Source organism: Stenotrophomonas nematodicola (assembly GCF_009467805.1).
GTDB lineage: Bacteria > Pseudomonadota > Gammaproteobacteria > Xanthomonadales > Xanthomonadaceae > Stenotrophomonas > Stenotrophomonas nematodicola.
In genome coordinates this window covers 56,318-169,057 of record NZ_WIAY01000005.1, presented here as the reverse complement: position 1 = coordinate 169,057, position 112,740 = coordinate 56,318, and the positions used below count along the sequence as shown (strand labels likewise).

The 112,740-nt window shown below is 66.8% G+C and carries 100 protein-coding genes, 6 tRNA genes and 3 pseudogenes (1 of these 109 running past the window's edge); 74 read left to right on the top strand and 35 right to left on the bottom strand.

Annotated features, from left to right (window positions below):
• The 5 genes from GDJ08_RS15275 to GDJ08_RS15255 form a co-directional block, all read left to right on the top strand.
• Positions 1 to 1,095, top strand: partial view of a DUF418 domain-containing protein gene (locus GDJ08_RS15275; RefSeq protein ID WP_153165238.1) — the 3' portion only. It extends 165 nt beyond the left edge of the window; 1,095 of the gene's 1,260 nt are visible here — the last part of the coding sequence; its start codon lies beyond the left edge, outside the window; its stop codon occupies positions 1,093 to 1,095.
• Between the two features lie 101 nt (positions 1,096 to 1,196).
• Complete coding sequence (gene gorA, locus GDJ08_RS15270; RefSeq protein WP_136003172.1) at positions 1,197 to 2,552, top strand: glutathione-disulfide reductase; 1,356 nt, start codon at positions 1,197 to 1,199, stop codon at positions 2,550 to 2,552.
• A 96-nt stretch (positions 2,553 to 2,648) separates the two neighbouring features.
• Positions 2,649 to 3,569, top strand: coding sequence for a DMT family transporter (locus GDJ08_RS15265; protein ID WP_026070741.1), 921 nt, complete (start codon positions 2,649 to 2,651; stop codon positions 3,567 to 3,569).
• On the top strand, positions 3,566 to 3,931 hold the full coding sequence (locus GDJ08_RS15260; RefSeq protein WP_229296534.1) for an MGMT family protein: 366 nt from the start codon (positions 3,566 to 3,568) through the stop codon (positions 3,929 to 3,931). The genes GDJ08_RS15265 and GDJ08_RS15260 overlap by 4 nt, the downstream gene beginning before the upstream one ends.
• Positions 3,932 to 4,001: 70 nt before the next feature.
• Positions 4,002 to 4,670, top strand: a complete 669-nt coding sequence (locus GDJ08_RS15255; RefSeq protein WP_017355812.1) for a rhomboid family intramembrane serine protease — start codon at positions 4,002 to 4,004, stop codon at positions 4,668 to 4,670.
• A gap of 228 nt (positions 4,671 to 4,898) precedes the next feature.
• On the opposite strand, the gene GDJ08_RS15250 is transcribed toward GDJ08_RS15255, so the two are convergent.
• Complete coding sequence (locus GDJ08_RS15250; protein ID WP_153165194.1) at positions 4,899 to 6,908, bottom strand: M13 family metallopeptidase; 2,010 nt, start codon at positions 6,906 to 6,908, stop codon at positions 4,899 to 4,901.
• A gap of 145 nt (positions 6,909 to 7,053) precedes the next feature.
• Positions 7,054 to 9,162: a M13 family metallopeptidase gene (locus tag GDJ08_RS15245; protein WP_026070744.1), complete on the bottom strand. Its 2,109-nt coding sequence runs from the start codon at positions 9,160 to 9,162 to the stop codon at positions 7,054 to 7,056.
• Positions 9,163 to 9,387: 225 nt separating this feature from the next.
• Here GDJ08_RS15245 and GDJ08_RS15240 point away from each other — a divergent pair, with 225 nt between their 5' ends.
• The gene (locus GDJ08_RS15240; protein WP_153165236.1) at positions 9,388 to 10,986 is read left to right on the top strand and encodes a phytoene desaturase family protein; all 1,599 of its coding nucleotides are present in this window, start codon (positions 9,388 to 9,390) and stop codon (positions 10,984 to 10,986) included.
• A gap of 63 nt (positions 10,987 to 11,049) precedes the next feature.
• On the opposite strand, the pseudogene GDJ08_RS20470 reads toward GDJ08_RS15240, so the two are convergent.
• The 4 genes and pseudogenes from GDJ08_RS20470 to GDJ08_RS15225 form a co-directional block, all read right to left on the bottom strand.
• Positions 11,050 to 12,819: pseudogene (locus GDJ08_RS20470) on the bottom strand (TonB-dependent receptor domain-containing protein); the annotation flags it as partial.
• A 78-nt stretch (positions 12,820 to 12,897) separates the two neighbouring features.
• Positions 12,898 to 14,121 (bottom strand): annotated as a pseudogene (locus tag GDJ08_RS20465) (TonB-dependent receptor plug domain-containing protein); the annotation flags it as partial.
• 353 nt (positions 14,122 to 14,474) lie between these two features.
• Positions 14,475 to 17,291: a TonB-dependent receptor plug domain-containing protein gene (locus GDJ08_RS15230; RefSeq protein WP_026070475.1), complete on the bottom strand. Its 2,817-nt coding sequence runs from the start codon at positions 17,289 to 17,291 to the stop codon at positions 14,475 to 14,477.
• A gap of 331 nt (positions 17,292 to 17,622) precedes the next feature.
• Entirely contained in the window at positions 17,623 to 20,427 is a 2,805-nt protein-coding gene (locus GDJ08_RS15225) for a TonB-dependent receptor plug domain-containing protein (RefSeq protein WP_017354315.1), read from the bottom strand.
• A gap of 204 nt (positions 20,428 to 20,631) precedes the next feature.
• Between GDJ08_RS15225 and apbC the strand changes: the two genes are divergently transcribed.
• Positions 20,632 to 21,489, top strand: a complete 858-nt coding sequence (apbC, locus tag GDJ08_RS15220) for an iron-sulfur cluster carrier protein ApbC (RefSeq protein WP_017354314.1) — start codon at positions 20,632 to 20,634, stop codon at positions 21,487 to 21,489.
• 69 nt (positions 21,490 to 21,558) lie between these two features.
• Positions 21,559 to 22,131: a dCTP deaminase gene (gene dcd, locus GDJ08_RS15215; protein ID WP_017354313.1), complete on the top strand. Its 573-nt coding sequence runs from the start codon at positions 21,559 to 21,561 to the stop codon at positions 22,129 to 22,131.
• Between the two features lie 80 nt (positions 22,132 to 22,211).
• Here dcd and GDJ08_RS20050 read toward each other — a convergent pair whose 3' ends face one another.
• From GDJ08_RS20050 to GDJ08_RS15205, 3 genes are read right to left on the bottom strand one after another with little or no spacing between them, the layout of a single operon-like run.
• Positions 22,212 to 22,379 carry a LiaI-LiaF-like domain-containing protein gene (locus tag GDJ08_RS20050; RefSeq protein ID WP_017354312.1) on the bottom strand — a complete coding sequence of 56 codons (168 nt, stop codon included), beginning with the start codon at positions 22,377 to 22,379 and terminating at the stop codon, positions 22,212 to 22,214.
• Positions 22,380 to 22,393: 14 nt separating this feature from the next.
• A complete protein-coding gene (locus tag GDJ08_RS15210; RefSeq protein WP_017354311.1) occupies positions 22,394 to 22,816 on the bottom strand; it encodes an HIT domain-containing protein in 423 nt (140 codons plus the stop codon).
• Complete coding sequence (locus GDJ08_RS15205) at positions 22,813 to 23,484, bottom strand: dienelactone hydrolase family protein (protein WP_017354310.1); 672 nt, start codon at positions 23,482 to 23,484, stop codon at positions 22,813 to 22,815. Before GDJ08_RS15205 ends, GDJ08_RS15210 begins: the two co-directional genes overlap by 4 nt.
• Positions 23,485 to 23,672: 188 nt before the next feature.
• Here GDJ08_RS15205 and rimO point away from each other — a divergent pair, with 188 nt between their 5' ends.
• Together rimO and GDJ08_RS15195 are read left to right on the top strand one after the other, a co-directional pair.
• Entirely contained in the window at positions 23,673 to 25,040 is a 1,368-nt protein-coding gene (gene rimO, locus GDJ08_RS15200; protein ID WP_153165193.1) for a 30S ribosomal protein S12 methylthiotransferase RimO, read from the top strand.
• Positions 25,037 to 25,966, top strand: a complete 930-nt coding sequence (locus GDJ08_RS15195; protein WP_153165192.1) for a DUF3025 domain-containing protein — start codon at positions 25,037 to 25,039, stop codon at positions 25,964 to 25,966. The genes rimO and GDJ08_RS15195 overlap by 4 nt, the downstream gene beginning before the upstream one ends.
• Here GDJ08_RS15195 and greB read toward each other — a convergent pair.
• Positions 25,866 to 26,381, bottom strand: a complete 516-nt coding sequence (gene greB / locus GDJ08_RS15190) for a transcription elongation factor GreB (RefSeq protein ID WP_017354307.1) — start codon at positions 26,379 to 26,381, stop codon at positions 25,866 to 25,868. The two genes, GDJ08_RS15195 and greB, sit on opposite strands and share 101 nt — an antisense overlap.
• A gap of 31 nt (positions 26,382 to 26,412) precedes the next feature.
• Positions 26,413 to 27,975 (bottom strand): helicase HerA-like domain-containing protein, encoded by a 1,563-nt coding sequence (locus GDJ08_RS15185; protein ID WP_267873519.1) that lies wholly within the window; start codon positions 27,973 to 27,975, stop codon positions 26,413 to 26,415.
• A 65-nt stretch (positions 27,976 to 28,040) separates the two neighbouring features.
• On the opposite strand from GDJ08_RS15185, the gene GDJ08_RS15180 reads away from it, so the two are divergent.
• A complete protein-coding gene (locus GDJ08_RS15180) occupies positions 28,041 to 29,651 on the top strand; it encodes a transglycosylase SLT domain-containing protein (protein WP_153165191.1) in 1,611 nt (536 codons plus the stop codon).
• 65 nt (positions 29,652 to 29,716) lie between these two features.
• Entirely contained in the window at positions 29,717 to 30,058 is a 342-nt protein-coding gene (locus GDJ08_RS15175) for a ribonuclease E inhibitor RraB (protein WP_017354304.1), read from the top strand.
• A gap of 64 nt (positions 30,059 to 30,122) precedes the next feature.
• On the opposite strand, the gene asd is transcribed toward GDJ08_RS15175, so the two are convergent.
• Together asd and GDJ08_RS15165 are read right to left on the bottom strand one after the other, a co-directional pair.
• The gene (gene asd / locus GDJ08_RS15170; RefSeq protein ID WP_017354303.1) at positions 30,123 to 30,965 is read right to left on the bottom strand and encodes an archaetidylserine decarboxylase; all 843 of its coding nucleotides are present in this window, start codon (positions 30,963 to 30,965) and stop codon (positions 30,123 to 30,125) included.
• Entirely contained in the window at positions 30,962 to 31,612 is a 651-nt protein-coding gene (locus tag GDJ08_RS15165; protein ID WP_153165190.1) for an SCO family protein, read from the bottom strand. Before GDJ08_RS15165 ends, asd begins: the two co-directional genes overlap by 4 nt.
• Positions 31,613 to 31,837: 225 nt before the next feature.
• Between GDJ08_RS15165 and prmB the strand changes: the two genes are divergently transcribed.
• The 8 genes from prmB (at position 31,838) to GDJ08_RS15125 (ending at position 40,078) form a co-directional block, all read left to right on the top strand.
• Positions 31,838 to 32,764, top strand: coding sequence for a 50S ribosomal protein L3 N(5)-glutamine methyltransferase (gene prmB, locus GDJ08_RS15160; RefSeq protein WP_017354301.1), 927 nt, complete (start codon positions 31,838 to 31,840; stop codon positions 32,762 to 32,764).
• The gene (locus GDJ08_RS15155; RefSeq protein ID WP_153165189.1) at positions 32,754 to 33,266 is read left to right on the top strand and encodes a hypothetical protein; all 513 of its coding nucleotides are present in this window, start codon (positions 32,754 to 32,756) and stop codon (positions 33,264 to 33,266) included. The genes prmB and GDJ08_RS15155 overlap by 11 nt, the downstream gene beginning before the upstream one ends.
• On the top strand, positions 33,256 to 34,359 hold the full coding sequence (aroC, locus tag GDJ08_RS15150; protein ID WP_017354299.1) for a chorismate synthase: 1,104 nt from the start codon (positions 33,256 to 33,258) through the stop codon (positions 34,357 to 34,359). The genes GDJ08_RS15155 and aroC overlap by 11 nt, the downstream gene beginning before the upstream one ends.
• Positions 34,352 to 35,407 (top strand): 2-hydroxyacid dehydrogenase, encoded by a 1,056-nt coding sequence (locus tag GDJ08_RS15145; protein WP_153165188.1) that lies wholly within the window; start codon positions 34,352 to 34,354, stop codon positions 35,405 to 35,407. The genes aroC and GDJ08_RS15145 overlap by 8 nt, the downstream gene beginning before the upstream one ends.
• 148 nt (positions 35,408 to 35,555) lie before the next feature.
• The gene (locus GDJ08_RS15140; protein ID WP_017354297.1) at positions 35,556 to 36,581 is read left to right on the top strand and encodes an aspartate-semialdehyde dehydrogenase; all 1,026 of its coding nucleotides are present in this window, start codon (positions 35,556 to 35,558) and stop codon (positions 36,579 to 36,581) included.
• A gap of 88 nt (positions 36,582 to 36,669) precedes the next feature.
• On the top strand, positions 36,670 to 38,571 hold the full coding sequence (locus tag GDJ08_RS15135; protein WP_153165187.1) for a type IV pilus assembly protein FimV: 1,902 nt from the start codon (positions 36,670 to 36,672) through the stop codon (positions 38,569 to 38,571).
• Between the two features lie 80 nt (positions 38,572 to 38,651).
• Positions 38,652 to 39,425, top strand: coding sequence for a tRNA pseudouridine(38-40) synthase TruA (truA, locus tag GDJ08_RS15130; protein WP_017354643.1), 774 nt, complete (start codon positions 38,652 to 38,654; stop codon positions 39,423 to 39,425).
• Positions 39,422 to 40,078, top strand: coding sequence for a phosphoribosylanthranilate isomerase (locus tag GDJ08_RS15125; RefSeq protein ID WP_017354644.1), 657 nt, complete (start codon positions 39,422 to 39,424; stop codon positions 40,076 to 40,078). Before truA ends, GDJ08_RS15125 begins: the two co-directional genes overlap by 4 nt.
• A gap of 52 nt (positions 40,079 to 40,130) precedes the next feature.
• Here the strand turns inward: GDJ08_RS15125 and GDJ08_RS15120 are convergent, their stop codons facing one another.
• Complete coding sequence (locus GDJ08_RS15120; protein WP_153165186.1) at positions 40,131 to 41,018, bottom strand: LysR family transcriptional regulator; 888 nt, start codon at positions 41,016 to 41,018, stop codon at positions 40,131 to 40,133.
• A 95-nt stretch (positions 41,019 to 41,113) separates the two neighbouring features.
• Here GDJ08_RS15120 and trpB point away from each other — a divergent pair, with 95 nt between their 5' ends.
• From trpB to glmM, 5 genes are all read left to right on the top strand, one after another.
• Positions 41,114 to 42,340, top strand: a complete 1,227-nt coding sequence (gene trpB, locus GDJ08_RS15115) for a tryptophan synthase subunit beta (RefSeq protein WP_017354646.1) — start codon at positions 41,114 to 41,116, stop codon at positions 42,338 to 42,340.
• Positions 42,337 to 43,035 (top strand): hypothetical protein, encoded by a 699-nt coding sequence (locus tag GDJ08_RS15110; RefSeq protein WP_153165185.1) that lies wholly within the window; start codon positions 42,337 to 42,339, stop codon positions 43,033 to 43,035. Before trpB ends, GDJ08_RS15110 begins: the two co-directional genes overlap by 4 nt.
• A gap of 1 nt (position 43,036) precedes the next feature.
• The gene (gene trpA, locus GDJ08_RS15105) at positions 43,037 to 43,849 is read left to right on the top strand and encodes a tryptophan synthase subunit alpha (RefSeq protein WP_153165184.1); all 813 of its coding nucleotides are present in this window, start codon (positions 43,037 to 43,039) and stop codon (positions 43,847 to 43,849) included.
• A 152-nt stretch (positions 43,850 to 44,001) separates the two neighbouring features.
• On the top strand, positions 44,002 to 44,886 hold the full coding sequence (gene accD / locus GDJ08_RS15100; protein ID WP_017354649.1) for an acetyl-CoA carboxylase, carboxyltransferase subunit beta: 885 nt from the start codon (positions 44,002 to 44,004) through the stop codon (positions 44,884 to 44,886).
• Positions 44,886 to 46,253, top strand: coding sequence for a phosphoglucosamine mutase (gene glmM, locus GDJ08_RS15095; RefSeq protein ID WP_153165183.1), 1,368 nt, complete (start codon positions 44,886 to 44,888; stop codon positions 46,251 to 46,253). Before accD ends, glmM begins: the two co-directional genes overlap by 1 nt.
• Positions 46,254 to 46,330: 77 nt before the next feature.
• Here the strand turns inward: glmM and GDJ08_RS15090 are convergent, their stop codons facing one another.
• Together GDJ08_RS15090 and GDJ08_RS15085 are read right to left on the bottom strand one after the other, a co-directional pair.
• Positions 46,331 to 47,185 carry a polysaccharide deacetylase family protein gene (locus GDJ08_RS15090; RefSeq protein WP_017354651.1) on the bottom strand — a complete coding sequence of 285 codons (855 nt, stop codon included), beginning with the start codon at positions 47,183 to 47,185 and terminating at the stop codon, positions 46,331 to 46,333.
• The gene (locus GDJ08_RS15085; protein WP_229296533.1) at positions 47,172 to 48,455 is read right to left on the bottom strand and encodes a glycosyltransferase family 4 protein; all 1,284 of its coding nucleotides are present in this window, start codon (positions 48,453 to 48,455) and stop codon (positions 47,172 to 47,174) included. The genes GDJ08_RS15090 and GDJ08_RS15085 overlap by 14 nt, the downstream gene beginning before the upstream one ends.
• A gap of 199 nt (positions 48,456 to 48,654) precedes the next feature.
• On the opposite strand from GDJ08_RS15085, the gene GDJ08_RS15080 reads away from it, so the two are divergent.
• The 27 genes from GDJ08_RS15080 to pnp all read left to right on the top strand — a co-directional run bounded on the left by GDJ08_RS15080 (position 48,655) and on the right by pnp (position 76,684).
• Positions 48,655 to 49,590 carry an isopenicillin N synthase family dioxygenase gene (locus GDJ08_RS15080; protein WP_017354653.1) on the top strand — a complete coding sequence of 312 codons (936 nt, stop codon included), beginning with the start codon at positions 48,655 to 48,657 and terminating at the stop codon, positions 49,588 to 49,590.
• Positions 49,591 to 50,174: 584 nt separating this feature from the next.
• A complete protein-coding gene (tpiA, locus tag GDJ08_RS15075; RefSeq protein ID WP_153165182.1) occupies positions 50,175 to 50,930 on the top strand; it encodes a triose-phosphate isomerase in 756 nt (251 codons plus the stop codon).
• Positions 50,931 to 50,984: 54 nt separating this feature from the next.
• Positions 50,985 to 51,437 (top strand): preprotein translocase subunit SecG, encoded by a 453-nt coding sequence (secG, locus tag GDJ08_RS15070; RefSeq protein WP_153165234.1) that lies wholly within the window; start codon positions 50,985 to 50,987, stop codon positions 51,435 to 51,437.
• Between the two features lie 52 nt (positions 51,438 to 51,489).
• Positions 51,490 to 51,574: transfer RNA gene (locus GDJ08_RS15065), tRNA-Leu, on the top strand.
• A 112-nt stretch (positions 51,575 to 51,686) separates the two neighbouring features.
• Positions 51,687 to 52,043, top strand: coding sequence for an NADH-quinone oxidoreductase subunit A (locus GDJ08_RS15060; RefSeq protein ID WP_026070543.1), 357 nt, complete (start codon positions 51,687 to 51,689; stop codon positions 52,041 to 52,043).
• Complete coding sequence (locus GDJ08_RS15055) at positions 52,034 to 52,588, top strand: NuoB/complex I 20 kDa subunit family protein (protein ID WP_017354657.1); 555 nt, start codon at positions 52,034 to 52,036, stop codon at positions 52,586 to 52,588. The genes GDJ08_RS15060 and GDJ08_RS15055 overlap by 10 nt, the downstream gene beginning before the upstream one ends.
• A 32-nt stretch (positions 52,589 to 52,620) precedes the next feature.
• Positions 52,621 to 53,370 carry an NADH-quinone oxidoreductase subunit C gene (locus GDJ08_RS15050; RefSeq protein WP_017354658.1) on the top strand — a complete coding sequence of 250 codons (750 nt, stop codon included), beginning with the start codon at positions 52,621 to 52,623 and terminating at the stop codon, positions 53,368 to 53,370.
• Positions 53,367 to 54,674, top strand: a complete 1,308-nt coding sequence (locus GDJ08_RS15045; RefSeq protein ID WP_017354659.1) for an NADH-quinone oxidoreductase subunit D — start codon at positions 53,367 to 53,369, stop codon at positions 54,672 to 54,674. The genes GDJ08_RS15050 and GDJ08_RS15045 overlap by 4 nt, the downstream gene beginning before the upstream one ends.
• A gap of 94 nt (positions 54,675 to 54,768) precedes the next feature.
• Positions 54,769 to 55,296 carry an NADH-quinone oxidoreductase subunit NuoE gene (gene nuoE, locus GDJ08_RS15040; RefSeq protein ID WP_017354660.1) on the top strand — a complete coding sequence of 176 codons (528 nt, stop codon included), beginning with the start codon at positions 54,769 to 54,771 and terminating at the stop codon, positions 55,294 to 55,296.
• Positions 55,297 to 55,299: 3 nt separating this feature from the next.
• Positions 55,300 to 56,640 (top strand): NADH-quinone oxidoreductase subunit NuoF, encoded by a 1,341-nt coding sequence (gene nuoF / locus GDJ08_RS15035; RefSeq protein WP_017354661.1) that lies wholly within the window; start codon positions 55,300 to 55,302, stop codon positions 56,638 to 56,640.
• A complete protein-coding gene (nuoG, locus tag GDJ08_RS15030; protein WP_153165181.1) occupies positions 56,637 to 58,871 on the top strand; it encodes an NADH-quinone oxidoreductase subunit NuoG in 2,235 nt (744 codons plus the stop codon). The genes nuoF and nuoG overlap by 4 nt, the downstream gene beginning before the upstream one ends.
• Positions 58,868 to 59,959, top strand: a complete 1,092-nt coding sequence (gene nuoH / locus GDJ08_RS15025; RefSeq protein ID WP_017355929.1) for an NADH-quinone oxidoreductase subunit NuoH — start codon at positions 58,868 to 58,870, stop codon at positions 59,957 to 59,959. The genes nuoG and nuoH overlap by 4 nt, the downstream gene beginning before the upstream one ends.
• A 3-nt stretch (positions 59,960 to 59,962) precedes the next feature.
• Complete coding sequence (gene nuoI / locus GDJ08_RS15020) at positions 59,963 to 60,451, top strand: NADH-quinone oxidoreductase subunit NuoI (RefSeq protein WP_017355930.1); 489 nt, start codon at positions 59,963 to 59,965, stop codon at positions 60,449 to 60,451.
• Between the two features lie 6 nt (positions 60,452 to 60,457).
• The gene (locus GDJ08_RS15015) at positions 60,458 to 61,117 is read left to right on the top strand and encodes an NADH-quinone oxidoreductase subunit J (RefSeq protein WP_017355931.1); all 660 of its coding nucleotides are present in this window, start codon (positions 60,458 to 60,460) and stop codon (positions 61,115 to 61,117) included.
• Entirely contained in the window at positions 61,114 to 61,419 is a 306-nt protein-coding gene (gene nuoK, locus GDJ08_RS15010) for an NADH-quinone oxidoreductase subunit NuoK (protein WP_017355932.1), read from the top strand. Before GDJ08_RS15015 ends, nuoK begins: the two co-directional genes overlap by 4 nt.
• Before the next feature lie 7 nt (positions 61,420 to 61,426).
• Positions 61,427 to 63,628 (top strand): NADH-quinone oxidoreductase subunit L, encoded by a 2,202-nt coding sequence (nuoL, locus tag GDJ08_RS15005; RefSeq protein ID WP_136003218.1) that lies wholly within the window; start codon positions 61,427 to 61,429, stop codon positions 63,626 to 63,628.
• A 23-nt stretch (positions 63,629 to 63,651) separates the two neighbouring features.
• On the top strand, positions 63,652 to 65,160 hold the full coding sequence (locus GDJ08_RS15000) for an NADH-quinone oxidoreductase subunit M (RefSeq protein WP_017355934.1): 1,509 nt from the start codon (positions 63,652 to 63,654) through the stop codon (positions 65,158 to 65,160).
• 36 nt (positions 65,161 to 65,196) lie between these two features.
• Positions 65,197 to 66,657, top strand: coding sequence for an NADH-quinone oxidoreductase subunit NuoN (gene nuoN / locus GDJ08_RS14995; protein ID WP_153165180.1), 1,461 nt, complete (start codon positions 65,197 to 65,199; stop codon positions 66,655 to 66,657).
• A gap of 126 nt (positions 66,658 to 66,783) precedes the next feature.
• Positions 66,784 to 66,860 (top strand) — tRNA-Met (locus GDJ08_RS14990).
• A 148-nt stretch (positions 66,861 to 67,008) separates the two neighbouring features.
• A tRNA-Met gene (locus tag GDJ08_RS14985) sits at positions 67,009 to 67,085 on the top strand.
• 530 nt (positions 67,086 to 67,615) lie between these two features.
• Positions 67,616 to 68,206 (top strand): ribosome maturation factor RimP, encoded by a 591-nt coding sequence (gene rimP, locus GDJ08_RS14980; protein ID WP_136003219.1) that lies wholly within the window; start codon positions 67,616 to 67,618, stop codon positions 68,204 to 68,206.
• 4 nt (positions 68,207 to 68,210) lie between these two features.
• Positions 68,211 to 69,722, top strand: coding sequence for a transcription termination factor NusA (gene nusA / locus GDJ08_RS14975; protein ID WP_017355937.1), 1,512 nt, complete (start codon positions 68,211 to 68,213; stop codon positions 69,720 to 69,722).
• 95 nt (positions 69,723 to 69,817) lie between these two features.
• On the top strand, positions 69,818 to 72,457 hold the full coding sequence (gene infB, locus GDJ08_RS14970; RefSeq protein ID WP_017355938.1) for a translation initiation factor IF-2: 2,640 nt from the start codon (positions 69,818 to 69,820) through the stop codon (positions 72,455 to 72,457).
• 96 nt (positions 72,458 to 72,553) lie between these two features.
• Positions 72,554 to 72,979, top strand: a complete 426-nt coding sequence (rbfA, locus tag GDJ08_RS14965) for a 30S ribosome-binding factor RbfA (RefSeq protein WP_136003220.1) — start codon at positions 72,554 to 72,556, stop codon at positions 72,977 to 72,979.
• Between the two features lie 105 nt (positions 72,980 to 73,084).
• The gene (gene truB, locus GDJ08_RS14960) at positions 73,085 to 73,993 is read left to right on the top strand and encodes a tRNA pseudouridine(55) synthase TruB (protein ID WP_017355940.1); all 909 of its coding nucleotides are present in this window, start codon (positions 73,085 to 73,087) and stop codon (positions 73,991 to 73,993) included.
• A 171-nt stretch (positions 73,994 to 74,164) separates the two neighbouring features.
• A complete protein-coding gene (rpsO, locus tag GDJ08_RS14955; RefSeq protein ID WP_017355941.1) occupies positions 74,165 to 74,425 on the top strand; it encodes a 30S ribosomal protein S15 in 261 nt (86 codons plus the stop codon).
• 150 nt (positions 74,426 to 74,575) lie between these two features.
• Positions 74,576 to 76,684 carry a polyribonucleotide nucleotidyltransferase gene (pnp, locus tag GDJ08_RS14950; protein WP_017355942.1) on the top strand — a complete coding sequence of 703 codons (2,109 nt, stop codon included), beginning with the start codon at positions 74,576 to 74,578 and terminating at the stop codon, positions 76,682 to 76,684.
• A 111-nt stretch (positions 76,685 to 76,795) separates the two neighbouring features.
• Here pnp and GDJ08_RS14945 read toward each other — a convergent pair whose 3' ends face one another.
• The gene (locus GDJ08_RS14945; RefSeq protein WP_153165179.1) at positions 76,796 to 77,815 is read right to left on the bottom strand and encodes a tetratricopeptide repeat protein; all 1,020 of its coding nucleotides are present in this window, start codon (positions 77,813 to 77,815) and stop codon (positions 76,796 to 76,798) included.
• 231 nt (positions 77,816 to 78,046) lie between these two features.
• Here GDJ08_RS14945 and GDJ08_RS14940 point away from each other — a divergent pair, with 231 nt between their 5' ends.
• Positions 78,047 to 79,231 (top strand): glycoside hydrolase family 18 protein, encoded by a 1,185-nt coding sequence (locus GDJ08_RS14940; protein WP_153165178.1) that lies wholly within the window; start codon positions 78,047 to 78,049, stop codon positions 79,229 to 79,231.
• On the opposite strand, the gene GDJ08_RS14935 is transcribed toward GDJ08_RS14940, so the two are convergent.
• The 4 genes from GDJ08_RS14935 to GDJ08_RS14920 form a co-directional block, all read right to left on the bottom strand.
• On the bottom strand, positions 79,219 to 79,602 hold the full coding sequence (locus GDJ08_RS14935) for a VOC family protein (RefSeq protein WP_206147362.1): 384 nt from the start codon (positions 79,600 to 79,602) through the stop codon (positions 79,219 to 79,221). The two genes, GDJ08_RS14940 and GDJ08_RS14935, sit on opposite strands and share 13 nt — an antisense overlap.
• A gap of 76 nt (positions 79,603 to 79,678) precedes the next feature.
• Positions 79,679 to 81,265 (bottom strand): PepSY-associated TM helix domain-containing protein, encoded by a 1,587-nt coding sequence (locus GDJ08_RS14930; protein WP_153165176.1) that lies wholly within the window; start codon positions 81,263 to 81,265, stop codon positions 79,679 to 79,681.
• A gap of 10 nt (positions 81,266 to 81,275) precedes the next feature.
• Entirely contained in the window at positions 81,276 to 81,539 is a 264-nt protein-coding gene (locus tag GDJ08_RS14925) for a hypothetical protein (RefSeq protein ID WP_136003224.1), read from the bottom strand.
• Positions 81,539 to 81,838 carry a hypothetical protein gene (locus GDJ08_RS14920; protein ID WP_136003225.1) on the bottom strand — a complete coding sequence of 100 codons (300 nt, stop codon included), beginning with the start codon at positions 81,836 to 81,838 and terminating at the stop codon, positions 81,539 to 81,541. The genes GDJ08_RS14925 and GDJ08_RS14920 overlap by 1 nt, the downstream gene beginning before the upstream one ends.
• Positions 81,839 to 82,260: 422 nt before the next feature.
• Here GDJ08_RS14920 and thrS point away from each other — a divergent pair, with 422 nt between their 5' ends.
• The 9 genes from thrS (at position 82,261) to GDJ08_RS14875 (ending at position 90,204) form a co-directional block, all read left to right on the top strand.
• Positions 82,261 to 84,165 carry a threonine--tRNA ligase gene (thrS, locus tag GDJ08_RS14915; RefSeq protein WP_017355267.1) on the top strand — a complete coding sequence of 635 codons (1,905 nt, stop codon included), beginning with the start codon at positions 82,261 to 82,263 and terminating at the stop codon, positions 84,163 to 84,165.
• 48 nt (positions 84,166 to 84,213) lie between these two features.
• The gene (infC, locus tag GDJ08_RS14910; RefSeq protein ID WP_026070650.1) at positions 84,214 to 84,753 is read left to right on the top strand and encodes a translation initiation factor IF-3; all 540 of its coding nucleotides are present in this window, start codon (positions 84,214 to 84,216) and stop codon (positions 84,751 to 84,753) included.
• Between the two features lie 423 nt (positions 84,754 to 85,176).
• Complete coding sequence (rpmI, locus tag GDJ08_RS14905) at positions 85,177 to 85,374, top strand: 50S ribosomal protein L35 (RefSeq protein ID WP_017355265.1); 198 nt, start codon at positions 85,177 to 85,179, stop codon at positions 85,372 to 85,374.
• A gap of 10 nt (positions 85,375 to 85,384) precedes the next feature.
• Positions 85,385 to 85,744, top strand: a complete 360-nt coding sequence (gene rplT / locus GDJ08_RS14900) for a 50S ribosomal protein L20 (protein ID WP_017355264.1) — start codon at positions 85,385 to 85,387, stop codon at positions 85,742 to 85,744.
• Between the two features lie 195 nt (positions 85,745 to 85,939).
• Entirely contained in the window at positions 85,940 to 86,935 is a 996-nt protein-coding gene (locus GDJ08_RS14895; protein ID WP_017355263.1) for a phenylalanine--tRNA ligase subunit alpha, read from the top strand.
• An 81-nt stretch (positions 86,936 to 87,016) separates the two neighbouring features.
• A complete protein-coding gene (gene pheT / locus GDJ08_RS14890; RefSeq protein WP_153165175.1) occupies positions 87,017 to 89,398 on the top strand; it encodes a phenylalanine--tRNA ligase subunit beta in 2,382 nt (793 codons plus the stop codon).
• Between the two features lie 25 nt (positions 89,399 to 89,423).
• Positions 89,424 to 89,723: an integration host factor subunit alpha gene (locus tag GDJ08_RS14885; protein WP_005410432.1), complete on the top strand. Its 300-nt coding sequence runs from the start codon at positions 89,424 to 89,426 to the stop codon at positions 89,721 to 89,723.
• Positions 89,704 to 90,060 carry a MerR family transcriptional regulator gene (locus tag GDJ08_RS14880; RefSeq protein WP_017355261.1) on the top strand — a complete coding sequence of 119 codons (357 nt, stop codon included), beginning with the start codon at positions 89,704 to 89,706 and terminating at the stop codon, positions 90,058 to 90,060. Before GDJ08_RS14885 ends, GDJ08_RS14880 begins: the two co-directional genes overlap by 20 nt.
• A 67-nt stretch (positions 90,061 to 90,127) precedes the next feature.
• Positions 90,128 to 90,204 (top strand) — tRNA-Pro (locus tag GDJ08_RS14875).
• Positions 90,205 to 90,277: 73 nt separating this feature from the next.
• Here GDJ08_RS14875 and GDJ08_RS14870 read toward each other — a convergent pair.
• From GDJ08_RS14870 to GDJ08_RS14860, 3 genes are all read right to left on the bottom strand, one after another.
• On the bottom strand, positions 90,278 to 91,051 hold the full coding sequence (locus GDJ08_RS14870) for a transporter (RefSeq protein WP_153165174.1): 774 nt from the start codon (positions 91,049 to 91,051) through the stop codon (positions 90,278 to 90,280).
• A gap of 122 nt (positions 91,052 to 91,173) precedes the next feature.
• Positions 91,174 to 91,596 carry a hypothetical protein gene (locus GDJ08_RS14865; RefSeq protein ID WP_153165173.1) on the bottom strand — a complete coding sequence of 141 codons (423 nt, stop codon included), beginning with the start codon at positions 91,594 to 91,596 and terminating at the stop codon, positions 91,174 to 91,176.
• 115 nt (positions 91,597 to 91,711) lie between these two features.
• The gene (locus GDJ08_RS14860) at positions 91,712 to 92,500 is read right to left on the bottom strand and encodes a MipA/OmpV family protein (RefSeq protein ID WP_229296532.1); all 789 of its coding nucleotides are present in this window, start codon (positions 92,498 to 92,500) and stop codon (positions 91,712 to 91,714) included.
• 112 nt (positions 92,501 to 92,612) lie between these two features.
• Here GDJ08_RS14860 and GDJ08_RS14855 point away from each other — a divergent pair, with 112 nt between their 5' ends.
• The 3 genes from GDJ08_RS14855 (at position 92,613) to GDJ08_RS14845 (ending at position 94,944) form a co-directional block, all read left to right on the top strand.
• Positions 92,613 to 93,287, top strand: a complete 675-nt coding sequence (locus GDJ08_RS14855) for a response regulator transcription factor (RefSeq protein WP_017355257.1) — start codon at positions 92,613 to 92,615, stop codon at positions 93,285 to 93,287.
• The gene (locus GDJ08_RS14850) at positions 93,284 to 94,630 is read left to right on the top strand and encodes a sensor histidine kinase (protein ID WP_153165172.1); all 1,347 of its coding nucleotides are present in this window, start codon (positions 93,284 to 93,286) and stop codon (positions 94,628 to 94,630) included. The genes GDJ08_RS14855 and GDJ08_RS14850 overlap by 4 nt, the downstream gene beginning before the upstream one ends.
• 71 nt (positions 94,631 to 94,701) lie before the next feature.
• Positions 94,702 to 94,944, top strand: a complete 243-nt coding sequence (locus GDJ08_RS14845) for a hypothetical protein (RefSeq protein ID WP_153165171.1) — start codon at positions 94,702 to 94,704, stop codon at positions 94,942 to 94,944.
• Positions 94,945 to 94,962: 18 nt separating this feature from the next.
• On the opposite strand, the gene GDJ08_RS14840 is transcribed toward GDJ08_RS14845, so the two are convergent.
• Positions 94,963 to 95,232, bottom strand: a complete 270-nt coding sequence (locus GDJ08_RS14840) for a peptidase (RefSeq protein WP_165699822.1) — start codon at positions 95,230 to 95,232, stop codon at positions 94,963 to 94,965.
• Between the two features lie 193 nt (positions 95,233 to 95,425).
• On the opposite strand from GDJ08_RS14840, the gene GDJ08_RS14835 reads away from it, so the two are divergent.
• From GDJ08_RS14835 to GDJ08_RS14820, 4 genes are all read left to right on the top strand, one after another.
• A complete protein-coding gene (locus GDJ08_RS14835; RefSeq protein ID WP_153165233.1) occupies positions 95,426 to 96,484 on the top strand; it encodes a linear amide C-N hydrolase in 1,059 nt (352 codons plus the stop codon).
• Positions 96,485 to 96,676: 192 nt separating this feature from the next.
• The gene (locus tag GDJ08_RS14830) at positions 96,677 to 96,880 is read left to right on the top strand and encodes a hypothetical protein (protein WP_017355252.1); all 204 of its coding nucleotides are present in this window, start codon (positions 96,677 to 96,679) and stop codon (positions 96,878 to 96,880) included.
• A 369-nt stretch (positions 96,881 to 97,249) separates the two neighbouring features.
• Positions 97,250 to 97,789 (top strand): DUF3011 domain-containing protein, encoded by a 540-nt coding sequence (locus GDJ08_RS14825; RefSeq protein ID WP_229296531.1) that lies wholly within the window; start codon positions 97,250 to 97,252, stop codon positions 97,787 to 97,789.
• 174 nt (positions 97,790 to 97,963) lie between these two features.
• Entirely contained in the window at positions 97,964 to 98,167 is a 204-nt protein-coding gene (locus GDJ08_RS14820) for a hypothetical protein (protein ID WP_017355250.1), read from the top strand.
• Positions 98,168 to 98,207: 40 nt separating this feature from the next.
• Here GDJ08_RS14820 and dxs read toward each other — a convergent pair whose 3' ends face one another.
• From dxs to GDJ08_RS14795, 5 genes are all read right to left on the bottom strand, one after another.
• Positions 98,208 to 100,118 (bottom strand): 1-deoxy-D-xylulose-5-phosphate synthase, encoded by a 1,911-nt coding sequence (gene dxs, locus GDJ08_RS14815; protein ID WP_153165170.1) that lies wholly within the window; start codon positions 100,116 to 100,118, stop codon positions 98,208 to 98,210.
• 113 nt (positions 100,119 to 100,231) lie between these two features.
• Positions 100,232 to 100,891: an HNH endonuclease gene (locus GDJ08_RS14810; protein ID WP_136003233.1), complete on the bottom strand. Its 660-nt coding sequence runs from the start codon at positions 100,889 to 100,891 to the stop codon at positions 100,232 to 100,234.
• A gap of 104 nt (positions 100,892 to 100,995) precedes the next feature.
• Positions 100,996 to 102,786 (bottom strand): acyl-CoA dehydrogenase C-terminal domain-containing protein, encoded by a 1,791-nt coding sequence (locus GDJ08_RS14805; RefSeq protein ID WP_136003234.1) that lies wholly within the window; start codon positions 102,784 to 102,786, stop codon positions 100,996 to 100,998.
• A gap of 45 nt (positions 102,787 to 102,831) precedes the next feature.
• Positions 102,832 to 103,320, bottom strand: coding sequence for an LEA/WHy family protein (locus GDJ08_RS14800; RefSeq protein ID WP_017355246.1), 489 nt, complete (start codon positions 103,318 to 103,320; stop codon positions 102,832 to 102,834).
• 136 nt (positions 103,321 to 103,456) lie between these two features.
• Positions 103,457 to 103,996 carry a lipocalin family protein gene (locus GDJ08_RS14795; RefSeq protein WP_017355245.1) on the bottom strand — a complete coding sequence of 180 codons (540 nt, stop codon included), beginning with the start codon at positions 103,994 to 103,996 and terminating at the stop codon, positions 103,457 to 103,459.
• 216 nt (positions 103,997 to 104,212) lie between these two features.
• Between GDJ08_RS14795 and GDJ08_RS14790 the strand changes: the two genes are divergently transcribed.
• Entirely contained in the window at positions 104,213 to 104,386 is a 174-nt protein-coding gene (locus GDJ08_RS14790; RefSeq protein WP_017355244.1) for a DUF1328 family protein, read from the top strand.
• A 74-nt stretch (positions 104,387 to 104,460) separates the two neighbouring features.
• Here the strand turns inward: GDJ08_RS14790 and GDJ08_RS14785 are convergent.
• Together GDJ08_RS14785 and GDJ08_RS14780 are read right to left on the bottom strand one after the other, a co-directional pair.
• Positions 104,461 to 104,536: transfer RNA gene (locus tag GDJ08_RS14785), tRNA-Phe, on the bottom strand.
• Positions 104,537 to 104,619: 83 nt separating this feature from the next.
• Positions 104,620 to 105,816 (bottom strand): YbfB/YjiJ family MFS transporter, encoded by a 1,197-nt coding sequence (locus GDJ08_RS14780; protein ID WP_017355243.1) that lies wholly within the window; start codon positions 105,814 to 105,816, stop codon positions 104,620 to 104,622.
• Positions 105,817 to 105,900: 84 nt separating this feature from the next.
• Here GDJ08_RS14780 and GDJ08_RS14775 point away from each other — a divergent pair, with 84 nt between their 5' ends.
• Complete coding sequence (locus tag GDJ08_RS14775) at positions 105,901 to 106,725, top strand: AraC family transcriptional regulator (protein ID WP_229296530.1); 825 nt, start codon at positions 105,901 to 105,903, stop codon at positions 106,723 to 106,725.
• 13 nt (positions 106,726 to 106,738) lie between these two features.
• Here the strand turns inward: GDJ08_RS14775 and GDJ08_RS14770 are convergent, their stop codons facing one another.
• Complete coding sequence (locus tag GDJ08_RS14770; protein ID WP_136003236.1) at positions 106,739 to 107,140, bottom strand: hypothetical protein; 402 nt, start codon at positions 107,138 to 107,140, stop codon at positions 106,739 to 106,741.
• A 228-nt stretch (positions 107,141 to 107,368) separates the two neighbouring features.
• Between GDJ08_RS14770 and GDJ08_RS14765 the strand changes: the two genes are divergently transcribed.
• Complete coding sequence (locus GDJ08_RS14765) at positions 107,369 to 108,175, top strand: hypothetical protein (protein ID WP_153165169.1); 807 nt, start codon at positions 107,369 to 107,371, stop codon at positions 108,173 to 108,175.
• A gap of 121 nt (positions 108,176 to 108,296) precedes the next feature.
• A complete protein-coding gene (locus GDJ08_RS20045; RefSeq protein WP_017355238.1) occupies positions 108,297 to 108,464 on the top strand; it encodes a hypothetical protein in 168 nt (55 codons plus the stop codon).
• 72 nt (positions 108,465 to 108,536) lie between these two features.
• Here GDJ08_RS20045 and GDJ08_RS14760 read toward each other — a convergent pair.
• Positions 108,537 to 108,612 (bottom strand) — tRNA-Ala (locus GDJ08_RS14760).
• A gap of 398 nt (positions 108,613 to 109,010) precedes the next feature.
• Here GDJ08_RS14760 and GDJ08_RS14755 point away from each other — a divergent pair.
• Positions 109,011 to 111,308 (top strand): annotated as a pseudogene (locus GDJ08_RS14755) (TonB-dependent receptor); the annotation flags it as partial.
• 144 nt (positions 111,309 to 111,452) lie between these two features.
• Here GDJ08_RS14755 and GDJ08_RS14750 read toward each other — a convergent pair.
• The gene (locus GDJ08_RS14750) at positions 111,453 to 112,625 is read right to left on the bottom strand and encodes a serine hydrolase domain-containing protein (RefSeq protein ID WP_165699821.1); all 1,173 of its coding nucleotides are present in this window, start codon (positions 112,623 to 112,625) and stop codon (positions 111,453 to 111,455) included.
• Positions 112,626 to 112,740: the final 115 nt, after the last annotated feature.

Genomic DNA, 112,740 nt, shown 5'->3' with positions numbered 1-112,740 from the left:
TTCACCAGCATCGATCCGCACTGGCAGGGTGCCGACTACTGGACCGACGCGGCCATTTACGTGCTCGTCCAGGGCAAATTCTTCACCCTGTTCTCGCTGCTGTTCGGCGCCGGCTTCTCGGTGATGGCGCAGCGTGCGGCGGCCGCCGGCCGCGAATTCACCCCTTTCTACCTGCGTCGCAGCGCCGCGCTGCTGCTGATCGGCCTGTGCCATGCACTGCTGGTGTGGTCCGGCGACATCCTGGTGATGTACGCGTTGATCTCGCTGCCGCTGCTGGCCTGCCGCGAGGCGCCGCGCAGCTGGCTGCCGGTGATGGGTGTGGGCAGCTACCTGCTTGCGGCCGTGCTCTTGCTGCTGATGGGCGCGCTGATGGGCGCATTGGTTGCCAGTGGCGATCCGGGCGGGCAGACGCGCGAAGCGATGCTGCAGGCCCAGCAGACCATCGAACTGCAGCGGCAGGCGTATGGCTACGGCAGTTGGAGCCAGGCCGTCGCGCAGCGTTTCAGCGACCTTGGCGCGATGCTGTCGGGCATCATGATCGTCGGGCCGGAAGTGCTGGGCATGTTCCTGATCGGCAGCTGGTTCGCGCGCAGCGGCGCACTGGCCGAGCCGGCACGTTTCGCCGGCCTGTACGCGGCGCTGCGCTGGGTCGCGCTGCCGGTGGGGCTGGCGCTGATGCTGGTGAGTGCGTACTGGGTGCCGTATCTGGCGCCGGGCACATTCACGCCGGCCAGTGGGGCGGCCTACGCGCTGTCGTCGGTGGCCAGCCTGCTGATGTGCCTGGGCTACCTGGCCTGGGTCGTGCGCGTGCGCGATCGGCTGCACTGGCTGGCGCCGGTGGGGCGGATGGCGCTCACCCACTACATCGGCCAGTCGCTGGTCTGCACGTGGATCTTCTACGGATACGGCCTGGGCCTGTTCGAGCAGGTGCCGCGGCTGTGGCAGGTGCCGTTCGCGCTGGCGTTGTTCGGCGTGCAGGTACTCGTCAGCCATTGGTGGCTGCGGCACTTCCGTTTCGGTCCGCTGGAATGGGTGTGGCGCGCCATGACCTACCTGCAGTGGCCGCCCCTGCGCCGAGGCGACGCGCGCGCGTGAGCCCGGCATCGTCACGCATGGCTCGCGGCCGGGCGTGGCATGCTCGGGGTCCTGCCTGAAGGTGGGCGACCGTCCACCTGCCATCTGTTCGAGTACTGCCAATGACGACGCACTACGACTATGACCTGATCGTGCTGGGGGGCGGCTCCGGTGGCCTGGCGGCGGCCTTCCGCGCCGCGCAGCACGGCCGCCGGGTGGCCATGCTGGAGCCCGGTGAACTCGGCGGCACCTGCGTCAACGTCGGCTGCGTGCCGAAGAAGGCCATGTGGCTGGCGGCCGATCTGGCCGGGCGCATCGGCCTGGCTGCGGCAATGGGCTTTGATGTTCCGCTGCGTCCGGCGCTGGACTGGAAGGAACTGGTGGTGCACCGCCAGGCGTACATCGCCAACATCCATGCCAGTTATCTCAAGCGCCTGGACGAGAACAAGGTGGTCCGCGTGCCGCGCCGCGGCCGTCTGGTCGATGCGCATACCGTGGAATGCAGCGACGGCGTGCGCATCAGTGCCGAGCACATCCTGATCGCCACCGGCGCGCATCCGCAGCGGCCGGATATTCCGGGGGCGGCGCTTGGGCTGGTCTCCGATGATTTCTTCAACCTGTGCAGTGCCCCGGCGCGCGTGGCCATTGTCGGCGGTGGCTACATCGCCGTGGAGCTGGCCGGCCTGCTGCAGGCGCTGGGCAGCCGGGTGACACTGCTGGTGCGTGGCGACCGCCTGCTGGAACGGTTCGACGCGGAGCTGACCGCGCAGCTCGCCGACAACCTGCGCCACCAGGGCGTGCAGCTGCATTTCGGCTATCGCCTGCGCGAGTTGCAGCGCGACGGCGATGCAGTGGTGGCGTTGGGCCATGACGGGCCTGCCGACGGGCAGTTCGACGCGCTGTTCTTCGCCACCGGTCGCCGCGGCAACAGTGCCGACCTCGGGTTGGAAGCGCTGGGCGTGGTGGTGGGCGACAAGGGCGAGGTGGAGGTCGACGCATGGCAGACCACGGCCGTGCCGAGCGTGCACGCGGTGGGCGACATTGCCGGCAAGGTCGGTCTGACCCCGGTGGCCATCGCCGCGGCGCGCACGCTGATGGATCGCCTGTTCGGCGGCCAGCCGCAGGCGAAGATGGACTATGAGAACGTCGCCAGCGTGGTGTTCTCGCACCCCGCGCTCGGCGCGGTGGGGCTGAGTGAGGAAGAGGCCTGCGCGAGGTACGGCGATGTACGCGTGTATCGCAGCAACTTCCGCCCGATGCTGCAGGCACTGGCCGACGGTACCCAGCGCAGCCTGTTCAAGCTGGTCTGCGTGGGCGAGGAGGAGCGTGTGGTGGGCGTGCACCTGCTTGGCGAGGCGGCCGATGAAATCCTGCAGGGCTTCGCGCTGGCGGTGAAGATGGGGGCGACCAAGGCGCAGTTCGATGCCACCGTGGCGATCCATCCGACCTCGGCCGAGGAAGTCGTGCTGATGCGATAACACGGCCATTCCAGCAAGGCCGTCGCGTCGGACGCGTGCGACAATCCCGTCCCGATTCCTCTGTTGCAGCCGCGCGCGCGGCTGCCCGCCGTCCTGATGCCGCCCACCGTGTCGTCGCTTCCCACCTCGTCCAGCCGCATCGCCGCCGGTGGCATCGCGCTGGCCGCGGTCGGTGCGATCGCGGCGTCCGGCAAGGCGGTGATCGTCAAGCTGGCCTACCGGCATGGCGTGGATGCGACCACGCTGCTGGCGCTGCGCATGCTGATGGCCTTTCCGCTGTTCGCCGCGCTCGCGGTATGGTCGGCGCGGCGCGCCACGGCGCTGTCATGGGCGGATCGGGGCAGGGTGGTGTGGCTGGGTTTCACCGGCTACTACCTGTCCAGCCTGCTCGACTTCCAGGGGTTGCAGTACATCAGCGTGACCCTGGAACGGCTGATCCTCTATCTCAATCCGACCCTGGTGCTGCTGATCAGCCTGGTGCTGCTGAAAAAGCGCCCCGGCCGCTGGCAGCTCGCCGCGCTCGTGCTGAGCTATCTCGGCGTGCTGCTGGCGTTTGGCCACGACCTGCAGCTGGAGGGCGGACGCATCGTGCTGGGCAGTGCGCTGGTATTCGCCAGTGCACTCAGCTATGCGTTGTACCTGTTCGGCAGCGGCCAAGTGGTGGCGCGGATCGGTGCGATCCGCCTGACCGCCTATGCCAGCTGCGTCGCATGCGTGCTGTGCGTACTGCACTTCGCGCTGCTGCACCCGCTGGCCGCGCTCGGCCAGGCGCCGGCGCCGGTGTATGGGCTGTCGCTGCTCAATGCGACGGTGTGCACCGTCCTGCCGGTGCTGGCGATCATGCTGGCGGTCAAGCGGATCGGCTCGTCGCTGGCTGCGCAGGTCGGTATGCTCGGGCCGGTATCCACCATCGTGATGAGTCTATGGCTGCTCGACGAACCGATGGGTCCCTGGCAGATCCTGGGGACCGCGCTGGTACTGGTCGGCGTGCTGCTGGTCAGCCGCGTGCGCGCGTGACGGGCGCGCCCCCGCCGGCAGGCGATGATCCGGCGGCCCAGGCCCGTGAACGCATCCTGGCGGTGATCCGGGCGATTCCGCGAGGGCAGGTGATGGGCTATGGCCAGGTGGCGGCCAGGGCCGGATTGCCGGGCCGGGCGCGATTGACCGCGCGCGTGCTCGGGCAGAACGAGGACCCCGACCTGCCGTGGCATCGGGTGCTGCGCTCTGACGGGCGCATCGCGATGCCGGAGGGATCGCGTGGCTGGCGTGAACAGACCCAGCGGCTGCGCGCCGAAGGCGTGGCGATCGAACGCGGCAGGGTCAAGCACATGCCGCGCAGCGCCGATGATCTGGACGCGGCGCTGTGGGGCCCGGGCTGAGCGTTCGCCCGGGCCGGGTCGGGGGTGAACAGGCCGCGCTATGATGCACACGGTTCCAAAGGATGCCCCCATGTTCCCGCGACTGCCCACCGTCACCAAGGCGCTGTTGATCGCCAACATTCTGCTGTTTCTGCTGCAGCAGCCGTTCCTGCTCGGCAACGGCACGTTCGAGCCGTTCATGCTGCAGCCGCTGCGCAGCGGATTCGATCCGTTCTCGCCGGGCGGCAATTTCCAGCCCTGGCAGCTGCTGACCTACGGCTTCCTGCATGGCAGCGTGGGCCACCTGTTCTTCAACATGCTCGCACTGTTCATGTTCGGCGCGCCGCTGGAACAGACCTGGGGTGAAAAGCGGTTCCTCACCTATTACCTGGTCTGCGTGGTCGGCGCCGGGCTGTGCCAACTGGTGGTTGGCATGATGATGGAAAACCCGGCCACGGTGCTGGGCGCGTCCGGTGGCGTGTTCGGCCTGCTGCTGGCCTACGGCATGCTGTTCCCGAACCAGCGGGTGATGCTGCTGTTCCCGCCGATTCCGATGAAGGCACGCACCTTCGTGATCGTGTTCGGTGCGATCGAGCTGATGCTGGGCGCCACCGGCTGGCAGCCCGGCGTGGCCCACTTCGCCCACCTCGGCGGCATGCTGTTCGGCTGGCTGCTGATCCGCTATTGGCGCGGCCAGCCGCCGTTCAACCGTCGCCCGCCGGGCGGCCCGCGGCCCAACCATCTGCGTCGGGTCAAGTAGGACGGGGCAGGGCCGTCAGATGACGGTCGCAGGTCTGTACCGGCACGTGCTGGGCAGCGCCTTCGACGCGCTTCGTGTTCGTCGTCGAGATCGCCGTGCCGGTCACCGGCCTGATCGCCGCATACAGCGGCCCCCTGCAGCCAGAGCGGTAGTCCCGTGCGGCGCGGGCAGGCCGCAACGAAGAAGGCGCCCGGTGGGCGCCTTTTTCGTTACCTCACCGCGACAGGCTCAGCGCCAGACCTTGATCTGGTCGCCATCCACGCGCTGCATCGGCTGGCCCGGCTTGCAGCTGAAGGTCGCACCGAATGCCGGCAGGTTGGACAGCGGGCCATTGGTGCGCCAGCGGCCCGGCGCCAGGATGTCCGAGGTCACGCGCTGCGCCGCTTCGTTCGGCGACAGCTGCTGCGGCCACAGGGTGGCCCAGGCACGGAAGAAACCCTGGCGGGCGGCCGGCTTGGCGTTCGGTTCGACCGCGTTGTAAGCCTCCCACGCCAGTTCCAGGCCGGCCAGATCGGCCAGGTTCTCTTCGCGGGTCAGCTCGCCGTTGACCTTGGCGCCCTTGACGCCGGGGAACTCGTAGCCGCTGTACTGGGCGGCCACGCGGTTGCCGAACAGGGTCCAGGCGGTCTTGTCGGCCGGGGTCCACCAGCTGCGCAGTTCGCCCTTGGCATCCACCAGTGCGCCCTTGGCGTCGATGGCGCGGGTCAGCTCGTGCGCGACCAGCGCACCGAAGCTGCCGAACTTGTCGGCGGTGTCGGCCTTGGCGTTGAATACCGGGCCCTGCAGCACGGCGGCGGTGACGATCAGGCGGTTCTGCGCGATGTCATACGCCAGTGCCGGCTGCTGCGGCAGCACGTCCCAGCGGCGGTCCGCGTTGCCCTTGCCGATGCGCTTCATTTCCTCACGGTGGCGCCAGGTCGAGGCGATCAGCATGTTGCCGCCGAAGCTGCCACGGCCCATCGGCTGCACGGTGTAATCCAGGTCGCGCAGCGGGGTGCCGATTTCGATCTTCATCGCGGCCAGCTTGGCCTGTGCTTCGGTCTTGGCGTCCGCGCTCATCCAGGTGCTGCGCTTGACCGCTTCGATCTGCACTTCGCGCAGCTTGTCCACGATCAGCGCGGCCTGGCGGCGGTCATCGGCCGACAGGTGCTTGCTGGCGTACTCGCGGCCAAGCATCGGGCCGGCGGCCACGTTGATGGCATCCAGGGTCTGCTCCCAGCGCGCCGGGGCGATGGTCTCGCCGCGGATCACCCGGCCGCGGAACTCGAACTCGGCGTCGCGGTAGGCCTTGGACAGGTACGGTGCCATCGCGTCGCCCACGCGCCAGCGCAGGTAGGCCTTCCACTGGTCCGGCTTGATCCGGGTGACCATGCCGTCGAGCTGCTTGAACAGCGCCGGATCGGACAGCGAAACCAGGTCGTCATTGACACCCTGCACCTTCAGGAACGCATCCAGCTGCAGGTTGCGGTACCGGCCGGTGAGTTCCTTGGTGGAGATCGGCGCATAGTTGTTGAACGGGTTGTTGATGCCGGCCAGCGACTGCGCGTTGCGCGCCAGCTCGGTCTCCAGCGCGATCACCGCCTGCGACTCGGCATCCAGCTTGGCCGCCGGCGTGCCGGTCAGCGCCAGGATCTGCTTGACGTAGGTGCGGTAGCGGCCCATCAACGCCACGGTGTCGGCATCGGTGCGGGTATAGAACGCCGGGTCGGGCAGGCCCATGCCGCCCTGCATGAAGTAGCCGATGTGGCGGTCCAGCGCCTTGAGGTCCACGTCCGGTGCGAAGTTGAAGGCCACCGGGATGCCCACCTGGTGCAGCGCGGCGATCGAGGCCGGCACGTCCTTGGCCTTCTTGATCGCGTTGATGCGGGTCAGCAGCGGGGCGATCGGGTTGGAGCCGTCGGCCTCGACCGCGGCCTCGTCCAGGCCGCTGGCCCAGAAGTCACCCAGCAGTTTCTGCACGTTGCCCTGCGGGGCCGTCATCGCGGCATCCAGCAGTTCGCGCTGCTGCACGCGGGTACGCTCGGCCATCAGGCCCAACGCCGTAGTGGCTCCCACCTGCGGCACCGGGTTGGACTTCAGCCAGGCGGCATTGGTCGCCTCGTAGAAATCGGTGCACTGCGCGCTGGCGGCCGGCGCGCGGGCGGCCTTCTTCTTGGGAGCGGCATGGGCGTCGTTGGCGGCGACCAGGGTGACCAGGCTGAGGCCCAGCGCGACGGCGAGCGGACGGAAGTTGGGCATGTAAAGCAAATCCATCGAGGATTGAAGATCGCGCGAGTGTACCAAGCCGCACCGCACGGCGGCATGCATGGCGCACCCTTCGTCGGGCCCAAAAGCAAAGGCCCGGAAATCCGGGCCTTTGCGGGTTCAACAGGTCAGGCGGGGCTTACCAGATCACCACCTGCTGGTCGCCGGTGCGGACCATCGGCGAACCGGCCTTGCACTGGAACGCGGCCGCAAAGCTCGGCAGGTTCGACGGCGCGCCCATCGCGCGGAACTGCGAAGGGGCGTGCGGATCGGTGGCCAGGCGGACCTTGGCGTTTTCCGGGGTGTACTTGGTGCGCCACACGGTGGCCCAGTTGAAGAAGAAGCGCTGGTCGCGGGTGAACCCGTCGATCTTCGGATCTTCCTTGCCGGCCGACGCCTTCTGCAGCGCGTCGTAGGCAGTGGCCAGGCCGCCCAGGTCGGCGATGTTCTCGCCCAGGGTCAGGCTGCCGTTGACGTGCTGGTCGCCGACCTTGTAGCTGTCAAACTGCTTGACCAGCTTGCCGGTCAGGCCGCTGAAGTTCTTGGTGTCGGCCGGAGTCCACCAGTTCTCGAAGTTGCCGGTCGGCCCGAAGCGGCTGCCCTGGTCGTCGTAGCCGTGGGTCATCTCATGGCCGATCACCGCGCCGATGCCGCCGTAGTTCAGCGCGTCGTCGGCCTTGGGATCGAAGAACGGCGGCTGCAGGATGGCGGCCGGGAACACGATCTCGTTCTGCAGCGGGTTGTAGTACGCGTTGACCGTCTGCGGGGTCATGCCCCACTCGGTCTTGTCGACCGGCTGGCCGATCTTGGACAGCGCGAACCTGTAGTTGAACTCGTCCGCCGCGCGCACGTTGCCCAGGTAGCTGTCGCGGGTGGTGGTCAGGCCGCTCCAGTCACGCCACTTGTCCGGATAACCGATCTTCGGGGTGAAGGTCTCCCACTTGGCGATGGCCTTGGCCTTGGTCTCATCGCTCATCCAGGTCAGGCCCTGGATGCGTTCCTTGAGCGCGGCGGCCAGGTTCTTGACCAGCACTTCCATCTTCGCCTTGGCTTCCGGGGAGAAGGCGACCTTGACGTACAGTTGGCCGAAGGCTTCGCCCGCATCATCCTCGATGGTGCCGAGCACGCGCTTCCAGCGCGGCTTCATTTCCTTCTGGCCGTTGAGGATCTTGCCGTAGAAGTCGTAGCTTTCCTGCACGAAGGCATCGGCCAGGTACGGCGAGGCGGTGTCCACGGTGCGGAAACGCAGGTAGGCGCGCCACACCGACGGGTCGGTATCGCCCAGCGCCTTGCTCACTTCCTGGTGGAAGGCCGGCATGGCCAGCGAGAACGTCTTCGGCGTGGCAACGCCCTGGGCCTCGAAGAACTTGCTCCAGCTGAAGTTCGGGGTCAGCTTGTCGGCGTCGGCCACCGTGACCGGGTTGTAGTTCAGCTCGACGTTGCGCGACAGCTCCACGCTGGACTTGGAGGCCTTGGCCAGGCGGGTCTCGAACTTGACCACGTCGGCCGCCTGCTTGGCGGCGTCGGCGGCAGCCACGCCGGACAGCTCCAGCACCTTGGCCACGTGAGCCTGGTAGGCCTTCAGCTTGTCGGCGTACCTGGCGTCGGTGTAGTAGGTGGTGTCAGGCAGGCCCAGGCCGCCCTGGCTGGCGTACGCCATGTTCATGCTGGAGTTCTTGAAGTCCGCTTCCGGGCCGAAGGCGAACAGCACATTCTGGCCCTTGGCCGCGCTGCTGCGCAGGTAGTCGGCGATGGCGTCCTTGTTCTGCAGGCTGTCGATCGCGGTCAGGTCGGCCTTCAGCGGCTCGATGCCCTGTGCGTTGATCTTGGCCTCGTCCATGCCGGACGCCCAGAAGTCGCCGACGATCTTCTCGATGCCGGTCGGGTTCTTGATCGCGGCCACCTGCTCGGCGAGCTGGTGCTGGACGGTCACCGAGCGCTCGTCGAGGATGGTGAAGGCGCCCCAGCTGGTGCGGTCGGCCGGGATCTCGTTGGCGGCCAGCCACTTGCTGTTGACGTAGTCGCCGAACGCGGTGCACGCATCCAGGCTGGTATCCAGGTCGGACGGGTGGAAGGCGTTGTACGCCGGCAGCTTGGCCTCGTCCAGCGTCAGTGCGGGAGCAGCGGCGGGCGCCGGCGTGGCGGTGGAGGCGGCGCTGTCCGCAGCGGGCGTTTCGGTCTTGCCGCAGCCGACCAGCGCGGCCGAGACCGCCAGGGTCAGCAGAACAATCTTGGGTGTGCGAGCGATCACTTGAATGGCCTCCAGGCCGATGAGTCATGCGGAGTGCCCCCGGGAGGGCCGTGGGCCAGACGATACGCCGGTGGCCCAGCCTGCAAGGGTGTCGAAGGTCATGGCCGGTGGTCAAGGGGGACAGGCAGGCGGCCAATGCCCGGGCCGGGTACAGCGACCGGCCGGGATCGGCACGTCCCCGACGGCCGGGCAGCGGCCCATCCGGCGGTGTATATAGTGCCTATGGGACACGCATCGGCCCGGACGTGGGACGCGATCATCATCGGCGCCGGTCACAACGGCCTGGTGTGCGGCGCCTATCTGGCCCGCGCCGGCAAACGCGTGCTGATCCTGGAGCGCCGGGCCACGGTCGGCGGCGCTGCGGTGACCGAGACCTTCCATCCCGGCTTCCGCAATTCGGTGGCGTCGTACACGGTGTCGCTGCTGCAGCCGCAGGTGATCGCGGACCTGGACCTGGCCGGCCACGGACTGCAGGTGGTACCGCGCCGCATCAACAATTTCCTGCCGCTGCCGGATAACCGCTATCTGCTCGCCGGGCAGGGCAGGACCGCGGCCGAAGTGGCGCGCTTTTCCGCCCGCGATGCCGAACGCCTGCCACTGTATGAGCAGCGCCTGGAGGTGTTTGCCGACGTGCTGCGCGCGCTCGCGCTGCAACCGCCGCCGAACGTGGGCGAGGGCGGCTGGCTGCATGCGCTGCCGGCGTTGTGGCAGGCAGGCAAGCTGGGCAGGCAGCTGTACGCGTTGTCGCCGGCCCTGCGCCAGGAGCTGCTGGACCTGTTCACCATTTCCGCCGCCGAATACCTGGACCGCTGGTTTGAAAGCGAACCGATCAAGGCGCTGTTCGGTTTCGACGGCATCGTCGGCAACTATGCCAGTCCCCATGCGCCAGGCACCGCTTACGTCCTGCTGCATCACGCCTTCGGGCAGAGCAACGGCGTCAAGGGCGCCTGGGGCCACGCGCTCGGCGGGATGGGCGCGATCACCCAGGCGATGGCGGCGGCGGCGACCGCGGCCGGCGCCACCGTGCGCACCGGCGCGGGCGTGCGCCGCGTCCTGGTTGAACACGGTCGTGCGGTCGGCGTGGAAACGCTGGCCGGCGAGCGCATCGGCGCGCGCAGCGTGGTCGCCAACGTCAATCCGAAACTCCTGTACGAACGCCTGCTGGCGCCGGCCGAGGTGCCCGAGGCCACCCGCGAGCGCATGGCCCACTGGCGCTGTGGGTCCGGTACCTTCCGCATGAACGTGGCGCTGTCGCACCTGCCGTCCTTCACCTGCCTGCCCGGCCCGGGCGATCACCTCACTGCCGGCATCATCATCGCCCCCAGCCTGGATTACATGGACCGCGCCTGGCAGGACGCGCGGGCGCACGGGTGGTCGCGCGAACCGGTCGTCGAGCTGCTGATTCCCAGCACGCTGGACCCGTCGCTGGCGCCGCCGGGGCAACACGTGGCCAGCCTGTTCTGCCAGCACGTCGCGCCCCAGCTTCCGGACGGCCGGCACTGGGACGACCATCGTGAAGAAGTCGCCGACCTGATGATCGCCACGGTCGAGCGCCACGCGCCGGGATTCGCCGCATCGGTGCTGGGACGGCAGAGCCTCAGTCCCCTGGATCTGGAGCGCACCTTCGGGTTGATCGGTGGCGACATTTTCCACGGCGCGCTCAGCCTCAACCAGCTGTTCAGTGCGCGACCCATGCTGGGTCAGGCCGACTACCGGGGGGCGTTGCCGGGGTTGTATCTGTGCGGTGCGGGCACCCATCCCGGAGGCGGCGTCACCGGTGCGCCGGGCCACAACGCCGCCCGCGCCATCCTCGCCGACTAGCGGCGCAGCCAAAGAAAAAGCCCGGCGGATGCCGGGCTTTTTCGTGGTGCGGTTCTGGATGGATCAGAACTTGTAGGTGATGCCCATGTACATGTAACGACCGATGCTGTCGTACAGGGCGGCACCGGCGTCGGCACCGAAGTAGTTCACCGGCGGATCCTTGTCGAACACGTTGTCCACGCCCACGTAGACGTCGATGCCCGAGTTCGGGAACTTATAGCCGACCTGCATGTTGTGGTACAGGTACGACGGGTTGCGGATCGGGCTCTGCGAACCCGGGTTGGAGTTGTAGCTGTCCGGGGTGACGCGCAGGTTGCCGTCGACGTAGGTCATGTCCCACGAAGCGCGCCAGTCACCACGCTTGTACGTGGTGGTGAACTGACCGCGCCAGCGCGGATCGGTGTAGTACGTGACGTATTCGGTGAACTCGTCCGGGAACGACTGGAAGGCCCACTCACGCGACTGGATCAGACGGGTGCCGACCAGGCGCATGGTGGTGAAGCCACCCAGCAGGTTGAAGCGGTAGTCCATTTCCAGGTCGACGCCGACGCGACGCGACTTGGCCAGGTTTTCCGAGATCGCGACCCAGTTGTAGATGCTATATTCCGGGAACGCGGTGCCGGTCGGCGAGGTGTAGCCGCCCACCGGGGCGCGCTTGATGGAATCGCAGAACGGGTTGTTCTGCACGCCTCCGGGCGAATCCACGCAGCGGGTGGCCAGGGTCTGGGCGGAGACCGAACCGATCGCGTCGGTCAGGGTCACGCGCCAGTAGTCCATCGACATGCCGAAGCCTTCCAGGAACTCCGGCTGCCACACGAAGCCGAACGACAGGGTCTTGGCTTCTTCCGGCTTCAGGTTCGGATTGCCGCCGCTGACGCCCGGACGGTTGGCCGAGTAGGTGTCAACCCAGTTGGCCGGGATGCCCAGCGCGGCGCAGTTGGCAGCGCGCAGAGCCGGGTCCTTGGCGGTCGCCGGACGGTTGCTGTTGGTGCTGAGCGTGCTGCAGGGGTCGGCGATGGTCGCGAAGTTCTGCGACTGCGGGTTGTACAGCTCGCCGATGCTCGGGGCACGCACGGCGCTGGCGTAGGTACCACGCACGCGCAGGCTGCTCAGGATTTCCCAATCCAGGCCGACGTTCCAGGTCTTGGTGTCGCCGATGGAGTTGTAGTCCGACCAGCGGCCGGCCAGATCCAGGTTCAGTCGGCGGATCAGCGGCAGGTCGGCCAGCAGCGGCACGGTGGTTTCCGCGAACACTTCCTTGACGTCGTACTCACCGCCGCGGCTCGGAATGGCGTTGAGGAAGGTCAGGCCCAGCGCCGACAGGGCGTCGGTGTTTTCCTGGCTCTGTTCCTTGCGGTACTCGACACCGCCGGCGAAGCCGACGTCGCCGGCCGGCAGCGAGAACAGCGAGTTGTTGGCGACCGAGGCGCTGAACACCTGCTGCTTCAGCTTGGACTGGTTCAGCGAACGGGTGTTGAACCACTCGGCCGCTTCCTTGGAAATGGCGCCGTTGCCGAAGACCGAGAACGGCACGCAGCCGGCGATCAGAGCCTGGTTGTAGCGCTGCCCGGTGTTCGGGTTGATCGCGTTCGGGTCCAGCGAGGCACGGCAGACGACACGGCCGCTGGAATCCAGGGCGGTATCCATACCGGCGTGCCAACGCTCGTTGATGCGGTTGTTCAGGTTGATGCGGTCGATGGTGGTCTGGCCGAAGTTGGCCGACGCTTCATACGTCCACTCTTCGCCCAGGTTGCCTTCCAGGCCCAGCACGGCGCGGGTGGTCTGGCGTTCGATCTGCTCGCCGCGACGGCCGGCATCGACGTTGAAGCGGGCCAGGATCAGATTGCTTTCCGCGTTGTTGCTGTCGGTCGAGATCGCACGATTGGTGGTGCTGCCATCGGCGTTCGTCACGGTCACGCGGCGCGAATCCATCAGCGCGCGCAGATCGTTGGAGATGTACGCGTTGTCGCGGCGCAGACGCAGGCTGCTGTCGAACGCCGGCTGGCCGTAGAACTCCGACTCGGTCTTGGTGTACTTGCCTTCGAAGAACAGACGGTGGTTGTCGTTCAGTTCGAAGTTGAGCACGGTGTTGAAGCTGACGCGGTCGAACGACGGCTGCAGGTCGGCAACGGCGTTCAGGTCGGCGAAGTCGCAGTCCACGCAGCTGGTGGCGCTGACGATGGTGCCGTCGTAGCGGTTCTTGCGGAAGGTGCCGTCATCGTTGAACAGGTAACGGTTGGACGGGCTGAACGCCGTGGTGCGGGTGCCGGTACGCGAGATCGTCATCGGCCCCAGATCCATCGTACCGCCGTACGAGATGGAGTGGTTGCCACCCGGGCTTGCCAGGATGGTCTGCGGATTGCTTTCGCTCGGCGGCTTGGTGCGGTCGTAGTTCGGGTTCGGCACCGAGACCTGGTAGCGACGGCCGATTTCACGGTCGCCACGGCCGAAGCGGCCCTGCTTGCTGTATTCCAGCGCGATGGCGGCGCTGCCGCGGCCGTCGGCGAAGTCGCTGCCGCCGGAGAAGCTGACGAACGAGCGGTCGAAGCTGCCTTCGTCTGCCTGGCCCGCCTGGGCACGCAGCTCGAAGCCTTCGAAGCTCTTCTTCATGATGAAGTTGACCACGCCGGCCACGGCGTCGGCACCGTACACGGCCGAGGCACCGCCGGTGATCACTTCAACGCGCTCGATCCATTCCACCGGGATCGTGTTGACGTCGACCGAGGTCGAGCCCGGGCTGGCGCCCACGTGGCGACGACCATTGACCAGCACCAGGGTACGCGACGGACCCATGCCGCGCAGATCCATCAGGCCCAGACCAGCGGTACCAATGAAGCGCGTCGAGTTGCCCAGCGAGTAGCTCGGGGTCAACTGCGGCATCTTGTTCATCAGGTCGCCGATGTTCAGCGCGCCCGTGCTGCGGATTTCCTCAGCGGTGATCGCCGTCACCGGCGACGGGGTCACAAAGCCGGTACGCGCGATGCGCGAGCCGGTTACGGTCACTTTGTCGAGGTCGATCGGGTTGGTGCCGGCTTCCTGCGCGAACGCGGGTGCCGAACCGGCGGCGACTGCCAGGCCGGCCAGCAGGGCGCTGGTCAGCGGGTGGCGGATGTGCCGGATGCTGTGGTTGGTCATCTATGAATCCCCTGGTGAAGTGAGACGGCCTCATTCCGTGGTGGCCGTTTTGTGTAGGTTCAGTCGCCGTCCTAGCGTCATTCGAACCTAACATGCAATTAACAAGAAATGTACATGACCATCACGCGAATGAACGAATCAAGCCCCTCGTTTTAAGAAAAGTGCAATAAATACAATCGCTTGGTTGTCATTACAGTTTGCTCATCCTGTCTTTATGAGTGAACTATGAATAGGTGACTTCGTGTCGTTTTGCGCAATCGGGCGGTTCGCCGACACAGTCCGACACAAAAAAAGGCCCCCGTCCGAAGACGGGGGCCTGGTGCGACACGGCAGCGTGGCCGGTCGGGTCCGGGTCAGTTGCTGCTCACGCCGAAGTCATACTTGGCCTGCACGTAGATGGCCCGGCCATACGGGTTGTACATGTAGGTGTTGTACGGCGAAGCGATGTTGCCCGCGTAGCTGTGGGCCTGGCCGTCGGGCATCTTGTTGAAGACGTTGTTGACCATCACCGACAGGGTCAGGTTGTCCAGTGCCCGGTAGTTCACGCTCAGGTTGTAGGTGGTGTAGGAGCCCCACTTGCCGGCCTTGTAGCCGGACGAATGGACGTAGTCGAAGCTCTCGCCCAGGTAGGACATGTAGTTGGCCGTCTTGCCGATGTAGTTGAAGTACATCGTGGTCGTCCACTTGTCCTTGGCCCAGCCGACCGAGCCGTCGGTGCGCACCTTGGCGTACGCGTCGTAGTACCACATCGCGTAGGGGTCACGCAGCAGGTCCAGGTAGTTGTCGCCCGGCTGCGGCTGCAGTTCACGCTTCAGGATATTGGTGTAGTTGCTGGTGAACTGCAGGGAGCCGAAGCGGCCGATGTCCTGCACATACTTGAAGCTGGCGGTGACCGCCTGCAGGTTCTGGCGGGCCACGTTGAGCTTCGGGGTGAAGATCTGCTCCAGGTTGCCCGCCGCATCGCGGGTGATCCAGTCGGCGACGTTGTCGCAGGTGGCCGACGTGGCGTTGTCCAGGTTGTTGCGGCAGTAATACTCCGCGCGCAGCAGCTGGTCCGAGCTGAGGTTGTCCACCTCGTTCTCGATCTTCCAGTTGTAGTAGTCCACCGACAGCGACAGGTTGCTCATCGGCGCCCATACGATGCCTGCGTTCCAGACATCGGCGGTGATCGGTTCCAGGTCAGGATTGCCGGCCTGGGTGCCGAACACCGATTCCTGCGCGTAGGGGCAGCCGACGGTATCGGCCGGGTCATAGCCGAGCTGGCCGCAGCGGTAGTAGTCCACCGCACCGTTGGCGTAGAAGCCGCTCTCACCCTGGAAGGCATCGGGCAGGGTCGGCGCGCGGAAGGCGGTGCCGTACTTGCCGCGGAACAGCAGGCTCTCGATCGGGCGGTACTCCACGCCGATGCTGTAGGTGGCCTTGTCGACGGTGTTGTCGGCGATCTTGAACGCGTCATAGCGCCCCGAGCCGGTCACGGTCAGCGATTCCAGCAGCGGCAGACGCAGTTCGGTGGTCAGCGCGTAGTTGCTGCGATGGCCGGCACCGGCCACCGAGGTGGTGCCCCACACCGTGCCATCCATCAGGCGCGCGTCGGGGGTGTAGTCCCAGCCTTCGCTGCCCGCTTCGGCCACCACGGCGAAACCGGCATCGCCGCCGGGCAGGGTGAACAGCGAACCGTTGGTGATCTGGAAGCGCCCCAGGTTCTGCCAGGTGCGGCTTTCACTGGTGGTAAAGCCGGTGAAGCTCTGGAAGTCGCCGGCCGGCAGCGTGGAGTAGAACGCGGTCCAGTTCGGGTTGTAGATGTTGTAGCCGTCATCGGTGGTGCCCAGCACCGGGCCCAGCACGCGGTCCTCGAAGTAGCTGTCGATCGCATCGGCCCAGCGCACGAAGCCACGTTCGGTCAGCTTGTACTCGCCACGGCTGAAGCTGGCGCTGTAGTCCCAGTTCCCGAACGTGCCGCGGCCGCCCAACGTGAACTGGTAGGCCTTGTTGCGGTCGGTGTTGAGGATGTCCTTGTAACCGTTGGGCCCGATGTCCTCCGGCGCGAACGCGCGCTGCAGGTTCATGTACTGATCGGTGCCCTGGTCGTAGAAGGCACCGAAGCTCAGGTCGCTGCCCCAGAAGGTGTAGCCCGAACCGGCGGTGTACTTGACCTCTTCCAGGCTGTACAGCGCATCGGCGAACAGCTCGAAGTTGTCGTTCACATCGAACGTCATCGAGCTGTAGAACTGGCTGCTTTCCTTGTCGTTCTTCAGCGTGCGGTAGCCGGCGCCATAGGCCGAGCCGCAGGACTCGCCGGAGGCACGGGTGCCCAGTACGGTGGTGCCGCCGAACTGCCCGGCAACGCTCGCGCAGCGGGTCGGGTCCATCATCACGAACCGGTTGCGGTCGGCAGGCAGGTACACCAGGAAGTCATTGGACGGCACCTGCGGGCTGTAACCGTGTGCATTGTTGGTGCGGGTCAGATCGCGCTGGTAGCCCCAGATCGGGCTGCTCTTTTCGTACTGCACGTTGACCAGTGCGTTGAAGCGGTCATCGGCGCTGTTGAAGCCCTTGGCCGCGCTGAAGCGGAAGTTGCTGCCGCCGCCCTCGGAGTAGGCGCCGCCACGGACGTTGAGCACGCCGCCGTCCATGCGCTCCTTGAGGATGATGTTGACCACGCCGGCGATCGCGTCCGAACCGTACAGCGAGGACTGGCCGCCCGGCAGGATTTCAATGCGCTCGACGATGTCGATCGGGATGCCGCTGAGGTTGTTGAAGGCGTCGCTGCCGTTGTACAGCGCCGGATACTGCAGCATCGGGCGGCCGTTGATCAGGTACTTGGTGTAGCCCGGATCCAGGCCGAACATGCCCGACGCCTCGGCGCCCTGGGTGAACGAGGCGGCGGTCTGCCCGCCCTGCAGGCCGCCGGTGGTCAGCGAGGACTGCTGCAGCACTTCGGCCACGCTGGTGAAGCCACGGGTCTGGATGTCTTCGGCGGTGACGGTCAGCACCGGGGTGTGCGTTTCGATCTGGGTCTGCGGAATGAGCGAACCGGTGACGGTGACGCGATCCAGGTTGGTCGCAGGCTCGTTGTCCTGCGCGAGGGCGCTGGCGCTGACAAACAGCAGGCCGGAGAGAACGGCGGCGGTGAGCGGGTGACGCGAAATCTTCAAACCTTGGCAGGACATGTGGATACCCGTGTTGTGGTGAAGTCGAAGCTTTCCCTTCCGTGGGGATGACACTCGGTTGTACGGACGGCTGTCAGGGAAAGTAACGCAGGCTTAACGTGGATGCCGCAGGGTTGTCAATTAATCGGCGCGCGTGAATGTGCGAGGCAGGTAAAAAAGCGGGTAAAAACAAGTGGTTGCGAATTCCATAAAAAATGCGATCTGCACCATCATGAGTGGCAAGTGAATTTACACGCAGTATTAACAATTGAGATTGATCGTCAGATCGAGTTTCACACCGCAAAAAAAAGCCCCGCCGAAGCGGGGCCCTGAAGCGGGGTTGACGCGGCGATTACTTGCCGAAGTCGTACTTCATCTGCGCGTACACGGCGCGGCCGTAGATGCTGTAGAAGGCGTTGTTGTACGGCGTGCCGGAGGTACCCGGGTAGCTGTACACCTGGCCTTCCGGCATCTTGTTGAACACGTTGTTGACCATCACCGACAGGGTCAGATCGTCCTGTGCACGGTAGTTCACGCTCAGGTTGTAGGTGGTGTACGAGCCCCACTTGCCTGCCGACTTGCCCGACGCGGGGTGGGTGTAGTCGTAACCGTTCAGACCGGCCAGGTAGTTCGGCGTCTTGCCGACATAGTTGGCGTAGGCGGTGGTGGTGAACTTGCCGATCGACCAGGCCACGGCGGCATCGCTGCGCACCTTGGCGTAGTTGTCGTAGTTCCACATCGCGATCGGATTGCCCAGCAGATCCTGGAAATCTTCACCCGGCTCGGACTGCACTTCACGCTTGAGCATGTTGGTGTAGTTGCCCGAGAACTGCAGCGCGCCGAAGCGGCCGATGTCCTGCAGGTACTTGAAGCCAACGGTCACGGCCTGCAGGTTCTGGCGCGCGACGTTCATCTTCGGCGTGTACAGGCTGCTCAGGTTGCCGGCGGCGTCGCGCACGACCCAGTCGGCCACGTTCTGGCAGCTGGCCGAGGCGGCGTTGGGCAGGCTGTTGCGGCAGTAGTACTCGGCCAGCAGCAGCTGGTCGGTGCTGGCCGTGTCGACTTCGTTCTCGATCTTCCAGTTGTAGTAGTCGGCGGAGATCGACAGGGTCGGCATCGGCGCCCACACCAGGCCGGCGTTCCACACGTCGGCGGTGATCGGCTCCAGGTCCGGGTTGCCGGCGCGCTCAGAGTACACCGAGACGCTGTTGTCGTAACGGCAGTCGGCGGTGTTGCCCGGGGTGTAGCCCAGCTGGCCGCAACGGTAGTAGTCGGTCGAGTTGTTGGCGTAGTAGCCGCTGGTGCCCTGGAAGGCATCGGACAGGGTCGGCGCGCGGAAGGCGGTGCCGTACTTGCCGCGGAACAGCAGGCTTTCAAGCGGACGGTATTCCAGACCCAGGCTGTAGGTGGCCTTGTCGACGGTGTTGTCGGCGATCTTGAACGCGTCATAGCGACCCGAGGCGGTCACGGTCAGCGATTCCAGCAGCGGCATGCGCAGCTCGGAGGTCACCGCGTAGTTGCTGCGGTGGCCGTTGCCGGCCACTGCCGACGAGCCCCATGCCTGGCCGTCCAGCAGGCGCTGGTCCGGGGAGTAGTCCCAGCCTTCGCTGCCGCCTTCGACGACGACCGCGAAGCCGGCGTCACCGCCCGGCAGCGAGAACAGCGAACCGTTGGTGACCTGCGCGCGGGCCAGGTTCTGCCAGGTGCGGCTGCGGTTGTGCGCGTAGCCGGTGAAGCTGGCGAAATCTTCCGGCGAGATCGCCGAGTAGAACGCGCCCCAGTTCGGGTTGTAGATGTCCCAGCCGTCGGCGGTGGTGCCCAGTACCGGACCCAGCACGTGCTCGGCGAAGTAGTTGTTGATCGGGTCCTTCCAGCGCATGAACTTGTTCTCGGTGAGCTTGTACTCACCGCGGGTGAAGCTGGCGCTGTAGTCCCAGTCGCCGAAGACACCCTTGGCACCCAGAGTCACCTGGTAGGAGCGGCTCTCATCGCTGTTGAGCACGTCCTTGTAGCCCTGGCCGCCGATGTCTTCCGGCGCGAAGGCGCGCTGCAGGTTGACCACCTTGCCCGAGGACTGGTCGTAGAAACCGCCCATCGTGCTCTTGGTGCCCCACCACAGGTAGTTCGAGCCGGAGGTGTATTCGGTCTTTTCCTTGCTGTACAGCACGTCGGCGAACAACTGCAGGTCGTCGTTGACGTCGAAGGTCATTGCCGAATAGAACTGGCCGCTGTCCTTGCCGTTCTTCACGGTCTTGTAGCCGGCGCCGTACACCGAGCCGCAGGACAGGCCCGAGGCGCGCGAACCCATCACGGTGGTGCCACCGAACTGGCCGGCGACGCTGGCGCAGTTGGTCGGATCCATCATGTACAGGCGGTTGGTGTCGGCGTCGATGACCGCGAAGTCGTTGCCCGGCACCTGTGCGGTGTAGCCGTTGGCATTGGTGGTCCTGGTCAGGTCGCGCTGGTAGCCCCAGATCGGGTTGCTCGACTCGATCTGCACGTTGACCAGTGCGTTGAAGCGGTCATCGAAGGCGCTGAAGCCGTGGGCCGCGCTGACGCGCAGGTTGTTGCCGCCGCCTTCGCTGTAGGTGCCGCCACGGACGGTGAGCGTCCCACCTTCCATGCGTTCCTTGAGGATGATGTTGACCACGCCGGCGATTGCGTCCGAGCCGTACAGGGAGGACTGGCCGCCCGGCAGGATTTCGATGCGCTCGACGATGTCGATCGGAATGCCGCTGATGTTGTTGAACGTATCGCCGCCGTTGTACAGCGCCGGGTACGACATCATCGGACGACCGTTGATCAGGTACTTGGTGTAACCCGGGTTCAGGCCGAACATGCCAGCCGCTTCGGCGCCCTGGGTGAACGAGGCGGAGGTCTGGCCGCCCTGCAGGCCGCCGGTGGTCAGCGAGGACTGCTGCAGCACTTCGGCCACGCTGGTGAAGCCGCGGGTCTGGATGTCCTGCGCGGTGATGGACATCACCGGGGTCTGGGTTTCGATATCGGTCTGCGGGATCAGCGAGCCGGTGACGGTGACTTTGTCCAGCGTCGTGGCCTGGTCCTGTGCCAGGGCCGGTGCGGCCGCGGTGGCGATCAGGGCAGAGAACAGTGCAGCAGCGAGGGTGTTGCGACGAGCAGTATTGCGTGGGTAATTCATTGATAGTCCATAGAGCAGATACGAATGCACGACGTCAATGATTCCCTCCCGAAAACGCGCAGAAAACGCTCAACGTGGTGCCAATCGACCGTAACATGAACTTAACGAAAATTGCATGGATTCGTAGCAATCGCGATTCTTAGTCAGGCACCGTCAAGGTTGTATAGTGTTGGGTTCCCCTGAAGCGTTTCCGGAGTGCCCGCAGTGAGTGCCAGCCAGTCTCGTCGTCCCCATGCCAGCCAGGTGCAGAAGGGGCTGACGCCGCATCCGCGCATCCGCAACGTGATCGCCGTTGGCTCGGGCAAGGGCGGTGTCGGCAAGTCCACCACGGCCGTCAACCTGGCGGTCGCACTGGCCCGTCTGGGCGCGCGCGTCGGCCTTCTGGACGCTGATATCTACGGCCCCAGCGTGCCGATGATGCTCGGCCTGAGCGGGCGCCCGGAGAGCCCGGACAACAAGTCGATCGAACCGCTGCGCGCGTTCGGCGTGGAGACCATGTCCATCGGCTACCTGATCGAGGACGAGACGCCGATGATCTGGCGCGGTCCGATGGCGACGTCGGCGATGACGCAGTTCTTCAACGACACGCTGTGGGACGACCTGGACTACCTGCTGATCGACCTGCCGCCGGGCACCGGCGACATCCAGCTGACGCTGACCCAGAAGATTCCGCTGGCCGGTGCGGTGATCGTCACCACGCCGCAGGATATCGCCACGCTGGATGCGAAGAAGGCGCTGAAGATGTTCGAGAAGGTCGAGGTGCCGGTGCTGGGCCTGGTCGAGAACATGGCCGTGCACACCTGCAGCAACTGCGGCCACGTCGAGCACCTGTTCGGCCAGGGCGGTGGCGAGCGCATGGCTGCGCAGTACGGCGTGCCGCTGCTCGGCTCGCTGCCGCTGGACATCGGCATCCGGGAGCAGGGCGACGCGGGCACCCCGATCGTCGCCGCCGCACCGGACTCGCCGGCCGCGCAGGCCTATCTGCGGGCGGCCGAACGGCTGGTGGAAGAGATGGGCAAGCGCCCGCGGGCCAGCATTCCGATCCTGTCCTCGCTGCTCTGACCGGCGCCGGGGCCGGCTGCTAGAATCGTGCCCGGCCCCGACCTGCCCCTTGCCCTTCAGGACCCCTACATGAGCATCAAGAGTGACCGCTGGATCCGCCAGATGGCCGAACAGCACGGCATGATCGAGCCGTTCGAATCCGGCCAGGTCAAGCAGGCCAATGGCGAGCGCATCGTCAGCTACGGCACCTCCAGCTACGGTTACGACGTGCGCTGCTCGCGCGAGTTCAAGGTGTTCACCAACATCAATTCCACCATTGTCGACCCGAAGCATTTCGATCCGGGCAGCTTCGTGGACATCGTCGGCGACGAGTGCATCATTCCGCCGAACAGCTTCGCGCTGGCCCGCACCGTGGAGTACTTCCGCATTCCGCGCGACACGCTGGTGGTGTGCCTGGGCAAGAGCACCTACGCGCGCTGCGGGATCATCGTCAATGTGACCCCGCTGGAGCCGGAGTGGGAAGGCCATGTCACCCTTGAATTCAGCAACACCACGCCGCTGCCGGCGCGCATCTATGCCAACGAAGGCGTGGCGCAGATGCTGTTCTTCCAGGCCGACAGGGACGATATCTGCGAGACCTCCTACAAGGATCGCGGCGGCAAGTACCAGGGCCAGACCGGCGTGACCCTGCCGCGCACCTGAGCGGCAGGTCGGCTCTCTACCCCCCCGTAAACGAAAAAAGCGCGGAGCAATCCGCGCTTTTTCCGTTCATCGCCGCCGCATTACTTGCCGCGGCCGAACAGCAGCCCGATGCCCACCGCCACCAGGATCACCGGCCACCAGGTGAGGATCAGGCGGCCCATGTTCATGTTGGTCCAACCCAGGTTGCTGGCCAGCAGGAACAGGCCCACCAGGATCAGGACGATGGCGGCAATCAGGTTCGAACGCATCAGGGCAGGGTCCGTCAGGAGTGGGCCGGATATCCTAGCCGTTCCTTCCAGTACGCGACACGCTCGGCAAGCACGTCCGGATCGTGACGGTGGGCCTGGCCGTGGCCCCAGACGGGCCCGGGCCACGCCGGATCGCCGACGTGGCGGCCGATGACGTGGAAATGCAGCTGGCGGACGATATTGCCCAGCGCGCCGATGTTGATCTTCTCCACGCCGTCGGTGCCTTTGAGGGCCTTGCAGGCCCGGTTCAACTCGGTGCGCAGCTTGTCCTGCTGCTCGCCGTCCAGCTCGATCCATTCGGTGATGCCGGCCAGGCGCGGCACCAGGATCAACCACGGGTACCGCTCGTCGTTCATCAGCCGCACTTGCGACAACGGCCCTTCTGCTACCAGTACGCTATCGGTGGCCAGGCGTGAATCCAGTTCGAACTCGCTCATCCAAGATGCTCCGCAAAGAAGTCCAGGGTGCGTTCCAGCGCCAGGGCGGCGCTGTCTGGATCATACGCATGTCCGACATTGCGGTTGAAGGCGTGGTCGGCCGGGTAGACGAAGGTGGCCATCTGCGGCAGCTTCTCGCGGTGGGCCTTGATCGCCTCCGGCGGGATGCTCCTGTCCTGGGCACCGAAGTGGAACATCACCGGTGCCTTGGCCGTTTCGTCGAGGAACTGCACGTTGCGTGCGCCGTAGTAGCTGACCGACGGCAGGCCCAGGCGCAGCGCGGCCAGCAGCGCGATGCTGCCGCCCCAGCAGTAACCCACGGTACCGACCCTGCCGGCCGGGGCCAGCCGCGAGGCGGCGGCGCGGACGACTTCCAGGGCCTTCTCCACCCCCAGGGCGGTGACCCGCTCCAGCCCCCGCTTCACGCCATCCGGGTCGTAGGGTAGGGTGTCGGGATCGGCGGCCGGGCCGTCGACCAGGTCGAAGAAGGACGGTGCCAGCACCGCATAGCCTTTGGCGGCGAAGCCTTCGGCCACTTCGCGGATGTGCGCGTTGGCACCGAAGATCTCCTGGATGACCACCAGCCCGCCACGGGGCTTGCCGTCCGGTTCGGCCTGCCAGGCGCGGACCGGGCCGTGATGCGTATCGAGCGTGACCCACTCACCCATGATGCGAGACTCCCGTTGCTGAAGGGCGTCATTATCGGCCCCGCACCGGTTAGCGCGGTGTCGCCGGTCATGCCGGGTCTGGCGGCTTCGCCCGCGATCCGGTTCAGGGCTGGGCGTGCAACGCCGGTATACTTGCCGCCGTTTCCGGCCCCAGGTCATTCCGACCCAGGCCCCCAGAGTCCTGATCCATGTCCCAGCTGAACCCCAAAGTCGGCTTCGTCAGCCTTGGCTGCCCGAAGGCCCTGGTCGATTCCGAGCGCATCCTCACCCAGCTGCGGTCCGAGGGCTACGACATTGTGCCGTCCTACGACTCGGCCGATGTGGTGGTGGTCAACACCTGCGGCTTCATTGATTCGGCGGTGACCGAATCGCTGGATGCGATCGGCGAGGCGATGAACGCCAACGGCAAGGTGATCGTCACCGGCTGCCTGGGCAAGCGCCCCGAGCAGATCCGGGAGGCCTACCCGAACGTGCTGGCGGTGTCCGGCCCGCAGGACTACACGAGCGTGATGGAGGCGGTGCACGCCGCGCTGCCGCCCAGGCACGACCCGTTCGTGGACCTGGTGCCCGACTACGGCATCAAGCTGACCCCGCGCCACTACGCGTACCTGAAGATTTCCGAGGGCTGCAACCACACGTGCAGCTTCTGCATCATTCCCTCGATGCGCGGCAAGCTGGTCTCGCGCCCGGTCGACGAGGTGCTGCGCGAAGCCGAGCGGCTGGTGCGCGGCGGCGTCAAGGAACTGCTGGTGGTGTCCCAGGACACCTCGGCCTACGGCGTGGACGTGAAGTACGCCGAGCGCATGTGGCGCGACAAGGCTTACCAGACCCGTCTGAAAGCCCTGTGCGAAGGCCTGTCCGAACTGGACGCCTGGACCCGCATGCACTACGTGTACCCGTACCCGCACGTGGACGAGATCGTGCCGTTGATGGCCGAGAACCGGATCCTGCCGTACCTGGACATCCCGTTCCAGCATGCCAGCCCGCGCATCCTCAAGCTGATGAAGCGCCCCGGCGCGGTCGACAAGACCCTCGAGCGCGTGCAGCGCTGGCGCCAGCTGTGCCCGGACATCACCGTGCGCTCGACCTTCATCGTCGGCTTCCCCGGCGAGACCGAGGCCGAGTTCGAGGACCTGTTGTCGTTCCTTGACGAAGCGCAGCTGGATCGCGTGGGCGCCTTCGCGTACTCGCCGGTTACGGGTGCCACCGCCAACACTCTGCCCGACCCGGTGCCCGAGGAAGTGAAGCAGGAGCGCCTGGCCCGCTTCATGGCCCGCCAGGCCGAGATTTCCGCGGCGCGCCTGGAGGCCAGGATCGGCACTGTGCAGCAGTGCCTGGTGGATGTGATCGAGGACGGCATCGCCGTGGCGCGCTCGAAGGCCGATGCACCGGAAATCGATGGTCTGGTGCACATCCAGAATGCCGACGAGGCGCGTCTGCGCGTGGGCCAGTTCGTGGACGTGGAAATCACCGAAAGCGACGAGCACGACCTGTACGGCGATGCGCTGATCGACGAAGACGCGGCCAAGACGCGGCTCGACATCAAGGTGCTGTGACCGACGCGGCCGCCCGCGAGGCGGTTGGCCGCCGGCGTTTCCTTGCGCCGGCGCGTGCACAGGTGGACCGGGCGTGCTTCGGTCACCCCCTGTTTACGGCATACGCGGCCTACGAAGATCTGATGGTGGCCGGTGACTGGCCGGCCATCGATGCCCTGGACGTCCGCCTGGCGCTGCCGGGCAGGCAACTGGTCGAGCAGGATGACGCCTTGCTCGCCGATGGACTGCATTACGAGCAGCGCATTGCGCAAGGCCGTATCGCGACTCGTCCGTGCAACTGGCATGACCTGTTCAATGCGCTGGTCTGGGCGCGCTATCCGCAGATCAAGCACGCGCTCAACGCGCGCCAATGCCGTGACCTCCATCGCGATGCGCCGGGAGGGCGGACGCGCGCACAGGCCGCGCTGACCCAGTTCGATGAGACCGGTGTCGTCGTCCGGGTGCGCGATGCGGCACTGGCAGGCGCGTGGGACCGTCATGACTGGGATGCGCTGTTCGTGCAAGGTGCCGACGCATGGCGCAACGGTGATATTGCCGTGGCCGCAGTGTTCGGCCATGCCCTCATGGAGCAGGCATTGCTGCCCGGGCGGCGGCTGGTGGGCAAATGCCTGCTGACAGAAGCCGAAGACGATGCGCAGGCGGTGGCGCAGGTGGCGCAGGCCATCATGCACGGCGAACGGCTGTGCGACCCGCTGGACCTGCGACCGCTGCCGCTGATGGGCATTCCGGGTTGGCATGGGCTGCAGGATGCGGCGTTCTACCGCCAGGCCGACTACTTCAGGCCACGGCGCGAGGGCAGGACGTACCCGCCGATCAACGGGCGGACTACTCCACCCCGTGCGCTCCATACGCCACCGCCAGAACCGCAAATCCGGTCCGGCCGCTCGGCAGCTCCACCTCGAACTCGTCGTCCACGCGCTTCCTGAGCAGCGCACGCGCCAGCGGCGAATCGATGCTGATCCAGCCTGCACCCGCATCGGTCTCGTCCGGTCCCACGATGCGATAGCGGCTGACATCGCCGCTGTCCACATTCTCCAGATCCACCCACGCGCCAAAGAACACCGCCTGCGGATCGCTCGGAACGGTATCAACCACCCGCAGCGACTCGAGCCGCTTGGTCAGGTAGCGCACGCGGCGGTCGATCTCGCCCAGCTGCTTCTTGCGGTAGGTGTACTCGGCGTTCTCCGAACGGTCGCCTTCGGCCGCAGCGGCCGCCAGCGCCTTGACCACCTCCGGCCGGCGCACCCGCCACAGATCGTCCAACTCGGCCTTCAGCCGCTGGTGGCCCTGCGCGGTGATCAGGGCCGTACTCTTTTCCGCAGGGGGACGCCAACGCGACATCAGGTCTTCTTTCGTGGTGAGGTGACGCGGTTCAACGCTTGCCGCCGAAGATGCCGCCGAGGATGCCGCGCACGATCTGGTTGCCGAGCCTGGTGCCGACGGTGCGCGTTGTCTGCTTGGCCATCGTTTCGATCATGCCCTGGCGGCGCTTGGTGCCGAAGATCGCATCCTTGATCGACTGGCCGAAGCCGCCGGCCTGGGCGTCGTCCTGCTCGCGCGTGCGGGCTTTGGGGGCATCGGCCTGCTGCACCGCCTTCTGCGCGCGCTGGGCCAGCAGTTCGGCGGCCGACTCGCGGTTGATGGCGGTGTCGTAGCGGCTGCCCACCGGGCTGCCGGCGCGTACCTGGGCGCGTTCGGTCTCGGTGATGGTGCCCATGCGGCAGCGTGGCGGCGCGATCAGGGTCTGCTGCACGGGCGAGGGGATGCCCTTGTCCTGCAACGTGGAGACCAGCGCCTCGCCGGTGCCGAGTCTGGCCAGCGTGGCGGCGACATCGAGCTTGGGATTGGGGACGAAGGTCTCGGCTGCCACCTTCACCGCCTTCTGGTCGCGCGGGGTGAAGGCACGCAGCGCATGCTGCACGCGGTTGCCGAGCTGCCCGAGGATGTTGGCCGGGACGTCGTCGGGGAACTGCGAACAGAAGTACACGCCCACGCCCTTGGAGCGGATCAGCCGCACTACCTGCTCGATCCGCTGCACCAGCGCCGGCGGCGCGTCGTCGAACAGCAGGTGCGCCTCGTCAAAGATGAAGACCAGCTTGGGCTTGTCCAGATCACCCACCTCCGGCAGCGTTTCGAACAGCTCCGACAGCAGCCACAGCAGGAACGTCGAATACAGCCGCGGCTTGAGCACCAGCTGGTCGGCGGCAAGGATGCCGATCACGCCGCGGCCGTCGTGATTGACCCGCATCAGGTCGGCCAGCTCCAGCGCCGGTTCGCCGAAGAACGCTTCGCCACCGTCCTGCGACAGGCGCAGCAGTGAGCGCTGGATGGCGGCCACGGTCTGCGCACTGACCAGGCCATAGTCAGTGGAAATGTCCTTGCGCTCCTCGGCGACCAGGCCGAGCAGGGCGCGCAGGTCGTCCAGGTCGAGCAGCAGCAGACCACGGTCGTCGGCCAGCTTGAACACGATGTCCAGCACGCCGGCCTGTGTGTCGTTGAGTTCCAGTATCCGCGCCAGCAGGGTCGGGCCCATCTCGCTCACGGTGGTGCGCACCGGGTGGCCGAGCTTGCCGTACAGATCCCAGAAAATCGCCGGGCTGGCAGCCGGGGCGTAGTCGGCCACGCCGATGTCGTGGGCACGCTGCAGCAGCGCATCGCCGCCCGCGCCGCCGACGGCGAGGCCGGATACGTCGCCCTTCACATCGGCCAGGAACACCGGCACCCCCAGCCGCGAAAAGCCTTCGGCCAGGGTCATCAGGGTCACGGTCTTGCCCGTGCCGGTGGCGCCGGCCACGAGTCCGTGGCGGTTGCCGAGGCGCGGCAGCAGGGTGACCGGAATGTCGTCGGTGATGCCTTTGCCGAGCAGAATCGGGTTCATGGTCAACTCGTTGTGTGAATGCGCGGGATTCCAGACAGTGGCGGCAGGCGCGGCGATGAGCGGGTTGCCCCGATGCGATGGCCGCGGCTACTCTGCCCCATCTCTCGCACACAGTGCCAAAAATGCCCGTTCCTGTCTTGCTTGTCCGCGCTTGGCCTTTGTTGGCGCTCGCTGCGATGGTGTCGTTGGTGCCGGAGGCACATGCCCAGCGGGTCTCGGCCCGCGACCGGGTGAAGATCGAAGCGCTGGAGCAGCGCATGACAGCGGCGGAGAAGCGCTACGGCGACGCGCTGGTGCTGGTGGCCAACGCCGACCCCAAGGGCCGCAACGAGGCCGATGCGGCGCTGGAGGACATGGAGGATGTGATCAGCGCCTGTGTGGCCCAGAAGGGCTGCCAGGTCAGCAATCTGCTGACCACCTACAAGCGCCTGCTCAAGAACACCGCCGATGGCCAGGGCGAAGACGCCGATGCCGTGGTTGCCGATGGCGTCCTGCTCGAGGCCGATCCGGACCACGTCGGGCCGCTGGCGGCCGATGTGCCCGAAGCGGCGCGCGCGGCCGCGCTGCTGAACGACAAGCGCCACGCCTTCGACAGCATGGTCGAGTACAACCCGGCCGTGCAGGCGGGCATCCGCCGCTGGCTCACCGATATGCGTCCGGCGCTGCTCACCAGCTATGAGAACTACCAGAACCTGCGTGCGGTGATGTGGCCGGAGTGGGAGAAGCGTGGCCTGCCCGAGGCGCTGCTGTTCGGCATCATGGCCAAGGAATCCAATGGCCGCGTGCACGCCTCCTCACGCGCCGGTGCGGCCGGTCTGATGCAGTTCATGCCGGCCACCGGCCGCCGTTTCGGGCTCGGCCCGGATGGCACCGGCTTTGACACCCGCTTCGATGCACGCAGCGCGGCCGAGGCCAGTGCCTCGTACATGAACGAGCGCATGCGCGAGCTCAACAAGAACATCGAACTGTCGCTGGCCGCCTACAACGGCGGCGAAGGCCGTGCGGCGCGGGTGTATCGCCAGAGCGCGGGCCAGGGCTTCTGGACCGACAGCGTCTACAACCAGTTCCCCGGCGAGACCAAAGACTACGTGCCGATGGTGATTGCGGCGGCCTGGATCTACCTGCACCCGCAGCAGTACGGTGTGGAGTTCCCCAAAATCAGCGCGCAGCCGGCCACTCTGCGCCTGGCCAAGTCGACCACCATCTACGAACTGACCATCTGCCTGGGCAGTGCCGGCACGCGTGACGGGTACATGCGTGTGCTGCGCAATCTCAACCCGCGTTACGAAGCGGACGGCTGGATTCCGGCGGGCACCACGATCAACGCCACCACGCGCATCGCCGGGCTTTACAACCGCTACTGCGTCAGCGGCCCGCGCGCGGACCTGGCGCGTACGCTGATCACCGCCGACCTCAACGCCGCCATCGTGCGCCCGTCGGCCGCCACCTACACCGGCAATGTGGCCGTGGGCAGCGTGGTGCCGATCGCCGAAGCACGGGACAGCGCTCCGGCGGTCACGCCGACTGCTCCGGTGGCCGTGCCGCGTGCGTCGGCCAAGCCGAAAGCCAAGCCGGTGCGCAGCCACAAGGTGGCCAAGGGCGATACCCTGGGCGGGATCGCCGCCAGGTACCAGTGCGACCTGCCGGCGCTGGCGCGGGCCAATGGCCTCAAGGCGCCGGGCTACGCGCTGCGCCCCGGCCAGACGCTCAAGCTGCAGGGCTGCGACAGGTAACCGACATCCATCATCGGCCGTGGCAACGCGCCACGGCCCCCATGTACACAGACAAAGGAAGCAGGATGGATATCACCGCAATCAACGAGATGTTCGCCAACATCCGCGAAAACACAGACTGGGACCTCAACGGCCCGATGCTGTGGGGGTACTTCTTCGTCAACACCACCCCGGAACCGCTCAATGGCCTGGCCGAGAAGCTGGTCGCGATGGGCTACAGCCTGGTGGAGATCTTCGAGCCGGAGCTGGAGGAGGGCGAGGCGCCGTACCACGTGCTGCACGTGGAGCGCGCCGAGGTGCACACCGAGGCCTCGCTGGATGCCCGCAACCACGAGCTGCAGACCCTGGCCGAGCAGAACGGCGTGGAAGACTACGACGGCATGGACGTCGGACCGGTCGAGATCTGACCGCCCGTCGGGCGCTGCCCGCCAGCGCAAACGCCCCGCGGGAGCGGGGCGTTCTGCGTTGGGGTCAGCGCAACGTCGCCAGCGCCTGGCCCAGCTGCACGGCGTGCTCGGCGTCCAGGTGCGGCGCGAAATCGGCCACGCCTGGTGGCAGCAGCACGATCACCGTGGAGCCGTAGTTGAAACGCGCCATCTCCGCGAACCGTGCCAGGGTAATGCCCTTGCCGCGGTAATCCTTGCGCGTGATCGTGTCGCCATAGCGCGGGATCTCTTCGCCGCCCCACACCGTTTCCACGCCCGATACCAGCAGCGCACCGACCATCACCGACACCATCGGCCCGAAGTCGGTATCGAAATGGCAGACCAGCCGTTCGTTGCGGGCGAACAGCCCCGGCACCGTGTTGACCGCTGCCGGCCCGACGCTGAACAGCCGGCCGGGCACGTGCACCGTCTCGCGCAGGGTGCCGGTCCACGGCATGTGCACGCGATGGTAGTCCTTCGGCGAGAGGTACACGGTGGCGTACAGGCCGTGGCGGAAGACCTCGGCATCGGCGGCGTCGCCCAGCAGTTCGGCGGCTGTGAACGACTGGCCCTTGGCCTGGAAGATCCGCCCGTCCTCGATCGCGCCGAGCTGGCTGATCCGGCCATCGGCCGGCATCACCAGCGTGCGCGGATCGGGATCGGCCACGCGTGCACCGGGCTTCAGGGCGCGGGTGAAGAACTGGTTGAACGTGGCGTAGCTGCGCGGGTCCGGATTGGCGGCTTCGGCCAGGTTCACGCCGAACCTGGCGGTGACCGTATCGATCAGCCAGCGCGAGATGCGCGGATTGCTGGAATACGCCAGGCGCCGCGCCATCGAGGACAGCAGACGATGGGGCAGGGCGTAGCTCAGCGTGGTCATCAGACTCATGGGGCGGATTTCTCGGTCAGCAGTTGCAGGTCGCGCGCGATGGCCGGCGCATTGAAGGGAGGGCGGATCAGGCCGGCCAGGCGGCCCTGCGGGTCCAGTACGGCCAGGCTGGCCGAGTGTTCGACGGTGTAATCCTCGGGGTTCTCATCGAAGTGCTTGCCGGGCACCTTCTGGAACACGAAGCCCAGGGAGGTGGCGAACCGCTCCAGCGACGGCACGTCGGCGGTAGCGGCCAGGGTGTCCTTGTGGAACGCATGTACGTACTCGCCCAGGCGGGCCGGCGTATCGCGCTCGGGGTCGACGGAGATGAACACCAGCCGCGGACGCAGCGTCTCCGGCAGCGCTTCCCACTGCTTCTGGGCCTGCGCCAGGTCGCCCAGGGTGGTCGGGCAGACATCGGGGCAGAAGGTGAAGCCCAGGAATACCAGGGTCCAATGCCCCTTCAGCTCGCCCGGGATCAGGCGCGTGCCGTCGGACTGGCCCAGGTTGAAGTCGGGCAGGGGCCGCGGCTGCGGATAGAAGGTGATCGACGTGGTGGCCGGCCGGTCGCCGGCCGGCGTGGGCGCGAACACCTTCTGGGCCACGACCAGGCCGAGCCCGGCGGCCAGTGCGATGAGCAGGATGATGCCGACGTTGCGATTGAACATGTAAGGCCCGTTCCCGGAAGGGGCCACCATGATAGGGGCGGCGGCGGCCTGGGTGGTTGTTTTGGGCGGGACGGGTTCCCTCGGCGGTGGACTGGCGCGCAATGAAGGGCAGGTGCAAGGGGGAAGGGGGAGAGCGTGGGTCCCCACCACCCGTTTCTTCTGCAACGGATGCTGCCCGGCATGGGGTCGCCTATAATCGGGGGCCACTTTGTCTGTTGCCCCGCCATGACTGCCGAAACGGCCGCCGAACTCCACACGATCATCGATCTGATCCGCTACGGCACCAGCCGTTTCAACGCCGCCGGGCTGACCTTCGGGCACAGCTACGACAATGCCCTGGACGAAGCGACCCAGCTCGTCCTGCATACGCTCCATCTCCCGCATGACCTTGGCCCGGCCTATGGTGCCGCCCGCGTGACCACGCCGGAGAAGGCCGAGGTGCTGGCCCTGTTCGAGCGCCGCATCACCGAGCGCCTGCCCGCCTCCTACCTCACCGGGGAGACCTGGTTCGCCGGCCTGAGCTTCAAGAGCGACCCGCGCGCTCTGGTGCCGCGCTCGCCGATCGCCGAACTGATCGAAACCGGTTTCGAGCCCTGGCTGGCCGGCCGTGACGTGCACCGCGCGCTGGACCTGTGCACCGGCTCGGGCTGCATCGCCATCGCGATGGGCCACTACTACCCGCATTGGGAGGTGGATGGCGTGGACCTCAGCGATGATGCCCTGGCCTTGGCCGCCGAGAACAAGGAACGCCTCGACGCCCACAACGTCACCCTGATCAAGTCCGACCTGTTCAACGGCCTCACCGGCCGTCACTACGACCTGATCGTCACCAACCCCCCGTACGTCACCAACGACGAGACCGATGCCCTGCCGCCGGAGTACTCCCACGAGCCGGAGATGGGCCTGCGTGCCGGCGACGACGGCCTGGACCTGGTGCTGAAGATCCTTCGCGATGCGCCGCTGCACCTCAGCGAAGACGGCCTGCTGATCTGCGAGGTGGGCGAATCCGAGCGCCACCTGACCAAGCTGCTGCCCGAGGTGGTTTTCAACTGGATCGAGTTCAAGGTCGGCCAGATGGGCATCTTCGCCGTCGAGTGCCGCGAGCTCATCGCCCACAGCACCCGCATCACCGAGCTGGCCAATGCCCGATAGGCCGGCCGTCGCCGCGCGCATCCGCTGGGCCGATCTGGCCCTGCTGATGCCGTTGGCGCTGCTGCTGCCGTTCGCGCTGATCATCGTGATGATGTCCCTGCAGAGCGGCGTCGCCTGTTTCAGCGGCGACACGATGCACTGCCGTTATGCCGCCGCACCCGGCGAACAGCTCTGGTACCACCTCAAGGGCCTGGTCTACGGCGTCTCGGCCCTGCTTGGCGGCGCCGCCGTGATCTGCTGCGCGATTGTCGATGCAACGCTGCTGCAACGGCGCCCGCTGCTGTCGCGGGCGCTGACGGTCGCGCTGGTGATCGGCCTGGCGGTCGCCGTGGCCACCGTGATTGCCAGCATCGGCAGCAGCCCGGACGGCTGGCGCGATGGCTGGGGCCGCCCGGTGTTCATCCTCAGCTTCACCCTGCTGCCGGCCATCGTCGCCGTGCGCCACCTGCCGCGCGTTCTGCGCGCCGCCTTCCCCCGTCATGCGGTATCCCATGTCCAGTAATACCTTCGGCAAGCTGCTCTCGGTCACCACGTTCGGCGAATCGCACGGTCCGGCGATCGGCTGCGTGATCGACGGCTGCCCGCCGGGCCTGGAGATCGACGCTGCGGAATTCGTCCACGATCTGCAGCGCCGTGCCACCGGCAAGAGCCGGCATACCTCCGCGCGTCGCGAAGAAGACGCCGTGGAAATCCTGTCCGGCGTCTACGAAGGGCGTACCACCGGTACCCCGATCGCGCTGCTGATCCGCAACACCGACCAGCGCAGCAAGGACTACAGCAACATCGCCCAGCAGTTCCGTCCCGGCCACGCCGACTACAGCTACTGGCAGAAGTACGGCATCCGCGATCCGCGCGGCGGCGGTCGCTCGTCCGCACGCGAAACCACCATGCGCGTGGCCGCCGGCGTGATCGCCAAGAAATGGCTGCTGCAGCGCTATGGCGTGCGCGTACGCGGTTACCTGTCGCAGCTGGGCGAGATCACGCCGACCGGCTTCGACTGGTCGGCCGTGGAAGACAACCCGTTCTTCTGGCCGGTGGCCGGGCAGGTGCCCGCACTGGAAAGCTACATGGATGCCCTGCGCAAGTCCGGCGATTCGGTCGGCGCGCGCGTCAACGTCGTCGCCGATGGCGTGCCGCCGGGTTGGGGCGAACCGATCTACGGCAAGCTCGACGGCGAACTGGCCGCTGCGCTGATGAGCATCAACGCGGTCAAGGGCGTGGAGATCGGCGACGGCTTCGCCAGCGCAGCCCAGAAGGGCACCGGGCACCGCGACCTGATCACCCCCGACGGCTTCGCCAGCAACCATGCCGGGGGCATCCTCGGCGGCATCTCCACCGGCCAGCAGGTCACCGCCTCGATCGTGCTCAAGCCGACCTCCAGCCTGCGCCTGCCCGGTGCCACGGTGGACGCCAGCGGCGCGGCCGTGGAGGTGATCACCACCGGCCGTCACGATCCCTGCGTGGGCATCCGCGCCACCCCGATCGCCGAGGCGATGATGGCGCTGGTGCTGATGGACCAGGCCCTGCGTCATCGGGCCCAGTGCGGCGACGTGGGCGAGGTCGCGCCGCGCATCCCGGGCAGCATCGATGGCTGATCCGCGTCCGAGGGTCTGGGTCAGCCAGCCGCTGTTCGACGATGTCGTCGAACGGCTCGGGCAGTACTTCGACCTGGACATGACCGCCGAGGTCACCCGCTACACGCCATCGCAGCTGGCCGCGCGGCTGGCAGGTGCCGACGGCGCGCTGATCACCCTCAACGAACGCATCGGCGCGGCCGAGATCGCCAACGCCCCGCGGTTGCGTGCGATCGCCAATGTCGGGGTGGGTTACAACAACCTGGATGTCGACGCGCTCAGCGCCGCCGGCATCCTGGCCAGCAACACCCCGGACGTGCTGACCGAGACCACCGCCGATCTCGGTTTCGCACTGTTGATGGCCGCCGCCCGCCGCATCACCGAGTCCGAGCGCTGGCTGCGTGAGGGCCAGTGGGGGCAGTGGTCGTTCCGGACCATGCTCGGCTCGGACATCCACGGCAGCACGCTGGGCATCCTCGGCATGGGCCGCATCGGCCAGGGCATCGCCCGCCGCGGCGCCCTGGGCTTTGGCATGCGTGTGCTGTACCACAACCGGTCACGCCTGCCGGAGGCCACCGAGGCCGAGGTCGGCGCGACGTACGTCGACCTGGACACGCTGCTGGCACGGGCCGACCACCTGGTACTGGTATTGCCGTACAGCGCCGCCTCGCATCACATCATCGATGCGGCCGCCCTGGCGAAGATGAAGCCGGGCGCCACCCTGGTCAACATCGCGCGTGGCGGCATCGTTGACGAGCTGGCACTGGCCGATGCGCTGGCCAATGGCCGCCTGGCGGCCGCCGGGCTGGACGTGTTCGACGGCGAGCCCACGGTCCGTCCGGAACTGCTGGCCCTGCGCAACGTGGTGCTTACCCCGCACATCGGCAGCGCCAGCCAGGCCACGCGCCGGGCGATGGTGCAGCTGGCCGTGGACAACCTGACGGCCGCGCTGGACAAGGGACCCCATGCCGGGCGTCCGCCAAGCGCGATCAACGCCGGCGCCGTGCACGCTGCCCGTGCCGGCGCGGCTTTCGTGGGCGCCAAGAAAACCGACGACGCAAAACGATAGGGAACCGCCGCGTCCATCACGCGAGGTTCCCCGAACCCACTCCGCGTTCCCTGCACAGCGGGCAGGTACCGACCGTCGGCCGGTACGCCCTTCAAACAGACACGACAGTGCCGGCCCTGGGTCGGCACCCCATCACACGAGGTTCCCCATGAACAACCCTGATCGTCGTTTCCACGTCGCCGTCGTCGGTGCCACCGGTGCTGTCGGCGAAACCATGCTGGCCATCCTGGCCGAGCGTGATTTCCCGATCGCCACCCTGAGCCTGCTCGCGTCCTCGCGCTCGGCCGGCGGCGAGATCGAGTACAAGGGCGAGAAGATCAAGGTCCAGGACCTGTCCGATTTCGATCCGACCGGCGTGGATATCGCGCTGTTCTCGGCCGGTGGCAGCGTCTCCAAGGAGTTCGGTCCCAGGTTCGCCGCGGCCGGCGCGGTGGTGATCGACAACTCCTCGGCCTTCCGCTACGACGACGACGTGCCGCTGGTGGTGTCCGAAGTGAACCCGGAGGCATTGAAGAACCGTCCCCGCGGCATCATCGCCAATCCGAACTGCTCGACCATGCAGATGCTGGTGGCGCTGGCTCCGCTGCATCGCCAGTACGGCATCCAGCGCATCAACGTGGCCACCTACCAGTCGGTGTCCGGCGGCGGGCGTTCGGCGTTGGAGGAACTTGGCAAGCAGACCGGCCAGCTGCTCAGCTTCCAGGAGATCGACCCGCAGCGCTTCCCGGTGCAGATCGCCTTCAACCTGATCCCGCACATCGACGACTTCCAGGACAACGGCTTCACCAAGGAAGAAATGAAGCTGGTGTGGGAGACCCGCAAGATCCTCGGCGACGACAGCATCCTGGTGAACCCCACCGCCGTGCGTGTGCCGGTGTTCTACGGCCACTCCGAAGCGGTCACCATCGAAACCCGTGACAAGGTCACCCCCGACGCCGCGCGTGAACTGCTGTCGCGTTCGCCGGGCGTGGAAGTGGTCGACCGGCATGAAGCCGGCGGCTATCCGACGCCGGTCACGCATGCGTCGGGCAACGATGCGGTGTATGTCGGCCGCATCCGCGAGGATCTGTCGCATCCGCGCGGACTCAACCTGTGGATCGTGTCGGACAACATCCGCAAGGGCGCTGCCCTCAACGCCGTGCAGCTGGCCGAGCTGGTTGCCGCCGAAGGTTGAGCGGGTGGGCGGCGGCGGCATGGGGATGCCGCCGACCGCACCACATGAATCATCGCCGATCACGGGGGGAGCCGTTATATTGGCCGCCATGAAGAACCGGGCTCCGGGCGCATTGCGCCCGCTCAAGTATGTGTCGACGCTGCTGCTGGCCCTGGCCAGCAGCTCCGCCCTGGCCCTCGGCCTGGGCGATATCCGTGTGCTGTCCAAGCCCGGCCAGCCACTCCTGGCAGAGATTCCGGTGATTTCGGCCGATCCGGCCGAACTGGAACAGCTTCGGGTCTCGCTGGCGTCGCCGGCCACCTTCGCCCGCGTCGGGCTGGAACCGCCCAGTGGCCTGGTCAGCGAGCTGCAGTTCGAGCTGACCCGCAATGCGCAGGGCCGGGCCGTGGTCCGCGTGAGCAGCCATGCGCCGGTCGCGACAGCGTCGCTGAACTTCCTGATCGAGGCTGATTGGGGGCAGGGCAGGCTGGTGCGCGAGTATTCGGCGCTGGTCGATGCGCCCAACAGCGCCGCCGCCGTTGCCGAGCCGGAGATCGTCGCGCCTGCCGGCGCCCTGTCCAATGCCATCGTGCGTGAGCCGGCCCCTGCGCCAGCCGTGGTGCCGCCGGCCGCTGCTGCGGCGGCCCCCGCGCCGCGGACGGCGGCGGCCGCACCGCGCTCCACCGTCAACCGTCCGCCGGCCCCGGCCGCCCTGGGCGCCGAGGGCATTACCGTCCAGCGCGGCCAGACGCTGTCGCAGATCGCCGCGACAGTCGCACGCGAGCAGGGCGTCAGCCGCGACCAGGCGATGATCGCGCTGCTGCGCGCCAACCCCGAGGCCTTCATCCGTGGCAACGTCAACCTGCTCAAGCAGGGCGCGGTGCTGCGCGGTCCGGCCGGCAACGGCGGCGCGGCCATCGATCCCGGCGAGGCGGCTGCGATCGTGCGTGAACATACCGCCCAGTGGCGCCAGTCGCGCGCAGCGATTCCGCAGCCGGCCGACACCGCCGCCAGTGCACCGGCCCCTGCCAGCGCTGCCGCTGCCACGCCGCCGCGCCAGGGGGCCCGTCTGGAAATCGCGCCGGCCGTCGCCGCTGCCGACCACACCGCAGGAACAACCACCGGCACCGCCGCCGGCAGTGAGGGTGACATGCTGGGCAACGAACAACTGCGTCAGGCCAAGGAAGATGTCGCCACCCGCGATGCCGAGATCCAGGAGCTGCGCAACCGGGTGGCCGAACTGGAGAAGCTCAAGACCCAGCAGCAGTCACTCATCGCAATGAAGGACAGCGACCTGGCGGCTGCCCAGCAGCGTCTTGCGCAGGCGCCGTCGTCACGCGACAGCAGTGGGGGTGGGTGGTACTGGCTGGGTCTGGTCGTCCTGGTGCTGGGCGTGGTCGGCTGGCTCTTCGGTCGCCGTCGCAAAGCCTCACCGTTGCCGCCGCTGTCGCGTGACGGCCTTGACGGTGCCGCACTTGCCGCCGCCGTGCCGGCCGCCGATTACGTGGATGAGCTGGCCGCGCAGCAGCGCCTGGCCGACGAAGACGACAACGTACACGTCGCCGCGCTGGACGAAGCGCCGCTGGCCGACGACCTGCGCCGCGAGCCGGTGTTCGCGCTGGCGCCGGTGACCGGCGACAGCCCGGCCGTGGACGAGGACGAGGTGGTCGCCGAGGCCGCGCCGGTGCTGCCGGGCCCGCCGGCGCATGCGCTGGAAGCGGCGGCGCAGCCGTCCTTCCGTGGCGTGTTCGAGTACCCGGCCGAGCCGGTGTCCGACGCCGACCCGACGGACATCGCCGCCGCAGGCCACGATGCGATCGAGGCAGGGGACGCGCCTGCCGATGGCACCGTGTTCGGGCCCGCGCCGGGACGCGACCGCCTGGAGCTGGCGATCGCCTACCTGGACCTGGGCGACGCCGAAACCGCGCGCACGCTGCTGCAGGAAGTCGCCGTGGGCGCGGACCCGCACATGCAAGCCGAAGCGCGCGAGCTGCTGGCGCGCCTGGGATGAACGACGCGTTTGCCCGTCGTTTCCCCGCTTGATTCCCGGGCCGACGCCGGCCCGGTTCCCCGACGAAACAGAGGTTGAGCATGCGCTACGCGTTGGGCGTGGAATACGACGGCAGTGAGTACAAGGGCTGGCAGCAGCTGGGCGAGAGTGGGTGTCCCAGCGTGCAGGCCAGCCTGCAGGAGGCGTTGTCCTCGGTGGCCGATGCACCGATCCAGGTGACGTGCGCCGGCCGCACCGATGCCGGCGTGCACGGCGAATGCCAGGTGGTCCATTTCGATACCGACGTGGTGCGCGATCCGCGCGGGTGGACCTTGGGCACCACGACCCGGTTGCCGCGTTCGATCGCCGTGCGCTGGTGCGTGCCGGTGGCCGACGACTTCCACGCACGCTTCTCGGCCCGGGCGCGGCGCTACCGCTATCGGCTGCTCAACCGTCAGGTGCGGCCGGCGCTGTACCGCCAGACCCTGAGCTGGGAACGTCGCCCGCTGGACGCCGGGCTGATGCACGCGGCTGGCCAGGCGCTGCTCGGCGAGAACGACTTCAGTGCCTTCCGCAGCATCCAGTGCGAGGCCCTGCATGCCCGCCGCGAGCTCCAGGCGATCAGCGTGGTCCGCCACGATGAGGTGGTGGAGGTCTGCGTTCAGGCCAATGCATTCCTTCATCACATGGTGCGCAATATCGTCGGCTCACTGATTCTGATCGGTTGTGGGGACAAGCCGGTGTCGTGGATGGCCGAGCTGCTGGCTGGCCAGGACCGCACCGTGGCCGGTCCCACCGCCCCCCCGCAGGGACTGGTGTTCGTTGGCCCCCTGTATCCCGACAACTGGCATCTGCCCGCCGAGGTCACCTTATGAGCCGCTCCTTCTATCGCACCCGCATCAAGTTCTGCGGCATGACCCGGGCCGGCGACGTCCGCCTGGCCGGCGAGCTGGGCGTGGACGCGGTCGGCTTCATCTTTGCCCGCGAGAGCAGGCGCCGCGTCGCGCCGGCTGAGGCCCGCGCAATGCGCCAGGCCATCGCGCCGATGGTGGACGTGGTCGCGCTGTTCCGTGACAACACCAAGGAGGAAGTCCGCGAAGTGCTGCGTACCGTGCGGCCAACCCTGCTGCAGTTCCACGGCGACGAGGACGAGTCGTTCTGCCGCAGCTTCAACATGCCCTATCTGAAGGCCGTGGCGATGGGCGGGCGGGACGACGTCAACGCCCGTCAGCTGCAGCTGCGCTATCCCGGCGCGGCCGGCTTCCTGTTCGACAGCCACGCACCGGGCGGTGGCGGCGGCACCGGCGTCGCGTTCGACTGGACACGTCTGCCCACCGGCCTGCACCGTCCCTTCCTGCTGGCCGGTGGCATCACCCCGGACAACGTATTCGATGCCATCGTCGCCACCCTGCCGTGGGGTGTGGATGTGTCCAGCGGCATCGAAACCGAACCGGGCATCAAGGACGGCTACAAGATGCGCAAGTTCGTCGAGGAAGTGCGCCGCGCCGACTGCCACGAGGCGGATTAGCCTCCACGGCGGCATTCGACGGCAGCGCCCGACCGTGGGCCGGGAGACCGGTTCACGTCAGTTGTCCGGCCAACCAGTCCGCCAAGGCGTCCACCCGCGCATCCTGGGTCCCCTCCGGCGTTGCCAGCACCCAGAAGCCGCCGGTGGCGGCGAACCCCCACGGTGCGAGCAGCCGCCCTGCCGCCAGGTCGTCGGCCACCAGCGGTTCGGGGGCGATCGCCACGCCCAGCCCGGCCACGGCCGCTTCCAGCAGGTAGTACAGATGCTCGAACCCGGTGCCCAGTTGCAGGCGCGCCGGGTCCAGTCCCTGCGACGTTGCCCACGCCGGCCACGCCTGCGGGCGTGAGGTGGTCTGCAGGAGCGTTTCGTCCAGCAACGCGTGCGGCGGCTTCCCGCGCAGGCGCGCAGCGGCAGGGTGCTGCGGACTCACCACCACGCCGACCCGTTCCGGTGCCAGTGCGCGCACCCGCCAGCCGCGGGGCCACGGCGGTTGCGCCAGCAGCAGGATGGCATCCAGCGCCTGCTGGTCGGCGGTGAAGCTGCCATCCTGCGCCGACCAGTGCAGCGGCAGCCCGGGCAGGGCAGCCTGCAGTGCCTGCAGCCGCGGAATCATCCAGCGCGCCAGAATGCTGCCACTGCAGCCGAGCACCAGCGGCCCCGGCCGTTGCTCGCGACTGATCACCGCAACCGCGTCGCGGATCTGCGCGAAAGCGCCCTCACAGGCGGTCTGCAGCACGGTGCCGGCGGGGGTCAGCCGCAGTCCGCGGCCGTCGCGCACGAACAGGGCCACGCCCAGGACGTCTTCCAGCACGCGCAACTGGCGGCTGATTGCCCCATGCGTCACGTGCAGCGACGCGGCCGCGCGGCCCACGCCGCCGAGCCGGGCCGTTGCCTCGAAACTGCGCAGGGCGTTGAGCGGGGGCAGGGGGGAGGTGCTCATGTGAGTTTTCCTGACAGGTCATGGCAGATATTGTCGATATTACTGTCATGACCCGTGCGTTAAAGTGTCAGCCTGTCTCCACCGGTTGTCGCGCCATGTCCTCCACCCCCGCATCCCCCATCGCCGATTTCCATGCCTATCCGGATGCCCAGGGGCATTTCGGCCGTTACGGCGGCAGCTTTGTCGCCGAAACCCTGATCGGGCCGCTGCAGGAGCTGGCCGCCGCCTATGACGAGGCGCGCCGCGATCCGGCCTTTATCGCCGCCTACGACAAGGACCTCACCCACTACGTGGGCCGGCCGAGTCCGATCTACCACGCCGAACGCCTCAGCCGTCAGGTCGGTGGCGCACAGATCCTGCTCAAGCGCGAGGACCTGAACCACACCGGCGCGCACAAGATCAACAACACCATCGGCCAGGCGCTGTTGGCCGCGCGCATGGGCAAGAAGCGCATCATCGCCGAGACCGGTGCCGGCCAGCATGGCGTCGCCAGCGCCACCGTGGCGGCGCGGCTGGGCCTGGAATGCGTGGTGTACATGGGCGCCACCGACATCGAGCGGCAGAAGATCAACGTCTACCGCATGAAGCTGCTCGGCGCGACGGTGGTGCCGGTCACCTCCGGGTCGGCCACGCTCAAGGACGCGCTCAATGAAGCGATGCGCGACTGGGTCACCAACGTGCGCGATACCTTCTACATCATCGGTACCGTCGCCGGGCCGGACCCGTATCCGCGCATGGTGCGTGATTTCAACGCCATCGTCGGGCGCGAAGCGCGCGCGCAGATGCTCACCGACTACGGCCGCCTGCCCGATGCGATCACCGCCTGCGTGGGCGGTGGCAGCAACGCGATCGGCCTGTTCCATGCCTTCCTCAACGATCGCGATGTGCGCATCGTCGGCGCCGAGGCCGCCGGTGACGGCATTGAAACCGGTCGTCATGCGGCCTCGATCGCAGCCGGCCGCCCGGGCGTGCTGCATGGCAACCGCACTTATGTGATCTGCGACGACGACGGGCAGATCATCGAAACCCACTCGGTTTCAGCCGGCCTGGACTACCCCGGCGTGGGCCCGGAGCACGCCTTCCTGGCCGATGCCGGTCGCGCCGAGTATGTCGGTATCACCGACGACGAAGCATTGGCCGCGTTCCATCAACTGGCCCACAGCGAGGGCATCCTCGCCGCGCTGGAATCCAGCCACGCGGTCGCCCAGGCGATCAAGCTGGCGCGCGCGCTGCCCAGCGACAAGCTGGTGCTGTGCAATCTGTCCGGTCGGGGCGACAAGGACGTGCACACCATCGCCGCGCGCGAGGGTCTGATGCTGTGACCCCCCTGCTGCGCCAGGGAAGTGCGCTGCTGATCGTGGTCGGCCTGACCGGCTGTACCCCGCCGGACCCGCCGGTGCTGCCGGCCGCGCCTGCGGCGCCCGCGGTGATCGCACCGGCACGGATGCCGGCAAGCAACGAAGACGACATTGCCAACCGCCCGATCGAGGACGACCCGGCGCCCGAACCGGCCGTCGAGCCGGTTGCCCCCGACGCCGCGGCTCCGGCGGTGGTCTCGGTTGCCCTGGACCATGCCGGCGACATCGTGATCGGGCAGCGCTTCAGCGTGACCGATGCCGATGACCAGTGGCATTCGGCGGGTCTGAGCGAGGGCGGGGCGCCCGGCAGCTGCGAGTTCTATGAGCGCGGCAGTCTGCCCGAGGGCGTTTCGATGATGGTCCAGGATGAGCACGTGCTGCGTTTCGACCTGGCGTTGCTGGACGGATCGGGCGAGACCATCACCCAGCCCGGGCCGTTCGGGCTGCGCCTGGGCATGTCGCGCGAAGACGCCCTGCGGCGCCTGCCCGGCGGCAGCACCGTGCAGCCGCATGCCTATGTCCCTGACGCGGGCGAGTACCTCACCTGGCAGGACCCGGGCTCGGATCTGGCGATCCGGCTGGAGATCGTCGATGGGGCGATAACGAAGATGTACTGGGGCGCCAGCGGCGCCGTTGAAACGTTCGAAGGATGTGCCTGACATGAGTGTGGACCGTATCGATGCCTGTTTTGCCCGTCTGCGCGCCTCCGGCCGCAAGGCGCTGATTCCCTTCATCACTGCGGGTGACCCGGGCCTGGAGGCGACCGTGCCGGTCATGCACGCATTGGCTGCCGCGGGGGCGGACGTGATCGAACTGGGTGTCCCGTTCTCCGACCCGATGGCCGACGGACCGACCATCCAGCGCAGCTCCGAGCGCGCCTTGGCGCGTGGTGCAGGGCTGCGCTACGTACTGGAGACCGTGGCTGCCTTCCGCCGTGACGACGCTGCCACCCCGGTGGTACTGATGGGGTATCTGAATCCGGTCGAGATCCACGGCACCGCACGCTTTGCCGAGGCGGCGATCCGCGCCGGCGTGGACGGTGTGCTGCTGGTGGACCTGCCGCCGGAAGAGGCCGACGAAACCCGCGGCATCTTCGCGGCCGCAGGCCTGGCCCTGATCCTGCTGGCCTCGCCGACCACCGCCGATGCGCGGCTGGACACCCTGTCCACGATGGCCCAGGGCTACCTGTACTACGTCAGCTTCGCCGGCGTCACCGGTGCATCCGACCGCCTGGACAGCAGCGCCGCCAGCGCCCGCCTGCGCGACCTGCGCCAGCGCTCCCACGTGCCGGTGGTGGCCGGTTTCGGCATCAAGGATGCGGCCAGTGCGGCGGCGATGGCGGTGGAGGCCGATGGTGTCGTGGTCGGCAGCGCCCTGGTTGCCGCCCTGGCCGGGACCGGTGATGCCGCTGCCGCCGCGCACGTGGCCCGGACGTTCCTGCAACCGCTGCGCGAGGCGCTGGACGTGCGGTAACGCCGGCCGCCGCGCCCCCTCGAACGTACGCCCCAGCACGGTTTTCACGCCCGCTTTACTGCACGGGCAGGGGGTCCCGGGCACCGTACGGGTGAGCTAGACTGTCGGCCTTTGCGGCCCCCGGGCCGCCCTGAACGGAAGTAGCATCCCGCATGAGTTGGCTCAGCAAGTTGATGCCGTCTGGCATCCGCACCGACAACGTCCCCAGCAAGAAGCGCAGCGTCCCCGAGGGCCTGTGGGAGAAGTGCAGCAGCTGCGGCAGCGCGCTCTACCGTCCCGAGCTGGAGGAGAACCTCGAGGTCTGTCCCAAGTGTGGCCATCACATGGCCATCCGCGCACGCGCGCGTCTGGCGGCGCTGTTCGACGTCGACAGCACCACCGAGATCGGCGCGCGCCTGGGCCCGACGGACCTGCTCAAGTTCAAGGACCAGAAGAAGTACAGCGAACGCATCAAGGCCTCGCAGAAGAACACCGGCGAGTACGACGCGCTGATTGCCATGCAGGGCCTGATGAAGGGCCGCCCGCTGGTGGCCTCGGCCTTCGACTTCGCCTTCATGGGCGGTTCGATGGGCTCGGTGGTGGGTGAGCGCTTCTCGCTGGCCGCCGAAAAGGCGCTGGAGATCGGTGCGCCCTACGTGTGCTTCTCCGCCAGCGGCGGCGCGCGCATGCAGGAAGGCCTGTTCTCGCTGATGCAGATGGCCAAGACCTCGGCCGCGCTGGGTCGCCTGCGTGATGCCGGCCTGCCGTACATCTCGGTACTGACCCACCCGACCACCGGTGGCGTGTCGGCGTCGTTTGCCATGCTGGGCGACATCAACATCGCCGAACCGCAGGCGCTGATCGGCTTCGCCGGTCCGCGTGTGATCGAGCAGACCGTGCGCGAAAAGCTGCCCGAAGGCTTCCAGCGTTCGGAGTTCCTGCTGGAGCATGGGGCGATCGACCAGATCTGCGATCGCCGCGAAATGCGTGACCGTCTGTCCGAGCTGCTGGCCATGCTGGGCCGCCAGCCCGCGCCTGCCGCGGACGCCGCTGCCTGATGGGCGCGCGCAGGTATTTCGGCACCGACGGCATCCGCGGTCGGGTCGGCCAGGGGGTGATCTCGGCCGATTTCGTGCTGCGCCTGGGCAACGCGCTCGGTCGCGTGCTGACCGCGCGCAACGGCCATCGGCCGGGCCACCGCCCGGTGGTGGTGATCGGCAAGGACACGCGCATCTCCGGCTACATGTTCGAAGCCGCGCTCGAGGCGGGGCTGGTTGCCGCCGGCGCGGACGTGCAGCTGCTGGGGCCGATGCCGACCCCGGCCGTCGCGTTCCTGACCCGCACGCTCGGGGCCGACGCCGGCATCGTCATCAGCGCCTCGCACAACCCGCATTACGACAACGGCATCAAGTTCTTCTCCGCCGATGGCGAGAAGCTCGATGACGCCACCGAGCTGGCACTGGAAGCAGCGCTGGACGAACCGTTCACCACCGCCGAATCGGACCGTCTCGGCAAGGCCATGCGCGCCCGGGACGCGGTGGGCCGCTACATCGAATTCTGCAAGGCCAGCGTGCCGCGTGCCTTCGACCTGCGCGGGTTGAAGATCGTGCTCGACTGCGCCCACGGCGCCACCTACCACATCGCGCCGCTGCTGTTCCGCGAGCTCGGTGCGGAGGTGGTCGCCATCGGCGCCGAGCCGAACGGAGTGAACATCAATGACGGCGTCGGGTCGATGCACATCGACAACCTTGCCGCCAAGGTGCGCGAGACCGGTGCGGATCTCGGCATCGCCTTCGATGGCGACGGCGACCGCGTGCTGATGGCCGACGATCAGGGCAATCCGGTCGATGGCGACGACCTGCTGTACGTGCTGGCGCCCTCCTGGCGCGGCAATGGACGCCTGCGCGGTCCGGTGGTCGGCACGTTGATGACCAACTTCGGGCTCGAGCAGGCGATGGAGCGGCTGGGCATTCCGTTCCTGCGCAGCAACGTCGGTGACCGCTACGTGCACCAGGCGCTGGTCGAAGGCGGTGGCGTGCTCGGCGGTGAGGCCTCCGGTCACCTGCTGTGCCTGGACCGCGCCACCACGGGCGACGCCATCGTCAGCGCACTGCAGGTGCTGGAAGTGCTGCGGCGTGAGAATACATCGCTGCGGCAGGCGCTGTCGGGCCTGCATAAAGTGCCGCAGAAGACCGTCAACGTGCGTCTGGCCGGTGTCTCGGCCAAGGCCGTCGTGCAGTCCGACAGCGTGCAGGCCGCGCTCGCGGCCGCGCAGCAGTCGGTGCAGGGCCGCGGTCGTGCGTTCCTGCGGCCGTCGGGGACCGAGCCGGTGGTACGCGTGACCGTCGAAGCGGACAGCAGCGACCTGATGCAGGCCACGCTGGACAACCTGTCCGATGCGGTGAAGGCCGCCGCAGCGGCCTGACATGTCGCAGGCGGCGCAAACGAAGAACCCGGCCTCGGCCGGGTTTTTTCGTGGCGCACGCGTTCGTTTCCGGGCCGTTACGGCCCCGGCGCCATCTTCTTCTGTTTCGCCTTGAAGCGGTTGAACAGCGGCGCGATCAGCGGGTGGTAGCTCAACGCGATCCGCTTGCGCAGCCAGCGTGCCGGACGGTTGCGGATGGCGAAGCGATAGATGTGGCCAGGATCGCCGCCCACCACATTGCGGCCGAACGGATGGGTGGTATGCAGGTGGGTGAAGCCCTGTTGCCGTGCGATCGCCACGTAGTCCTCGTCGAAATCGCCGTACGGCCAGCACAGCGTGTCCGAGACGCTGCCAAGCTCCTGCTGCAGCACCGCGCGCGCGCGCGACAGGTCGCTCTCGATACCCACGCATTTCTGCGCCCGGCTGATCGCCTGCTTCATCCAGCGCGTATGCGTATGGGTGTGGCAGTGCACTTCGAAGGTGCCGGCGGCGATCATCGCGCGCGCCTCGCTCCAGCGCATCATCACCGAGTCGGCGCGGTCCTGTTCCAGGATCGCCGCTTCGCAGCCGCGATGGTCCGGTGTTGCCGGCAGGGTCGCGCCGGTCTGGCCGGCATGCGGCCGTTCCGGGCCATCGCCCATCCAGCCGGTCACCACGAACACCACCGCGTGCATGCCGTACTTGAGCAGGATCGGGTGCGCGTAGACCCAGTTGTCCAGGTAGCCGTCGTCGAAGGTGATCACGATCGACTTGCGCGGCACCGGCTGGCCGGCGAGGAAGCCGGCGTACTGCTCCAGCGTCAGCGAGGTCCAGCCGTCGGCGGCCAGCCACGCAATCTGGCTTTCGAAGTTCTCCGGGGACACGGTGATCATGCCCGGCGAGGGCGATACATGGTGATGCATCAGCACCGGGACGGATCTAGCGTTGGCCATGCCCAAGTTCCTTCAACCACTGGTGGTAATAGTGTTCGGTCGCTTCGGTGTGGCCGGCCGGCGTGAAGCGCTGCGCGCTGTGCATCCATTCCCAGCCGGCGCGGCCCATGCGGCGGCGCTCCTGCGGGTCTTCGACCAGCGTCTGCAGCGCGTGCGTCAGCGCGGCCGGGTCGCCAAGCGGCGCGAGCATAGCATTGCTCCCTTCCATCACCATTTCCGGCACGCCACCCACCCGCGTGGCCACGATCGGCACGCCGACGTAAGCTGCTTCCAGGAACACGGTGCCGGCCGCTTCCTTGTGGCTGGCCAGCGCGAAGATGTCGAAGGCGGTCATCAGCCGGCACGCGCCGAGGCGGTAGCCCAGCAGGTGCACCTGGCTGGCGATGCCCAGTTCCGCGCGCAGCGCCAGCAGGCGGTCCATCACCGGCTGTCCGTCGCCGACGATCACCAGCTGCAGGTTGCGGTGGCGGCGGCAGAGCGGGGCGATGGCGTGCAGCAGGTCGGCGTGGCCCTTCGGCTCACGCAGCACCGCCACGCAGCCGACCACGATCTGGTCGTCGTCGAAACCGAGTTCGCGCCGCACCTCGGTGCGGGTCTCCTGCAGGCACTGCCACGGATCGTCCTTGTTGATCTGCGTCCACTGCGGCGGGACCGCGATCGGCGGCACGATGCCGATCCTCTCCCCGGCGATGCCGCGCGTCACCAGCAGCTGCTTCACGAAGCTGCTGACGGTCAGGATCCGGTGCGGCAGGCCGGTGTAGGTCAGCAGTGAGTTGACCGGGCTCATCAGGTGACGCGAGCGCACCACCAGGGGCGTGCCGCCCAGGCGCGCTCCGGCAGCGGCAATAAGGCTGTCGCGCCGGCTGGTCGTGTTGACCACGTGGTAGCCGTGGCGTCGCACCAGTCGCGAGACCGTGCCGATGCCGCGCAGCAGGCGCAGCAGGCCGCCCATCTTCAGGGTGTGCACGGTGAACCCGGCTTCCCGTGCGATTTCGCCGAGCCGCGCGCCGGGTTGGCACAGCAGCGACACGTCATGGCCGCGCTCGCGCATGGCCAGCATGTGCCGGTAGATGTAGATCTCCTGACCGCCAAAGCCTTTGGCCGCTTCGGTATGCAGGATCTTCAGCGGGATGACGCGGTGGCCGGCAGCCTCCGCGCCCGCCGCGAGGGCCTGAGCGTGGGGATCGGCGACGGGCGCACCGGCGTCGGCCTGCCGGGGGCTGCCAGCGAAGGAAGAGGGCTCAGCGGGAACCGGCGAGGTGGCGTCCATAGGGCGGATCGAGTGCTGCAGCAGAGGAGGGGACGCGTGGCGGCGGCAGCGTCGTTGGCCCGTTCACACAGCCCGGGTGGCGCGCATTGTATCGGCTTGTATCAATGTATCGGTGGCGGCATGAGCCCGATCTGTCACAATGTTCAGCCGGGCCACAGGTGCGGCCCTTCGTCCATCCAAGAACAAGCCAGGTAACGCTGTGAGCCAGATTCCGACCCTCGACATCACCCGTTTCGACAGTGACCGCGACGCCTTCGTTGCAGAGCTGGGCGCGGCCTACCGCGAATGGGGTTTCGCGGGCATCCGCAACCACGGCATCCCGCAGGCCGACATCGATGCGGCCTACGACGTCTTCAAGGCCTTCTTCGCTCTGCCGGAGGAGACCAAGCGCCAGTACCACGTGCCGGGCAGCGGTGGCGCCCGCGGCTACACCCCGTTCGGCGTGGAAACCGCCAAGGGCTCCCAGCACTTCGACCTGAAGGAGTTCTGGCACATCGGCCGCGAGATCCCGGACGATTCCAAGTACCGTGACGTGATGGCCCCGAACCTGTGGCCGTCCGAGGTTCCCGGTTTCCGTGAGCGCGGTTACGGCCTGTACCAGGCCCTGGACAACCTGGGCTCGCGGGTCCTGTCGGCGCTGGCGCTGCACATCGGCCTGCCGATCGACTTCTTTGCCGACAAGACCAACAACGGCAACTCGATCCTGCGCCCGATCCACTACCCGCCGATCACCGCCGAGAACATTCCCAACGTGCGCGCCGGCGCACACGGCGACATCAATTTCATCACGCTGCTGGTCGGTGCCAGCGCGGCGGGCCTGGAAGTGCAGTCGCACGAAGGCAAGTGGGTGCCGTTCACTTCCGACGCGGACACCATCGTGGTCAACATCGGCGACATGCTGCAGCGCCTGACCAACCATGTGTACCCGTCCACCATCCATCGCGTGGTCAATCCCCCGGGCGAGCAGGCGCGCCAGCCGCGTTACTCGGTGCCGTTCTTCCTGCACCCCAACCCGGACTTCCTGATCGACGTGCTGCCGACCTGCATCACCCCGGAAAACCCGAGCCGCTACCCGGAGCCGATCACTGCCCACGGCTTCCTGGAAGAGCGCCTGCGCGAGATCAAGCTGAAGTAACCGCCCATCCGACCGAACCGGCAGGTACCGACCGCTGGTCGGTACGCCCCGGAAGTCTGCCAAAAGGCCACCGTCATGGTGGCCTTTTTGTTTGTCGCGAACGGCGCGGCTGCTCATTGCTATCAGCGCGGGGCGAGGCCCGGCACACCCCTCCGCGACACGCCGTGAACCCATCCCTGGGGGCTGCTCCAAAACATCCATGTTTTGGAGCGTCGCTGCGGGGTGCACCGGTCCTCACCCCTCAAGCAGTCCGTCGACCGGATCGGAAAGCAGATTCAAGCCGTCGGCATGGGCCGCTTCTGCCGTCCGGTCGCCATCATCTGTAGGGGGCTGGGGCCGGTACGCCCCGGAGGGACTGTCGAAAACATGGATGTTTTCGACAAGCCCCCAGGGATGGGTTTACGTGCGTGTCCCGGAGGGGCGTACCGGACCCGGCCCCCTCTCCGACAACAATGAACAGCCGCGCTCTTCGCGCCAAACCCGGCCACAGATCATTATCCATTTGAAATGTAAGCGTTTTCGGCGGGACGCTGATTCGTTACATCCGGTATCATTGCCCGTTGATACCCAACTGGAGCCCCGCCATGCGCCGCAAGATCGTCGCCGGTAACTGGAAGCTGCACGGCAGCCGCCAATTCGCCACCGACCTGGTCAGTGACCTGGTCGCCAGCCTGCCGCGCGATGGGGTGGAGGTGGTCATCCTGCCGCCCCTGCCTTACCTGGGCGAACTGGTCGAGGACTTCGAGGGCCGGGCCATCGCCTTTGGCTCCCAGGACGTGAGCTCCAACGAGAAGGGCGCCTACACCGGCGAGGTCTCGGCCTCGATGCTGGCCGAGGTCGGCGCCCGCTATGGCCTGGTCGGCCATTCCGAGCGCCGCCAGTACCACAATGAATCCAGCGAGCTGGTGGCACGCAAGTTCGCCGCCGCCCTGCATGCCGGCCTGGTCCCGGTGCTCTGCGTGGGCGAGACGCTGGAGCAGCGCGAGGCCGGCCAGACCGAGCAGGTCATCGCCGCCCAGCTGGCCCCGGTGCAGGCCCTGGTGGGCCCCTCCGGCTTCCAGCATGCCGTGGTCGCCTATGAGCCGGTCTGGGCCATCGGCACCGGCCGGACCGCCAGCAAAGAGCAGGCCCAGCAGGTCCATGCCTTCATCCGTGGCGAAGTGGCCAAGCTGGATGCTAGAATCGCTGATTCGTTGCCGATCCTTTACGGCGGCAGCGTGAAGCCCGACAACGCTGGGGAACTGTTCGCGCAGCCCGATGTCGATGGTGGGCTGGTGGGCGGCGCCTCCCTGGTGGCCGCGGACTTCCTGGCCATCGTCGATGCGGCGGCCGGGCGCTAACAAGATAATGTGCCGACCGACCGTCGGCGCGACATGTCCGAGGACGGATTCGAAATGCTGATGTTGATCCTCAATGTGGTCTACGTGCTGGTGGCGGTGGCCATGATCGCGCTCATCCTGATGCAGCGTGGTTCCGGCGCGGCCGCGGGTTCGGGTTTCGGCGCGGGCGCCTCGGGGACCGTGTTCGGCGCGCGCGGCGCGTCCAATTTCCTGTCCAAGTCGACCAAGTGGCTGGCCGTGGTGTTCTTCGGCATCAGCCTCTTCATGGCCTGGTACGCCAGCCACGGCTCGCGCCCGGCAGCGCAGCAGGACCTGGGCCTGATGTCGGCCCCGGTGGAAAGCGTGCCGGCAGCGCCGGCAGGTGAGTTGCCGGCCGTGCCGAAGGCCCCGGCAGCCCCCGTCCAGACCCCGGTCCAGCAGCCGGTTCCGCAGGCCACTGTGCCGGCTGAGGCGGGAGCGAAAATTTCTGGTGAAGAAAAGCCTTCGGAAGGCACCCAGAATCGCTGAAGACGGTTACAATATGCGGCGCATTGGGAAGTAACCCCCGGTGCGATCGTAAGCCCAGGTGGCGGAATTGGTAGACGCACTACCTTGAGGTGGTAGCGACGAGAGTCGTAGGGGTTCGAGTCCCCTCTTGGGCACCATTGTTTGTAAGCGGATTTCGTCTGGCGCGCACGGCGCCAGGGTGCGGAGTCCGTCCACTCCCCCATGCCAAAGCGCCTGCAGGCGCAGCGGCAGAGGCAAGAGAGAATCGCTGTGCTGGCCGAATATTTGCCGTCTCTGCTGTTTCTGATCGTTGCCACCGGTATCGGCGTTGCGCTGATGCTGGTCGGCCGATTCCTCGGTCCACGACGTCCTGATCTGGAAAAGCTCTCGCCGTACGAGTGCGGCTTCGAGGCTTTCGAGGACGCGCGCATGAAGTTCGATGTGCGCTACTACCTGATCGCGATCCAGTTCATCGTATTTGACTTGGAAATCATTTTCATCGTGCCGTGGACCCAGGTCTTCATGGAACTGGGTGCGCGTTCGCTGGTCACGATGGGCCTGTTCGTGGGCATGCTTTTCCTCGGTTTCATTTACGTCTGGAAGAAGGGAGCGCTGGAATGGGAGTGATTCAGACTCTCGATGGCCTGATGAACAACCCGGTCCCGGAAGGGCGGGTCGACGACATCCTGCGCCCCGAAGGCGACAACCCGCTGCTCGAAAAGGGCTACGTGACCACCAGCGTCGATGCGCTGTTGAACTGGGCGCGGACCGGCTCGATGTGGCCGATGACCTTTGGTCTGGCCTGCTGCGCGGTGGAGATGATGCATGCCGGCGCGGCGCGCCTGGATCTTGACCGCTACGGCGTGGTGTTCCGCCCGTCGCCGCGTCAGTCCGACGTGATGATCGTGGCCGGCACCCTGGTCAACAAGATGGCCCCGGCGCTGCGCAAGGTCTACGACCAGATGCCGGACCCGAAGTGGGTCATTTCGATGGGCAGCTGTGCCAACGGTGGCGGCTACTACCACTACTCCTATGCAGTAGTGCGTGGTTGCGACCGCGTGGTCCCGGTGGACGTCTACGTTCCCGGGTGTCCGCCTACCGCCGAAGCGCTGGTGTACGGGATCCTGCAGCTGCAGAAGAAGATCTGGCGTACGCAGACCATCGCCCGCTGACATTCCTCCTGACAAGAGCACGCCAAGCCCCCATGGCAGAGCAAGCATCCTTCATCGACCGACTCTCCGCACGCTTTGCCGGTGCGCAGGTCTTCGTGGTCGAACCCCGCGGCGAAGTGACGCTGGAAGTGCCCGCCGCTGACTGGCATGCCACCGCCCTGGCGCTGCGCGACGAATTCGGTTTCGAGCAGTCCGTCGACCTGTGCGGCCTGGACTACCTCGGCTACGGCAGCGACGAATGGGATACGGCCGACGTGTCGTCCCAGGGCTTCAGCCGCGGCGTCGAGGGCAAGTCCGTCGGTCGTTTCGCATGGGGCGAGTTCCCCACCCGCGAAACCAGCGATGGCGCCCAGCCGCAGCCGATCCCGCTGCAGCGTTTCGCCGTGGTCGCCCAGCTGCGTTCCTACCAGCACAACCTCACCATGCGCATCCGCTGCTTCGCGCCGAATGAGGAACTGCCGGTGGTCGCGTCGCTGACCAGCGTCTGGCCGGGCCTGAACTGGTTCGAGCGCGAAGCGTTCGACCTCTACGGCGTGATCTTCGAAGGTCACCCGGACCTGCGCCGGATCCTGACCGATTACGGTTTCGTCGGCCATCCGTTCCGCAAGGATTTCCCGCTGATCGGCAACGTCGAAGTGCGCTACGACGAAGAGAAGAAGCGCGTGATCTACGAGCCGGTGACCTCGGTGGAGCCGCGTGTCGGCGTGCCGCGCGTGATCCGTGACGATGCCCGTTTCCAGACCGCTGCCGGCGAAAGCGCGCAGACGGAGGCAGTAAAGTGAGTGAATTCCACCAGGCCAGCCAGGCCTTTGCGAGCAATCCCGCCGAAAGCCGGCAGGAAATCCGCAACTACACGATGAACTTCGGCCCGCAGCATCCGGCCGCGCACGGTGTGCTGCGCCTGATCCTGGAAATGGACGGCGAAACCATCATGCGTGCCGACCCCCATGTGGGCCTGCTGCACCGTGGTACCGAGAAGCTGGCCGAGTCCAAGCCCTTCAACCAGTCGATCGGCTACATGGATCGCCTGGATTACGTGTCGATGATGTGCAACGAGCACGCCTACGTGCGCGCGATCGAAACCCTGATGGGGATCGAAGCGCCCGAACGCGCGCAGTACATCCGCACCATGTTCGACGAAATCACCCGCATCCTGAACCACCTGATGTGGCTGGGTTCCAACGCGCTCGATCTGGGCGCGATGGCGGTGATGCTGTACGCCTTCCGTGAGCGTGAAGAGCTGATGGACTGCTACGAAGCGGTCTCCGGCGCGCGCATGCACGCGGCCTACTACCGTCCGGGTGGCGTCTATCGCGACCTGCCGGATCGTATGCCCAAGTACAAGGAATCGCGCTGGCACAAGGGCAAGGCCCTGAAGAACCTCAACGCCGCGCGCGAAGGGTCGCTGCTCGATTTCCTCGAGAACTTCACCGTCGAGTTCCCCAAGCGTGTCGACGAGTACGAGACCCTGCTGACCGACAACCGTATCTGGAAGCAGCGTACCGTCGGCATCGGCGTGGTCAGCCCGGAACTGGCCCATGCGTGGGGCATGACCGGCGTGATGCTGCGTGGCTCGGGCATTGCCTGGGATCTGCGCAAGAAGCAGCCGTACGCCAAGTACGATGCCGTCGAGTTCGACATTCCGCTGGGTAAGGAAGGCGACTGCTACGACCGCTACCTGGTCCGCGTGGCCGAGATGCGCGAGTCCAACCGCATCATCAAGCAGTGCGTGCAGTGGCTGCGTGCCAACCCCGGCCCGGTCATGGTCAAGAACTTCAAGGTCGCGCCGCCCAGCCGCGAGGACATGAAGGACGACATGGAAGCGCTGATCCATCACTTCAAGCTGTTCAGTGAAGGCTACTGCGTCCCCGCCGGCGAAACCTACGCTGCGGTCGAAGCGCCCAAGGGCGAGTTCGGCTGCTACCTGATGTCCGATGGCGCCAACAAGCCGTTCCGCGTGCACCTGCGCGCGCCGGGTTTCGCCCATCTGTCCTCGATCGACTCGGTCGTGCGCGGGCACATGCTCGCCGACGTGGTGGCCATGATCGGCACCTACGACCTGGTGTTCGGTGAGGTGGACCGGTGATCCCGGCCGCATGCACGATGCCTGACACCCGCCGGCTTCTGCCGGCGCTGCAGGTTCTGGTCTTTCACGATTTGGTATTCGCTGAGGTCGGCCGATGAAGGCGACAGGTAATTTCGAGGCGGCGCGCGACGTCGACCCGATGGTGGTGTTGAGCGACAAGACGCGCGCGCACATCGATCACTGGCTGGCCAAGTTCCCGCCGGATCGCAAGCGCTCGGCCGTGTTGCAGGGCCTGCATGCGGCACAGGAACAGAACCAGGGCTGGCTGACCGACGAGTTGATCGCCGGCGTCGCCAGGTATCTGGATCTGCCGCCGGTGTGGGCCTATGAGGTTGCCAGCTTCTACTCGATGTTCGAGACCGAGAAGGTGGGCCGCCACAACGTCGCCTTCTGCACCAACATCAGCTGCTGGCTGAATGGCGCCGAGGACCTGGTTGCGCACGCCGAGAAGAAGCTCGGCTGCAAGACCGGCCAGTCCACCGCCGACGGCCGCGTCTACCTCAAGCGCGAAGAAGAATGCCTGGCTGGTTGCGCCGGTGCGCCGATGATGGTCATCAACGGCCATTACCACGAGCGCCTGACCGTCGAGAAAGTCGACGAGCTGCTGGACGGGTTGGAGTAAGACATGGCACATCATCACGCACCCACGGGTCCGGTCGGTCCTGCGCCGCTGCCGCACCAGGTGGTCTACACCACGCTGCACTACGACACCCCGTGGTCGTATGAAAGCTACCTCAAGACCGGTGGCTACGCCGCCCTGCGCAAGATCCTCGAAGAGAAGATCTCGCCGGAACAGGTCATCGAGATGGTCAAGCAGTCCAACCTGCGCGGCCGCGGTGGCGCAGGCTTCCCGACCGGCCTGAAGTGGTCCTTCATGCCCAAGGGCACCATGCAGAAGTACATCCTCTGCAACTCGGATGAATCCGAGCCGGGCACCTGCAAGGATCGCGACATCCTGCGCTACAACCCGCATTCGGTCGTGGAAGGCATGGCAATCGCCTGCTACGCCACCGGCAGCACCGTGGGCTACAACTACCTGCGCGGTGAGTTCCACCACGAGCCCTTCGAGCACTTCGAGCAGGCCCTGGCCGACGCGTACGCGAACGGCTGGCTGGGCAAGAACATCCTCGGCAGCGGCGTGGACATCGACATCTACGGTGCGCTCGGTGCCGGCGCTTACATCTGCGGCGAAGAAACCGCGCTGATGGAGTCGCTGGAAGGCAAGAAGGGCCAGCCGCGCTACAAGCCGCCGTTCCCGGCCAACTTCGGCCTGTACGGCAAGCCGTCGACGATCAACAACACCGAGACCTATGCCTCGGTGCCGGCGATCATCCGCAACGGCCCGGAGTGGTTCCAGAGCCTGAGCCTGACCAAGAACGGCGGTCCGAAGATCTTCTCGGTTTCCGGCTGTGTGCAGAAGGGCGGCAACTTCGAAGTGCCGCTGGGCACCACTTTCGACGAGCTGCTGGAGATGGCCGGCGGCCTCAAGCCGGGTCGCACCCTGAAGGGCGCGGTTCCGGGCGGTGTGTCGATGCCGGTGCTCAAGGCCGAAGAACTCAAGGGCCTGCAGATGGACTACGACACCCTGCGTGCCCTGGGCACCGGTCTGGGCTCGGGCGCCATCGTGGTGCTCGACGACAGCGTCTGCTGCGTCAAGTTCGCCTGCCGCATCTCGCAGTTCTTCCACAAGGAATCCTGTGGCCAGTGCACCCCGTGCCGCGAAGGCACCGGCTGGATGCACCGCGTCCTGGAACGCATCGTTGCCGGCAAGGCCACGATGGAAGACCTGCACCAGTTGAAGGCAGTGGCCGGCCAGATCGAAGGCCACACCATCTGCGCGTTCGGTGAAGCGGCGGCATGGCCCATCCAGGGCTTCCTGCGCCAGTTCTGGGACGAATTCGAGTACTACATCGTCAACGGTCATTCGATGGTTGACGGCAAGAAGGTGGAGGCAGCCGCTGCATGAGCGCGCAACCCGTAAATCCGAGCGTGCCACCGGATCATGTGACCGTCGAAATCGACGGCCAGTCCCTGGTCGTGCCCAAGGGCTCGATGATCATCCAGGCCGCCGACAAGGCCGGCATTCCGATCCCGCGCTTCTGCTACCACGAGAAGCTGCCGATCGCGGCCAACTGCCGCATGTGCCTGGTCGACGTCGAGAAGTCGCCCAAGCCGGCGCCGGCCTGCGCCACGCCGGTCATGGATGGCATGAAGGTCGCCACCCGCAGTGAGAAGGCACTGAAGTTCCAGCGCTCGGTGATGGAATTCCTGCTGATCAACCATCCGCTGGACTGCCCGATCTGCGATCAGGGCGGCGAGTGCGAGCTGCAGGACGTCTCGCTCGGCTATGGCCGTTCGGTGAGCCGCTTCAACGAGCGCAAGCGCGTGGTGCCGGACGAGGACATGGGCCCGCTGGTCGCCACCGAGATGACCCGCTGCATCCAGTGCACGCGCTGCGTCCGCTTCACCGCCGACGTTGCCGGTACCTATGAACTGGGTGGCATGTACCGCGGTGAGAACCTGCAGATCGGCACCTACGACGGCAAGCCGCTGACCACCGAGCTGTCCGGCAACGTCGTCGACGTGTGCCCGGTCGGTGCGCTGACCAACAAGGTGTTCCAGTTCCGCGCCCGTCCGTGGGAACTGACCGCGCGCGAATCGCTGGGCTATCACGACGCGATGGGCTCGAACCTGTTCCTGCACGTGCGTCGCGGCGAAGTGTTGCGCGCGGTGCCGCGCGACAACGAGTCGGTCAACGAATGCTGGCTGTCCGATCGCGACCGCTACTCCCACCAGGGCCTGTACAGCGACGACCGTGCGGTCAAGCCGCTGCGCAAGGTCAACGGCGAGTGGAAGGAAGTGAGCTGGGCTGAAGGCCTGGCCGCCGCCAAGGAGATCTTCGCCGCCCATCAGGGCGACGACCTCGGCGTGCTGGTGCACCCGTCGGCCTCCAACGAGGAAGGCGCGCTGCTGGCGCGACTGGCCAAGGGCCTGGGCACCTCCAACATCGACCACCGCATCAACAACCGCGACTTCTCCGACGCTGCCGTGGCCGAGGTGTTCGGCCTCCCGCTGGCCGAGATCGAAGGCGCGGACAGCATCGTCGTGCTCGGCAGCAACATCCGCCACGAGCTGCCGTTGCTGCACGCCCGCCTGCGCAAGGCACAGACCACGCGCAACGCGAAGATCCACGCGGTCAACCCGGTCGACTTCGACTTCGCCTTCAAGCTGGCCGGCAAGCAGATCGTTGCACCGTCGAAGTTCATCGACGCGCTGGGCAATGCCGAGCTGCGCGAGGCCGTGAAGGGGGCCAACAACGCCGTCCTCATCGTCGGCGCGATCGCCGAGAACCACCCGCAGGCCGCCGCCATCCGCGCCGCCGCGCGCGATTTCGCCGCCGCTACCGGTGCCAGGCTGTGCCGCATCCCGCAGGGCGCCAACGCCGTGGGCCTGGCCCGCGCCGGCGTGCTGCCGACCGGCAAGGACGTCAACGCCATGCTGGCCCAGCCGCGCAAGGCCTATGTCCTGTACGGCATCGAGCCGGGCCTGGACTTTGCCGACGCCGCTGCTGCCCGCAAGGCGCTGGCCGGTGCACAGGTGGTGGCCTTCAGCCAGTTCGCCTGCGCCTCGACCCGCGATGTGGCCGACGTGATCCTGCCGATCGGCGCACTGCCGGAAGTCGACGCCACCCTGACCAACCTCGATGGTCGCGAGCAGACGGCCCGTGCCGGCGGCAAGCTGCCGGGCGAGGCGCGTGAAGGCTGGCGCGTGCTGCGTGCGCTGGGCGGCGAGCTGTCGCTGGCCGGTTTCGAGTTCATCGATCTGGCCGGCCTGCGCGCCAGCCTGGCGCCGGTCAGCGTCACCGTTGCGCCGTCCGCCGCCGCGCCGGTCGCTGTGGAAGGCCTGGAAGTGGCCTCGACCGCCGCGATCTACCGCACCGATGCGGTGGTCCGTCGCGCCCAGGCGCTGCAGTCGCACCCGCTCAACAACGCGCCGCGCATCGTGCTCAACGCCGACGACGCAGCCCGCCTGCAGCTGGTTGAAGGGCAGATGGCCAAGGTCGGCACCGATGCCGGTCGCGCCACGCTGCCGGTGGTGGTCGACGCCCGCGTCGCCGCGGGGTCGGTCTGGATTGAATCGGGCCACGGTGCTACCGCGCCGCTGGGTGCCGCACGCGTAACGGTGGTGGCTGCATGAACGAATTGCTGTTGAACGCGGTCGACCCGCTGCACCAGTGGCTGCTGTCGCTGGGCGAGATCGGCGCGCTGGCCTGGATCATCCTGAAGATCCTGGTGATCACCATGCCGGTGATCATCTCGGTGGCCTTCTACGTGGTCTGGGAGCGCAAGCTGATCGGCTGGATGCACGTCCGCCACGGCCCGATGTACGTGGGCATGGGCATCTTCCAGGCCTTCGCCGACGTCTTCAAACTGCTGTTCAAGGAAATCATCCAGCCGGCCAGCTCGCACAAGGCCATGTTCGTGCTGGCACCGCTGATCACCCTGGCGCCGGCCTTCGCGGCGTGGTCGGTGATTCCCTTCGATGCGAAGATCGTGCTGTCCAATGCCAACGCCGGCCTGCTGTATCTGCTGGCGATGACCTCGCTGGGCGTGTACGGCATCATCCTCGCCGGTTGGGCCTCCAACTCGAAGTACGCCTTCCTGGGTGCGATGCGCGCCTCGGCGCAGATGATCAGCTACGAAATCGCGATGGGCTTTGCCCTGGTCGGTGTGATGATCGCCTCGGGCAGCCTCAACCTGAGCAACATCGTGCTGGCCCAGGCCGGCAACGCCGGCCTGTTCGACTGGTTCCTGCTGCCGCTGTTCCCGCTGTTCGTCGTGTACTGGGTGTCCGGCGTGGCCGAAACCAATCGCGCGCCGTTCGACGTGGTGGAAGGCGAGTCGGAAATCGTCGCCGGCCACATGGTCGAGTACTCCGGTGGTGCGTTCGCGCTGTTCTTCCTGGCCGAATACGCCAACATGATCCTGATCAGCTTCCTGATCTCGATCTTCTTCCTCGGCGGCTGGCTGAGCCCGATCCAGGGCTGGGTCACTGCGGACATCTCCCCGTGGATCGACTGGATCTGGAAGGGCGGCTGGCCGTGGCTGCTGCTGAAGGTGTTCTTCTTCGCCAGCTCGTACATCTGGTTCCGTGCCAGCTTCCCGCGCTTCCGTTACGACCAGATCATGCGTCTGGGCTGGAAGGTCTTCATCCCGCTCACCATCGCGTGGATTGCAGTGACGGCGTTGATGGTGTTCTACGGCGTGATCCAGAAGGGCGTCTAAGTGATGAATCGAATTACCCATTACTTCAAAAGCCTGCTGCTCCTCGAGCTGCTCGGGGGGCTGTGGCTGACCCTGAAGTACGCGTTCAAGCCGAAGTACACCCTGATGTACCCGATGGAGAAGTTCCCGCAGTCGCCGCGTTTCCGCGGCCTGCACGCGCTGCGCCGTTACCCCAACGGCGAAGAGCGCTGCATCGCATGCAAGCTGTGCGAAGCGGTGTGCCCGGCGTTGGCGATCACCATCGACTCGGCCAAGCGCGAGGACGGCACCCGCCGCACCACCCGCTACGACATCGATCTGTTCAAGTGCATCTTCTGCGGCTTCTGTGAGGAAAGCTGCCCGGTGGACTCGATCGTCGAGACCCACATCCTCGAGTACCACTTCGAGAATCGTGGCGAGAACATCGTTACCAAGCCGCAGCTGCTGGCCATCGGTGATCGGCTTGAAGCCGAGATCGCCGAGCGTCGCGCCGCCGATGCCGCTTTCCGCTGAGGTCGAATGATGGATTGGGTAAATATCGCTTTCTGGGTCTTCTCCATCGTGGCGGGCATCTCCGCTGCGGCGGTGATCAGCGTGCGCAATCCGGTGTATGCCGTGTTGTGCCTGATCCTGACCTTCTTCTCCGTGGCCTGCATCTGGATTCTGGTGGGCGCCGAGTTCCTGGGCGTGGCCCTGGTGCTGGTGTACGTCGGCGCAGTCATGGTGTTGTTCCTGTTCGTGGTGATGATGCTGGACATCGACGCCTCCAACCTGCGTGAGGGCTGGGTGCGTTACCTGCCGATCGGGCTGGTGGTCGCGGTGACCATGCTGGTGCAGATGCTGGTGCTGATCGGGGTGAAGGGCAGGGCGGTCAATCCGTTCCCGGCCGACAACGCCGCCGCGCTGGCCGCCGACACCTCCAACATCACCTGGCTGGCCCGCAGCCTGTTCACCGAGTACCTGCTGCCGTTCGAGTTCGCTGCCGTCATCCTTACCGTGGCCGTGGTTGCCGCCGTGATGCTGACTCTGCGTCGTCGCAGCGGCCTGAAGACCCAGAACCCGTCCCTGCAGACGATGGTGAAGGGCAGCGATCGCCTGCGCATCGTCAAGATGGACGCGGAAAAGCCGCTGGTGCACACCGTTACCAAGCCGTCGAGCGACGAGGAGGCCAAGCCATGATTACCCTCGGCCATATTCTGGCGCTGGGCGCGCTGCTGTTCTGCATCAGCCTTGCCGGCATCTTCCTCAACCGCAAGAACATCATCGTGCTGCTGATGTCGGTCGAGCTGATGCTGCTGTCGGTCAACATCAATTTCGTCGGGTTCTCGCGGGAACTGGGTGACACGGCCGGACAGCTGTTCGTCTTCTTCATCCTCACCGTGGCCGCGGCCGAGGCCGCCATCGGCCTCGCGATCCTGGTAACCCTGTTCCGTAACCGCCGCACCATCAATGTCGGCGAAGTCGATTCGCTGAAGGGCTGATCCGTAGATGGAAATCACTCTCTCCAAGAGTCTGTTGATCGCAGTGGTGCTTGCACCGCTGTTCGGCAGCATCATCGCTGGCCTGTTCGGTCGCCAGGTGGGTCGCGCTGGCGCGCAGGCGGTCACGATCCTCGGCGTCGCAGTGAGCTGCGTCCTTTCCAGCTATGTCCTGTACATGCTGCTGTGGGGCGGCGCCCAGCCGTACAACGAAAACGTCTACACGTTCTTCGAAGTGGGCCGCTATTCCGCCCATGTCGGCTTCATGGTCGACAAACTGACCGCCATGATGATGGTCGTGGTGACCTTCGTGTCGTTCCTGGTGCACGTGTACACCATCGGCTACATGCAGGATGACCCGGGCTACCAGCGGTTCTTCAGCTACATCTCGCTGTTCACCTTCTCGATGCTCACCCTGGTGATGAGCAACAACTTCCTGCAGCTGTTCTTCGGCTGGGAAGCGGTGGGTCTGGTGTCGTACCTGCTGATCGGCTTCTGGTTCAAGCGCCCGACGGCGATCTTCGCCAACATGAAGGCGTTCCTGGTCAACCGCGTCGGCGACTTCGGCTTCATCCTCGGCATCGCCGGTGTGATGTGGGTGTTCGGCACCCTGGACTACGCCACGGTGTTCGCCAATGCCCCGCTGCTGGCACAGCCGGAGATGGCGCTGCAGGTGTGGTCGGGTTCGATCAGCCTGTTCGGCCAGAGCTACCAGCTGATGAACGAGCCGGTCATCTGGTCGATCGCCACCATCATCTGCATCTGCCTGTTCATCGGTGCGATGGGCAAGTCGGCCCAGGTGCCGCTGCACGTCTGGCTGCCGGACTCGATGGAAGGCCCGACCCCAATCTCGGCGCTGATCCATGCCGCCACGATGGTCACGGCGGGCATCTTCATGGTCACCCGCATGTCGCCGCTGTTCGAGCTGTCGCAGACCGCGCTGAACTTCGTGCTGTTCATCGGTGCCACCACCGCGTTCTTCACCGGCCTGATCGGCATCGTGCAGAACGACATCAAGCGCGTTGTCGCGTACTCCACGCTGTCCCAGCTGGGCTACATGACCGTGGCGCTGGGCGTGTCGGCTTACTCGGCCGCCGTGTTCCATCTGATGACCCACGCCTTCTTCAAGGCGCTGCTGTTCCTCGGCGCGGGTTCGGTGATCATCGCCATGCACCACGAGCAGGACATGCGCAGGATGGGCGGGCTGCGCAAGTACCTGCCGGTCACGTTCGTGACCATGTGGATCGGCACCCTGGCCCTGGTCGGTACGCCGTTCTTCTCCGGCTTCTACTCCAAGGACACCATCATCGAGGCCGCGCAGCACCACGCGCACGTGTCGTCGAGCTGGGTGGCGACCTACGGTTACTGGGCGGTGCTGGGTGGCGTGATCGTCACCAGCTTCTACAGCTTCCGTCTGCTGTTCCTGACCTTCCACGGCAAGGAACGCTTCCGCGATGCGCATGACGACCACGGTCACGGCCATGACGATCATCATGCGGCCCATGCCGACCATCACGCTGCCGCCGACGCGCACGCTGCCGATGCACACCATGACGACCACGGTCACGGCCACGGTCCGCACGAGCCGCACGAGGCTCCGTGGGTGGTCACGCTGCCGCTGATCCTGCTGGCGATTCCCTCGATCGTGATCGGCTTCTTCAGCATCGGTCCGATGCTGTACGGCACCGGCTGGTCGGGCGACCACGCCGAGCATGCCATCCCGGGCCAGGTGCATTCGTTCTTCACCGGCATCGTCGACTTCTACAACCCGGCGCGCGACACCATCGGTGCGCTGGCCGAAGAGTTCCACGGTCCGGTCGCCTTCGCGATCCACGGCATGATGGCGCCTGCGTTCTTCCTGACCGTGGCCGGTTTCCTGCTGGCGGTGCTGTTCTACCTGTGGAAGCCGGAGCTGGCGGGCAAGGCCCGCACGACCTTCGCGCCGCTGGTGTCGGTGCTGGAGAACAAGTACGGTTTCGACAAGCTCTGGATCGGCGGTTTCGCCGGTGGCGGCATCAAGCTGGGCAAGGTTTCGCGCGCGATCGACACGAATGTCGTCGATGGTGTGGTGGTCAACGGTTCGGCACGCCTGATCGATCTGGCGGCCAACCTGCTGCGTCGCACCCAATCCGGTTTCCTCTATCACTACGCCTTCGCGATGATCATCGGCCTGATTGCCCTCCTGGGCGTCCTGATGCATTACCTGCGTTGATGACCTGTACGGAATAAGAAGACGTGTCGAACTGGCCCCTACTCAGTGTTCTCATCTGGCTGCCGATCATCGGCGGTGCCCTGATCCTTGCCATCCGTGACGCCCAAACCGCCCGCTGGGCGTCGCTGGGCGTGGCGGTGCTGACCTTCGTGGCCAGCCTGTCGCTGCTCAGCGGCTACGACGTGGCCAACGACGCGCTGCAGTTCGTCGAAACCCGCGCCTGGATCCCGTCCTACAAGATCGGCTACAACCTTGGCGTCGACGGCATCGCCATCGCGCTGATCCTGTTGACCACACTGGTCTCGGTGCTCGCGCTGATCGGTGCCTGGAGCGCGATCGACAAGCGCGTCAACCAGTACGTGGCCGCCTTCCTGATCCTGGAAGGCGTCACGGTCGGCATCTTCGCCGCGACCGACGCGATGCTGTTCTACGTGTTCTTCGAAGCGATGCTGATCCCGATGTTCCTGATCATCGGCGTCTGGGGCGGCCCGCGTCGCATCTACGCGGCGATGAAGTTCTTCCTGTACACCTTCCTCGGCTCGGTGCTGATGCTGGTGGCGCTGATCTACCTGTACCTGAAGGGCGGCAGCTTCCAGCTGGCCGACCTGTACCAGCTGCAGCTGTCGGCTGCCGAGCAGACCTGGATCTTCTTCGCCTTCCTGATCGCCTTCGCGGTCAAGGTGCCGATGTTCCCGGTGCACACCTGGCTGCCGGATGCCCACGTGGAAGCGCCGACCGCCGGTTCGGTGATCCTGGCCGCCATCGCGCTGAAGATCGGCGGGTACGGTTTCCTCCGCTTCAACCTGCCGATCGTCCCGGACGCGTCGCAGGAATGGGCGTGGCTGGTCATCGCCCTGTCGCTGATCGCCGTGATCTACGTCGGCCTGGTCGCCCTGGTGCAGGACGACATGAAGAAGCTGATCGCGTATTCGTCGATCGCGCACATGGGCTTTGTCACGCTAGGCACCTTCATCGCCCTGTGGCTGGTGCGCGACGCCGGCAACCCGGACGCCGCGCGTCTGGGCCTGCAGGGCGCGATGGTGCAGATGGTCTCGCACGGCTTCGTGTCGGGTGCGATGTTCTCCTGCGTCGGCGTCCTGTACGACCGCATGCACAGCCGCCGCATCGCCGATTACGGCGGCGTGGTCAACGTGATGCCGTGGTTCGCCACCTTTGCCATGCTGTTCTTCATGGCCAATGCGGGCCTGCCGGGTACCAGCGGTTTCGTCGGCGAGTTCATGATCATCATGGCCAGTTTCCAGCGCAATCCGTGGCTGGCACTGGGCGCGGCCACCACGTTGGTGATCACCGCGGCCTATACGCTGTGGCTGTACAAGCGCGTGTTCTTCGGTGAAGTGGCCAATGCCCATGTCGCCGAACTGAAGGACATCAACGGTCGCGAGTGGCTGGTGCTGGGTGTGTTTGCCGTGGGCACGCTTGCCCTGGGCCTGTACCCCAAGCCGCTGACCGACCTGATGGAGCCCTCGATCGCGAAGCTGGCGATGCAGATCGCATCCAGCAAGCTGCTGTAATCGGGCCGTCGAGAGTATTGATTCCAGGATTTGATGATGACCACCTCGCCGCTGTTGCCACTGACCGCCGCCGACCTGCCGCCGCTCGCTCCCGAGCTGGTGCTGATTGGCAGCGCCTTCACCTTGTTGATCCTGGATCTGTTCATCAGCGAAAAGAACAAGATCTGGACCCACCTGTTCTCGGTCGCCGCGCTGGGCGTGGTGCTGTTCATGCTCGCCACCGGCGTGGGCGGGCAGGGCGAGGTGTTCCACGGCATGTTTGTCCGCGATACCGCGGCCGACGTGATGAAGACCGTGATCGTGCTCTGCAGTGGCCTGACCCTGGTCTACGGCTGGAGCTACCTGCGCGAGCGCAAGCTCTTCCAGGGTGAGATTCCGGTGCTGATCCTGTTCGGCACCGCCGGCATGATGATCCTGGTCTCGGCCGGCAGCCTGCTGATGGTCTACCTGGGCCTGGAACTGCTGGCGCTGTGCTCCTACGCACTGGTGGCCAGCAACCGTGAGAACGGCCTGGCCTCCGAAGCGGCGATGAAGTACATCGTGCTGGGCTCGCTGGCCTCCGGTCTGCTGCTGTACGGCATGTCGCTGATCTACGGTGCCACCGGCTCGCTGCACCTGGACGTGATCCACGCGGCGATTCCGCATTCGGAAGAGAAGATGCTGCTGCTGACCGGCGCGGTCTTCATGATTGCCGGCGTGGCGTTCAAGCTGGGCGCGGCCCCGTTCCACATGTGGCTGCCCGACGTGTACCAGGGCGCTCCGGCCCCGGTCGCGCTGTTCATCAGCTCGGCCCCGAAGCTGGCCGCGTTCGGCATGGCCTACCGTCTGCTGGAAGTGGGCGTGGGCCCGCTGTCCGACGAGTGGAAGTATCTGATCGGTGGCCTGGCCGCACTGTCGCTGGTGGTCGGCAACCTGATGGCGATCGCCCAGACCAACCTCAAGCGCATGCTGGCGTACTCGACCGTGTCGCACATCGGCTTCCTGCTGCTCGGCATCGCCGGCGGTGGCGAGGAGGGCTACGCGGCGGCGCTGTTCTATGCCCTGAGCTACGCGATCATGTCGACCGCTGGCTTCGGCGCGATCATCGCGCTGTCCCGCAGCGGCTTCGAGGCCGAGAACATCAATGACTTCAAGGGTCTGAACGCGCGCAACCCGTGGATGGCCGGCCTGGTGCTGTGCATCATGGCGTCGATGGCCGGCATTCCTCCGTTCCTGGGCTTCTGGACCAAGTTGGCCGTGCTGGGCGCAGCGATCAACGGTGGCATGCTGTGGCTGGCGATCCTGGGTGTGTTGTGCGCGGTGGTGGGCTGCTTCTATTACCTGCGCGTCATCAAGGTCATGTACTTCGATGAGCCGGTGGGCGAGCCGCTGCCGGCCAACAACGACCGTGTGCTGGGCGTGGTGCTGGGCGTGAATGCCTTGGCGCTGCTGGCGCTCGGCCTGGCCTGGAACCCGATCATGGTCTGGTGCCAGCAGGCATTTGCACATCTTGCGTAAAAAACGATACAAAACTGCGCAATTAGTGTAATATTCGTTTCCTGAGTTGTTGATGCAGCGGTTTCGCCAGAATATCGTTGCGGTAGGTTCCCGTTCTTGGTGGCCAACCAACTCATCCGCTACTGCTGCGGGGTGGAGCAGTCTGGCAGCTCGTCGGGCTCATAACCCGAAGGTCGCAGGTTCAAATCCTGCCCCCGCTACCATATCGACCCGGTGAGAATCGGGTGGTGGACGAATCAGGCGATCCCGGCAACGAGGTCGCCTTTTTCGTTGCAGGGATCGGCAGCGATGCCCTGGTGTTTTAAAAGGGGTTGCGCGGGAGTGAAAACTCCCTTACAATTCCGCTTCTGCTGCGGGGTGGAGCAGTCTGGCAGCTCGTCGGGCTCATAACCCGAAGGTCGCAGGTTCAAATCCTGCCCCCGCTACCACAGAAAATCTGCAGTGCAGATGCAGTAGACGAAAAAGCGATTCCGGGAACGGGGTCGCTTTTTTCGTTGCTGGAATCCGCTTCTTTGGGGCGGCACAGGGGCGCAGGAGCCGGACGGGTGCGTCGATGACCCGAGGCCGGCTGTGCATCGACCTTCTTTCGTCTGTTGCCCGGTTCAGGTTCCGCAATGGCCACCCTGCAACCGCCCCAGGCCATTGCACCAGCGCGGTGCACCGGCTATCATCAGTGGCTTGGCGGACTGTTCATGCGCATCCTTTCAACGGACGTGAATGTGGCCCGCTACCGGCTTCCAGGAACGGCACCCTGTAACCAGGTCGCCGTGACCCCCCGGAAGGCTGGGCTCGCAGGAACATGCACCGCGTGTGTTCCCGCTACCGGAATCCAGCATGACCGGAGTTGTACCGGACAAGGGGCCCAGCGGGCCCTTTGTTGTTTCCGGAATGTGGCCAGGGGTGTTGGGCCGGCGCGACTGGCCACGCCAGTATCTCTTTCAACGAATCAAGGCAGACTGTGAGCGACAAGGCAACCGAAATCGCGAATCTGCTCGCCCCCACCGTTCAGTCGCTGGGTCTCGAGCTGCTGGGCGTGGAGTATCTGACTGCCCCGGGCGGTGCGACCCTGCGCCTGTACATCGACGTGCCGCTGGCCGAACAGCCCGAGCGCGTCGTCAACATCGACGACTGCGAGCGCGTCAGCCGTGAAGTGTCCGCGCAGCTGGACGTGGAAGACCCGATCAGCGCCAACTACACGCTGGAAGTCTCCTCGCCGGGCGTGGATCGTCCGTTGTTCACGGGTGAGCAGTTCGAACGCGCCATCGGCGAATCCGCCAAGGTGACGCTGAAGCTGCCGCAGGACGGCCGTCGCCGTCTGCAGGGCGAGATTCTCGCCGTGGATCTGGAACAGGGTACGGTCACCTTCAAGGTCGACAATGCCCCGTTCACCGCCGATGTCGAGAACATCGACAAGGCACGCATCATGCCGGACTGGGCCGCCCTCGGCCTCGCTCCGACCAAACCGACTGGCCCGGCGCCCAAGCAGGGTGGCAAGGCGAACAAGAAACCATCCAACGAGCCGGCGGCCAAGAAGCCGCGCGCGGAGTGAGCCAATGAGCAAGGAACTTTTGCTGGTAGTGGATGCGGTCGCCAATGAAAAGGGCGTTCCGCGTGAAGTGATCTTCGAGGCCATCGAGGCTGCACTGGCGTCGGCCGCGAAGAAGCGTTATCCGGACCAGGAAGTGCTGGCCCGTGTGTCGATCGACCACAAGGACGGCAACTACGAAACCTTCCGCCGCTGGGAAGTGGTGGCCGATGACGTGGTGATGGAGTCCCCGGATCGCCAGATCCGCCTGATGGATGCCATCGACGAAGCCGACGGCGTTGAAGTCGGCGACTACATCGAAGAGCAGATCGAGAACCCGGACTTCGGCCGTATCGCCGCACAGGCTGCCAAGCAGGTCATCGTCCAGCGCGTGCGCGAAGCCGAACGCCAGCAGGTCGTCGATGCGTGGAAGGATCGCGTTGGCGAGCTGGTCACCGGTGTGGTCAAGCGCGCCGAGCGCGGCAACATCTATGTGGACCTGGGCGGCAACGCCGAGGCCTTCATTCCGAAGGACAAGGGCATTCCGCGCGACGTGCTGCGCGCTGGCGACCGCGTGCGCGGTTACCTGGCCGAGGTCCGTTCGGAACCGCGTGGCCCGCAGCTGTTCATCAGCCGCGCCGCGCCGGAATTCATGATCGAGCTGTTCAAGCTCGAAGTGCCGGAAGTCGGCCAGGGCCTGGTCGAGATCAAGGCCTGCGCCCGCGATCCGGGCGACCGCGCCAAGATCGCCGTGCTGGCCCACGACGCGCGCACCGATCCGATCGGCGCCTGCATCGGCATGCGCGGTTCGCGCGTGCAGGCCGTATCCAACGAGCTCAACGGTGAGCGCGTGGACATCGTGCTGTGGAACGAAAACCCCGCCAACTTCGTCATCAACGCGATGGCGCCGGCGGAAGTGCAGTCGATCATCGTCGATGAAGAAAAGCACTCGATGGACCTGGCCGTGGCGGAAGAGCGCCTGGCCCAGGCGATCGGCAAGGGCGGCCAGAACGTGCGCCTTGCCAGCCGCCTGACCGGTTGGCAGCTCAATGTGATGACCCAGGACCAGGTGACCGCCAAGTCCGAGGCAGAGCAGGGCGTTGCCCGTCAGCTGTTCATGGACAAGCTGGAAGTGGATGAAGAAATCGCCGCCATCCTGGTGACCGAAGGCTTCAACACCGTGGAAGAAATCGCCTACGTCCCGGTCGGCGAACTGCTGGCCGTGGAAGGCTTCGACGAAGACATCGTCGAAGAGCTGCGTGCCCGTGCCCGCGATGCGCTGCTCAACGAAGCGCTGGCGGTGGAAGAGGGTCTGGAAGATGGTTCGCCGTCCGAAGACCTGCTCGCCCTGGAAGGCATGGACGAGGCGACTGCCTACGCCCTGGCCGGTCATGGCGTGCGAACCAGTGAGGACCTGTCGGACCTGGCCGCCGACGAGATCCTCGAGTTCGGTATCGAGGACCTGGACCAGGAGCGCGCCGCCGCTCTGATCCTGGCCGCCCGAGCCGAGGAGATCGCCCGCTTGGAGCGCGGCGAATGAGCCAGCGATGAACAGTGCCCTGACCCGATCAGGGCTTAGACTCCGCGCTGCCTTCGCACGTTTCGAGGGAGCGCCAACCAGATCATAGGATCCGAATGTCGCAGCAAACCACCATCCGCAAGCTTGCCGAACTGGTCAACACTCCGGTCGATAAACTGCTTGTACAGCTTGCCGAAGCCGGCATGAAGTTCAGCGGTCCCGACCAGGTCGTGACCAGCACCGAGAAGGTGAAGCTCCTGGGCTTCCTTCGTCGTTCGCACGGCAAGACCGAGCAGCCCGTCGAGAGCACCGACGAGGCCGCCAAGAAGATCACCCTCAACCGTCGCAAGTTGCAGGAAGTGACCGTCAGCGCCGGCCGCAGCAAGACCACCGTCAATGTTGAAGTGCGCCAGAAGCGCACCTACACCAAGGACAGCAGTGGCAAGGCGATGACGCCGGATGAGGAGCGCGCCGACATCCTGCGCAAGCTGGAGGAATCCCGCCAGCGCAATCTGGACGAGCAGCGCGCACTGGCCGAGAAGGACCGTGCGCGCGACGAAGAAATCGCCCGCAAGCGTCAGGAAGAAATCGACGCCAAGGAACGTGCCGAAGCCGAGCGCAAGGCGGCCGAAGCCGCTGCCGAAGCGGCCAGGAATGCACCGCCCGCACCGGCCCCGGCTGCAGCCAAGCCTGCCGCCGCCGATGCGCCGGCCCGTGGTCCGCGTCCGTCCGCTCCGTCGGCTGCGCGTCCGGCACCGCGTGCGGACGACCGCAACTCGAACAACAACAATCGCCCGGGCGCCAAGCGCGACGACGATGGCGGCAACCGCTTTGCCGGCCAGCTGCATCTGTCGGCCGCCGATCGTGCCCGCCGCGGCAACAACAGCAACTCGCGCGGTCGTCCGACCGGGCGCGTGCAGCACGGTGGCCGTCGCGACAGCAACCAGTCGCGCAGCGGCGGTGGTGCACATGGTTTCGAACGTCCGGTCGCCCCGATCGTGCGTGACGTGACCATCGGCGACACCATCACCGTGGCCGATCTGGCCCAGAAGCTGGCGGTCAAGGGCGGCGACGTGGTCAAGGCGCTGTTCAAGATGGGCGTCATGGCGACCATCACCCAGACCATCGACCACGATACCGCTGCGCTGGTGACCGAGGAACTCGGCCACAACGTGATCCGTGCCAACACCAACGACGCCGAGGACGCGCTGCTGGCGCTGGCCGGCGGCAACCAGGGCGAGCCGGTGGCACGTCCGCCGGTGGTCACCATCATGGGCCACGTCGACCACGGCAAGACCTCGCTGCTGGATTACATCCGCCGCACCAAGGTCGCCACGGGCGAAGCCGGTGGCATCACCCAGCACATCGGTGCTTACCACGTTGAAACGCCGAAGGGCGTGATCAGCTTCCTGGATACCCCGGGCCACGCGGCGTTTACGTCCATGCGTGCCCGCGGTGCCAAGCTGACCGACATCGTGGTGCTGGTGGTGGCGGCCGACGACGGTGTCATGCCGCAGACCAAGGAAGCCATCCAGCACGCCCGTTCGGCGGGTGTGCCGCTGATCGTGGCGATCAACAAGATCGACAAGTCCGGCGCCGATCCGATGCGTGTCAAGAACGAGCTGCTCACCGAGCAGGTCGTGTCCGAAGACTTCGGTGGCGACACCCAGATGGTCGAGATTTCGGCCAAGGCGGGCCTGGGCATCGACGACCTGCTCGACGCGATTTCGATCCAGGCCGAACTGCTGGAGCTGAAGGCCGTGGCCGATGGCCGCGCCAGCGGCGTGGTCATCGAGTCCTCGCTGGACAAGGGCCGTGGCCCGATCGCCACCGTGCTGGTGCAGCAGGGTTCGCTGAAGAAGGGCGACTACCTGGTCTGCGGTATCCAGTATGGCCGCGTGCGCGCCCTGTTCGACGAAACCGGCAAGCAGCCGGACCAGGCGGGTCCGTCGATTCCGGTGCAGGTGCTGGGTCTGTCCGGCGTGCCGGATGCAGGCGACGACTTCGTCGTGGTCGAGGACGAGCGTCTGGCCAAGGACGTCGCGCAGCAGCGCGAAACCAAGCGCCGTGAATCGCGCCTGGTGCAGTCGGCCGGCAGCCGCATGGAAGACATCATGGCGACCCTGGGCAAGGGCGATGGCCAGCAGGTGCTGAACCTGGTGATCAAGGCCGACGTGCAGGGTTCGGTGCAGGCGCTGAGCCAGGCACTGGTGGCGCTGTCCAACGAAGACATCCGCATCAACGTGATCCACTCCGGTGTGGGCGGCATCACCGAGTCGGACGCCAACTCGGCGGTCGCTTCGAAGGCCACCGTGATCGGCTTCAACGTGCGTGCCGACGCCTCCGCGCGTCGCATCATCGAATCCAACGGTGTGGACCTGCGTTACTTCTCGATCATCTATGACGTGATCGATCAGGTGAAGCAGGTGGCGTCCGGTCTGCTCGGCGTGGAAATCCGCGAAGAGATCATCGGTATCGCCCAGGTGCGCGACGTGTTCCGCAGTTCCAAGTTCGGTGCGGTGGCCGGTTGCATGGTCATCGAAGGTACGGTCAAGCGCAGCAAGCCGATCCGCGTCCTGCGCGACAGCGTGGTGGTGTTCGAAGGCGAGCTGGAATCGCTGCGTCGCTTCAAGGAGAACGTCGAGGAAGTCCGCAACGGTACCGAATGCGGTATCGGCGTGAAGGCTTACAACGACGTCAAGCCGGGCGACCAGATCGAGTGCTTCGAGCGTATCGAAGTGCCGCGTACCCTGTAATGGGGAACAGGGCCCGGCCAACGGTCGGGCCCTGTCAAATTTCCGGGTGGCGACCGTGGGTCGTGACCCGCTTATCCGAACATTGAAGAGCGTCTCGTGCCAAAAACCTTCCATCGAACCGACCGTGTTTCCGCCCAGATCCGCCGTGAGCTGGGTACGCTCGTGCACAATCTGGTGCGTGTGCACGGCTTGCCCTCGGTGAGCGTTTCCGACGTCGAAATCACCCGTGACATGGCCCATGCCAAGATCTTCGTCACCGCGCTGATGCCCGAACGTTCGGCAGAGGCGATGAAGGGTCTGAAGGAGCTGGCCTGGGAGCTGCGCATGGATCTGGCCAAGGCCATGAAGCTGCGCCACGTTCCCGAGCTGCACTTCCACTACGACGATTCGGTGGACCGCGGCGAGCGCATCGACAACATCCTGCGTGATCTGCCCGATACGCTGGCGGCCGAGAAGAGCCGCGACGTGCAGGGCGACGACGCCGATGACGCGGATGACGCCGCGCCGGCCGACAAGGCCTGACGCCACCCGATACAGCCCCGGGCCACGCCCGGTGGGCCGCGTTGCGCGCGGCAATGATCGACGACACGAGCAGCCGGGCAACGCCTGGCTCTACGGTGATATTCCATGACCCGAATTACGTTCCGTCGCCTGGACGGCCTCCTGCTGCTCGACAAACCGGGTGGCATGAGCTCCAACGCGGCGCTGCAGATCGCACGACGCCTGTTCCGTGCCGAGAAGGGCGGCCATACCGGCAGCCTGGATCCACTGGCCACCGGGCTGCTGCCGCTGTGCTTCGGTGAGGCGACCAAGATCGCGGGGTTGCTGCTTGGTTCGGCCAAGGCGTATGACGCCGAGGTCGTGCTGGGCCAGACCACCGACACCGACGATGCCGATGGCGTCGTGCTGCGTGAGCGGCCGGTACCGCCCATCAGCGCCGAGGCGCTGGACGCCGCGCTGGCGCCGCTGCGTGGACGCATCCGTCAGCGTGCCCCGATCTACTCCGCACTCAAGCAGGGGGGCGAGCCGCTGTATGTGAAGGCGCGCCGTGGCGACGCGATCGAAGCGCCCGAGCGGGAGGTGGAGGTGCATGCCATCGACGTGCTGGCGCAGCAGCCGACCCGGTTGACCCTGCGCGTGACCTGCGGCTCGGGTACGTACATCCGCAGCCTGGCCCGCGACCTGGGCGAAACCCTGGGGTGCGGGGCACATATCGCCGGTCTGCGGCGCCTGTGGGTGGACCCGTTCCGCGATGCGCCGATGGTGACCCTGGACACCCTGCGGGCGATGGCCGCCCAGGGGGATGAAGCCGGCATGGAGCGCCTGCTGCTGCCGCTGGCCGACGGTCTGGCGCATTACCCCCGGGTGACGCTGGATGCTGAACAGGCGGCCCGCTTCTGCGTGGGCCAGCGCCAGCGTGGCGAAGGCTGGCCAACCGGGCTGGTAGTCGTGTACGGCCCGGAGGACGCCATTCAGGGTCTGGGACAGGTTGATGCCAGTGGACTGCTGGCCTCCCAGCGCCGTTTCAACCTCTGACCGCCGGTCCGCCAGCCCACCCTGGTCCTTGTCCCGGACGGCCGCGACCGTTACAATTTCGCGGCCTTTTCAGGCTTCCCGCCTTGCGCGGGTTCATCCTTTCGTTCACGGCGAGTCGCGCGGTACGTCAATGGGACGTTTCTGCGGGCCACGCATCCAAGAGAAAATACAATGTCGATCGACACCCAGAAGGTCATTGAAGACAACAAGCGCAGCTCGGCTGACACCGGCTCCCCGGAAGTCCAGGTTGCCCTGCTGACCGCCCGCATCGAACTGCTGACCGGCCACTTCAAGACCCACAAGAAGGATCACCACAGCCGTCGTGGTCTGCTGCAGATGGTCAACCGTCGCCGCAGCCTGCTCGACTACCTGAAGAAGAAGGATGGCGTGCGTTACAAGGCCCTGATCGAAAAGCTCGGCCTGCGTCGCTAAGCAGGAATCCCAACCGCGGCGCAGGAATGCGCCGCGGTTTTGTTTTGGTAGTACCGCATCAAACGCCTGGACCGGACCACCGGTCACCCGTCGGCGGCAAGGGTCGCCCGCGGTCCATTCGAAGAAAGCATCATCCCAAGGACATCCCCCGTGGCAAAAATCACCAAAACCTTCCAGTACGGCAAGCACACCGTCACGCTTGAAACCGGCGAAATCGCCCGTCAGGCCGGTGGCGCCGTCATCGTCAAGTTCGACGACACCGTGCTGCTGGTCTCCGCCGTGGCTGCCAAGAGCGCGCGTGAGGGCCAGGACTTCTTCCCGCTGACCTGTGACTATCAGGAGAAGTTCTACGCCGGTGGCCGTATCCCGGGTGGCTTCTTCAAGCGCGAAGGCCGCGCGACCGAAAAGGAGACGCTGATCTCGCGTCTGATCGATCGCCCGATCCGTCCGCTGTTCCCGGAAGACTACAAGAACGAAGTGCAGATCATCGCCACGGTGATGTCGCTGAACCCGGACATCGACGGTGACATCCCGGCGCTGATCGGTGCCTCGGCCGCGCTGTCGCTGGCGGGTACCCCGTTCAAGGGTCCGATCGCCGCTGCCAAGGTGGGTTACAAGAACGGTGAGTACATCCTCAACCCGACCGTGACCGAGCTGAAGGATTCGGAGCTGGAACTGGTTGTCGCCGGTACCGCCAACGCCGTGCTGATGGTTGAATCCGAAGCCGCGCTGCTGTCCGAGGACGTGATGCTGGGCGCCGTGACCTTCGGTCACCGCGAAATGCAGAAGGTCATCAATGCCATCAACGAGCTGACCGTGGAAGCCGGCACCAAGCCGTCGACCTGGGTTGCCCCGGCCAAGAACGAGGCGCTGATCAGCGCCCTGCAGGAAGCCGTCGGCCCGCGTCTGGCTGAAGCCTTCCAGGTGCGCGACAAGCTGCAGCGCCGCGACGCGATCGCCGCGATCAAGAAGGACGTGACCGAGTCGCTGGCTGGCCGCGTGGCCGCCGACGGCTGGAACCCGGCCGAGCTGTCGAAGGAATTCGGCGAGCTGGAATACAGCACCATGCGCAACTCGGTGCTGGACACCAAGGTCCGCATCGACGGCCGTGCGCTGGACACCGTCCGCCCGATCGCCGTGCAGACCGGCATCCTGCCGCGTACCCACGGTTCCTCGCTGTTCACCCGCGGTGAAACGCAGGCCATCGTGACCATCACCCTGGGCACTGCCCGTGATGGCCAGGTCATCGACGCCGTGTCCGGTGAGTACAAGGACAACTTCCTGTTCCATTACAACTTCCCCCCGTACTCGGTGGGTGAGACCGGCCGCATGATGGGCCCCAAGCGTCGCGAAATCGGCCACGGCCGCCTCGCCAAGCGCGGCGTGCTGGCAGTGATGCCGTCGCTGGAAGCCTTCCCGTACACCATTCGCGTGGTGTCGGAAATCACCGAATCCAACGGTTCCTCGTCGATGGCTTCGGTCTGCGGTTCCTCGCTGGCCCTGATGGACGCCGGCGTGCCGGTCAAGTCGCCGGTTGCGGGTATCGCGATGGGTCTGGTCAAGGAAGGCGAGCGCTTCGTCGTCCTGTCCGACATCCTGGGTGACGAAGATCACCTGGGCGACATGGACTTCAAGGTGGCCGGTACCGCTGAGGGCATCTCCGCCCTGCAGATGGACATCAAGATCGAAGGCATCACCGAAGAGATCATGAAGCAGGCACTACAGCAGGCAAAGGCTGGCCGTCTGCACATCCTCGGTGAAATGGCCCACGGCCTGACCGCACCGCGTCAGGAGCTGTCGGACTATGCGCCGCGTCTGCTAACCATCAAGATCCACCCGGACAAGATCCGCGAAGTGATCGGCAAGGGGGGTTCCACCATCCAGGCCATCACCAAGGAAACCGGCACCCAGATCGACATCCAGGACGACGGCACCATCGTCATCGCCTCGGTGAACGCGATCGCGGCGCAGGCTGCCAAGTCGCGCATCGAGCAGATCACCTCGGACGTCGAGCCGGGCCGCATCTACGAAGGCAAGGTCGCCAAGATCATGGACTTCGGTGCGTTCGTCACCATCCTGCCGGGCAAGGACGGCCTGGTCCACGTGTCGCAGATTTCCAGCGAGCGCGTCGAGAAGGTCGGCGACAAGCTGAAGGAAGGCGATGTGGTCAAGGTCAAGGTGCTGGAAGTCGACAAGCAGGGCCGTATCCGCCTGTCGATGAAGGCCGTCGAAGAAGGCGAGGGCGTGGCGGCCGAGTAATCGGCGCACGCGTTCGCGGAACGTGAGGACCGCAGGTCCTCACACCTTCGCACAACGAAAAAGCGGGCTTCGGCCCGCTTTTTCGTTATGTCCGCTGTGCTGTCGACGCGCCTAGACCAGGTCGTCTTCCCCGGCGTGTTCCACCTCGGTGGGATCGCACCACCACACCTGCCCTTCGGCAGGCGCGCTGGGGGTGCCTTCGCGGCGTTCGATCGCATCGATCACGCGCGCGGGCCCCGCAGCGACCCAGTCGGCGAGCAGGCGCTCGACCGCGGCCTTGCCCTGTGCACCGATACCCAGGCTGCGCTCCACCTGCCAATCGTCGTTGCCAGCGGCTCGCTCATCATGAGGTGCCGGGGCGTCCCGCGCGTGCGGCACGCCGTAGCTGCAGCGCAGGCACAGCGACCGGACCGACGCACTCCAGTCCTCGACATAGCCGATACCGGGCAGCCGGGCGTCCTCCAGTGCCGCCATGTCGTCCGCTGACGGACACCGGATGAACGCCACGAAGGTGGCGTGGTCCGATGCCTGCAGGGTCTGCAGCGCGTTGAACACTGGCACCGTGCCGCCGTTCAACGCGCGCTCGCCGGTCTTGGCACCATCGTGCAGGACGATATCGAACAGGCGATGCCCGCTGCTGCCGAATGGCACGTTCAGCACCCGCGCGCGCACCACGTCGATGCGCCGCGCGAACACTGTCTCACCACTGCCCCACGGATCAAGCCGGACGCAGATCATGCCGAAATCGGTGTCGATCGGACCGTCGCCGTCCGGTACGTTGATGCCGCACTTCGCCCACTGGCGGCGCGCTTCGGCCCAGTCGCCCAATGCCGTGGCGGCAATCCCTGCATTCCAGGCCGAGGCCTGGTCGAACGCGTCCTGCAGGGTCTGTGCGCGCAGGTTGTGCTGCAGCGAGGCGGGCCAGTCGCGCAGATACTTGTGCGCCAGGCCGCGCATGTAATGCAGGTACGGCACGTGCGGGGCATGCCCGCTGAGTTCACCGAACAGGTCGCTGGCCCGCTGCAGGTGGCCAGCGTCGAACGCGGCGTAGGCCTCCGCTTCGAGCGCCGCGAGGGTGTCGTTGTCCGGTGTGGAAAGTGAGGTGTCGGTGGTGTCGGCGATGTCGGTCATGCGTCGGCATATCGTTGGTATTCATGCGCACTGTAGCCGCTGCGCCCGTCGGTCGCGCATGCCATCGCATGGCATTGTGCGCTGTCGACATGTCCGGTCCCGACCTTGCGCTGACCTGGGCGCGGGCGTGCGGTCTGTCCGCCGGACGGGATTGCCGGACATCGCGTTCAAGGGGGCTGTTCCGCGCGTGGTGTCTGCTAACGTGGCCCGGCCTTCGACCCGGGAGATCCCATGTTCCGCCAGACCGTGGCTGTACTTGCTGTGCTCATCGCCGGCTGCCTGCCGATCGCCGCCTCCGCCGCCGACCCATTGCCGAAGGTGATCGGAGCCTACTATCCCGGCGGTTCTGCGGAGCGCTATCCGGTGGCGTCCATTCCGGCCGATACGCTGACCCATCTGTTCTATGCATTCGCCCGCATCGAGGACGGTCGCTGCGTGGTCGATGCGCAGGCCGATGGGCACTTCAAGGCGCTGGCCACGCTCAAGCGAGCACATCCGACACTGCACACCCTGATCTCCATCGGCGGCTGGAATGCCGGCGGCTTCTCCGACGCGGCGCTCACCGCCGAACGCCGGCAGCAGTTCGTGCGCTCCTGCGTGGCGTTGTTTTTCCAGCAGCACCGCGGCAGCTTCGATGGCGTCGATATCGACTGGGAGTTTCCCGTGTCCGGTGGCCCGGTGGAGATCACCGACCGCCCGGAAGACCGGCGCAACATGACCCTGCTGGTGCAGGAATTCCGCCGCCAGCTCGACGCGCTCGACGGCGGCCACGGTCTGCACCGGCTGCTGACCGCTGCGCTGCCGGCCGGCCGCGTGCAGACCGACGGTCCGTACGATCCCGCCCTGAGCTACGAGCTCAAGGCGCTCGGGCAGGCGCTCGATTTCATCACGCTGATGAGCTATGACATGGGCACCGGCTTCTCCAGAGTCTCCACGTTCAACGCGCCGCTGCGCGAGGTGCCGGCCGATCCGCTGGACCCGGCGCTGCGGCGCTGGAACAGCGTCGAGGGGGCGGTGGCCTACTACCAGCAGCACGGCGTACCGGCCGACAAGCTGGTGCTCGGCGTGCCGTTCTACGGGCGCGGCTTCCAGGTCACCACGCAGAGCGGCGACGGCCTGTACCAGCCGTACAGCGCCCCGTTCGACGCGGGCGACTGGCGCCACATCAAGACCGCGTTCCTCGATCAGCCCGGGTGGCAGCGGCATTGGCACCCGGTAGCGCAGTCGCCGTGGCTGTACAACGCCGCCGAGCGCGTGTTCATCAGTTATGAAGATCCGACCTCGATCGGCCTGCGCGCCGAGTTCGCCAGGGATCGCCAGCTGCGCGGCGTGTTCACCTGGGAGCTGACCGGCGACGACCCGCAGGGCAGCCTGCTGCAGGCGATGGCCGCGCCGTTCCTGCCTCACGCCAGGTAGCGCGATACCTCGATCAGGTTGCCGTCCGGATCGCGGAAGTACACCGACAGGATCGGCCCGGTGGCCCCGGTGCGCTGCACCGGGTCATCCTCGATGCGCACGTCCTGCGCGTGCAGATGGGCGAGGATCTCATCGATCGTGGCGTAGGTGATCAGGCACAGGTCTGCCGACCCCGGTGTGGGGCGCGCGGCCTTCGGTTCGAACTCGCGCCCGTGCGCGTGCAGGTTGATCTTCTGCAGTCCAAAACGCAGTGCGGTGCGCCCGCTGCCGAAGGTTTCCACCTGCATGCCCAGCACGCGCTGGTAGAACCTGCAGGTGGCATCAATGTCGGCCACGGTCAGTACGAGATGGTCGAGGCGGTCGATGTGCAGGTCGGTCATGGGCGTTGCGCAGGTGGGCAGGAACCGCTGCACGGTAAACACGGTCGCGGCAGCAAACGGTGATGGGCTACGGGACGCGCGCGGTGGCCCTGCGGTTATCGGCCCACACGCTGTTGGGGTCGCCGTGGTGGGCGCGGCGTCGCGTGGCGCGAGCCATCGCGGCAAAGCCCACTGCCATTGCCAGGGCGACACCGTCCACCCAGAACAACGGCCAGTAGCCGCGCAGCGCGCTGGTCCACAGCCATTGCCCGGTCATGGCGCCGTGGGCCACCGGCACCAGTGCGGTCACCATCGCCGCCGCCCAGAGCAGCTCCTGTGCGGCGCGTGACGGCGCCCGCAGGGCCGCCCACAGGGCGCAGCCGCCCCAGACCAGGAAGCAGGTCCAGCGCATCCCGGTGTCCGCGTACGACGGGGCCAGGTGTTCCAGCAGCTGGACGCTGACGAACGCGGCCGAAATGGCCACGCACAGCCCGATGCAGATCCCGACCGTGGCCCGTGCCATGTTCACCTGGGCGCGGCCCTGCTCGATCTGCCGACGCTTGCGGCGCGATTCGATCCACAGCAGGTTGCCCGAATAGAACAGGAAGGCGCCGCCCAGGCCGAGCGCGAAATAGAGCCACGGCACCGCGCCGTTGCCGAACTCGCCGAAGTGCAGCGCGTACGCGGCGGCCAGCGTGGCGTGGTTGGCATCGCGACGGCCAGGCAACTGCGTGTGCAGCACTTGGCCGGTGTTGGCATCCATCGCCACCGCGCCGAGCGGGCCGAGCGAGGCGCCGCCTTCGCCGGTGATCTCGATGACCGCGTTGGCATCGCCGGCGTTGGCCAGCTTCAGGTATGCCGGTTCGAAGTGCGGCAGGCCCTGGTCGGTGGCCACCGCGATCGCACGCGCATGCAGCATGGCCAGGCTGCCCGGTCGCACCGGCTCGCCGGCGGCGGCACGGATCGGGGCAGTGTCCATCGCCGTCGGCAGCGCCGCCATCAGCTTGCCCTGGTAGACCAGCGGGTTGAGCGCGGCCATCTGCAGGAACATCAGGCACAGCAGCGCGCCGGTCACCGCGAACAGCAGGTGGAAGGGCAGGCTGAGCACACCGATGACGTTGTGCGCGTCCTGCCACATCTGTTTGAGGTTGCGGCCCGGTCGCAGCGCGAACAGGTCGCCGGCCAGTCGAGGCAGGTGGATGACCAGCCCCGACAGCAGCGCTACGCCATACAGGAGGCTGACCACGCCCATCAGGTAGATTCCGGCCACCGGCAGGCCCAAGGTGTAGTGCAGCTCATTGACCAGCTCGGCCAGCCCGGCCTGGGGCGGCGTGGGGCTGCCGTCCACGTGGTCGGCCCAGGCGAACAGCCAGGTGCCCTTGGCGTCCTGCCAGTACGCCACGGTCTGCGGGGTTTCCGCGCCGGGGAAGGTCATGCCGATGTGCCGGCGCGCCTCCGGGTGCCGCGCGAGGACGCCGTCGAGCAGGTGCTGGGCATCGTCCAGGGTCTGTGCCGGTTGCTCCATCGCATGCGGCGCCTGCCACAGCGGCAGGTCGTGGTGGAACACGGTGATGGCACCGGCATAGAAGGCCACGAACAGCGCGAAGCCAGCCACCAGGCCGACCCAGGTGTGGAGCGTGGTGAACGTACGGAGCGTAAACGAGCTGAACTTCATCGGGACTCCGTCATTGCACCCACTGGGTGCTGCGCAGCAGCCACAACAGCGCGAAACCGAGAGCGGCAGCCACCCCCATTCCGGTCCATGCACGCAGGCCGGTGCGGAAGCTGAAGGCCCACACCGCCGCCAGCATCCACAGCGGGACGAAAGCGATCAGGCTCGGCACCACGGCCCGTTCCCAGGGGCCGGGCGGCAGCCAGGCCACCAGGCCGGTGGCCGCCGCGGCGACCAGGAAACCGGCCAGCAGCGCGGCGAAGGCGCGCGGCCACATCAGCCGCGCTCCGCGGCGTACGGGCGCGTCCACGCGGCCAGGTAGGGCAGCGCCATCGCGGCAAGCATCCAGCCGGCCAGGGTCACGCACAGGCCGGCAGCCAGCCCGAGCTGCCCCATCCACAGCCACAGCCCGGTCGCAAACGCCACCAGGCCGATGTGGCGGCCGAGTCGGCCGGCGCGTCGCAGGCGCGGCCAGCGGCAATGTGGCGAGGCGGCGTAGAAGGCCAGCGCGGAGAACGCCGAGGCGATGCCACCGAGCACGCAGTACAGCGCCGCAGCGAAGTCGGTACCTGTCACGGGTACGACGGCGGGGCGGGCCAGGCCTGGCGCGGAAGACGGGGCCGGGCAGGCCGGGCCCGGCGGACGGCGAGTGTCATGGCGGATCCTTGGGGGGAGGCGTCGCCGGACGTGGCACGGCGATCCGCGCATGGTAATCATTGCGGTTTCCGGGCGCCACAGCGCCACGTTCAGGCGCTGCCCGGGCAGGCGGAGCGGCATCGCGACCCGGATTGGTTTAAGATCAAGCCATCTCTACTGATGGCAACAAGGTGGCCCGCGCCCGGCGCCGGTCTAGCGTGTGACATGAGCACTACCACCGCCCACCGCTGAACGTCCCGACGGCCCCTGACGCAGGCGCCTTCGTGGCGCTTTTTTATTGCCGATTCCCCTGATTCCGTACCTTCGGCCCGCGCGGCGGGCCCACCAGCCAAAGCCTATTCATGATCGCCATCACGCTCCCCGACGGCAGCCGCCGTGAGTTCGAAAACCCCGTCAGTGTCATGGACGTCGCCCAGTCGATCGGCGCCGGCCTGGCCAAGGCCACCATCGCCGGTTCGGTGGATGGCGTGCTGGTCGATGCCAGCGACGTCATCGACCACGATGCCAGCCTGCGCATCATCACCGCCAAGGACGAGGAGGGGGTGGAGATCATCCGCCACTCCTGTGCCCACCTGGTCGGTCATGCGGTCAAGCAGCTCTACCCCGACGTCAAGATGGTGATCGGCCCGGTCATCGCCGAAGGCTTCTACTACGACATCTACGCCGAGCGCCCGTTCACGCCGGAGGACATGGCCGCGATCGAAAAGCGCATGGGCGAGCTGATCGCGCAGGACTACGACGTGATCAAGAAGGTGACCCCGCGTGCGGAGGTCATCGAGATCTTCAAGGCGCGTGGCGAGGACTACAAGCTGCGCCTGATCGAGGACATGTCCGATGACATCCAGGCGATGGGCATGTACTACCACCAGGAATACGTGGACATGTGCCGTGGTCCGCACGTGCCGAACACGCGCTTCCTCAAGGCCTTCAAGCTGACCCGCATTTCCGGTGCGTACTGGCGCGGCGATGCCAAGAACGAGCAGCTGCAGCGCATCTACGGCACCGCGTGGGCCGACAAGAAGCAGCTCGAGGCGTATATCAAGCGCATCGAGGAAGCCGAGATGCGCGATCACCGCCGCATCGGCAGGCAGCAGGAACTGTTCCACCTGCAGGAAGAGGCGCCGGGCCTGGTGTTCTGGCACCCCAAGGGCTGGGCGCTGTGGCAGGTGGTCGAGCAGCACATGCGCAAGGTGTACCGCGACAGCGGCTATGGCGAAGTGCGCTGCCCGCAGATCCTGGATGTCTCGCTGTGGCAGAAGTCCGGCCACTGGGACAACTACCAGGAAAACATGTTCTTCACCGAGTCGGAGAAGCGCACGTACGCGGTCAAGCCGATGAACTGCCCGGGTCACATCCAGGTGTTCAACCAGGGCCTGCACAGCTACCGCGACCTGCCGATCCGCTACGGCGAGTTCGGGTCGTGCCACCGCAACGAGCCGTCCGGCGCGCTGCACGGCATCCTGCGCGTGCGTGGTTTCACCCAGGACGACGGCCACGTGTTCTGCACCGAGTCGCAGATCGAAGCCGAAGTGACCGCGTTCCACCAGCAGGCGCTGGCGGTGTACACGACCTTCGGTTTCGAGGACATCCAGATCAAGATCGCGCTGCGCCCGGAAAAGCGCCTCGGTGATGACGCCACCTGGGACAAGGCCGAGGGCGCGCTGCGCTCGGCGCTGGGCAGCTGCGGCGTGGAATGGCAGGAACTGCCGGGTGAGGGCGCCTTCTATGGCCCGAAGATCGAGTACCACCTCAAGGACGCCATCGGCCGCACCTGGCAGCTGGGCACGATGCAGGTCGATTTCATGATGCCCGGCCGCCTTGGCGCCGAGTACGTGGACGAAAACAGCCAGAAGAAGCACCCGGTCATGCTGCACCGGGCCATCGTGGGCTCGATGGAGCGCTTCATCGGCATCCTGATCGAACACCACGCCGGTGCCTTCCCGTCCTGGCTGGCCCCGATCCAGGTGGTGGTGGCCAATATCACCGATGCGCAGGCTGAATACGTGTCCGAGGTCCGGAAAACCCTTGCAGATCAAGGCTTCCGGGTAAACGCCGATTTGCGCAACGAGAAGATCGGTTATAAGATTCGCGAGCATACGCTGCAGCGGGTCCCGTACCTGCTGGTGGTTGGCGACCGTGAGAAGGAAAATGGCGCCGTGGCCGTGCGTACGCGCTCTGGCGAAGATCTGGGCAGCATGTCCGTCCAGGCCTTCATCGAGCGGTTGCAGGCAGAACAGTCCGTGTAAGAAAGTCCCGGCCCTGCGGATGATCCGCTCAGGGCCGGTTTGATTCCTCTGGGAGATTGCAATATCAGTACCCCTGACAACAAACAGAACCGCAAGAATCAGGAAATCCGGGTGCCGCGCGTACGCGTGATCGGCAGCGACGGAGAAATGATTGGCGTGTTGACGCGTGACGAAGCGCTGTCGATGGCCGAAGACGAAGGTCTGGACCTGGTCGAGATTCAGCCGCAGGCTGATCCGCCGGTGTGCAAGATCATGGACTTCGGCAAGTTCAAGTTCGAAGCGCAGAAGAAGGCCAACGAGGCCAAGAAGAAGACCAAGCAGGTCGAGATCAAGGAAGTGAAGTTCCGCCCGGTCACCGATGAAGGCGACTACCAGATCAAGCTGCGCAAGATGCGCGGGTTCCTGGAAGAGGGCGACAAGATCAAGGTCAACATCCGCTTCCGTGGTCGTGAAATGAGCCATCAGGAACTGGGTCGCGAAATGGCCAACCGGATCGAAGCCGATCTGGGTGAGGACATCGTGATTGAGTCCCGTCCGCGCCTGGAAGGCCGGCAGATGGTGATGATGATCGCGCCGAAGAAGAAGTAACCGGCTGTCGGGCCTGCGCCCGACCGCGTGGGTGGACGCCGGGCCATGCCCGGCTGAACCCGCCGCCGCTGCCGGCAGAGTCGGTTCGCGTGAAAGGCAGGGGGCGCCAACGGCGCCTTCAGCCGCTCTGTGTAGACAGGGCGGGATGCCGCCCCCTGCGCGGTGTCCACACCCTTCAGGTTCGCGCACCCGCGCCAAACGCCCGTTCAATCAATCGGTTGCAAGTGTCTGTCTGCGCGGGCATAATGGGCGGCCCCGTATTGCGGGGGTGCTGTTTTGAACGGTTTCACGCTTTTCAACGGCAACAGGACCGGCCTGGTTCCCAGTGGGGATCCCGGGCTTACAAGCAGGCAAGGGCACGGACGGAAAGTGTGGCAATGCCACCGCCCTGGTCAGTGACAAAACACCATCAAGGACATTGCAATGCCCAAGATCAAGACCAACCGGGCGGCGGCCAAGCGTTTCCGCAAGACCGCCTCCGGCAAGTTCAAGGCTGGCCACGCCAACCGTAGCCACATCCTCACGAAGAAGTCGACCAAGCGGAAGCGCAATCTGCGTCAGACGAACCATGTTCGTGCAGAAGACGCAGGCCGTTTGAACCGTATGCTTCCCTACCTCTGAGGACTGACCCATGGCACGAGTAAAGCGTGGCGTACAGGCGCGTCGCCGTCACAAGAAAATCCTGACCCTGGCGAAGGGTTATTACAACGCTCGCCGCAAGGTCTTCCGCGTTGCCAAGCAGGCCGTGATCAAGGCACAGCAGTACGCCTACATCGGTCGTAAGCAGAAGAAGCGCAATTTCCGTTCGCTGTGGATCACCCGCATCAACGCGGCTGCCCGCATCAACGGCCTGAGCTACAGCCGTTTCATGAATGGCCTGCTCAAGTCCGGCATCACCCTAGACCGCAAGGTTCTGGCTGACATCGCCGTGCACGACGCAGCCGGTTTTGCTGCACTGGCCGAAAAGGCCAAGGGCGCACTGGCGGCATAAGTCCATTCCCCTGCCGTTGCCGTTCACGCGCAACGGCTGTGGGTAAGGCAAATGCATGGGGAAGGGCGCAAGTCCTTCCCCATTCTTTTTTGTGTTGGCGATGGCCCTCCCGGTGCCATCGCTCGACAGCGGTGGCGACGGGGGTCGGCCCGACGCGCATCGCGATGGCATACCGACGCGAGGCTCCGGCTATCCATGAGTGACATCCAATCCCTGACCACCCAGGCGCTGGCCGACGTGGCTGCTGCCCAGAGCCCGGACGCGCTGGAAGCCCTGCGCGTGGCACTGCTCGGCAAGAGCGGCAGCATCACCGCCCAGCTCAAGCAGCTCGGCGCACTGCCCGCCGACGAGCGCAAGGCCGCCGGTGAGGCGATCAACCGTGCCCGCGACGCGCTGACCACCGCGCTGGGCGAACGCAAGGCCGTGCTGGAAGACGCTGCGCTCGACGCGCGCCTGGCCGCCGAAGCGATCGACATCACCCTGCCGGGGCGCCGCGACGAACGTGGTGGCCTGCATCCGGTCACCCGTACCCTGGAGCGCATCACCGAGATCTTCGGCCGCCTCGGGTATGAACTGTCCGAAGGTCCGGAAATCGAAGACGACTGGCACAACTTCGAAGCCCTGAACTTCCCGCCGCACCACCCGGCGCGTGCGATGCACGACACCTTCTATTTCGGCGATGGCCGCCTGCTGCGCACGCATACCTCCGGTGTGCAGGTGCGCTACATGGGCGACCACGCGCCGCCGCTGCGCATGATCGCCGCCGGCAAGGTCTATCGCAGCGACAGCGACCAGACCCACTCGCCGATGTTCCACCAGGTCGAAGGCCTGCTGGTCGACGAGCATTCCACCTTCGCCGACCTGAAGGGCACGCTGTCCGAGTTCGTGCGCGCCTTCTTCGAGCGCGACTTCGAGATGCGCTTCCGCCCCAGCTACTTCCCGTTCGTCGAACCCGGCGCCGAAGTGGACATCGCCTGGCAGCAGCCCGACGGCAGCACCCGCTGGCTGGAAGTGCTCGGTTGCGGCATGGTCCACCCGAACGTGCTGCGCAACGTGGGCATCGATCCGGAGCGCTACACCGGCTTCGCGTTCGGCCTGGGCGTGGAGCGTTTCGCGATGCTGCGCTACGGGGTCAACGACCTGCGCGCGTTCTTCGAGAACGATGTGCGGTTCCTGAAGCAATTCGCCTGATGACGGCATGCCGGGCAGCGCCCGGCACCACGATTGTTGAATTACGGCCAGGCGCATGCGCCGGCCCACCAGGGTGACACCATGAAATTCTCTGAAAACTGGCTGCGCAGCCACGTCCCGACCACCGTTTCGCGCGATGAACTCGGCGCGGTGCTGACCGCCATCGGCCTCGAAGTGGAAGAGGTCGATGCATTGGGCGAGGGCCTGCAACATGTGGTAGTGGCGCGGATCGTGTCCGCCGAACGCCATCCGGAAGCCGACCGCCTGCAGATCTGCCAGGTCGACGCAGGGCAGGGCGAGCACCTGCAGATCGTCTGCGGTGCCCCGAACGCGCGCGCCGGGCTGGTTGCACCGCTGGCGATGGTTGGTGCGCAGATCGGCGAGCTGAAGATCAAGCCGGCGCAGCTGCGCGGCGTGGCCTCCAACGGCATGCTGTGCTCGGCCAGGGAACTGGGCCTGGACAGCGATGCCTCGGGTCTGTTCGAGCTGCCCGACGATGCGCCGGTCGGCCAGTCGCTGGTGGAGTACCTCGGCCTGCCCGACGCCAGCATCGAGATCAAGCTGACCCCCAACCGCGCCGACTGCTTCAGCATCCGCGGCATCGCCTTCGACGTGGCCGCCGCGTGCGCCAGCGAAGTGGTGCCGTTCGATGCCGCACCGGTCGCGGCCGTGGGCAGCCGTGAGCTGACCATTGCGCTGCAGGCCGGCGCCGAGGCACCGCGTTTCGTTGGCCGCGTCATCGAAGGCGTCAACCCGCGCGCGGCAACCCCGCTGTGGATGGCCGAGCGCCTGCGCCGCAGCGGCGTGCGGCCGGTGTCGCTGCTGGTGGACATCACCCAGTACGTGATGCTGGAACTGGGCCAGCCGATGCACGCCTACGACCTGGACACCCTGCAGGGCAGCATCGGCGTGCGCCGTTCGCGCGCCGGCGAATCCGTGAAACTGCTCGACGGCCGCGACGCCGCGCTGGACGACAGCTTCCTGGTGGTGACCGACGCGGACCGTCCGGTCGCGCTGGCCGGCCTGATGGGCGGCTTCGATACCCGTGTCACCGACGACACCACTGCCGTGTTCCTGGAGGCGGCGCACTTCGCGCCGGCCGCCATCATGGGCCGCGGCCGCAAGCTGGGCCTGCATACCGATGCCGGACACCGCTTTGAGCGGGGCGTGGACCCGGCGTTGCCGCGTACGGCGGTCGAGTACGCTACCCGTCTGATCCTGGACCTGGCCGGCGGCACGCCGGCACCGGTGACCGAAGCCGTCAATGCCGGCGACCTGCCGGCAACCGCTGCCATCACCCTGCGCCGCGCGCGCATCGCCCGTGTGCTGGGCATCCAGATCGCCGATGCCGACGTGGAGCGGATCCTGCGCGCGCTGGGCATGGACGTGACCGCCGCGGCCGAGGGCTGGCAGGTCACCGCGCCGAGCCGTCGCTTCGACATCGCCATTGAAGAAGACCTGATCGAGGAACTGGCCCGTATTCACGGCTACGAGCGCATCCCGACCACGCTGCCGGGCGGTGCCTCGCGCGTGGCGATGCCCAGTGAGACCCGACTGGACGACCTCAGCACCCGCCGGCAGCTGGTGGCCCGCGACCTGCAGGAAACCATCAATTACGCCTTCGTCGACGCCAACCTGCTCGCGCAGTGGCAGCTCGCCGAGGCGCTGGTGCCGCTGGCCAACCCGCTGTCGGCCGAACTGGCCGTGATGCGCCCGTCGCTGCTGCCGGGCCTGGTCGCCACGCTGGGGCGCAATGCCGCCCGCCAGCTGGGCCGCGTGCGCCTGTTCGAGCTGGGCCGCGTGTTCCACCGCCAGGCCGGCGAGGGCCAGCCGGCACCGCTGGAAACCCAGCGTGTGGCTGCGGCCATCTGTGGCGACGCCGATACCCAGCAGTGGGGCATCGCTTCGCGCAAGGTGGACTTCCACGACCTCAAGGGCGACCTGGAGTCGCTGGCCGCCGCCAGTGGCGCGGTACTGACCTTCCAGCCGTCGCAGCGCCCCTACGGCCACCCGGCACGGTCAGCCGAGGTGCTGCGCGACGGCGTCAACCTGGGCTGGATCGGCCAGGTCCACCCGCGCCTGGCCAAGGCGCTGGACATCGACGTGGACGTGTACGCCTTCGAGCTGGACCTGGCGGCGTTGGCCGCCCGCGCCCTGCCGCGTGCCAACGAGCTGTCGCGTTACCCCTCGGTGCGCCGCGACCTGGCCTTCCTGGTGCCCGAAGCGGCCGCCTGGACGGACCTGGAGGCAACCCTGCGCCGGGCCGTCGGGCCGCTGCTGCGGGAAGTCATCCTGTTCGACCGGTACGTCGGGCAGGGGGTCGAGCCAGGCTTCAAGAGTCTCGCTATGGGCTTGATTTTGCAGGACAAGTCGCGCACTCTGACGGACCGCGACGTGGATTCGGTAGTGGCCGAGGCGGTCACTGTCATGGAGCGTGAACACCACGCCCGGATCCGTGGTTGAGCGGGAAGCATGGGGGTAGCAGGCAATGGCATTGACCAAGGCTGAGATGGCCGAAAAGCTGTTCGACGAAGTCGGTCTGAACAAGCGTGAAGCCAAGGAATTTGTCGACGCGTTCTTCGATGTGTTGCGAGAGGCATTGGAACAGGGACGTCAGGTGAAGCTCTCCGGCTTCGGCAATTTCGACCTGCGGCGCAAGAACCAGCGCCCGGGTCGCAATCCCAAGACCGGCGAGGAAATTCCTATTTCCGCCCGCACGGTGGTCACCTTCCGTCCGGGCCAGAAGCTCAAGGAAAGGGTGGAGGCATATGCTGGATCCGGGCAGTAACCGCGAACTTCCGCCGATACCGGCCAAGCGCTACTTCACCATCGGTGAGGTCAGCGAGCTGTGCGATGTCAAACCGCACGTGCTGCGCTACTGGGAAACCGAGTTTCCCAGTCTCGAGCCGGCCAAGCGGCGCGGCAACCGTCGCTACTACCAGCGCCACGACGTGCTGATGGTGCGCCAGATCCGCGGCCTGCTCTACGAACAGGGCTACACGATCGGCGGCGCGCGGCTGCGCCTGGAAGGCGCCGGCGCGCGCGACGAATCGGCACTGAGCAACCAGATCATCAGGCAGACGCGGATGGAATTGGAAGAAGTGCTGCAATTGCTGCGCCGCTGAACCCTTTTTCGATCGGATCGTTTATACTCGTCGGCCCGCTGCAAGGCGGGGACATTGCCAGCATCATCGGGGCGTAGCGCAGCCTGGTAGCGCATCTGCCTGGGGGGCAGAGGGTCGTCGGTTCAAATCCGGCCGTCCCGACCATTGTTGGCGATCAGAACAAGGGCTTGCACAGCGATGTGCGGGCCCTTTTTCGTTGGACGCTGTTCCAACGTGCCTAGTCGAAGTAGAACGACACGCCCAGCCCGGCCTGCAGATCGGGGCTGGCGTTGTCCAGGCCGACATCGAACGAGGCATCCAGCTGCACGCGCGGGCGCAGCATCCAGGTCACGCCGGCACCGGCGATGGCGGTGGAGGGGTCGCCGTCGCTGTTGGTGAAGCCCAGTTCGACATAGCTGCTGACCGTGTCGGTGAGCGCCACGCTGAGGCTGGGCGACCAGGTGAATTCGTCCGCGCCCGCGCCGCGCACTGCGTTGGCGTACAGCGCGCCGCTCCACCGGTCGTTGAAGGTGTATTCGTAGCTGGCCCCGAGCGCGTACTGTGTGCCGCCCTCGGAGAAGTCGCGGTCGCCGGTGGCGAATGTGCTGCTGGCGAGCAGGGCCACACTGTGCCGGTCCGATCCCGTGGGCAGGGCGAATTTGAGCGCCAGGCCGGCATCGCCCGCACCGCGTTCGGTGTGGGTGGGGCCGCCGCGCGGACGCAGCTGCAGCCGGTTCCACGGCGTGGCGAAGGCCTGCAGCTCCAGCCGTTCGGCCAGGCCCATGCGCAGGGTGATGTCGCTGCTGTACTGCGTGCTCAGCACGCCGTCGGCGTCGCGATCACGTTCCAGGCTGGGCAGGCCCAGTTCCAGCGCGAGCGCGCCACGCGGCACAGTGTCGGTGGAGAAGCCGATGCCGGGACGATCGAACGACGGCGGTTGCGTGTCGTCGCTGCCCTGGGCATGGGCGGTGGCGGCGAACAACAGCAGGCATGCAGCAACAGGCAGGCGCATCGACAACTCCCGGACAGGCAGCGGAACCACGGACCGTCCGCCGGCGGCGGACACGGCCGGGAGTATGCACACTCCGGCCGCGCGCGGATGTGCAGGGCGCGGCGGCGATGCGGCCGCCTCGCTCAGTGTGCCGGTCGCGTCATTGCCATCAGGGCGTGCAGGACGCGGTCGGTGTCGCCGGCGGCGGGCCGTCCCGTGCAGGCGCTTTGCAGCCATACGCCGTCGGCGGCGTAGCGGGCCGCGATCAGGCGTGGGTCGCGGCCTTCTTCGGGATGCTGCTGCAGGCGCTCGTGCAGCCAGCGACGGCGGGCGCTGATCCAGTCCGGTTCAACGCAGCGGGTGTGCGCGCCGGTGGCCGCCGAGCGCGACGCGTCCAGCAGCGTGGCGATGTAGGCGCGCGAGAAGCGGCCGTAGGCCATCGGGTCGATGGCCATGCGTTGGCGCACGGCGTCGTCGAAGCGCAACACCGCGGCCGCGCTGGCCTCCGTCGCGGGAACGGGTACGCCCGGGTGGGGCGCATGCGTGATCTTGCTGCTCGGGTTCATCGGTCGACTCCGTGGCGGGCGGGGGAATACAGAATCCATTCAATGACGGCGCGGCGGTCCGGCTCGATCTGCAGAGCGCGTCCGGTGATACGACGTACGGGTCCCCCGGGCATGGTCAGAAGCCGTAACTGAGGGAGACGGCCGCCGAATCCATATGGTCGCCGCGCGTCATCGGGCTGTCGCGCACCGCATCGGACAGCCGGCTGCGGCGCAGCGAGGCGGTGCCGGTCCAGTGCGTGCCCAGCGGCATCACCACGGTGACATCCATGTACGGCGACGCGCCGCTGCCGGCCTCGTAGCGGGCCAGGCCGCTGCGCAGCGCTTCGGCTTGGCTGACACCGAAGTAGTAATCGTTGAGTTTGCTGCTGGCGTAGTTGACGCCCACGCCCGGAATCAGCCGCACCTTGCCCACCGGCAGCGGGTAGCTGTAGCGCGCATCGGCAGCGACGCCGCCGCCGTGGCCGGTGACCTCGGCCTCGGCGCTGGCCTGCACCACGCCCCAGTCGGCGCTGTGGCGCCAGGCCAGACCGGCCATGCCGGACAGGCTGCGGTTGGAGAGCTGACGCAGCTGCGGGTTGTCGGTGTCGCGGTGCTTGAAGCGCATCATGTACGGCGACAGCGTGGCCGACAGCTCCGTGCCACCCTGATTGACCAGGCGGTAGCCCACCGCGCCGCCGCGGAAGTAGAACGATCTGCCTTCATAGCTGATCAGCGGCGCGGGGATGGTATCGGTGTCGTAGCCGGCGTAGGGCGACTTCAGGGCCACCACGGCCACTCCGACGCTGGTGCGTTTGGGAGCCGGGGCGGTGTCCCCGGCCTGGGCGGCGGGAACGGCCACCAAGGGCAGCAGTGCCAGCAGGGTGGCGGCCGGATGACGCGGGAGAGCGGGAAGACGGAGCTGCATGTACCTGTCGCGGGGGGAGGATCAGCGGACAGGATGGACGGCCTACATTGTCGGAACGTTGCGCTGGATCGCGCGGTACCATCGAGCCCCCCGCTCGCCCCCCGTATCCCGCATGCGCATCCTCCTGCTCGAAGACGACCCGGAAATGGCCGGCGCCATCCAGGTGAGCCTGGGCCGGCACGGCATGGTCGTGGACGTGGTGGGCAGCATGGCCCAGGCCGCCGAAGCGCTGCGCGCCGGCGTGCACCAGATCCTGCTGCTGGACCGACAACTGCCCGATGGCGACGGTGCCGGCTTCGTGCAGGTGGCGCGCGGACTGATCGCCAACCTGCCGGTGATCATGCTGACCGCGCGCGGATCGGTCGCCGACCGGGTGACCGGGCTGGACGTCGGTGCGGACGATTACCTGACCAAGCCGTTCGCGGTCGAGGAGCTGCTGGCGCGCATCCGTGCGATCTCGCGGCGGCCCTCGCAGATCGCATTGCCTGAACTGGCGCTGGGGCGGCTGCAGTTTGATTTCGTGGCGCGCCAGGCCAGCGTGGACGGTGTACTGCTCGCGCTGCCGCGACGGCAGTTGCTGGTGCTTGAAGCGCTGGCGCTGCGCCAGGGACGCACGGTGGCGCGCGCGGCGCTGCTCGAAGCGGTGTACGGCTTCGACGATGCGATCCAGTCCAACGCGCTGGACGCGCACGTGTCCAAGCTGCGCAAGGCACTGGCCGAAGCCGATGCGCGCGTGGAGGTGCACGTGATGCGCGGCATCGGCTATCTGTTGAAGGAGGCGTCATGAAGTTCCTCAAGCCCGGCTCGCTGTCCTTCAGCCTGGCCTGGAAGATCTGCCTGATCCAGATCACGATGGTGGCCATCGCACTGGGCGCGCTGGTGCTGGCGTACGGCGACCGCAGCGCGGCCTACATCGACTGGAACCTGAGCCAGACCCTGGCCGATGCGATCCAGGTCCACGACGACGCGCTGCGCGTGGACTGGGTGGCGGTGAATGCGGTGAGCCGTGATCGCCCGGCGGGCTTCTGGTTCGTGGCCGCCGATGAGCAGGGACGGCGCTTGACCCACGGTACCGTGCCGCCTGTCTACCGGTCGCTGGTGCAGCAGCTTCAGCACATAGAACCCACCGACGTCCGCACCCGCACCCGTGGCGATGAGCTCGCCGTGCGGGTGATGGTGGGCGAGCATGGCGACGACCGCGTGCACGTGATGATGGGCGGCATGCCGCAGCACGGATTGTGGCGGCAGATGCTGGTGGTGATGCGCTATCTCGGGGGCTGGATCGCCGGCCCGCTGATCGTGATCACGCTGGTGGCCGCGCCCTGGGTGATCCATCGTTCGCTGCGCGGGGTGAACCGCGTGGCCGCGCAGGCCGCCGCGATCCAGGTCACCGAGCGCGGCACCGGGCTGGACACGCGTGCGGTGCCGGCCGAGATCTACCCGCTGGTGGACGCCTTCAACGCAGCCGTGCGGCGGATCGGCGAAAGCTACGACGCGCAGGACCGTTTCCTGGCCGGCGCCGCGCACGAACTGCGCATGCCTATTGCGATTCTGGCCACGCGCATCGCCAACCTGCCCGCAGGTGCCGAGCGCGCACGCCTGCAGCTGGACCTGAGCCGGCTGGGCAACATCACCGAACAGCTGTTGGACCTGCAGCGCCTGGACCACCATGCCAGCCAGTCGCAGCGGGTGGACCTGGCCGCACTGACCGGCGACGTGGCCGGCGACGTGGCGCCGCTGGTGGTCGACGCCGGCTATGCGTTCTCGGTGGACGCGCCGTCGCAGCCGGTGTGGGTCCGTGGCGACCCGCATGCGCTGCACCGCGTGGTGGCCAGCCTGGTGCAGAACGCCATCGCGCATGGCGGCGGCCGCGGCACCATCGAGATCGCGCTGGACCCCGCCGCCGAGCTGTGTGTCAGCGATGACGGCCCCGGGGTGCCGCTGGCCGAGCGTGAATCGATCTTCGAACCGTTCCACCGGCTGCGTCCCAGCGGCAGCGGCAGCGGGCTGGGCCTGCACCTGGCACGCGAGATCGTGCATCGCCACGGCGGCACCATCGCCGTGGTGGAGGCGGCCACCGGCGGCGCGCGGTTCCGCATGCGGCTGCCGCTGGACAGCGCGTTGCCATGACCTATGGCAGGCGAAGCGCCCGGCGTGGGGGCGAAGAATCGGTCGGGTTCCCCCTTTCCTGGCGAGGCTGCATGAATCTGTCCCTGTGTGTACGTACTGCGGCCGTTGCCGCCGTGCTGTCGCTGTCAGCCTGTGCGACCACCGATGACGTTGCCGGCCCGCCGCAGTGCGAGGACTCGCCGCTGGTCAAGGAACTGCCCGACCAGGTGGCCCGGCGCGAAAGCCGGTGCCGCGACAGCATCCAGGTGTGGTCCAGCGAGAAGCGCGGCAGTGACCAGCCGCTGGACTTCAGCGGCAAGAACAAGGGCGATTGAGCCGTAGGCCGTGACCGCTCAGCGCGGTTGCGGCGTTTTCGCTGCCGGGCTGGCGCAGTAGGCGTCGATCGCCGCAGGCGTGTTGTCCAGGCCTTGTGCCTTGGCCAGCTCCCACGGCCGCTCGCACTGGCCGCTGCGCGCGCACCAGCGATAGCCGGCCGAGCCGATGCAGCCGTGGCTGTCGCGGTCGCCGCCGACAACAGGGGGCGAGGGCGGCGCTGACGGCACCGCGGGCGAGCAGGCGGCCAGCAGGCCGCAGGACAACAGAAGCGACAGGGCAGTCCTCATCGGGGCGGTGTCCGGGGGGCGATGGCCGCAGGGTAACGCCCTGCGGGCCCGCGATCCTGACGGCGTCCTCACCTGGCGCCGATGCGCCTGGGGTTCACCTGTCCATCACCACCGCTTGGGTGTGATGGCCCGGGCACGGCAGGGAGGCTGGCATCCGCACAGCCCCGCGCGTTGCCCCGGGAGAATCCGCATGATGCCTGTTTCCGCCGTGCGTTGGGCCCTGATTGCGCTTGCCGCCGCGTGCGTGCCGCCACCGGCGCAGGCCTGCACCCGCCTGGTGTATCTGGGCGACAACCAGGACGTGATCACCGCCCGCTCGATGGACTGGAAGACCGACGTCGCCACCAACCTGTGGGTGTTTCCGCAGGGTATCGCACGCGAGGGACAGGCCGGGCGCAATTCGATCCGCTGGACCTCGCGCTACGGCAGCGTGATTGCCAGCGGCTATGACATCTCCACCACCGACGGCCTCAACGAGGCCGGCCTGTCGGCGAACCTGCTGTGGCTGGTCGAATCGGAGTATCCGCAGCAGCGCAGCGGCAAGCCGGGCCTGGCGATCTCGCTGTGGGCGCAGTATGTACTCGACAATTTCGCTACCGTGGCCGAGGCGGTCGCCGCGCTGGAGCGCGAGCCGTTCTCGATCGTCACCGATGCGGTGCCCGGCGAAGCACGGCTGGCCACGCTGCACCTGTCCATGTCCGATGCCACCGGCGACAGTGCCATCGTCGAGTACATCGGCGGCCGCCAGGTCATCCACCATGACCGGGCCTACCAGGTGATGACCAACTCGCCGGTGTTCGAACAGCAGCTGGCGCTCAACAGCTACTGGCAGCAGATCGGTGGCACGGTGATGCTGCCGGGAACGAACCGATCGGCCGACCGGTTCGCGCGCGCGTCGTTCTACGTCAACGCCATTCCCAAAAGCGAGGACCCGGTGGTCGCGCTGGCCAGCGTGTTCAGCGTGATCCGCAACGTCTCGGTGCCCTACGGCATCGCCACGCCGGGCGAACCGAACATTTCATCCACGCGCTGGCGTACCGTGGCCGACCACAAGCGCCGGCTGTACTTCTTCGAATCCGCGCTGACGCCGAACACCTTCTGGGTGGACCTCAACAGGATCGACTTCTCGCGGGCGACCGGCAGGGTTCTCACGCTGGACCTTGGACCGGACCAGCGCAATGTGTTCGCCGGCGACGCGCTGCCGCAGTTCCGGCCGTCGGCACCGTTCGCGTTCCTGGGCACGCCGGACTGAGCGGCTGGCCGGATCACGCCGGCCGGTCGGAGTCGAAAATTCAGACTATTCCGATGTTCCAAACGGAAGGGGCGATCTATCGTGGTTCCCGAGAGCTGGACGCTCTCCCGATGCCCCCGCGTGTGCCACCGGTTCCAGGGAACTGGAGGGTCGCCGCGTGCCCCCGCCACGGAAACGATAGGAATGCCCATCATGTTGATCACCGTGCAATGCCAGGAGCGCCAATGGCGCGTGGTTCATCCGTCGCGCCCGGACGCCATCGATTTCCCGAATGGTGCAGTGGCGTTTGATTTCGCCGATGCGATGGCGCGCGAGCATCACGCCAGTACCGGCGGCGCCAGCGCCGTGCGCGTGGAAGTGCAGGACGCGGCAGTGGAAGCGGTGCGTTACGGGTAACCGCGCCCGCGGGCGGAGGGTTCCCCGTGCCAGCGCCAGCCGCCGCAGTGCCCGCGGCGTCCGCTGGATACGCTGGGGACGTGGCCGATGCGGGTCCGGGAAGCGTCGGATCCGCTGATCGCGCTGCAGCCGCGCCGGGTCTGCGCCATCGACGGCTGTTCCACACGCCGCCGCCGCAGCGCATGCTGGAGGTGATGGTCTGCAGTGGCAGACGTGACAGCACCTCACGTGCGTCAGTCAGGCAGGCGTCGGTTACCTAAATAGGGCATGAAATCGACGACTTCCGGCCTATGTCGCCTACGGCCGCTTTGCCACATCCTGTTCGCCACCACCACACACGGTTTCGAGGCAGGCATGAGGAGCAATGGGATGAGGCAGGGAAAGCAGCGATGGCTGTGGGCGTTGCTGCCTTCGATGCTGGTGCTGGGCGCCACCGCGCACGCGCAGCAGTACGAACGCTATGACGACGGCTACAACAGTGGCCCGGTGCGCTGCGAGTCGAACAAGAACCGCACCCAGCAGTGTCCGCTGGACGGCCGCGCGCGGCTGGTGCGGCAGATTTCCGGCTCGCCGTGCATCGAAGGCGAGACCTGGGGCCAGGCACGCAATGGCGTGTGGGTGACCCGGGGCTGCCGTGCGGAGTTCATCGCCGAGCGTGGGCGTCCCTCGCATGGCGGTGGCCACTGGAATGGCGGCGGCGGCTGGAACAACGGCGGCGGCCGTGGCGAGATCATCAGCTGCGACTCCAAGGACCGTCGCGATCGCCGCTGCAACGTCACTATCCGCCGCGATGTGCGGCTGGTACGCCAGACCTCGGGCACGGCGTGCATCGAGGGGCAGACGTGGGGTTGGGACCGCAATGGCGTGTGGGTGACCGGCGGTTGCCGCGGCCAGTTCCTGGTCAACTGATTCCACCCGGGCCCCGTGCCTCGGGCGTCAGAAAAATCTGATACAGATCACAGTTTCGATGGATTACTGTGCGCGTCGTGGGCCGAATGCGGCCCCGACGCGCCAGAGTGACCGCGCCACGCTGGCGGCGGTCACGCTCTGGCCCGATATGCCGCCTCAAGGAGAGAGCAACGCATGTTGATCCGCCTGCAACTGGACGAGCGCCTGTGGCGCGTGGTCCACCCGGACAAGCCCGACGGGCTGCGTTTCCGCAACAGTGCCATCGCCTTTGATTTCGCCGACGCGTTGGCGCGCCTCCACCACGCCGATACCGGCCAGCGCAGCGCGGTGCGTGTGGAAGCCAGCGGTGCCTGCGTGGAAGCTGTGAGCTACGGCTGAGCGCGCGGTACCGGGCAACGCCCGGCACGCGCGGCGGGACTCAGCCTGCCGCGCTGAGCGGCTGGCCGAGGGTGGCCAGGGTCGGCCAGCGCTTGAGCACGGCGGCACGGATGCCGGCGGCATCGATACCGGCTTCGGCCAGCAGATCCTCGCGGCTGGCGTGGTGCTGGAAGCTGTCGGGCAGGCCCAGGTGCAGGAACGGCCGCAGCACGTCCTCGGCATTGAGCAGTTCGGCCACGCCGGAGCCGGCGCCGCCGGCCACGACGTTGTCCTCGAGGGTCACAAAGCCGTCATGGCGCTGCGCCAGCTCCAGCAGCAGGTCGCGGTCGAGCGGCTTGATGAAGCGCATGTTGACGACCGTCAGGCCGAGTTCGCGGCCCACTTCCTCGGCCGCCGGCAGGGTGCTGCCGAATGCGAGCAGGGCAACACGACTGCCGGGCACGCGTACCTCGGCCTTGCCGATCTCCAGTGTGGACAGGTCGGTCCCGGCCGCCACGCCGGTGCCGCTGCCGCGCGGGTAGCGCACAGCGGCCGGGCCGGGGTAGCGCAGGCCGGTGGTCAGCATCTGGCGGCATTCGGCTTCGTCCGACGGCGCCATCACCACCATGTGGGGCACGCAGCGCAGGAAGCTCAGGTCCAGGTTGCCGGCGTGCGTGGCGCCATCCGGGCCGACCACGCCGGCGCGGTCGATCGCGAACAGCACGTCCAGCTGCTGGACGGCCACGTCATGGACCAGCTGGTCGTACGCGCGCTGCAGGAACGTGGAGTAGATCGCCACGACGGGTTTGGCGCCCTGGGTGGCCATGCCGGCGGCGAGGGTGACGGCATGCTGCTCGGCGATGGCCACGTCGAAGTAGCGCTCCGGGTACTCCTTGCTGAAACGCACCAGGCCGGACCCTTCGCGCATCGCCGGGGTGATGCCGAGCAGGCGCGGTTCGGCGGCGGCGGCATCGCACAGCCAGTCGCTGAAGACGTCGGTATAGGTCGGCTTCTTGGCGCCGCCCTTGGCGATCAGGCCCTTGTCCGGATCGAACGGACCCACGGCGTGGTAGCCGATCTGGTCGCCTTCGGCGCGTTCGTAGCCCTTGCCCTTGGTGGTCATCACGTGCAGCAGCTTCAGACCCTTGAGGCTCCGGAGCGTCTTCAGCGTGGCCACCAGCGCCGGAATGTCGTGGCCGTCGATCGGCCCGGTGTAGTGGAAGCCCATTTCCTCGAAGAACGTGGACGGCACGAACATGCCTTTCCAGTGCTCTTCCCAGCGCTTGACGAAGCGCGCGGTGGGGTTGTTCTTCTTGTCGCCGAGAATCTTCTTGCCACCCTCGCGCAGCGCATTGAGCGTGCGGCTGCCGGTGGCGCGGCCGAGCATCTTGGTCAGTCCGCCGACGGCCTCGGAGATCGACATGTTGTTGTCGTTGAGGATCACCAGCAGGTTCGGCTCGGTCTCCATGCCGCCGGCGTGGTTCAGCGCCTCATAGGCCATGCCGGCGGTCATCGCGCCGTCGCCGATCACCGCCACTACCTTGCGGTCGTCGCCTTCGCGCTGGCGGGCGATGGCCATGCCGAGCGCGGCCGAGATCGAGGTCGAGGAATGACCGACGCCGAAGGTGTCGAATTCGCTTTCTTCGCGCTTGGGGAACGGCGCCACGCCGTCCTTCTGCTTGACGCTGTGGATCTGGTCGCGGCGGCCGGTCAGGATCTTGTGCGGGTAGGTCTGGTGCCCCACGTCCCACACCAGCTGGTCGACCGGCGTCTGGTACAGATAGTGAAGCGCGACAGTCAGTTCGATCACGCCCAGGCCTGCGCCGAAGTGGCCGCCGCTCTTGCCGACCGATTCGATCAGGTACGCGCGCAACTCGTCGGCAATGGCGGGCAGTTCGGATTCTTCGAACCTGCGCAGATCATCCGGTGACTGGATGCGCGCGAGGCGGGGATAGCGTGCGGAATCGATCATTTTTATCGCGCTTCTTCTCAAGCGCCTATTTTCGCCCCCAAACCGGGGTGGGGCAAGCAAACCGCCACGTCGGTGACCAAATGGTGAGGGTGCCTGCGTCAGTCTGCCGCGGTTCAGGCCGCCAGTTTGGAGCGCTTGGGCAGCTGTGCGCGCAGGAAGGCCATCTGGTCGGCCAGAATATTGCGGTTGGAGAGGATCATGTGCTCGATCCAGCTCGGCCGGTACGGCACCGCCAGCAGGGGCATGCCGGCCTGCTGCGGGGTCCGGTTGCTCTTGCGCGAATTGCAGTGGAAGCAGGCGCTGACCACGTTCTCCCAGACGTCCAGGCCGCCCTTGGAAATCGGCATGACGTGGTCGCGGGTCAATTGCGGGCGATTGAACTGCTGCCCGCAGTACAGGCACAGGTGCGAATCGCGCGCGAACAGCGCCGGGTTGGACAGGTTCGGGGTGGGGTCCAGCGCGCGCGAGCGCGCATGGCCGCGCGCGGCGATGATCGGGTGCAGGTCCATGCCGCTGCGCAGGCCGGTATCGCGGCTGATGCCACCGTGGATGTGCACGCAGGGGTCGCCGAGGGTCCAGGCGACGGCATCACGGGCGTAAAGGCAGGCCGCATCCTGCCAGGTGATCCAGTCCAGCACCCGCCCGTGGGCATCCAGCGACAACAGGCGGACCGAGCCGGGCCGGTGCAGCGTGGCGATGGGCGATGCTTCGGCGACCGGGGCGGACGAGGCTCCGGTATCGATCAGACCCAAGCGTGTAGTGTCTGTCTCCATCGGGAAAACAGCTTATACCCGAATCATTACGAATTGTGTATAGGCGCGCAACGGAGGTGCGCGCCGGGCCGGGCCGACGGTCGGTCGGCACCGGCCCTGCACAGTCAGGCCCCGAACCGCGCGTCGTCCATCGCCATCAGCGATTCCGCCCCGGCCTGGATGGCCGCCGCGTGGCTGAGCGTGCGCGGCAGCACACGGGCGAAGTAGAAACGCGCGGTCTCGCGCTTGGCCTGCTTGAACGCCTCGCTCTGGGCGGAGGCGTCGGCGGCGGCGACGCTGCGCGCCCACCAGTAGGCCAGCACCACGTAGCCCGAGTAGAACAGGTAGTCGAAGCTGGCCGCGCCCAGCTCGTCGGGGTTGCCGGCCGCGCGCTGCAGGGTGGCCAGGGTCAGCGAGCCCCACTCGTCGGCCTTGGCGCGGAGCGGGGTGATGAACTCGGCCAGCGCCGCGTCGCCCTCATTGGCCTTGGCGAACGCCTCGATCTCGGCCAGCATCAGCTTCAGGCCCGCGCCCTGGCTGGACGCGGTCTTGCGCCCGATCAGGTCCAGCGCCTGGATGCCGGTGGTGCCTTCGTACAGGGTGGTGATGCGCGCATCGCGGGCAAGCTGCTCCATGCCGTGCTCGCGGATGTAGCCGTGGCCGCCGAAGCACTGCAGGGCGTTGTAGGTGTTCTCGATCCCCCATTCGGTCTGGCAGGCCTTGGAGATCGGGGTCAGGAAGCTCACCAGCGTATCGGCGCGTTCCCGCTCGGCGGCATCGTCGGCGTGGTGGGCAACATCGACCAGCGTGGCCGCGTGCAGCGCGAGCAGGCGGCTGCCCTCGACCAGGGACTTGACCGTCAGCAGCATGCGTCGGACGTCCGGATGTACCAGGATCGGATCGGCCGGCTTGTCGGGGAACTTGGCACCGCTCAGTGCGCGCGACTGCAGACGGTCACGCGCGTACGCCAGGGCGTTCTGGTAGGCGCGCTCGGACAGGCCGATGCCCTGCAGGCCGACACCGAGGCGCGCGGTGTTCATCATGGTGAACATCGCCTGCAGGCCCTTGTGCGGCTGGCCGACCAGGTAGCCCTGGGCGCCATCGAAGTTCATGACGCAGGTGACCGAGCCCTTGATGCCCATCTTGTGTTCGATCGAGCCGCAGCGCAGCGCATTGCGTTCGCCCACGTTGCCGTCGCGGTCGACCTTGAACTTGGGGGTGACGAACAGCGAGATGCCCTTGGCGCCGGCCGGGGCGTCGGGGAGCTTGGCCAGCACCAGGTGCACGATGTTGTCGGTGAGGTCGTGCTCGCCGGCGGTGATGAAGATTTTGGTGCCGGTGATCGCGTAGCTGCCATCGGCGTTCGGCTCGGCCTTGGTCTTGAGCAGGCCCAGATCGGTGCCGCAGTGCGGTTCGGTCAGGCACATGGTGCCCGTCCAGCGGCCTTCGATCAGCGGCTTCAGGAAGGCCTCCTGCTGCCAGGCTTCACCGTGCTGCTTGAGCGCTTCGATGGCGCCATGCGAGAGCAGCGGGAAGTTGCCCCACGCCAGGTTGGCGGCATTGATCATTTCGTTGAGCGGCACGCCCAGCGTGTGCGGCAGGCCCTGGCCGCCCAGCTCGGGCGCGGCGGTAAGGCCGGTCCAGCCGCCCTCCACGAACTGCGCATAGGCCTGCTTGAAGCCGGGCGGGGTGGTGACCTCGCCGGTGGCCTGGTCGAGCACGCAGCCGATTTCATCGCCCACGCTGTTCAACGGTGCCAGCACGGTGGTGCTGAAACGGCCGGCTTCTTCCAACACGGCATCGACCACGTCGGTGGTGGCATCGGCAAAGCCCAGGCGGGCAAACAGCGATTCCACCTTGAGGACATCGTGCAGGGCGAAACGGATATCGGAAAGCGGGGCGGTGTAGCTGCTCATCGGTAGGTCTCGATCAGGTGCAAGGGAAGGCGGACACGCCGCCGGTCAGCGCAGCACGCCGGGCAGGCCGGGGGCCTGGTTGAGCGTGCTGCGTTGGTCGATCTCGAAACTGCGCTGCTTCTTTTCCTGCGGCGTGGCACTGACGGTGCCCGTGAGCCTGTAAGCCAGGGTGCGGTTGCCCGCCAGGGCGTCGGCCACTACCAGGCGGGCGCCGGAGGAAGGTTGCAGGCGCAGGGTGACGACGTCGGCGGACTCGCCGCCGATCGACAGTGCAGGCGTGGTCTGCAGGGTGCCCGCGTCTTCGTCGTCCACCTTCAGGGACAGCGCGACGGCATCGAAGGTCATGGGCATCGAGCTGAAATTCTGCAGCCGCAGGGCGACATCCCAGCCCCCGTCGGCGCGCACGGTCAACTGCTGCAGGCTCGCTGCCGGCGGCGAGACGCGTTTGACCACGCCGGTGTTGCAGGCGGCCAGGGCCAGGGTGGTGCCGGCCACCAGGGCGATCATCGCGGCGGTACGGAAGCGGTGGAACATGGGCGCAATCCTCGTGCAGGGTGCTGCGTGGGTGAAAGCATACTACGGCGTATGGTGGTTGTGCGGCCGCGCGGCGGCCTCCCCGCAAGGGTAGGCGGAGACGGTGTCGTTCAGGTAGGGGGACGCGTCGCGCCGCTCAGTCCAGCGGCGCCATGACCCGCAATGGGCCCAGGTCGTAACCCATCGCCTCGGCCCGGGCCTTGAGGTCGGCGAACTGCGCCTTGTCCATGCTCGGCGAGCGCGACAGGATCCACAGGTACTTCCGGTCCGGATCGCCCACGACCGCCCACTGGTAGTCCGGGTCCAGCGCGATCACCCAGTAGTCGGCCCACACCAGCGGCACCCAGGCCAGCCAGTCCGGTACGAAGCGCACCTGCAGCTGGCCAGGCTCATCCGGCACCGGACGCGCCACGCCCTCGGCCGCGATATGTCCGCCGTCCCCGGTGCGGCACGCGTTGTGCACGCTGATGCGACCGTCTGCGCGCAGCGCATAGGTGGCGGTGATGTCGCCCACGCACTTCTTCTGGAACGACACCGGCAGATGGGCGATCTCGTGCCACTGGCCGGCATAGCGTCCCATGTCCAGGGCAGGGACCGAACGCACCGGCGCGGCGGCGCTGGCGACGGTGGCCGACAGAAGCATGCCGAGGGCAAGCAGGGCAGGACGCAGACGCATGGGAGGACTCCTCGGTGGACGCTCGAGCTTAGGAGGCGGCGGCCGCGCCGGTGTAAAAGTTTCGTCATCGCGGTGTGGCGTGCCGGGGCATCGGCGACAGGCGGACGCACGGAAGGCGCCGTGTTTTCACGCATGCGCTGCGATGTGTTCACGACGACGGGACGGCGCGATGACTAGCTTGAATGCTCCAACGGTATCCCGACAGGGGAAAACAGCATGATCAAGTGGGCCATCATTTTTCTGGTCATCGGCCTCATCGCCGGTGCCCTCGGTTTCGCCGGCATCGGCGGGGCAGCCATCGGCATCGCCAAGTTCCTGTTCTGGGCCGGCATCATCATCGCCGTCGTGCTGTTCCTGCTCGGCATGACTGTTGCCAAGAAGGTGAGTTAGCGCCCGCCAGCGGATGCCGCGAACGGCATGAGGCAAAAAAAAAGACCTGCATTTCTGCAGGTCTTTTCAAATAGTGGTGGCCGAGGACGGAATCGAACCGCCGACACGGGGATTTTCAATCCCCTGCTCTACCAACTGAGCTACTCGGCCACTTCATCGCTGCGTTGCCGCTGGCGAGGACGCGAATAATACGGAGGTCTGAGAGGTTCGGCAAGCCTTTCATCAAAAAAATTTCACATTTGCTGCTGAGGGTGCCGCGCGGCCTCGCGCATGCCGGCCAGCAGCACGATGCCGATTGCCATGAGGATCGTCGCCAGCAGCAGCGACGCGCGGTAGGAACCGCTGTCGCGGGCGAGCATGCCGGCCACCGCCGGCGCGATGATCTGCGCCACGCCGTAGCTCAGCGTGAGCGTGGCCATCGCCGCAGCAGGGTTCTGCGGATAGTGGCGGCCCACCACGGTAAGCGTGAGGCTGACGATGCCGGCGAAGGTGATCCCAAACAGCAACGCGCTGCCGACGCCCGCAGCGAGGCCGTCGTCGAGCAGCGGCAGCACGAACGACAGGGCCTGCAGCGCGAAGGCGACCCACAGCGCACGGATCATGCCCACGCGCGCAGCCAGCCGATCCCACAGGAACGTCGACGGCACCGCCGCCAGACCGACCAGCACCCATACCGCACTGCCATGCCCGCTGAAGACGGCGGTCTGTTCGAGTATGGCGACGATGAAGGTCGCGCCAATGGCGAAGCCGAAGCCGGCGCAGAAGTAGGCAGCGACCAGGAGCACGCGCCAGCGCCGTGATGGCGGTGGCGGCGCGCTGGCCAGGTGTGCCGCCGACGGCGCGGCGGGTGCCGGCATCCAGCGCCACGCCGGCACCAGGAAGACCACGCCGAGCAGCCCCAGCCAGACCCATTGTCCGCTCGAACCGGCGTGCCCGGCCAGGAGCGCGGTCGCCAGGCCGGACACCGCGATACCCAGTCCGAGCCCGGCGAAATGCAGGCCAAGCCGCGGTCGTCGGCGCTGCGCCAGCAGCCAGTTCAACACCAGCCCGGAGGCCAGCAGCAGGCCGGCGGTACTGGACATGCCGGCGATGAAGCGCAGCACGCTCCAGAGCCACGGCCGGGTGGTGCAGCCCATGAGCGCCGTGGCGGCCACCGCGAGCAGCAGGCCGGCCCGGTAGAAGCGGAACCGGCGCTGCGGGTCGCCGACGCGCGCCACCAGCAGGGTGCCGAGCAGGTAGCCCAGGTAGTTGAACGTTGCCAGCCAGCCGCCCTGCGCGGCGCTCAGCCCGGCATCGGCGCGCATCAGCGGCAACAGCGGCGTGTAGGCGAAGCGGGCCAGACCCACGGTGAGTACCAGGGCGCAGATGCCGGCGCCGATCACCTGCCAGGGGTGCAGCGACGACGGGGACGGCGGGGAGGGCAGGGTCATGGTGGTTGAGGGGGCGGGCGGCGGCAGCCCCATCCTCGGCGACATCGCGCCGGCTGTCTTTCGATAGAATGACGCATTATGTCGATGAAACGACTCTCACTGCCCGCCCGGTCGGCGCCGTGGCGCGACGTGGCGGTGCCGCCGCTGCGTCGGCTGGCCTGGCCGGTGGTGGCACGCAGCCAGCAGCTGGCCGCCGGGGAGCGCTTCCCCCCGCATGCGCACGGCTGGAACCAGCTCGTGTTCGCGACCGAAGGCGTGCTGCAGGTCACCGCCGCGCATGCGCGTTACGTGATCTCACCGCAGCAGGCGCTGTGGGTACCCACCTCGACGGTGCATCACACCGGTGCCTTGAGTACCGCCGCGTTCCGCAACCTGTATGTTGCCGATGACGCGGCCCCGGGCATGCCCGATCACTGTGTGGTAGTGGATGCGTCACCGCTGCTGCGCGAATTGATCGTCGAACTTGGCCGCACCGACCCCGCGCAAGACGCGGCCTGCTACAGCGCACTGTGCGCGGTGATCTGCACGCAGCTCCCACGCCAGACGCGCCACGTGCGGCACCTGCCCTGGCCGCAGGACGCGCGCCTGCAACGGTGGTGCCAGCGGTTGTACGACCATCCCGGTGATACGCGCGACCTGCCGACCTGGGCGCTGCGGATGGGGATCTCCGCGCGCACGCTTGCGCGTCACTTCCAACGAGAGACCGGCATGAACGTGCGTGCATGGCGGGCGCGCCTGCGCCTGCTGCGCGCGATGGAGGGGCTGGTGCAGGGGCGCTCGCCGACCACCATCGCGCATGAACTCGGCTACGCGTCGGCATCGGCGTTCAATTACATGTTCCGGATCGAAACCGGCATGACCCCGCTGCAATGGCGCCGGGCGCGGCAGGGCACGGATGCGCCGGGCTAGCGACGCGCGTCGCTCAGGGCTGCACCGGACAGGCCAGGTTGACCAGCCGGTCGTTCTCAAAGCGCGCGCGGATCTCGCCGCCGCCGACTTTGTCGGCTGTCCACCAGGCGGTGGTGCCGGCGTCCCGCAACGGGTTGCCCAGTTCGAAGTACACGTGCCGGCGGCTGTCGCCGGGTTGCACGCGTCCGCAGTGCGTGATCGGCGATGCCATCTGGCCGCAATCGCCCTGCAGCAGGCACAGGCGGGTGTAGCACTGCCGCGCACCGGAAGACCAGTGGCCCTGCGCCAGCAGACAGCCCGGCTCGGTGGTCAGCACGGCCCAGCATGCCAGTCCGAACACGGTGGTGGCCGACATCAGCGCGAGCAGCAGGTAGCGGCGCAGGTGGCGGTGGAGATGGGGGGTGACGGGGGTCATGGCGCCATGATGCGCCACTGCAATGCTGTGGTGTTGCCGGATGTGTCGATGTCCGTCGCGCAAGACGCGCGGCGGGTGGCCAGCATGGCATCGACGGAATGCTGGTCCGCCGCATCCCCGCGCGGGGCGGCAGCGCCGGCGGTCGGGTGTTGGGGTGCTCGCATTGCTATGCCGCGCGCGCTGACCATGCGAAAATCCCGCGAATTACTCAAGGAGCGGGGGGAAAGCATGGGATTTGTGATGTTCATCGTGGCGCTGGGCCTGGGCGCAACGGCGTGGTACCTGATCGCCGGGAAAGTGCTGGCAGGCAAGTCCGTACCGGTCCGCCACGGCGCGGGCCTGGTCGCGGCGCTGGCGGCGTTCATGGCCGCGTTGATCGTGATGGCGATCGCTGGCCTGATCAAACCAATGGAACCTGTCGAGCTGACCCCGGCCCAGGCCGAGCAGGTCAAGGAGCGCCAGGCCGAACGGGCGCAGCAGGATGCCGAGCGTGACGCACGCAAGGCCGGCCGCGCGTTCGAGGCCTCCAAGGACAAGACGTTGAAGGAGATCGCCGAGACCGGTCCTGCCAAGGCGCGCACCTTCGCCGAAAGCTATGCGGCCATGAATGGCGTGGACGAGGCGTCGCGCGAGGCGTTCTACCTGTGCCTGGGCGACTACATCGGCAGCAAGGATGGCCAGCTCAAGGCAGGCGATGTGCTGGGCTGGTGCCTGAACGATTTCAAGCACGACCCCGCCAGGTTCGTGGCCGACAAGTCACGCTACGATTACTTCAAGGTGCGCAGCCAGTTCAGCGCGTGGGACGGGTCCAGCTACAAGGTGGATGCGTTCATCAAATCCACGATGGAGAATCCGGATTCCTACAAGCACGTGAGCACGCGTCATCGCGTCAGGGTCGATCCCACCGAGACCTTCGTGCTGGTGGACACCACCTTCCGCGGTACCAATGCCTTCGGCGGCGTGGTGACCAACCAGGTGCGACTCAAGGTCGATCCTGCCACCGGCGACGTGCTGGACGTGCTTCACGCGCAGTAAGCCGGCGTGCGGCAACCGGCGTCGATCCGGTTGCCGCGCCTGCGGTGACATGCGCGTCACGGCCGAACCGCCACGCTGGTGCCATCGGGCCCTGCCGGGCCTGCCACCGTGAGCATCGACCATGAGCAGCACGCAGCAACCGCGAAAGGATGACCAGCAGGGCATCCAGGAAAGCCAGCAGGATCGCAAGCAGGACGAAACCGCCAAGCAGCGGCCGGGCCAGCACGATCAACAGGTGCACGACGCCAACACACGGCGCCCGACGCGGCAGGACCAGGCGCCGGAGTAATCCGCCGGCGGCATTGCGCAGGACGCAAAAAAAACCCCGGGAACCATGTTCCCGGGGTTTTCTGTTGAATAGTGGTGGAGCCAGGGAGGATCGAACTCCCGACCTCGTCATTGCGAACGACGCGCTCTCCCAGCTGAGCTATGGCCCCACGGATGGTGCGAACCGCATGGTACTGGCCGAGCCGGTGAACCACGCGACAGGCCTAGTGTAGCGCTGCCACGTCAGGGCTGCAAAGGGGGCCGGTCCTGGGCGGCACGGGCGTCTGCGGCCACGGTCTGACCTTCCGGACCGGGCGCGTGCCGGGCATAATCCGCGCCACGCATCCTGGCAGCAGCCAACCGATCAGGGTCGGGGATGGACGGCCGTCCCCCGCATCGCCCTGAAAACAACCTGCAACATCCGCGCAATATCGTGCCGCATCGCTGCGCAACCAGCGGTGCTGTCGTTGTTTTCCTGCGTGCGTCGCACGCCACCCAGTTCAGTACTGCCCGAGACCCCTGCATGCCTGTCAATCGCACCACCTCCGTGTCCCTGCGTCATTCTTCGCGCCGTGTTGCTGTAACCGGACCGCTGCCGCGCCGTCATGCCCTGGCGCTGGCCTGCGCCACCGCCTCGCTGCTTGGCCTGGCCGGCGCCGCCTCGGCCCAGGACGCGAGCCCGACCTCCCTCGACGCGATCACCGTGACCGCCGATCACCGCGAGCGCAATCTGCAGGAGGTGCCGGTGTCGGTCGGCGTAGTGCAGGGCGAGCGCATGCGCGACTACACCGCCGGTGGCGACGACACGCTGCTGGCGCTGTCGGGCAAGGTGCCGAGCTTCTATGCCGAAACCACCACCGGCCGCATCTTCCCGCGCTTCTACATCCGCGGCCTGGGCAACATCGATTTCTACCTGGGCGCCTCGCAGCCGGTGTCGATCATCCAGGACGACGTGGTGCTCGAGCACGTGGTGCTCAAGTCCAATCCGGTCTATGACGTGGACCAGGTCGAAGTGCTGCGCGGTCCGCAGGGCACGCTGTTCGGCCGCAACACCACCGCCGGCATCGTCAAGTTCGACAGCATCAAGCCGAGCCAGGACTACAGCGGTCGCGTGCAGGCCAGCTATGGCACTTACGGCAGCGTGGCGGTGGACGGCGGCTTCGGCGGTCCGATCAACGACATTGCCTCGTTCCGTGTCTCGGCGCTGTATCAGCACCGCGACGATTACGTGGACAACACCTACACCGGCCCGAGCGCCGATGGCACGGTCTCGCCGAAGAAGAATGCGATGGGCGGCTTCGACGACCGCAACGTGCGTGCGCAGCTGCTGCTGCAACCCAGCGATGCCTTCTCGCTGCTGGCCTCGGCGCATGCGCGCGATTACGACGGCACCTCCACCCTGTTCCTGCGCAGCGCGCTGACCAAGGGCTCCAACAAGACCGACGTGCCGCGCGACAAGGTCGCCTATGACGAAGCCGGCAACAACCCGCAGGCCTACAAGACCTACGGCGGCTCGATCAAGGCGGTCTACGATTTCGGCAACGTGTCGCTGACCTCGATCACCGCCTACGAAACCACTTCCGGCTACAGCCGTGGTGATACCGACGGCGGCGCGGCGGTGAACTATCCGGTCAACGGCGTGCCGAACGGCTACGGCCAGTCGATGGGCCAGATCCGCGATCTGGACCAGTGGACCCAGGAAATCCGCTTGGCCAACGGTGACGACAACCGCCTGAAGTGGCAGGTAGGCGCGTTCTACTTCGATGGCCGTGACACCACCGATTTCTACCAGCGCGCCTGGTTCCTGCAGGGCAATGCGCGCAATCCGAACAACTGGGTGCGCCTGCGCAACGTCAATACCTCGTGGGCCGGTTTCGGCCAGATCAGCTATGACGTCACCGACAGGTTCACGCTCACCGCCGGCCTGCGCCAGACCCGCGACGAGAAGCACACCCGCCTGCTGAAGACCGCCGATACCGCCGCCGGCGTGGTGACCTACAAGGGTCGCACCGACGTGGAGATGTCCGATACCACGCCGAGCTGGGATGTCAGCGCGATGTACGCGTTCAACCCGCAGCTGAGCGTGTATGCGCGCGTGGCGCGCGGCTTCCGTGGCCCGACCATCCAGGGCCGCTCGGCCGTGTTCAATGCCGACTTCACCACCGCGGACTCGGAAACCATCCTGTCCTGGGAAGCGGGCATCAAGAGCAGCCTGTGGGACAACCGCCTGCGCGTGAACGCCGCCGCGTTCACCTACGTGGTCAACGACATCCAGCTCAACGGCAACGACTCGGACGGCAACGGCGTGCTGTTCAACGCCGACAAGGCCAAGGCTTACGGCCTGGAAGCAGACATGGAACTGCGCCCGGTGCCGAACCTGAGCCTGAGCGCCGGCGTCAGCCTGCTGCACAGCGAGATCCAGGACGACCGCGTGTATGCGCAGGTGTGCGCCCTCAATGGTGCCGTGGTGTGTACGGTGAACGATCCGACCATCAAGGTTGGCGCGAACACCTTCGCCCAGATCAACGGCAACCCGCTGCCGAACGCGCCCAAGTACAACATCAACCTGGCCGCGCGTTATGACGTGCCGGTCAACGACAGCGATGTGTTCTTCGTGTCCACCGACTGGAACAGACAGGGTTACACCAGCTTCGTGCTGTACGACTCGGCCGAGTTCAACTCCAAGGGCAGCTTCGAAGGTGGCCTGAAGCTGGGCTACTCGGGCAACTATGGCGCCTGGGAAGTGGCGTTGTTCGCACGCAACATCACCAATGAGAAGAACCTCAAGGGTGTGATCGAAAACTACATGGCGGCGGTGTACAACGAACCGCGCACCGTGGGTGTTTCGCTCAACATGAACTGGTAATGGACGGGCATCGGCGCCGCGCAGCTGCGGTGCCGACGTCGCCTGTCGCACGCCTCGACAACGCCCTGCCCAAGCAGGGCGTTGTCGTTTCCGGTGTGCGTCGATCGCCGCCGCGTTGGGTCACGGACCGCGGCCCACGCCGTTCTACCTTGCGGCGGGCGCGGCCAGCGGCGGTGCCAGTTCGGCGAACAGGCCACCCAGTACGCCCATCGTGGCCTTGTCCGCGCCCATGTCTTCAGCCGCATTGGCGATGGCGATCACGGCATTGTTCTGGCCGGGGAACAGCACCACCCACGCCAGCCAGTTGCCATCCGAGCCGCCGTGCACGAGCACGGGCCCCTGGCGCCCGGCGATGGACGGCTGCACGCCCCAGTCCAGGCCCGATCCGCTACCCGGCTGCGCGGTCTGCATCAGTGCGTAGGACGCCGGGGTCAGCAGCGTACCCTTGCCCTGGCTGCCGGCAAGCTGGTCGATCGCGAACAGCGCCAGGTCCTGCAGGCGCATGTGCAGGTTGCCGGCGGCGGTGTAGATCGGCGGCACGCCGTCATCGGCCTTGCGCGGTGCGGTGGTCACCGGCTTGCCGGCGCGGTGGCCCAGCGGCTGGTTGCCGCGCGTCGGGCCGAAGCCGGCGCCCGTCATGCCCAGCGGATCAAACACTTCGCGCTGCATCAGCGTTTCCACATCCTTGCCGGTGGCGTGCTCGGCAATCACCGCGGCAATCAGGAAGCCGCTGTTGCTGTAGGCGAACTCGGTGCCCGGCGCATGCACCGGCGCGTCGGCCAACGCAGCCTTGATATACGCCTCACGCTGCACCGGCAGCGGCCGGGCGTCGGTGAAGAAGGCATCCAGTGCGGCCGCATCGGTCAGGTTTTCCGGCAGGCCGGCGCGGTGCGACAGCAGCTGTACCAGAGTGACATTGCGGTACTCCGGGCGCATCTGCGCCGACAGTTCCGGCAGCATCGTCGACAACGGGGCATCCCACGTCAGCACGCCCTGTTCGACCAGGCGCGCGATCACCGCCACGGTGATCGGTTTGCCGGTGGAGCCGATCATCCACTGGTCGTCGCGGGTGGCTACGGTCTTGGCGTCGCTGCGGCGCACACCGCTGACCGCCTGGTCGGCGACTTTGCCATCGCGGATCACCAGCACGCCCATCGCGGGGGTGGCGGTGCCCTGCATGGCGGTGGTGATGCGCGCATCGAGCGTGTCGGCAGCACCGGCGCTGCCGATCGCCAGGATCAGCCCCAGTGCCAGCAACGCGCGCAGGCCTCGCGTGCCACTGGGAACCACGGTCCATCGTGTCCGGATCGATTGCATGGGAATCCTTGCAGGGGTGGCGGTGAAGCCACTCTTGCACGCACCTCGGCGTGTTCCCATATGTCTGCGGTCACGGCCGCGCGACGTCTGTTCAGCCTGCAGCGGGGCAGTCTGC

What these genes read in the sequence shown, in the direction of transcription:
- rpmI (WP_017355265.1), top strand. Translation starts at nt 85,177, where the DNA reads ATGCCCAAGATCAAGACCAACCGGGCGGCGGCCAAGCGTTTCCGCAAG.
- GDJ08_RS15255 (WP_017355812.1), top strand. Translation starts at nt 4,002, where the DNA reads ATGTTCCCGCGACTGCCCACCGTCACCAAGGCGCTGTTGATCGCCAAC.
- glmM (WP_153165183.1), top strand. Translation starts at nt 44,886, where the DNA reads ATGGGCGCGCGCAGGTATTTCGGCACCGACGGCATCCGCGGTCGGGTC.
- GDJ08_RS14810 (WP_136003233.1), bottom strand. Translation starts at nt 100,891, where the DNA reads ATGGAGACAGACACTACACGCTTGGGTCTGATCGATACCGGAGCCTCG.
- GDJ08_RS15155 (WP_153165189.1), top strand. Translation starts at nt 32,754, where the DNA reads ATGCCCGATAGGCCGGCCGTCGCCGCGCGCATCCGCTGGGCCGATCTG.
- GDJ08_RS15240 (WP_153165236.1), top strand. Translation starts at nt 9,388, where the DNA reads ATGGGACACGCATCGGCCCGGACGTGGGACGCGATCATCATCGGCGCC.
- GDJ08_RS14775 (WP_229296530.1), top strand. Translation starts at nt 105,901, where the DNA reads ATGAAACGACTCTCACTGCCCGCCCGGTCGGCGCCGTGGCGCGACGTG.
- truA (WP_017354643.1), top strand. Translation starts at nt 38,652, where the DNA reads ATGCGCTACGCGTTGGGCGTGGAATACGACGGCAGTGAGTACAAGGGC.
- GDJ08_RS20045 (WP_017355238.1), top strand. Translation starts at nt 108,297, where the DNA reads ATGAGCAGCACGCAGCAACCGCGAAAGGATGACCAGCAGGGCATCCAG.
- GDJ08_RS15265 (WP_026070741.1), top strand. Translation starts at nt 2,649, where the DNA reads ATGCCGCCCACCGTGTCGTCGCTTCCCACCTCGTCCAGCCGCATCGCC.
- GDJ08_RS14880 (WP_017355261.1), top strand. Translation starts at nt 89,704, where the DNA reads ATGCTGGATCCGGGCAGTAACCGCGAACTTCCGCCGATACCGGCCAAG.
- GDJ08_RS15225 (WP_017354315.1), bottom strand. Translation starts at nt 20,427, where the DNA reads ATGAATTACCCACGCAATACTGCTCGTCGCAACACCCTCGCTGCTGCA.
- prmB (WP_017354301.1), top strand. Translation starts at nt 31,838, where the DNA reads ATGACTGCCGAAACGGCCGCCGAACTCCACACGATCATCGATCTGATC.
- GDJ08_RS14830 (WP_017355252.1), top strand. Translation starts at nt 96,677, where the DNA reads ATGTTGATCACCGTGCAATGCCAGGAGCGCCAATGGCGCGTGGTTCAT.
- GDJ08_RS15210 (WP_017354311.1), bottom strand. Translation starts at nt 22,816, where the DNA reads ATGAGCGAGTTCGAACTGGATTCACGCCTGGCCACCGATAGCGTACTG.
- pheT (WP_153165175.1), top strand. Translation starts at nt 87,017, where the DNA reads ATGAAATTCTCTGAAAACTGGCTGCGCAGCCACGTCCCGACCACCGTT.
- nuoL (WP_136003218.1), top strand. Translation starts at nt 61,427, where the DNA reads ATGGAAATCACTCTCTCCAAGAGTCTGTTGATCGCAGTGGTGCTTGCA.
- rplT (WP_017355264.1), top strand. Translation starts at nt 85,385, where the DNA reads ATGGCACGAGTAAAGCGTGGCGTACAGGCGCGTCGCCGTCACAAGAAA.
- GDJ08_RS15145 (WP_153165188.1), top strand. Translation starts at nt 34,352, where the DNA reads ATGGCTGATCCGCGTCCGAGGGTCTGGGTCAGCCAGCCGCTGTTCGAC.
- tpiA (WP_153165182.1), top strand. Translation starts at nt 50,175, where the DNA reads ATGCGCCGCAAGATCGTCGCCGGTAACTGGAAGCTGCACGGCAGCCGC.
- nuoF (WP_017354661.1), top strand. Translation starts at nt 55,300, where the DNA reads ATGGCACATCATCACGCACCCACGGGTCCGGTCGGTCCTGCGCCGCTG.
- GDJ08_RS14770 (WP_136003236.1), bottom strand. Translation starts at nt 107,140, where the DNA reads ATGACCCCCGTCACCCCCCATCTCCACCGCCACCTGCGCCGCTACCTG.
- GDJ08_RS20050 (WP_017354312.1), bottom strand. Translation starts at nt 22,379, where the DNA reads ATGCGTTCGAACCTGATTGCCGCCATCGTCCTGATCCTGGTGGGCCTG.
- nuoK (WP_017355932.1), top strand. Translation starts at nt 61,114, where the DNA reads ATGATTACCCTCGGCCATATTCTGGCGCTGGGCGCGCTGCTGTTCTGC.
- GDJ08_RS15120 (WP_153165186.1), bottom strand. Translation starts at nt 41,018, where the DNA reads ATGAGCACCTCCCCCCTGCCCCCGCTCAACGCCCTGCGCAGTTTCGAG.
- dcd (WP_017354313.1), top strand. Translation starts at nt 21,559, where the DNA reads ATGAGCATCAAGAGTGACCGCTGGATCCGCCAGATGGCCGAACAGCAC.
- truB (WP_017355940.1), top strand. Translation starts at nt 73,085, where the DNA reads ATGACCCGAATTACGTTCCGTCGCCTGGACGGCCTCCTGCTGCTCGAC.
- GDJ08_RS14885 (WP_005410432.1), top strand. Translation starts at nt 89,424, where the DNA reads ATGGCATTGACCAAGGCTGAGATGGCCGAAAAGCTGTTCGACGAAGTC.
- GDJ08_RS15140 (WP_017354297.1), top strand. Translation starts at nt 35,556, where the DNA reads ATGAACAACCCTGATCGTCGTTTCCACGTCGCCGTCGTCGGTGCCACC.
- asd (WP_017354303.1), bottom strand. Translation starts at nt 30,965, where the DNA reads ATGAGTCTGATGACCACGCTGAGCTACGCCCTGCCCCATCGTCTGCTG.
- secG (WP_153165234.1), top strand. Translation starts at nt 50,985, where the DNA reads ATGCTGATGTTGATCCTCAATGTGGTCTACGTGCTGGTGGCGGTGGCC.
- rpsO (WP_017355941.1), top strand. Translation starts at nt 74,165, where the DNA reads ATGTCGATCGACACCCAGAAGGTCATTGAAGACAACAAGCGCAGCTCG.
- nuoI (WP_017355930.1), top strand. Translation starts at nt 59,963, where the DNA reads ATGAATCGAATTACCCATTACTTCAAAAGCCTGCTGCTCCTCGAGCTG.
- GDJ08_RS15015 (WP_017355931.1), top strand. Translation starts at nt 60,458, where the DNA reads ATGATGGATTGGGTAAATATCGCTTTCTGGGTCTTCTCCATCGTGGCG.
- nuoE (WP_017354660.1), top strand. Translation starts at nt 54,769, where the DNA reads ATGAAGGCGACAGGTAATTTCGAGGCGGCGCGCGACGTCGACCCGATG.
- GDJ08_RS15230 (WP_026070475.1), bottom strand. Translation starts at nt 17,291, where the DNA reads ATGTCCTGCCAAGGTTTGAAGATTTCGCGTCACCCGCTCACCGCCGCC.
- GDJ08_RS14790 (WP_017355244.1), top strand. Translation starts at nt 104,213, where the DNA reads ATGATCAAGTGGGCCATCATTTTTCTGGTCATCGGCCTCATCGCCGGT.
- dxs (WP_153165170.1), bottom strand. Translation starts at nt 100,118, where the DNA reads ATGATCGATTCCGCACGCTATCCCCGCCTCGCGCGCATCCAGTCACCG.
- GDJ08_RS14895 (WP_017355263.1), top strand. Translation starts at nt 85,940, where the DNA reads ATGAGTGACATCCAATCCCTGACCACCCAGGCGCTGGCCGACGTGGCT.
- trpB (WP_017354646.1), top strand. Translation starts at nt 41,114, where the DNA reads ATGTCCTCCACCCCCGCATCCCCCATCGCCGATTTCCATGCCTATCCG.
- GDJ08_RS14850 (WP_153165172.1), top strand. Translation starts at nt 93,284, where the DNA reads ATGAAGTTCCTCAAGCCCGGCTCGCTGTCCTTCAGCCTGGCCTGGAAG.
- GDJ08_RS14780 (WP_017355243.1), bottom strand. Translation starts at nt 105,816, where the DNA reads ATGACCCTGCCCTCCCCGCCGTCCCCGTCGTCGCTGCACCCCTGGCAG.
- GDJ08_RS14925 (WP_136003224.1), bottom strand. Translation starts at nt 81,539, where the DNA reads ATGTGGCCGCGCGCCTTCGCCGCGCTGCTGGCCGGTTTCCTGGTCGCC.
- GDJ08_RS14940 (WP_153165178.1), top strand. Translation starts at nt 78,047, where the DNA reads ATGTTCCGCCAGACCGTGGCTGTACTTGCTGTGCTCATCGCCGGCTGC.
- GDJ08_RS15180 (WP_153165191.1), top strand. Translation starts at nt 28,041, where the DNA reads ATGCCCGTTCCTGTCTTGCTTGTCCGCGCTTGGCCTTTGTTGGCGCTC.
- GDJ08_RS14930 (WP_153165176.1), bottom strand. Translation starts at nt 81,265, where the DNA reads ATGAAGTTCAGCTCGTTTACGCTCCGTACGTTCACCACGCTCCACACC.
- GDJ08_RS15250 (WP_153165194.1), bottom strand. Translation starts at nt 6,908, where the DNA reads ATGCCCAACTTCCGTCCGCTCGCCGTCGCGCTGGGCCTCAGCCTGGTC.
- GDJ08_RS14945 (WP_153165179.1), bottom strand. Translation starts at nt 77,815, where the DNA reads ATGACCGACATCGCCGACACCACCGACACCTCACTTTCCACACCGGAC.
- GDJ08_RS15055 (WP_017354657.1), top strand. Translation starts at nt 52,034, where the DNA reads ATGGGAGTGATTCAGACTCTCGATGGCCTGATGAACAACCCGGTCCCG.
- GDJ08_RS14855 (WP_017355257.1), top strand. Translation starts at nt 92,613, where the DNA reads ATGCGCATCCTCCTGCTCGAAGACGACCCGGAAATGGCCGGCGCCATC.
- GDJ08_RS14765 (WP_153165169.1), top strand. Translation starts at nt 107,369, where the DNA reads ATGGGATTTGTGATGTTCATCGTGGCGCTGGGCCTGGGCGCAACGGCG.
- aroC (WP_017354299.1), top strand. Translation starts at nt 33,256, where the DNA reads ATGTCCAGTAATACCTTCGGCAAGCTGCTCTCGGTCACCACGTTCGGC.
- trpA (WP_153165184.1), top strand. Translation starts at nt 43,037, where the DNA reads ATGAGTGTGGACCGTATCGATGCCTGTTTTGCCCGTCTGCGCGCCTCC.
- GDJ08_RS15050 (WP_017354658.1), top strand. Translation starts at nt 52,621, where the DNA reads ATGGCAGAGCAAGCATCCTTCATCGACCGACTCTCCGCACGCTTTGCC.
- GDJ08_RS14820 (WP_017355250.1), top strand. Translation starts at nt 97,964, where the DNA reads ATGTTGATCCGCCTGCAACTGGACGAGCGCCTGTGGCGCGTGGTCCAC.
- GDJ08_RS15165 (WP_153165190.1), bottom strand. Translation starts at nt 31,612, where the DNA reads ATGTTCAATCGCAACGTCGGCATCATCCTGCTCATCGCACTGGCCGCC.
- GDJ08_RS14840 (WP_165699822.1), bottom strand. Translation starts at nt 95,232, where the DNA reads ATGAGGACTGCCCTGTCGCTTCTGTTGTCCTGCGGCCTGCTGGCCGCC.
- GDJ08_RS14870 (WP_153165174.1), bottom strand. Translation starts at nt 91,051, where the DNA reads ATGCGCCTGCCTGTTGCTGCATGCCTGCTGTTGTTCGCCGCCACCGCC.
- GDJ08_RS15135 (WP_153165187.1), top strand. Translation starts at nt 36,670, where the DNA reads ATGAAGAACCGGGCTCCGGGCGCATTGCGCCCGCTCAAGTATGTGTCG.
- infB (WP_017355938.1), top strand. Translation starts at nt 69,818, where the DNA reads ATGTCGCAGCAAACCACCATCCGCAAGCTTGCCGAACTGGTCAACACT.
- nuoH (WP_017355929.1), top strand. Translation starts at nt 58,868, where the DNA reads ATGAACGAATTGCTGTTGAACGCGGTCGACCCGCTGCACCAGTGGCTG.
- thrS (WP_017355267.1), top strand. Translation starts at nt 82,261, where the DNA reads ATGATCGCCATCACGCTCCCCGACGGCAGCCGCCGTGAGTTCGAAAAC.
- GDJ08_RS14805 (WP_136003234.1), bottom strand. Translation starts at nt 102,786, where the DNA reads ATGAGCAGCTACACCGCCCCGCTTTCCGATATCCGTTTCGCCCTGCAC.
- GDJ08_RS15085 (WP_229296533.1), bottom strand. Translation starts at nt 48,455, where the DNA reads ATGGACGCCACCTCGCCGGTTCCCGCTGAGCCCTCTTCCTTCGCTGGC.
- GDJ08_RS15125 (WP_017354644.1), top strand. Translation starts at nt 39,422, where the DNA reads ATGAGCCGCTCCTTCTATCGCACCCGCATCAAGTTCTGCGGCATGACC.
- GDJ08_RS14795 (WP_017355245.1), bottom strand. Translation starts at nt 103,996, where the DNA reads ATGCGTCTGCGTCCTGCCCTGCTTGCCCTCGGCATGCTTCTGTCGGCC.
- GDJ08_RS14835 (WP_153165233.1), top strand. Translation starts at nt 95,426, where the DNA reads ATGCCTGTTTCCGCCGTGCGTTGGGCCCTGATTGCGCTTGCCGCCGCG.
- GDJ08_RS14825 (WP_229296531.1), top strand. Translation starts at nt 97,250, where the DNA reads ATGAGGCAGGGAAAGCAGCGATGGCTGTGGGCGTTGCTGCCTTCGATG.
- GDJ08_RS14845 (WP_153165171.1), top strand. Translation starts at nt 94,702, where the DNA reads ATGAATCTGTCCCTGTGTGTACGTACTGCGGCCGTTGCCGCCGTGCTG.
- GDJ08_RS15175 (WP_017354304.1), top strand. Translation starts at nt 29,717, where the DNA reads ATGGATATCACCGCAATCAACGAGATGTTCGCCAACATCCGCGAAAAC.
- GDJ08_RS14860 (WP_229296532.1), bottom strand. Translation starts at nt 92,500, where the DNA reads ATGCAGCTCCGTCTTCCCGCTCTCCCGCGTCATCCGGCCGCCACCCTG.
- accD (WP_017354649.1), top strand. Translation starts at nt 44,002, where the DNA reads ATGAGTTGGCTCAGCAAGTTGATGCCGTCTGGCATCCGCACCGACAAC.
- GDJ08_RS15205 (WP_017354310.1), bottom strand. Translation starts at nt 23,484, where the DNA reads ATGGGTGAGTGGGTCACGCTCGATACGCATCACGGCCCGGTCCGCGCC.
- nusA (WP_017355937.1), top strand. Translation starts at nt 68,211, where the DNA reads ATGAGCAAGGAACTTTTGCTGGTAGTGGATGCGGTCGCCAATGAAAAG.
- nuoN (WP_153165180.1), top strand. Translation starts at nt 65,197, where the DNA reads ATGACCACCTCGCCGCTGTTGCCACTGACCGCCGCCGACCTGCCGCCG.
- greB (WP_017354307.1), bottom strand. Translation starts at nt 26,381, where the DNA reads ATGTCGCGTTGGCGTCCCCCTGCGGAAAAGAGTACGGCCCTGATCACC.
- gorA (WP_136003172.1), top strand. Translation starts at nt 1,197, where the DNA reads ATGACGACGCACTACGACTATGACCTGATCGTGCTGGGGGGCGGCTCC.
- rimO (WP_153165193.1), top strand. Translation starts at nt 23,673, where the DNA reads ATGTCCCAGCTGAACCCCAAAGTCGGCTTCGTCAGCCTTGGCTGCCCG.
- GDJ08_RS15090 (WP_017354651.1), bottom strand. Translation starts at nt 47,185, where the DNA reads ATGGCCAACGCTAGATCCGTCCCGGTGCTGATGCATCACCATGTATCG.
- nuoG (WP_153165181.1), top strand. Translation starts at nt 56,637, where the DNA reads ATGAGCGCGCAACCCGTAAATCCGAGCGTGCCACCGGATCATGTGACC.
- GDJ08_RS14865 (WP_153165173.1), bottom strand. Translation starts at nt 91,596, where the DNA reads ATGAACCCGAGCAGCAAGATCACGCATGCGCCCCACCCGGGCGTACCC.
- GDJ08_RS14750 (WP_165699821.1), bottom strand. Translation starts at nt 112,625, where the DNA reads ATGCAATCGATCCGGACACGATGGACCGTGGTTCCCAGTGGCACGCGA.
- GDJ08_RS14800 (WP_017355246.1), bottom strand. Translation starts at nt 103,320, where the DNA reads ATGTTCCACCGCTTCCGTACCGCCGCGATGATCGCCCTGGTGGCCGGC.